The sequence below is a fragment of the Litoreibacter ascidiaceicola genome, assembly GCF_900129235.1.
GTDB classification, from domain to species: domain Bacteria; phylum Pseudomonadota; class Alphaproteobacteria; order Rhodobacterales; family Rhodobacteraceae; genus Litoreibacter; species Litoreibacter ascidiaceicola.
This window is the reverse complement of the sequence record NZ_FQUV01000001.1, coordinates 115,344-226,861: the sequence shown is the minus strand read 5'-3', so window position 1 is coordinate 226,861 and position 111,518 is coordinate 115,344. Positions and strand designations below refer to the sequence as shown.

Below are 111,518 nucleotides of genomic sequence, written 5' to 3'. Positions count from 1 at the left end.
CGGGCGGTGGCCCATGTTGCCCATTTCGTATTCTGTGTCGGAGTTCCAGGACGCGTCTTGTGCGTCGACTTCGAAGGACACTTTGTTCATTTCGACCGAGAAACGGACGTCGTCGAACAGGAAGAACTCAGCTTCGGGACCCCAGAAGGACTGGTCACCGATGCCGGTGGTTTTCAGGTAGGCTTCGGCCTTTTCGGCGGTGCCGCGCGGGTCGCGGTCGTAAGGCTCCATCGTGTCGGGCTCGACCACGGTGCAGTGCACGCAGATGGTTTTTTCAGCGTAGAACGGGTCCATATAGGCGGATTTGGCATCCGGCATCAGCTTCATGTCGGACTGGTCGATGGATTTCCAACCGGCGATGGAGGAGCCGTCAAACATGAAGCCCTCTTCCAGAAAGTCCTCGTCGACCAGATCGGCGACGATGGTCACGTGCTGCAGCTTGCCGCGTGGGTCGGTGAAACGGATGTCGACGTATTCGACGTCCTCGTCCTTGATGGTTTTCAGCAGATCTTTGTTACTCATCTGGCCGTTCCTCTTTTATCAGTTAGCTAAGTGTTGGTTAAAGTGCGTCGTCACCGGCTTCACCGGTTCTGATGCGAATGGCTTGCTCCACGGTGGAGACGAAGATTTTGCCGTCGCCGATCTTGTCGGTCTTGGCGGCCTCGATGATCGCCTCGATGGCGCCATCCAACTGGTCGTCGGCCAGCACGACCTCGATTTTGACTTTCGGCAGGAAGTCCACGACATATTCGGCGCCGCGATACAGTTCGGTGTGCCCCTTCTGGCGACCGAAGCCTTTGACTTCGGTGACGGAGAGACCCTGAATGCCCAGCTCCTGCAGCGCTTCTTTCACTTCGTCCAATTTGAACGGCTTGATAATCGCTTCAATCTTCTTCATCTCGGTCCGACTCCCTTTGCTCGTCTTGAATGGGTCAGACCACTTTCAATTGAGAGGCACAATTGGCAGACTGTTGATGGGGCGGGTTACAGCCGACGCGAGACGAGAGATGCTTAAATTTTGTGCATAACGCTGAGAAAGTGGGCGGAATGAAAACTTCAGACCAAACGGGGTCATCCGAGACAATCACCAGCGACGAAATGCGTGCGTTGGAGCAGGCCGCGATCGCATCGGGGCGTGTCACCGGACTGGAATTGATGGAGCGTGCGGGCAAGGGGGTGGTGGAGGCCATTTTTGAGGAGTGGCCGGAGTTGGTTAAGGACAAGCGCCGCGCGGTGGTTTTATGCGGGCCGGGCAACAATGGCGGCGACGGGTTTGTCGTCGCGCGTTTGCTGGAAAAGGCGGGGTGGGGTGTCGAGACTTTTCTCTATGGCGACGCCAAGAAATTGCCTCCGGATGCGCGTGTGAACTATGAATTATGGCTTGGACGTGGTGGCGTCTCCAAAATTGAGGTTTGCTATAGTTATCGTTGGGCTTCACATCCTGTAGTAGTGGACGCGTTGTTCGGGATTGGGATGAATCGACCGCTGCCTGATGAACTGCGCAACATATTGATGGCAACGCTCAATTGCCGCCGCGTTGCAGTGGATATCCCCAGTTATGTTTCCAGCGATACCGGCGACTTGATGTGTCCTTGGCCGCACTATACAGGGCAGAACCAGCTTACGGTGACTTTCCATCGCCCTAAAGCTGGCCACGTGATGGCTGATGGTGCGCAGGTGTGCGGAAAAGTCGTCGTGAAGGACATCGGCCTATGAGTTTAACGATCACGCCAGAGCAGATTGATCTGCTCCGCAAGAGCTCTGACCAGCATAAGTATAGCCACGGCTCGGCCTTGGCCCTGTCCGGCCCGGAAAATCGCACTGGCGCTGCCCGACTTGCTGCCATGGCGGCGTTGCGTGTGGGGGCAGGGGTGGTGACCGTTGGCGCACCGCACGACGCCTTGCCGGAATGTGCCGCGCATCTGACGGGGATCATGCTGCGCGAGGTGTCCGAGGCGTTGGACCTGTCCCTGATCCTCGCTGAAGATACGCGCATCAACGCGCTGTGCATCGGGCCGGGGTTCGGGTTGGAGGCTGAGAACGGTGCCACCCTACGCGCTGCACTCGCCACGCAGCGTGCGCTGGTGCTGGATGCGGATGCCTTGACGCTGATGGCGCAAGACCGCGATTTGTTCACCCAACTGCACGAGACCTGCGTGCTGACACCCCATGCGGGCGAGTTTCGCAGGCTGTTTCCGGGCTTGGGCGAAGACGGCCAGCCTTTTAACTTGGATGAAAAGAAAGACGCCACCCAAAGGGCGGCGGATTTGTCGGGGGCTGTGGTGCTGTATAAAGGCGCGCAGACCACCATCGCGGCCCCCGGATGTCCTGTAGCTGTTATGGACACCACGTCCGAGCCAGCAGCAGCTTGGCTGGCAACGGCGGGGGCGGGCGATGTGTTGGCAGGGCTGATCACGGGCCTGCTGGCCAAGGGGTGCACGCCAGTGGAGGCGGCCGAGATCGGAGCGCTGCTGCATGCCATGGCCGCGGCTCACGCGGGGCCCGGGCTCATCGCCGAGGATTTGCCGCAGCAAATCCCGGGTCTCTATCGCGAATTGGGTGTGTAGTCTTTTGGCGGGGTGGGGCCTCCGGAAGAGAGGCCCCGCTGCCAGATGCGGTGTAGCGAGGTCGTTGTCGTAGCCTTAGGCGGCGACGAAGACTTTCTCTGGATCGGCTGCTATTTCTGCGGCGAAGTTGGAAATCACTTCAACGCCGTCAGCGTAGAAGATTTCCTCTTCCTCAAAGCCCAATTGATAGACCTCGTGGATGTCCAGCTCGGCCTCTTCGGCGATGTATTTGCCGTCGACCATTGTGCTGATGTTGACGATGACCATGTCGCGGCCAAACAGCATCTCGGCGCGCCAGTCGCGGACCATGACCTCTTGGTCAGGGGCCATCAGCATGTCGGCGTTTGGACGGGAGAAACCAAGTGTCCCCTGACCCACGCGGATCGGGCGCATCATGTGGCGTTCCACGCGCAGCTCTTGCAAGGTGCGCATTCCGTTCCGTGTGACGATGCGGTCGCCAGCTTCAAGGCTGGAGATTGGCATATAGCCGCGCATTGTCAGAACCTGAGAGCCGCCCAGAAGGCCGCTGAGTTTGGTGATGGTGTCGTTTCCCCCACCGAAAGTCTTGTGCATGTTGGCAGACATGTGTTCGCTCCGAATAATTGGTTGCGTCTTTCGATGGTTAATTAATGAAATCTAAATGAGGCAGAAAATGGACACGACCCTGACCAGACCAAGGCCATGTCGCGATGAATCCGAGGCGAACGGCCCACGAGGTACGGGTTGCCTTACCTTTTGGTGACCGATTGCGTGATTTTCGTCTCGCATCCCTTGGCGGGCTTTGCTACATGGGCGCGAAGCGGGCTTCGGAGGCGACTCCTTAGTCAATAAAGTTATGCGGGTGTGGCGGAATGGTAGACGCACCAGATTTAGGTTCTGGCGCCGCAAGGCGTGGAGGTTCGAGTCCTCTCACCCGCACCATTATATATAAGGACGACTAATATGAAGGTCACCGAGACCCTGAACGAAGGCCTCAAGCGCGGCTACAACATCGTAGTCACTGCCGCTGAGATGGACGAGAAAGTAAACGAAAAGCTTCTCGAGGCTCAGCCCGAAGTCGAGATGAAGGGTTTCCGCAAGGGCAAAGTGCCTATGGCGCTGCTGAAAAAGCAGTTCGGTGACAAGGTCATGGGCGAAGCGATGCAGGAAAGCATTGATGGTGCGATGTCCAAGCATTTCGAAGAGTCCGGCGACCGTCCTGCGATGCAGCCTGAAATCAAAATGATCAATGACGACTGGAAACCGGGCGACGATGTCGACGTGTCCGTCTCCTATGAAAAACTGCCGGAAATTCCTGATGTTGATCTGAAAAAGATCAAACTGGAAAAGATGGTTGTAAAGGCTGAAGACAAGGACATCGACGAAGCTCTGTCGAACCTGGCTGAAAACGCTCAAAACTTTGACGATCGCAAAAAAGGCTCCAAGTCGAAAGATGGCGACCAAGTGACGATCGACTTCCTTGGCAAGGTCGATGGCGAGCCTTTCGAGGGCGGTGCCGCAGAAGACTATCCGCTGGTTCTGGGCTCCAATTCGTTCATTCCGGGTTTTGAAGCGCAACTGGTTGGCGTCAAAGTTGGCGACGACGTTGAAGTGAAGGTGGATTTCCCGGCCGAATACCAAGCCGAGCATCTGGCTGGCAAAGCCGCTGTGTTCGAGTGCAAGATCAAAGCCGTCAAAGAACCGAAAGCCGCAGAGATCAACGACGAGCTGGCCAAGCAGTTCGGTGCCGAAGATCTGGCCGCGCTGAAAGCCCAAGTGGCCGAGCGTCTTGAAGCCGAGTTCGGTGGCGCATCCCGCGCAGTCCTGAAGCGCAAGCTGCTGGACGAGCTGGACAAGCTGGTTAAGTTCGAGCTGCCTCCGACACTGGTCGAAGCCGAAGCAGGTCAAATCGCGCACCAGTTGTGGCACGAGGAAAACCCTGACGTTCAAGGCCACGATCACCCAGAGATCGAAACCACCGACGAGCACAAAGGCCTTGCAGAGCGCCGCGTGCGCCTTGGCCTGCTGCTTGCCGAGATGGGCCGCAAGAACGAGATCGAGGTCACCGACGCCGAAATGACCCAAGCGATCATGAACCAAGCGCGCCAGTATCCGGGGCAGGAACGCCAGTTCTTCGAGTTCATCCAGCAGAACCAGCAGATGCAGCAGCAAATGCGCGCGCCGATCTTTGAAGACAAAGTCGTCGACTATGTGTTCGAGCTGGCAGACGTGAAAGAGAAAGAGGTCAAGAAAGCCGACCTTGAAAAAGCTGTCGAAGCTTTGGAAGACGACGCCTCTTAAGTCTCTGACAGAGCAACGTTATTTAAGGCCGTCCTTCGTGACGGCCTTTTTTGTTGCCCTGAAAGCGTACGGCCAATGTCCCAGCTTTTGCGCAGGATTGCTGAAATTTGGTCTTATTTGGGCGTCAGGGTACAGGCAGGGAAAAGACAATTTAGGGAAATTTGCAATGAGCCTGATGGACTTCACGCTGGACGCACCGGACCAACAACAATCTGTTGATGTGAAACGCACATCTGCGGGATACCGCGTTTGCGAGACCAAGCTTGAAGGCTGGCAGGTGCAAGTTGTTCGCGTGTTCATGGCGGCGATTTGCTTTGGCATGATGGCTGCAGGCGGCATGGTCTGGACGCTGACTGACACAAGCTTCCCCGGTGATCCTGCGATCACCAAGGCAATTCTGTCGACTGCAATCTACATCGTGGCGGCGGCTTTGGTTGTGAACGGTGCCTTCGCCCAATCGCGCGACGAGGTCGAAATCGACCTGAAGGGCCGCGTGCTGCACATTATTTCACGGGCCCCGTATGGCATTATGAACTCCCGCAAAACGCTTCGCTTCGAGGAAATCACCCGCATTGATCTGGCTGAAACCAGCCTGATGACCGAATTACGCAGCGCCATCACCCGCCTTGACTACGGCACCATCAAGCTGAGCGCCCATGGTGGCCGCGCCTTCAAAATCGTCGGCGGCGACATGATGGATCTGGAGCCACTGTTGTCGCGCCTGCGTGGGGACACCGGCGTCGCGTAATTTCAAAAGATATTTTTAGCAGCTATCAGGCCGCTCCTTTTTGGGGCGGTCTTATTCGTTTGCTGGAGTGATATTTTCACAGCGGTCATCCGGATGCAGGATCAAGGTTTCCTCGACCGTATCCAGCTCGACCACGAACGGATCGGGGCTGCTTTCGGTCCGGTTGCTCATGATGGAGAGCAGCATGAAGGGGTTCAACGTGTTCTTGGAGCGCGAGACATGGATGGTGATCGGCGTGCGCCGTGCCAGCAGGCCCATCATCAGCGCAAATCGGGAGTAGGGCGCGGCGCTTATCGCGGGGTGTTCGCGTGTGAGCACTTGGTTGCAGATGTCTTGATGAAGGCTTCGCTTTGAAAACAGGATCTTCCGCCGATCCCGTAGTGTCGCGCGATAGGTCGGGCTTGGCACGGCGGTGAGCGTGAATGTCATCTCGTCATAATCGAGCGCACCGAAGGCGCGGCGGTCCAGCACCTGTTTCGCATCGGGACGCCAAGCGGCGACACGCCATCCGGCTTGATGCGCAAGAATTGCGGGTGGGGCGATGACCAAGACCGCGAACAGGCAAATCAGAAGAGTTTTCATCGGCCCAGTGTGCGGCGCGTGCGCCGGCAGGTGCAACGAAAAAGGCCGCCCCGAAGGACGGCCTTAAATCTGTGAGAATGTGGAAGAGGAGGCTTACGCCTCGTCTTCACCTTCCTCAGCGGCAGGGGCTTCAATCGCCTCGGCCAGATCGTCGTCCTCAGAGGCGGCAGCACCGATATCGTCGAACAGTTCGGCGATTTCGAATTCTGCTTCGGCCTCGGCCTCAGCAGCCAGTTCCTGAATGGATTTGCCGGAGGCTTGCAGTTCTGCTTCCTCGACCGAGCGGGCCACGTTCAACGAGAATGTGGCTTCGACTTCGGGGTGCAAACGTACAGACACGTCGTGAACGCCGAGATACTTGATCGGGCGTTCCAGCACGACTTGACCGCGGTCAATTGTGAAGCCTTCAGCCGTTGCGCTGTCGGACGCGTCACGTGTGGTGACGGAGCCGTACAGAGCGCCGGCGTCAGATGCCTGACGAATCACGATGAACTGTTGGCCACCAAGTTTGTCAGCCATTGCTTCGGCTTCTTTCTTGGTCTCCAGGTTGTTGGCTTCGAGCTGCGCTTTTTGCGCGTCGAAGACAGCCTGGTTGGCTTTGGTGGAGTTCAACGCCTTGCCTTGCGGCAGGAGGAAGTTGCGGGCGTAACCCGCTTTTACGTCTACGATATCGCCCATTTGGCCGAGTTTCGCGACGCGTTCCAGAAGGATAACTTGCATGTGCTTTGCTCCTTACTTCACTGCGTAGGGCAGCAGGGCCAAGAAACGTGCGCGTTTGATGGCACGGGCCAGCGCACGCTGGTTCTTGGCACCAACAGCGGTGATACGCGAAGGGACGATTTTGCCACGCTCGGAAACATAGCGTTGCAGAGTGCGGGTGTCTTTATAGTCGATTTTCGGGGCGTTATCACCCTCGAATGGATCGGACTTGCGACGGCGGAAAAATGGTTTAGCAGCCATGGTTTAGCTCCTTAAGTTCAGGTCAACAATATCAGTTGCGAGGGCGGCGTTCACGCTCGTCGCGCTTCTGCATCTGGACGGATGGGCCTTCTTCGTGCGCATCGACCTTGATGGTCAGAACACGCATGACATCGTCATGCAGGCGCATCAGGCGTTCCATCTCCTGAACGGCTGCGGCTGGCGCATCCGAACGGACGAAGGCGTAGTGGCCCTTGCGGTTTTTGTTGATCTTGTAGGCCATGGTTTTCAGGCCCCAATACTCGTGCTCGACAACCTTGCCGCCATTGTCCGACAGGACTGCGGAGAAGTGCTCGATAAGACCTTCAGCTTGTGTGTTGCTCAGGTCTTGGCGCGAGATAAACACGTGCTCATACATTGGCATGTGTAATTCCTCTTACTTTTCAGGCGTGCTTCATAGGACGGGCATTCAAGACCTTCGCACCCATCCACGAGTGGCATCGCGGTTCAAATAGTTTCACGAAGGTCCGCGCGGTATAGCAGGGATCGGGCAGGGCGCAAGGGAATTGGGGGCCTCAACAGCCGTTAATCCGACCTGCGATCGCAAGGAATAACAGCATGTCCACCACAAGCAGCACATGCCAGAACGCCAGCGCCAACACAAAGGCCAACGCCCCGCGCCAAACGCCCATCGGGAACAGCCGGAAATACAGCCGGACAGAGGCGACCCAATAGACCAAAAGGGCGATGGTGATAACGGTGGTCTGAACCCCGTTGAGCATGTCGATCAACGGGTCTTGGGCGATCAGGTCGTTCAGGTGCTGGATTTTAGCGCCGATCCCGTCTTCGCAGGTGGTCAGGCCCTTGTGATACATGGCATAAAGCTGCGGCGAGAGCACCTTGAACGCCCCGTAAAACAGCAAGGCGGCAAAGGTCGTGATGGTGACGTAAATCCCGTTGAAGTAGAAGCCCAGCCGCATCAGGCGTTTGAGATCGCCCTCGTAGCGGCAAATTCTCCATGCAAGCGCAAAGCTGACAAAGCCCATCAGCGACAGGAACGCCGCGTGGATGCACAAGATCACCACGCGGCTCAGATCGGTCAGGCTGTCCCCGAGCACCAGCGTGATCAGCACCGCATTGGTCAGTAGCGCAGAGCCTAGAAACAGAACGGAGCTGCGAAACCCGCTGTCGTGGCGCACGCGGTAAGATATCTCAACGATGGGCCGTAGCAACGCCGCGCCCAGCAATTGCCAGAAGCGCAAGTAGTCGTCCAAATACTCTTTGATGAGGCCAATCATCTGCCCATCCCGCGTGCTGAATGCCCGACTGTACCATTTTGACGGCCAAAATGGTGGATAATTGCACCCGTACACAGGTCTACCCCGTATTTACGCACACAAACTGTTGATTGCCGCCGGATTGCTTTTCGCCACCGATCCACGATTTTAGGCGACGACGATTTTATTTCCTTGAAAGGATAAACAGACATGAAGACTCTTGCTCTCGCTACAGCCTTCGCGCTGGCCTCGACTGCCTCATTTGCTGCCGACAGCTACACGCTCGACGCCAGCCACAGCCAGGTTGTGTTCAACTACAACCACCTCGGCTTCTCCACGACCTACGGCATGTTCTCGGGGTTCGAGGGCGAGATTTCCTTTGACGACGCCGATCCGGCAGCGTCTTCGGTGAGCGTTTCCATGCCAGTGAAAAGCATGCTGACCGGCTGGGAAAAGCGCACAGGGCACTTCATGTCACCCGACTTCTTTGGTGCCGAGGACGGCGACATGGTCACATTCACCTCGACCGGCATCGAAGTGACCGGCGATGCGACGGCCAAAATCACCGGTGATTTGTCGATGAACGATGTCACCAAATCGGTGGTTTTGGACGCCAAGCTGAACAAGTCGGACACGCATCCGATGGCGGGCAAGCCGTGGTTGGGCTTTGACGCGACCACAACGCTGCTGCGCTCTGACTTCGGTCTGGGTGCGTTCGCACCAGCGATCAGCGATGAGGTTCAGGTTATGATCTCCATCGAGGCGCAAAAAGCCGAATAATACGGTTAATTAAACGCTAAAGCCCCGTCCGGCGTGATGTGCCGGGCGGGGCTTTTTTCGTTTTGGGCTCATCGCAGACCGAACGGCGATTGACAGTATTCTCGGAAAACGGCACAAATTTTGAAATTATAATAAAATCTTGAAATTTGTGCTTGGGAGGGCCTGATGACAGATCACATGACTGCTGCGGTCATTGGGCTTGGCTCGATGGGGTGGGGTGCGGCGGTATCGCTGCTGCGCGCTGGCATTGAAACACGAGGCGTAGATATCCGCGGCGACGTGTTGGAGAGATTCACCGCCGAGGGCGGCACGAGCTTTACCTCGGTGAGCGAAGCCTGTGCAGGAGTTGACGTTGTGTTCGTCTTCGTCGTGAACGGCGCACAGGCCGAAGATGTTCTGTTCGGGGCAGGCGGCGCGGTTGCGGCGGCGCAGGACGGCACTGTTTTCGTGACCTGCGTGACCATGGAGCCGACGCGGGCCATTGATCTGGCAGAGCGGCTGGAAGCGGCAGGCATGATGGCGCTGGATGCGCCAGTGTCGGGCGGGTCGGCCAAAGCGTTGACGGGCGAGATGACGATCATGGCCTCGGGCCGTGCGGAAGCGTTCGACAAGGCAGGGCCGTGTCTGGATGCGATTGCCAGCAAGGTCTACCGCTTGGGCGATGCGGCGGGCAAAGGCTCTCAGGTCAAGATGATCAACCAGCTTTTGGCCGGCGTCCACATCGCCGCCGCCGCCGAGGCGCTGACTTTGGGGGCGAAGATCGGTCTTGATCTGGGGATGCTGCACGAGGTCATTCAGGAATGCGCGGGCAATTCGTGGATGTTCGGCAATCGCGGCGCGCATATCGTTGAAGGGGACTACACCCCCCATTCTGCGGTGGATATTTTCGTGAAGGATCTGGGCATTGTGACCGGCGAGGCGGCGGATCATCCGGTGCCGCTGTCGCAAACTGCGCTGGCCTTGTTCAAGGAGGCCTCCGCCGCTGGCATGGGCCGCGAGGATGACGCGGCGGTGGCGAAACTGCTGGCGACCAAAGGCGGCATCAAACTGCCGGGCATGGTATGACCGTCCTCGGCTGCATCGCCGACGATTTCACAGGTGCGACCGATCTGGCGGGGTTGCTGGCGCGGTCCGGGGTGAAGGTGAACCTGCATATGGGGGTGCCGGACGCGCCGCCGTCCGACACTGCCGCGTTCGAAGTGATCGCCCTCAAGTGCCGTACGGAGCCTGCGTCCGTTGCCGTGGCCGAATGCCTGCGCGCGCTGGACTGGCTCAGGGCTGCGGGCGCAGCGCGGTTCTTCTGGAAGTATTGCTCAACCTTTGACAGCACAGCGGACGGCAATATCGGCCCCGTGGCGGAGGCGTTGATGGACAGGCTCGGCACGGAGCAGACGATCTATTGCCCCGCATTCCCCGAAAACGGCCGCGCGATCTTCATGGGCAACCTGTTCGTGGGGGAGCAGCCCTTGGCGGAAAGCCCGATGAAGGACCACCCGCTGACACCCATGCGCGACAGCAACCTGATGCGTCTGCTGGAGCCGCAGGTGACGCGCCTCGTGGGGCTGGCGAACCGCTTGGTCGTCGAGAAGGGGGCCGACGCCCTGCGCGACCGTTTGGCGGAGTTGCGAGCCGACGGCGTGATGCATGTGGTGGTCGATGCGGTGTCGAATGACGATCTGTATGTGATCTCGGAGGCTTGCCGCGACATGGTTTTGCTCACTGGCGGTAGCGCCGTGGCGATGGCCTTGCCGGAGTTGTATCTTGAGGACGGAACGCTCAAAACCGACTCCCCGAAGATGGAAACACCATCACTGGCCGAAGGGGCAATCGTGCTGTCCGGCAGTTGCTCCGCCATGACCCGCGCGCAGGTTGCGGCGTATCTGGAGCAGGCCGACGGTCTCCGTCTGGACCCGCTGGATCTGGCCCGGAACGGTGCGGACGCAGCAACAGCGTGGCTGGAAAAGCAGCCCGTGGACAGCGCCAAGATCATCTACGCCACGGCGGAGCCATCCTCGGTGAAAGCCGCACAAGAAAAGCTGGGCGTCGCCAAAGCGGGCCAACTGGTTGAGGACGCCTTGGCCGCCCTTGCGGTGAAAGCCCGCGAGTTGGGCGTGCGGCGTTTTGTGGTGGCGGGGGGCGAGACCTCCGGCGCCGTGACCAAGGCGCTTGGCGTGACGCAACTGACCATCGGCGCGGAGATCGCGCCCGGCGTGCCGTGGTGCTTTGCCACAAGCGCGGGGCAGGACATCGCCCTGACCCTCAAATCGGGCAATTTCGGCGCGGAGAGCTTCTTTGCCGACGCGCTGGCAAAACTCTAGTTGCGTGTGGCGGTCAGGTTGACCGTCACGGCCACATCAAAGCCCACCGAACTTTCGTCGGGATAAGTTTCGCCAATGTTGAAGCTGGTCCGGTTCAGCCGCGTCTGACCCTGCATCACGGCGGTATCCCCGTCGATTTGCAGCGAGAAGGGCAGGTTCACCGGCGCCTCCATGCCTTTCAGGGTCAATGTGCCGTTTGCCGTGTAGGTTGGGCCATCTTCCAGAATATCGGCCTTGAAGGTGGCAGTGTCATGGGTTGCCGCGTCGAAGAAGTCGGGGCCAAGGGCCTGCGCGGTAACGGAGCCGAGGCTGAGCGAGCCGATTGCGACCTGCACCTCCACATCGCCATGGACACCGTTCGCATCGGGTGTTTCGGAAAAGTTAATGGCGGCGGTCCAATCGGCAAAGCTGCCCTCCACGTCGCTGCCCAGCTGGCGCACGGTGATCGCCAATGTGCCGCTTTGGACCGTCCAGCCGCTTTCGACCGCCGCGAGCCTTGGCACGCTGTCCTGCTCGGTAGCGGCGAACAATCCAAGGTTGGCACCCACAACCAGCGCCAGCAGATACGCCCCAACCGCGCCGATGATCGGCAGGGCGGAGCGGTGTTGTTCCGGCACACTGTCAGGCTCGGTGATGCCGGGGGTCATACGTTTCAGGGTTATGTCTTTGTCGATGAAGTGGTGCTTCAACGCGCCTGCCACGTGCAGGAAGATAGATATGGCCAAGACCCGCTCGAACACGATGTGCAGCGAGGCGAAGATATGCGCGAAACTGTCGTCCTTCGGCACGAAAGGCAGGCCTTGCCCGAACGGCCACCAGATCGGCGCAAAGCCTGTGGTCGCCGCGTGGTGAATCCAGCCGGTCAGCGGGACCAGCACTAGGGCGGCATAAAGCGTCCAGTGGACGAGTTCGGCCAGCATGGTCTCCAACCGCTTGTCTGCGTTCAGCAACGCGGGCTTGGGCTGCGAGATGGCCCATGCGATGCGGGCCAGCGCGGTGAAGAAGATGAACACGCCAAGAGTTTTGTGGATCGAGAACATCTGCGCCTTGAACGCCAGTGCCTCGCCGGTGTCATAGGGAAGCCCGTTGGCATAGATGCCGAGCGGGATCATGGTGATGATCAGCAGGGCGATCAGCCAGTGGAAACTTTTGGTGACAGACCCGTAGGTCGTCGTGCTGTTGCCGCGCATCGGGCTGCTCCTGTGTATGTCCGGTGTCAGACTAAACGCGATCGGGTGGAAGCTGAAAGCACGAAACCGTGCATGCCACTGCCGTTATTTCAGGTGCTGCGCGACTTTGGGCTTTCTGATGTCCCGAAGTCCGTTCTGCTAGATAATGCGGAGCACCAGCCATGCAACACACCCATAGGGGATCAGCCCCAGCACCAGATACAACCCGTCGCGCGCCAGCATCGCGAGGGCCAGCAACGCCACAGCGCAGCCGATCGGGGAGGATGAAAACGGCACCAGTTCCAGCATCGGCAAGATGAGACCGGACAGCACGCACAGCAATTGCGGAATGAAGATCAGCGGCCGGTGGAAAAAGGCCGCCAGCCGCTCATCCGTATGTGCGTCGAGCCATGCCATTGCCGGACGTATCCGCTTGAACGCACCCTTGACGCGTGAACTATCGGCTTTGCGGCGGAGCAGCCATTGTGGAAGCCAAAGGTGGTCGCGTCTGAGCAGCATCTGCACCGAAACAAGGAAGATCAGGACGCCCATGAAGGACGAAAACAATGGTATCCCGCTAAGCGGTGTTGCCAAGGCAATAGCAGGGACCAGCAGCATCGGGGTAAAACTTGCATGCCCGACGGCTTGCACCAGCTCTTCCAGCTTGATCTGATCCGGTCCCGCCACGTCGACGATCCTGTCGACCAAGGCGACCAGACTTTCGTTTTCGTCCAACATTTGCTCTCCCGGGACCGCGCGCGGCGAGTCGCCAGCTTAATCCAGCCCCGATCAAGTGACCATATTTCGCGTCGCCCAAACATACCGCAGACGGCTTGTCGTGCTTGTGAGGCGGCGGCGGGTCGGCTAGACCTTTAAAAAACACCACAAACGAACAGGGGAGCAGCCATATGCGCGCATTTGTATTTCCGGGCCAAGGGGCCCAGACCATCGGGATGGGACGCGATTTGGCGGAGACCTATCCCGAGGCCAAAGCCGTGTTCGACGAGGTGGACGAGGCCTTAGGCGAAAAGCTGTCCGCTCTGATTTGGGAAGGAGAGCAGGACACACTGACCCTGACGCAGAACGCCCAACCCGCGCTGATGGCGACGTCCTTGGCGGTAATGGCGGCGTTGAAATCCGAAGGGGTTGGCGTTGACGCGGCGTCTTTCGTGGCGGGCCATTCGCTTGGGGAATACTCGGCCCTTGCAGCGGCGGGGTCCATTTCCGTGGCAAATACCGCGCGCTTGTTGCGCACACGCGGGTTGGCGATGCAGGAAGCCGTGCCGGTAGGCGTCGGTGCGATGGCGGCGCTACTGGGCTTGGACTTCGAGACGGTTCAGGCCGTGGCCGAGGAAGCTGCGGGCGATGAGGTGTGCCAAGCCGCCAATGACAATGATCCCAGCCAGGTTGTGGTGTCCGGCCACAAGGGCGCCGTGGAGCGCGCGGTGGAGCTTGCCAAAGCGCGCGGTGCCAAGCGCGCGGTGCTGTTGCCCGTCAGCGCGCCGTTTCACTGTGCCTTGATGGAACCCGCAGCGCGCGCCATGGCCGAAGCCTTGGACGATGTGGATATCGAGGACCCTTCCGTGCCGCTGGTGGCGAACGTATTGGCGTCCTCGGTTAGCAGTTCGTCAACTATCCGCACGCTTCTGGTCGAGCAGATCACAGGCTCCGTGCGCTGGCGTGAAAGTGTTGAATATATGGGCACGCAGGGCGTGACCGAGATCTGGGAGATTGGCGCGGGCAAGGCCCTGTCTGGCATGATCCGTCGCATCAACCGCGATATTGGCACACGGGCGATCGGCTCGGCGGATGACGTCAAGGCCGCGGTGGAAGCGTTGAATGCTTAAAGCCCGACTGCTCTCGCTCGCCCTCGTGGCGGGCTGCGGGACGGTGGAGAACATGTCCCAGACCCTGAATATGCAGGTCGAGGGGCAAAGCCTGCGCATGGATGGCGTCATCAACACGCGGGCCTTGCGGCAGTTTGTCGATGTTTTGGACAGCAATCCGGCGTTGCGAGAAGTGGTGCTCGGCCAGATCGACGGCTCGCTGGATGCCGAAGTGGTGGCCGAGATGGGCTACACCCTTCGCGAACGGGGTCTGGCGACGCGGATGCTGCCAAGCTCGGAAGTGTTTTCCGGCGGGGTGGACCTGTTTCTGGCAGGGGTGCAACGCACGGTGCCTGCGGGCGCTGTCGTGGGTGTGCATGAGTGGGAGACCGGTTTCGGCTCCGCCCGCGACTACCCGCGGGGATCAAAGCAGCACGAACCGACGCGGGGTTATATCGAGGATATGCTGGGGTCTGACGCCTTCTACTGGTTCACGGTAGAGGCCGCATCGTTCAACGAGGTGCATGTCATGACGCGAGGCGAATTGATTAAATACGGCGTGGTGACACGCTGAGACACATTAAGAAAGGGCAGTAAGATGTTTAACCTAAAAGGAAAATCGGCGCTTGTAACGGGTGCGTCCGGCGGGATTGGCGGAGAGATTGCCAAAATCTTGCACGCGCAAGGGGCAACGGTCGCCCTGTCCGGCACGCGAGTGGAGCCGTTGGAGGCCTTGGCGTCAGAGCTGGGCGAGCGCGCGCATGTGCTGCCCTGCAACCTGAGTGATTTCGAGGCCGTAGACGCGCTGCCCAAGCAGGCCGTCGAGGCGATGGGTGCGGTGGACATTCTGGTCAACAACGCCGGTATCACCCGCGACAACCTGTTCATGCGCATGTCGGATGACGAATGGCAGTCGGTGATCGACGTGAACCTGACCTCGACCTTCAAGCTGTGCAAAGGCGTTTTGCGTGGCATGATGAAGGCGCGGTGGGGGCGGATCGTCAATATCTCGTCGGTCGTGGGGGCCACGGGAAATCCGGGACAGGGCAACTATGCGGCATCCAAGGCGGGCATGGTGGGTATGTCCAAGTCGCTGGCCTACGAGGTCGCGTCGCGGGGGATCACCGTCAACTGCATCGCGCCGGGGTTCATCACCACGCCGATGACCGAGAAGCTGACGGATGACCAGAAATCCGGCATCCTTGGGCAAATTCCTGCGGGCCGGATGGGCGATGCGGGTGAAATTGCGGCAGCTGCCCTCTATCTTGCCAGCGCTGAAGCGGGTTATACTACGGGCACTACGCTGCATGTGAATGGCGGAATGGCGATGATCTAAGCGCTGCGATGCAGCGATTTCGCTTTGGCTGAATGAGGGTTGTATAAGCGTTTGCGTTCCCCATTTGGTATGCTATAGGCGGCGCAGATCAGCTGGGGGGAAACCTTTGGCAGCCGCATTTGCGGCGAGATAACAGGCCAAATGGCCAATACCAACTGGGTAGGGTAACTTGCCCGCCACCAATCGGGCAAACCCCGAGCAAATACGAGGAATACAACATGAGCGATATCGCAGACCGCGTTAAAAAGATCGTTGTCGAGCACCTTGGTGTAGAAGAAGACAAAGTTGTTGAAAACGCATCGTTCATCGACGATCTGGGCGCAGACAGCCTCGACACCGTTGAGCTGGTTATGGCGTTCGAAGAAGAGTTCGGGATCGAAATCCCAGACGACGCTGCAGAAACCATCCAGACTTTCGGCGACGCAACGAAATTCATCAAAGAAGCTTCTTAAGTCTTTTAGAGCTTTGACGAGATTGAAGATGGCGCCCTTCGGGGCGCCATTTTTTTGTTTTCGTGGGATGGTGCTTCACACTTCCGCTATGCGGACTTTGCTGGCCTTAGCAGCATCAAGGCGACGGTCCGCTTTGGCAATGACAACCAATAGACATCGGCCTAACGTCAGCGCATGAAACCCAAAATTCTCACAACCCTACCTGGCTACACGCGGGAGCTTTTAGTTAAAGACGCAATAGCGGGCGTGACGGTCGCTATGGTGGCCTTGCCACTTAGTCTCGCGATTGCCATTGCGTCCGGAGCCGACCCGTCAAAAGGCCTCATAACGGCAATTGTTGCAGGCTTCCTGGTCTCGCTATTGGGTGGCAGCCGTGTGCAGATCGGCGGCCCAACGGGTGCCTTCATTGTCGTCGTCTTTGGGGTGGTCGTTGCACACGGATATGATGGCTTGGTCCTGGCCACGTTCATGGCAGGTCTTATTCTGCTTGTTGCTGGCTACTTCCGGGCGGGAAACCTTATTCGACTGATACCCGAACCCGTCATAAACGGATTTACAATCGGGATCGCTGTCATCATCGCGACAAGTCAGCTCAATGATCTTTTTGGGCTCACGGTTGATGCGGTACCAGCAGAGTTTCTCGCAAAGATCGAAGTTCTTTGGCATGCGCGTCCGACCCTATCGGTAGCGTCAGCTTTGATTGGTCTGGCGACAATGGTCCTGATCGTGCTGTTCCGCCAAGCCGCGCCAAAACTGCCAGGGCTGATCGTGGCAGTCGCCTGCACGTCGGCCATTGTCGCATTAGCCGATCTCCCAGTCGATACGATCCAGTCTCGGTTCGGAGATCTTCCCAACTCCCTGCCATGGCCCCAGATGCCCGAACTCAGTTTCGACAGGGTCGTCGTTTTGCTGCCATCTGCGTTGATCATCGCGTTTCTTGCAGGTGTCGAATCCTTGCTGTCTGCCATGGTGGCCGACCGCATGATTGAAGGAAAACATCGCCCAAATGCCGAACTGCTGGCGCAAGGGGCCGCCAATATCGGATCTTCCCTTTTCGGTGGAATGCCAGCAACGGGGGCGATTGCGCGCACTGCGACCAATATCCGCGCCGGTGGCAAAACACCGGTGGCCGGATTGATCCACGCGCTGACAATTCTGATCATCATGCTGTTGGCATCAAGACTTGTGGGATACATGGCTATGCCCGCCTTGGCCGGCTTGCTGATCCTGACTGCCTGGAACATGAGCGAGCCGCAAAAGTGGAAGAGTTATGCGGTGGAGCGCAAATCCGATGTGTTCCTCCTGATGTTAACACTAATTCTGACGGTCTTGGCCGACCTGACCGTCGCAATCGGCGTCGGTGTGGCATTGGGTCTGGCCCTACGGATGCTGCGCCGCGATGTCCCACCGTCCGAGTGGTCCGACCCGGAACGATAGGTCGCGAGACATTTAGAATATTTTAGGGAAGCCGCCGTTGGTGCGCGCCGCGACATTGGACAGAATGGGCTCAGACCGGACATTCACCAATTATTGTGGTGTCGGTTAACTCACCCCAACTTCCCCGCCATCCATTCCCGCATATGCGGGCGGTAGAACGCCAGTTCCTGCGCGACTTGGGGGAGAGTTTCCATTTGCGCGCGGTAGGTGCGGACGGTGGCGGACCAGTGCAACGGAGGCAGGACGGTGTGGGTCTCCATCAGGTCCAGCCATTCCAACGTGACGATCAGGCCGCAATCGCTTAGCCACAGGCGGTCGCGGGGGAGCGGGCTTTGGTCCAGCAGCGTACTCAGCGCGGTGAGGCGTTTGATGATTTCTGCGTGCGCTGCCTCTATTTCGGATGCAACGCGCGTTGCCGGTGTGACGTTGGAGAACAGCAGGCGCAGGGCCGGCTCCAGCCTTGTGTCATGGAAGCGGGACAGCTCGCGCGATTTGGCACGCGGGATCAGGCCCTCGGGCAGCATGGCGGGGTCAGGGTGCTTTTCTTCGAGGTATTCGGCGATCGCCTCGCTGTCGGTGAGGGTGAGGTCTCCGTCCACAAGGGCGGGAAGGTTCCCCGTGGGGACCCGCGACAGGTAGTCGGCGGGCGGGGTTAGATCGACCCATTCCAGCCCCTTGGTGCGCAAGGTGAGGCGCAGCTTGGCGCAATAAAGAGAGTGGTCGACCGCGTAGACCTTGAGCATATTAGCGCACGCCTGCGTTCAGGCGCTCCAGCACGTCGAGGCCCTGCATCTTCAAGAAGTGCAGCATGTCGATGATCACCCAGTTTTCGGCCAGCTTGTCCCCGTCGCGGCGGTAGATATCGACCACCCGCATATCGGCAGGTTTACCCGTGGCGGGGAGACCGAGATAACCGCCAATCGGGGTGACGGTCAGGTTGGGCCAGCCGAAGAAGCCGCAATATTTGCCTTCGGCAAAGCGGGCGACGTGGCCGTTGAAGATGCGATCGGCCAGCTGGGTTCTGAACGGGGCCTGATGCTGGGTGATGTAGCGGTCGATGGTGTAGGTGGCACCGATGCCGTGGGGACCGTACCAGATCATATCGTCGTGCCAATTCTCCGACATCTCTTGCTGCGGGGTCAGGTAGGTTTTGGACTTACCTTGCAAGACCTCGTTGGCCTTGGAAATGCTGTTGGCCATTTTGTTGACGATGGCAAGGGTGGCCTTGCCCTCGTCGGGATCGCTGGAGGACAGCAACAGCCCGTCATTGGTCATCGGGCCGGGGACGATGAAGGCCGCGCCTGTTTGGGGCGGCAAGGGATCGACACCGGCTTGTGCCATCACCGACAGGACATCGCAAAACAGCGCGGTCTCGGCGATTTTGCCGTTCTCGATCCGGTGAAACTCGGCGTAGCGCAGGAAGGCCATCTTGCCTGTGGGCGGGATGCCCAGCCATGGCGCGTCGAACAGGCCCATGAAATGCCCCATCGAGCAAGTCCATGTGGCGGTGAAGCCGTCGATTTCATTGAGACCTGCGAAGAAGACGTCCTCGCGCCGTTGTAGGCTGGAGAAGGCGTTGAGGAGCGGTGTCCAGAACGCCTGCATCGCCGCCTTGGCGCTTGGTTGCCGGTTGAACGGGTGGACGCCGCGCCAGTGGAAGTCCGGCGATGTATGGGCCTTGAGCCGGTTGAGACGGTCGGACGGGGCGGCTCGGTCGAATTCGGCCATGTAGGCGCGGGAAATGGCTTTTTCGGCGGTGAAATCTGTCATGGCGACCTGCAAAGTTCGGATTCACGTTAGGAGTGCCGCTCATTTCACGCCCCCGCAAGGGAAATTGGCACGAAGTTGCGCGATCCGCCGCCTTTGGGCGGTGAATATCCAACGCGATACCTTGCCCCTTTGGGTCGTGGACGTGTAAGACCCGAAGGATAAACCTTGTGCTACAGGATAAAGGGGTGGGTATGCGTCGAGTTGTGATTACCGGTCTTGGAATGGTGACGCCTTTGGGCGACGGCGTGGAGACCACGTGGAAGAATGCGCTGGCGGGGAAATCCGGCGCGCGCACCATTGAGAAATTTGACGCCTCCCATCTGGGAACGGGCTATGCCTGCGAAGTGCCGCGTGGAGAGGGTGAAGGGGAGTTCAACCCTGACGCCTATATGGAGCCCAAAGAGCAGCGCAAGGTGGATGATTTCATCCTCTATGGCATGGCAGCGGCGCAGCAGGCGGTGGAAGACGCGGGCTGGACGCCGGATGACCAGCACGAGCTGGAGCGCACGGGCGTGATGATCGGGTCAGGCATCGGCGGGTTGTCGTCGATTGCGGAAACGGCTGTGCTGATCAAGGAACGTGGACCCCGTCGGGTGTCGCCGTTCTTTATTCCGGGGGCCTTGGTGAACCTGGTGTCGGGGCAAGTGTCCATCCGCTACGGCTTCAAAGGGCCGAACCATGCGGTTGTGACGGCGTGTTCCACCGGTGCGCATGCCATCGGCGACGCGGCGCGGCTGATTGCGCTGGACGACGCGGATGTGATGATTGCGGGCGGTGCGGAGAGCCCAATTTGCGAGATCGGCATAGCGGGCTTCAACGCCTGCAAGGCGCTGTCCACGGCGCATGCGGACGACCCCGAGAAGGCCTCGCGGCCTTGGGACGCGGACCGTGACGGGTTTGTCATGGGCGAGGGCGCGGGCGTTGTTGTGCTTGAGGAATATGAGCACGCCAAAGCGCGTGGCGCGAAGATTTACGGCGAAGTGCTGGGTTACGGGCTTTCAGGTGACGCCTACCACATCACTGCACCACCACCGGACCATGAGGGTGCAGAGCGCGCGATGCGGGCTGCGGTGAAGCGGGCTGGCATCGAGCCGAGCCAGATTGACTATATCAATGCGCATGGCACCTCGACCATGGCGGACACCATTGAGCTGGGCGCTGTTGAGCGGCTGCTGGGCGATGCCTGCAAAGGGGCCACCATGTCGTCGACCAAGTCGATGACGGGTCACCTGCTGGGGGCCGCTGGTGCGATTGAAGCGATCTTCTGCATTCTGGCGATGCGGGATAATATCTGCCCGCCGACGATCAATCTTGATAATCCCGCTGTGGATACCGACATTGATCTGTGTGCAAACAAGGCGGTAAAGCGCGACGTTAATGTGGTTTTGTCCAATAGCTTCGGCTTTGGCGGGACCAATGCCTGCCTGATTATGGGGAAAGTGTAATCCGCTCATGTGGAAATCCATCGCCTCGAATTTTCTGACGCTGTTCATCCTGCTGCTGGTCGCCGCTGGCGCCTTGGTGGGCTGGGGACAGTCGCAATATACCAAAGCGGGACCGCTGGAGGACGCGATTTGTGTGCGTGTGCCTTTGGGCGGCTCGATGGCTTTGGTCTCACGCGATCTTGAAGCCAAGGGGGCCGTTTCGAACGGGCGCATCTTCCGGATTGGTGCGGACTATGCAGACAAATCGCAACAGCTGAAAGCGGGCAGCTTTCTGGTGCCTGCGGGCGCGTCGATGCAAGAGATCGTGGATGTTGTGACCCGTGGCGGACAGAACACTTGCGGGACGGAAGTGGTGTACCGCGTTGGCGTGACCTCGCGCAGTGCTGTGGTGCGGGAGCTGGACCCTACAACGAACGAATATATCGAGACGGCGAAGTTTACGCCCGGCGTGGACGAGGTTCCCCAGGTCTATGTGGAAGCGCGGGACGACCGTGATGTGCGCTACCGTGTGGCGGTGGCCGAAGGGGTGACCAGCTGGCAAGTCGCCGACAGCCTGCGCGCGCTGGATGTGATGGAAGGCGAGATCGAGGCAACGCCCGCTGAGGGCAGCCTTGCACCGGACAGCTACGAGATCAAACCGGGCGCGGATCGTGCCGAGTTGATTGCGAAGATGCAGGCGGCGCAGGAGAAAATTCTGGCCGAGGCTTGGGAAGCGCGCGACCCGTCGGTGCCATTGGAGACGCCGGAGGAAGCGTTGATTCTGGCCTCTATCATCGAGAAAGAGACCGGCGTGGCCGAAGAACGGCGTCAGGTGGCCAGCGTGTTCACCAACCGTTTGCGCCAAGGCATGAAGCTGCAAACCGACCCTGCGGTGATCTATGGGATTACCCGTGGCGAGGGCGTGCTGGGGCGTGGTCTGCGCCGATCTGAACTGGACCGCGAGACGCCGTATAACACGTATGCCATTCCGGGCCTGACCCCGACGCCGATTGCCAACCCCGGCCGTCTGGCGATCGAGGCTGCGCTGAACCCTGACGACACGCCATATATTTTCTTTGTGGCGGACGGTACGGGGGGACATGCGTTCGCTGTGACCATTCAGGAGCACAACGAGAATGTTGCCAAATGGCGCAAGATCGAAGCGGAGCGGAACGCCAACAACTAGGGCGCTAACCCTTTGTTAATGAACAGCGTTCGCAGCTTTTGCGCGGGCGCAATTTCTTGACATTCGGGCTTTGATGAGGGATAAGACCTCTCAAGACGGAACAAGTGAGAAAGCGGCTCGGGTCACCATGACCCTTGGCCGCTTTTTTCGTTTTCCGACCCCAGACCAAGCCTTTCCGCCACCGGTGCGGAAGGTAGGAGGCCGCATGACAGAGACCCCCGATCAAACCGGTTTGCCGGACCTATCGGTGACGAAAATAGTAGACGAGATTTTGGAGGACCTGACGGCGATGGCGCATGACCTGACCACAGATGTCAGGCGGGAATGGCGACGTGCGCGCACCGACCGTTCGGTTCCTCCCGAGCTGAGAAACAAGCTGAAGCACGAACTTCAGACCCTGTTGAACATGAGTAGAGACGCGGAAGGGAAATTAGATGAACACCGCAGAAAGCGTGCCGGACGAGCGGGAGAGTTCGCCGTCGACCTTGGGGCAGCCCGGATTGAGATCAGGCGCCGCCTTGATCGCATCCAAGCCGGACGAGATCCGCGAGGCCTTTCTTGACGGGTTGAGCGACGAGGAGGCCTCGGCGCTGCCGTTCCTGTTCGACTTCTGGGCGCATCCGCATCAACTGCCGCCTGCGGGCGACTGGCGGTCCTGGGTGATCATGGGCGGGCGTGGCGCGGGCAAAACCCGTGCAGGGGCCGAATGGGTGCGCATGATGGTCGAGGGCGACATGCCCGGCGATCCGGGCCGTGCGCGACGTGTGGCGCTGGTGGGTGAGACCTTTGACCAAGTGCGCGACGTGATGATTTTTGGCGATAGCGGGATACTGGCGTGCTCTCCGCCCGATCGTCGGCCTGAATGGCAGGCAACGCGGCGGCGGCTGGTCTGGCCCAATGGCGCGATTGCGGAGGCGCATAGCGCGTCGTCGCCGGAGCATATGCGCGGACCGCAGTTTGACGCGGCTTGGGTGGATGAATTGGCGAAATGGACCAAGGCGCGGGAGGCGTATGACCAGCTGCAATTCGCGCTGCGTCTGGGGGACCGTCCGCAGCAGGTGATTACGACCACGCCGCGCAATGTGACGGTGCTGAAACAGATACTGGATGCGGGGTCGACGGTGGTGACCCATGCGCCGACGGAGGCCAACAAGGATAACCTTGCGGCGTCGTTCCTTGAGGAAGTCCGCAGCCGCTATGGCAACACGCGGATGGGGCGTCAGGAGTTGGACGGCATTTTGTTGGACGATCTGGACGGTGCCTTGTGGAGCGCGTCGATGCTGGAGGATTTGCGGGTGCCGGAGTTACCGGCGTTCGAGCGGGTGGTGGTCGCGGTGGACCCTGCGGTGACGTCGAAGAAGGCGTCTGACGCGTGCGGGATCGTGGTGGCTGGCTTGGTGCGATCCGGCAAGGACTGGGAGGCCGTGGTGATCGAGGACGCGACCGTGGAGGGGGCGTCGCCGACCGGCTGGGCGCATGCTGTCTTGGCGGCTTACGAGCGGCACGGGGCGGAGCGTGTGGTGGCGGAAGTGAACCAAGGGGGCGATCTGGTGGAGACGTTGATCCATCAGCTGGACCCGTTGGTGCCGTACCGGTCGGTCCATGCGTCGCGGGGCAAGGCGGCGCGGGCGGAGCCTGTGGCGGCTTTGTATGAACAGGGTCGTGTGAAGCATTACGGCGCGTTGGGGCCTTTGGAGGACCAGATGTGCCAGATGACGGTAACGGGCTTTCAAGGCTCTGGCTCGCCGGACCGTGTGGACGCGTTGGTCTGGGCGTTGACGGAACTGATGGGGGCGGCGGCCCCGCAAGCGCGGATACGCACGCTTTAGAGCACCGTACGGTGGTGTAAGGTGATGTTAGGGGCAGTGCGCTAGATTGCCCTTAACGACGCGATGAAGGGGTTTCTACCCTGATGCGACAGACAATTGAGGCCCCCATGGATTGCACCACGGGGGCCTTTTCTTTTTGGGACGAACAGGAGCCGGATGATGGTGTTTGACTTTTTGCGGCGTAGCCAGACTGAAGTGGGGCGGGCGGAGGTGCCGGAGGTGAAAGCCTCGGCCACGGGCAAAGTGCTGGCTTATGGCGGGCGCGGCATTGCTTGGAGCCCACGAGACACGCCGTCGCTGACGCGGTCCGGCTTTGCGTCGAACCCTGTCGGGTTCCGGTCGGTGAAGATGATCGCGGAGGCGGCGGCGGCGTTGCCACTGGTGTTGCAGGACGGGGCGCAGCGCTATGACACGCACCCCGTTCTGGGTCTGATGTCGCGGCCCAATCAAGCGCAGGGCCGCGCGGAGATGCTGGAAGCGCTCTATGGCCAGCTGCTGCTGTCGGGGAACGGGTATCTGGAGGCCGTGGGTCTAGGCGACGGCGTTCCGGTGGAGCTGCATGTGCTGCGCTCGGACCGGATGAGCTTGGTTCCCGGCGCGGATGGCTGGCCTGCGGCGTATGAATACGCAGTGGGCGGGCGCAAGCATCGCTTTGACATGACGGGAGAGCTGGCCCCGATCTGCCATATCCGCAGCTTCCATCCGCAGGACGATCATTACGGGTTCTCGCCCTTGCAAGCGGCGGCGACGGCGATTGACGTGCATAACAGCGCCTCGCGGTGGTCCAAGGCTTTGTTGGACAACGCGGCGCGGCCTTCGGGGGCGATTGTCTACAAGGGCGGTGATGGCCAGCAAGCGATGACCAATGACCAGTTCGAGCGGTTGCAGGTCGAGATGGAAGCGCACCATCAGGGCGCGCGGAATGCGGGGCGGCCGATGTTGCTGGAGGGTGGTCTGGACTGGAAGCCGATGGGGTTCTCGCCCTCGGACATGGAGTTTCAGAAGACCAAGGAAGCCGCGGCGCGCGAGATTGCGCAGGCCTTCGGGGTGCCGCCGATGCTGCTGGGGATTCCCGGCGATGCGACCTATGCGAATTACGCGGAAGCGAACCGTGCCTTCTATCGCCTGACGGTGTTGCCGATGGCGGGCAAGGTGCTGGGGGCGGTATCGCACTGGCTGGGGGAGTTGTCCGGCGAGGCGGTGACGCTGTCGGCTGATCTGGACCAGATCCCCGCTTTGGGCGTGGAGCGCGAAGCGCAGTGGAAGCGGGTGGCGAACGCGGACTTCCTGAGTGCGGCTGAGAAGCGCGTGCTGCTGGGGCTGCCTGCGGAGGCAAGCTGATGGAGGACAAGGACCGCCCGCATAAGGGCGGCGGATCGCGCTATCTCTACGAGCCGTTTCAAAGCGGCGTCGAGGTGGCCCCATTGCTGAAGCTGGAAGCGCTGGAGCGGGTGCAGGCGGAACGCTGGACCGCGCTGGACTACCGGCTGGGGCAGATCGAGACGCGATTGGAACGTCTGGACAGGCGGGTCTGGCTGACGATTTTCGGGGTGGCTGCGGCTGTTCTCAAGGAAACTGTGACCGGTGTTTTTCTGCCGTGACTGAACAAGGAAATACTATGATGTCAGACTATTACGGGCCGGAGCTGGAGCACAAGTTTTGCCAGATCGGGGATCAGGTGGAGCTTGGCGCTGATGCCACGATCTCGGGCTATGCCTCGCTGTTTGGCGAAGTGGATCAGGGCGGCGATGTGGTGACCAAGGGGGCCTATGGCGGCTCGCTAGAGCGGCTGAAAGTTAGTGGCACCAAGGTCAAGCTGCTGTGGCAGCATGACCCCGCCCAGCCGATTGGCGTCTGGGACGAAGTGCGCGAGGACGCGCGGGGCTTGTACGTCAAGGGGCGGCTGCTGACCGAGACGCGGCAGGGCTTCGAGGCCGCCGCGCTGATCGAGGCCGGCGCGATTGACGGGCTGTCCATCGGATACCGGACGGTGAAGGCCGAACGGGATGCCAAAGGCCGGAGGCACTTGGCAGAGCTGGAGTTGTGGGAGGTGTCCTTGGTGACCTTCCCGATGCTTCAAAAGGCGCGGGTGGGGGCGAAGGCCCGCGACCTCGCGTTGAATACTTCGGCGCAGGATCTGGCGGGCGTCTTCCGCACCTTGCGCCACACGCTCAGCGAAGGCTGAGCACCAAACGTAGCAACATGCAGGACATGACATGACCAAACCCGAGACAAAGTCCCGGGCCGGAGGGCGTCTGCCCGATGGCAACGCTCCGGCTTTTGATCTGGCCGAGGAGATGGCCGGATTTATGAATGATTTCGGCCAGTTTCAGGCCGACGTTAAATCCCGACTTCAAACACAGGAAGACCGTATGACCCATCTGGATCGCAAGAATTTCGCCCGTGCGGCACGCCCCGCATTGTCCACCGCTGTCGAGGCAGAGGTGCCTCACCAGAAGGCCTTTCAAGCCTATCTACGAAGTGGCGATGACGATGGTCTGCGCGGCCTGCAAGTCGAGGTCAAAGGGCTGACCACCGCCGTGGCCGCCGATGGCGGCTATCTGGTGGACCCGCAGACATCGGACACGGTGGCGACGGTGCTGAAATCCTCGGCCTCGCTGCGTGCGATTGCCAATGTGGTGAATGTCGAGGCGACATCCTACGACGTGCTGGTGGACCACACCGAGCTGGGCTTTGGCTGGGCCACGGAAGCAGCGGCGACCGAGACGGAAACGCCACAGTTCGACCGCATCTCCATCCCGCTGCACGAGCTGTCGGCGCTGCCGAAAGCATCACAACGCTTGCTGGATGACGCGGCGTTTGACGTGGAAGGCTGGCTGGCTGGTCGCATTGCGGACAAGTTCGCGGCAGCAGAGGCGGAAGCGTTCATCAAGGGTGACGGGGTGGATAAGCCCAAAGGCTTCCTGACGCATACTTCCGTGGATGACGCCTTCTGGACTTGGGGCAACATTGGCTACATCGCGACGGGCGTGGATGGCGATTTTGCCTCCGGCACACCGGCGGAGAGCATTGTGGACTTGGTGTATTCGCTGGGGGCACGTTACCGTGCCAACGCGGCGTTCGTGATGAATTCCAAGACGGCGGGGGCCGTGCGCAAGATGAAGGACGCGGACGGGCGCTTCTTGTGGTCGGACGGTCTGGCGGCGGGCGAGCCTGCGCGACTGATGGGCTATCCGGTGCTGATCGGCGAGGACATGCCGGATATCGCATCGGGTGCCACGGCGATTGCGTTCGGTGACTTCACCAAGGGCTACACTGTCGCGGAGCGTCCGGACCTGCGCATCCTGCGTGACCCGTTCTCGGCCAAGCCGCATGTGCTGTTCTATGCGACCAAGCGCGTGGGCGGCGATGTGTCGGACTTTGCTGCGATCAAGCTGCTGAAGTTCGCAGTTTCTTGAGCGGGTGGGTCGGGCGTGGAGCATCCCGCCCGACCCCCATTCCCTGATTTTTGAAACAGACCCGTTTGGAGATGGATGATGGAGCTGGTTGATCTGACCACCACCCCCGCCGAGGCTTTGCCCTTGGACGCGTTCAAGGCGCATTTACGGCTAGGGTCGGGCTTTGCCGACGCGAGCCTGCAAGACGAGGTGCTGGGCGGGTATCTCCGTGCGGCGTTGGCTGCGATCGAAGCCCGCACCGGCAAGATATTGTTCGAGCGGGTTCTGCAATGGCGCCGGACACGGTGGGCAGCCTACGGGCATCAACCGCTGCCGGCGGCGCCTGTGACTGCGATTGCCAGCGTAGCCCTGCGCGGTGCGGATGGCGTGGTGAGTGAGGTGGCGGAAGAGCTGTATGGGTTGGAACGCGACACGCACCGCCCGCGCTTGTTCGCTTTGGGCCGCAGCCTGCCTGCGATTGCGGAAGGTGGCGAAGGTGTTGTGACGTTTACGGCGGGCTTTGGCCCGAGCTGGGACGACATTCCAGCCGACCTGCAACAGGCGGTGCAGCTACTGGGCGCGTATTATTACGAGCACCGTGACGATTTGAGCGGCCCCGATGGCGTGATGCCGTTCGGCGTTGTGTCGCTGTTGGAGCCGTACCGCAACATTCGTGTGTTGGGTGCCCGCGCATGAGCGTGGAGTTGAACAGACGCCTGACGCTGGAACATGCGGTCCGCGTCGCGGACGGGGCGGGCGGCTACACCGAAGCCTGGGTTGCTTTGGGCAATATGTGGGCGCGGGTAAAGGCGGGGTCCGGCCGCGAGCGGTTCGGGGCAGGGGTGACGGTGTCGACGGTGCCTTACCGGATCGTTGTACGCGGTGCGCCTGTTGGCTCGGAGGCGCGGCCCAAGCCGGAGCAGCGGTTTCGGGAAGGGGCGCGGGTCTTCCGGATTGTCGGCGTGGCGGAGTACGACACGGACGCCCGCTATCTGACTTGCTTTGCCACAGAGGAGGTCGCGGGATGACCTATGCAGTTTCAGCCTCCTTGCAGGCGGCAGTGTATGGCGCGTTGGCGGGCGATACGGAGTTGAGCGCGCTGGTCGGTGGCGCAGTGTTTGACGCGGAGCCTGCGGGCAGCTTGCCGGATTTATACGTGACCTTGGGGCCGGAGAATGTGCGGGCCGGATCTGACGGATCAGGTGGCGGTGCGGTCCATGAGTTCGTTATTTCCGTGGTGACGGATGCGGCGGGGTTTTCCACCGCCAAACAGGCCGGAGTTTCGGTGTGCGACGTGTTGATCGACGCGGAACTGGCGTTGGATCGCGGGCGGTTGGTGTCGTGCCGGTTTCTGAAGGCGAAGGCGGCGCGGGCGGAGCGCGGCAACGCGCGCAGGATTGATCTGACGTTTCGGGCGCGGGTGGATGACGGATGACGCCCTGTCTTTGGACTGCGCCCGAGGCGGGCGGCGGAGTTAGGTATTTTTGAAGCAATGATGGGGGCGGGTGCTCTTTGAGGCGCGCGTTAACCTTAATCAAATATGAATGGAGATGAGCCATGGGCGTGCAACGCGGCAAGGACTTATTGTTGAAAGTGGATCTGACCGGCGACGGGCAGTTCGAGACCATCGCAGGGCTTCGCGCCACGCGGATTTCGTTCAATGCGGAGCAGGTGGACGTGACCTCGATGGAGAGCGCGGGCGGCTGGCGCGAGTTGTTGGCGGGGGCTGGCGTGAAGAGTGCGGCGATCTCCGGCTCGGGTGTGTTCCGCGACGAAGGGACCGACGAACGGGCGCGGCAGATATTCTTTGACGGGGAAGTGCCACAGTTTCAGGTGATCATTCCTGATTTCGGGATCGTGGAGGGCGCGTTCCAGATCGGCTCGATCGACTATGCGGGCGCGCTGGAGGGGGAGGCGACGTATGAGATGTCGCTGGCCTCGGCGGGGGCGCTCACGTTCACGCCGATCCTTGACGCGCCGGTGGGGCCGTAATGGCAAACCCTTGGGCGGGCGAGGTCCGTTTGGTGCTGGACGGTCAGGCGCATGAGTTGCGCCTGACGCTCGGGGCGCTGGCTGAGTTGGAGGCTGATCTGGAGGGCGAAACGGTGTTGGACCTGATCGAGCGGTTCGAAGCGGGCAAGTTTTCAACGCGGGACGTACTGGCGCTGATCGTGGCAGGGCTGCGGGGTGGCGGCTGGCGTGGCGTGGCGGCGGATTTAGTGTCCTCGGAAATCGAAGGTGGCTTGCTGGAATGCACCAAACTGGCGGCGCAACTGCTGGCACGGGCCTTCACCACGCAAGGATCATGAGCGGCTTTGACTGGTCCGCCTTGCTGCGGGTTGGCGTTGCCGGCGGATTGAAACCTGCGGAGTTTTGGGCGCTGACCCCTGCGGAGCTGGTTTTGGTGCTGGGGCTGGAGGCGGTCGAGAAGCCATTGAACCGCGCCCGGCTGGCAGAGCTGGAGCGGATGTATAGCGACATGAAGGGAGCGCCGTGATGGGTGTTTTGGACGGGATTGACGGGCTGGAAGGCCGCATTGAAGGCTTGGAGTCGTCGCTGGGTGGCGCGGAAGTGGTCGTGAGCACCTTCGAGACGGAGTTGGCGGCGATGCGCTCGACCATGCTCTACACCTCTAAGGAGGTGGCGTCCTTGTCGCTGTCGATTGGTGGTGGCTTGCGTAAGGCCTTTGACGGGCTGGCGTTTGACGGGATGAAGCTGTCGGACGCTTTGAAGACCGTGGCGGAGAGCATGATCAACGCAGCGTATAACACCGCGATGCGGCCGATCCAGAACGGGTTGGGCGAGGTGATTGCCAACGGGATGAACGGGCTGGTTTCGGGGATATTGCCGTTTGAGAAGGGCGGCACGTTCAGCCAGGGCCGAGTGATGCCGTTTGCAAAGGGGGGGGTCGTCAGCTCGCCCACGAATTTTGCCATGCGTGGTGGCATGGGGCTGATGGGCGAGGCGGGGCCCGAGGCGATTATGCCATTAGCGCGCGGGCCGGATGGCAGCCTTGGCGTGCGCGCTGGCGGGGGCAGCCAGCCGGTGCAGGTGGTGATGAATATCTCCACGCCCGATGTGGCGGGGTTCCAGCGCTCGCAAAGCCAGATTGCAGCACAGATGGGCCGGGCCTTGAGCCGCGGCCAGCGCAACCGTTAATCCTAGAAAGGGCCAGTCGATGAATTTTCATGAAGTACGGTTTCCGGCGTCTTTGTCCTTTGGCTCGCTCGGGGGGCCTGAGCGGCGCACGGAAGTTGTGACCCTCGCCAACGGCTTCGAGGAGCGCAACACGCCTTGGGCGCATTCGCGCAGGCGGTATGACGCGGGCGTGGGCATGCGGTCGTTGGATGATGTGGAGGCCATGGTGGCGTTTTTCGAGGCGCGCCAAGGGCAGCTTTACGGGTTCCGGTGGAAGGACTGGTCAGACTTCCGCTCGTGCAAGGCATCTGGCGATGTGACCTTCGAGGATCAGGTGATCGGGCGTGGGAATGGCGTTCAAACGGAGTGGCCGTTGATCAAGACCTATGCGTCTGGCGGGTATGACTACGCGCGACCTGTGAAGAAGCCGGTTTCAGGGACCGTGTTGGTCGGGTTTGACGGCATCGTGCTGCAAGAGGGCGTGGATTGGGAGATTGATCTTAATACGGGTGTCGTGAGTTTTGGTGAGGCACCGGATGCAGGTGTTGAAATTACCGCCGGATACGAATTCGACGTGCCTGTGCGGTTTGCGGTGGACGCGATCCAGACGAGTGTAGCGAGCTTTCAGGCGGGTGACGTGCCGAGCGTCCCGGTCGTGGAGGTGCGCGTATGAGTTTGCAGGAGCATCTTGCGGGTGGGCTGACGACTGTATGCCGCTGCTGGGCGGTGATGCGGCGCGACGGGCGAGTGTTCGGCTTTACAGACCATGACGAAGGTCTGTCCTTTGAAGGGGTGGACTTCAAGGCTGATACAGGACTGACGGCAAGTGCGTTGCAGCAGGTCACTGGGCTCGCGGTCGACAACACTGAAGCCGTCGGAGCGCTCTCGGATGACGCGGTGACCGATGCTGATATCAACGCGGGGCGCTTTGACGGGTCGGAGGTGACGGCGTGGCTGGTGAACTGGCGCGACGTGGCGGCGCGGGAGGTGCAGTTCAAAGGCTCCATCGGGGAGTTGAAGCGGGCGGATGGCGCGTTTCATGCGGAGCTGCGCGGGCTGTCGGAGGTACTGAACACACCTGTGGGGCGGGTGTATCAGAAGCCGTGTCAGGCTGTTTTGGGGGACAAGCGCTGTTGCGTGAATTTGAGCGCCGCTGGCTACCGGACGGAAGTTGCGGTTGAGCAAGTTGAGGCGGGGCGGGTGTTCCGTTTTGCGTCCCTAGCTGGATTTGATGATCGCTGGTTCGAACGCGGACGTCTTGAAGTGCGGTCGGGGCAGGCTGACGGGCTGGTGGCGATGGTCAAAAATGACCGCATCGTGGATGGCGCGCGGGTGATCGAGCTTTGGGAAGAGTTGCGGATGCCTGTTGAGGTCGGTGATACCGTGCTGCTGGAAGCAGGGTGCGACAAGCGGATCGAGACCTGTCGTTTGAAGTTTCAGAACATCGAGAACTTTCAAGGGTTTCCGCATATTCCGGGGGAGGATTGGTTGATGACCTACCCACAGGACTCGGGCGCGAATGATGGTGGGAGCCGTTACAAATGAGTGGGGTGTCTGAACAGATCGTGCAGGAGGCGCGGGCATGGATCGGCACGCCCTATCGCCACCAAGCGAGTTGCAAGGGGGCGGGGGCGGATTGCCTTGGCCTTTTGCGCGGGGTGTGGCGGGCTGTTTATGGTGCAGAGCCTGAACACGTGCCTGCATATTCGGCAGACTGGTCAGAGCCTCAGGGCGAGGAGCGTTTGTGGGCAGCGGCGCGGCGGCGGCTGGTTGCCAAGGTGCGGGATGAGGCCGCGCTAGGCGACGTGGTGCTGTTTCGCATGCGAGAGCAGGGGGTGGCCAAGCATCTGGGGATTGCCTCGGTCTTGGGGGAAGCCCCGAAATTTATCCATGCCTATTCGGGGCATGGGGTAGTGGAGTCTCCGTTTTCGGAGCCTTGGGCACGGCGCGTCGTCGCGCGATTTGAATTTCCGAAAGCAGGTAGCTGATGGCAACGATACTTCTCTCCGCGGCAGGGGCCGCTGTTGGCGGCGTTTTGGGCAGTGGGGCGTTCGGGATTAGCTCGGTCGTGATCGGGCGGGCGATTGGCGCGACCATCGGACGTGCCATTGACCAGCGTTTGATGGGGAGTGGTTCCCAGACGGTCGAGACGGGTCGCTTGGACCGGATGCGGGTGATGGGGGCCAGCGAGGGCAGCGTCGTGCCGCGCGTTTTCGGACGGATGCGGGTGCCGGGCAACGTGATTTGGACCTCGCAGTTCAAAGAAAAAGTTACCGTTACCGAACAACGCGGTGGCAAGGGGGGCGGGCCGAAGGCGACCAGCCGGCAGTACAGCTACTGCATCTCTATTGCCGTTGCTTTGTGCGAAGGCGAAATCGCACGGGTCGGGCGGATATGGGCAGATGGGACGATTATTCGCAAATCCGACCTGAGCTTGCGGGTTTACACCGGAAGCAAGGAGCAGCAGCCCGACCCCGTGATGAGCGCCATTGAAGGGGAAGGCACCATCCCCGCTTATCGTGGTCTTGCTTATGTCGTGATTGAAGACATGGATCTGAGCGAATTTGGTAACCGAGTGCCGCAACTGACCTTCGAGGTGATCCGCCCGTCTCGTGCCGAAGGCGTGAGCGAGCCGCTGATGTCGGATATTGTCGAAGCCGTCGCATTAATGCCGGGTTCGGGAGAGTTTGCCTTGGCGACGACACCGATCTACCGCAAGGGCGCGTTGGGTGAAGAAACCGCCGCGAATGTGAACAGCGCGGAAGGCGTGCCGGATTTGGTGTCGTCGCTGGATGCTTTGACGGGGGAGCTGCCAAACTGCCGCTCTACTTCGCTGGTGGTGAGCTGGTTTGGTGATGATTTACGCGCTGGGCATTGCAAGATAACCCCGAAGGTGGAGGATAAAGCGGACGGCAACTTCTCAATCGGAAGCACGCCCGTCGGTGGGGCTGACCCATCGGTTTGGTCGGTCTCGGGCATAGCCCGTGAACAGGCCGAAGCGGTTGCACGTGTAGACGGCGCACCGATCTACGGGGGGACGCCGTCGGATGCCTCGGTCATTGAGGCGATTGCCGCGCTGAAAAATGCCGGCCAAGATGTGATGTTCTACCCGTTCATCCTGATGGACCAGGTCGAGGGAAATACGCTGCCTGATCCCTATAGCGGGGATACGGGGCAACCCGCGCTGCCGTGGCGGGGCAGGATCACGTCCGACCGAGCCGTGGGCGTTGGGGGCTCGACCGATGGCACGGCGGCGGCTTATGCCGAGGTTGCCGCGTTCATGGGGAGTGCGCAGGTTTCCGATTTCACGGTGGATGATGGCGCGGTGAGCTATAGCGGCCCCGCCGAGTATTCCTATCGCCGGTTCATCCTACACTATGCGCATCTTTGCGCGGCGTCTGGTGGTGTTGATGCGTTTTGCATCGGCTCTGAGATGCGCGGGCTTACGCAAATTCGCGATGATAGCGGGAGCTTTCCTGCGGTTGAGGCGCTGCGAGTTCTTGCAGGTGACGTGCGCGGCATTTTGGGACCGGACGTCAAGATCGGCTACGCTGCGGATTGGTCGGAATATGCCGGTTATCAACCGCAGGACGGGTCTGGTGATTTACTGTACCATCTGGACCCGCTTTGGGCAGATGACGAGATCGATTTCGTGGGCATCGACAATTACATGCCCATCGCGGACTGGCGGGACGGCGATGCGCATTTGGATGCGAAGGCCGGCTCGATTTATGATCTGGATTACCTGCGCGCCAATATTCGCGGGGGTGAGGGGTATGATTGGTACTACCGCGACGACGAGGAGCGGGCCCTACAGATACGAACACCAATTGAAGATGGCGCCCACGGGGAGCCATGGGTGTATCGCTACAAAGATCTATGGAACTGGTGGGGGCAAGCGCATCATGACCGCGTTGGCGGCATGCGCTCCTCGGTGTCGAGCGCTTGGGAACCGCAGTCCAAACCCATCTGGTTTACCGAAATGGGATGTGCTGCGATTGACAAGGGGCCGAACCAGCCCAACAAGTTCCTTGATCCGAAGTCGAGCGAGAGCGCTATCCCGTATTTTTCCAAGGGTAAGCGGGACGACTACGTCCAGATGCAGTACCTGCGCGCCTACTACGGGTTCTTCGGGTCCACAGACAATAACCCCATAAGCCCCATTTATGATGGGCCCATGGTCGACATGTCGCGGGCTTTCGTATGGGCGTGGGATGCAAGACCATGGCCGGACTTTCCAAGCAACCTGTCCGTTTGGAGCGACGGTCAAAACCACGTGACGGGACATTGGCTTACGGGCCGCACGTCGGTGATGCCACTCGCGCATGTGGTGGGAGAGCTTTGCGAGAGTGTCGGGCTGTCGGAATATAACGCGAGCGATTTGCACGGGGTAGTGCGCGGTTTCAGTGTTGCCGAGTTCGACACGCCGCGCTCGGCCTTGCAGCCCTTGATGATCGCGCTGGGGTTCGATGCAATCGAGCGCGGTGGCAAGGTGGTATTCCAAGCACGCAAAGAGGCCAACAAGCAGACGGTGGACGCGTCTGAGTTCGTTGTTGACGGACAAGAAGCGGTGCTTGAACAGGTGCGTGCGCCTGAGGCCGAAACCGTAGGCGAGGTGCGCCTTGGATATGTCGAGGCCGAGGGGGAGTTTGTGGCGCGTGTTTCGGATGCGAGGTTCCCCCATGATGGCAATGCGGACGTGACGCAAAACGAGTTGCCGCTGGCCTTGACCGACGCCGAGGCAACCACGATTGCAGAGCGGTGGTTGTCGGAGGCGCGTGTTGCGCGCGACGGGGTGAGCTTTTCTTTACCACCGTCACGCAGTGACCTGCGCGCTGGCGATTTGGCTGAGCTGACTGATGCCCGTGGAGACCAGACGCTGTACCGCGTCGACCGCGTGGAGGATCGGGGCGCTCGTCGGATTGAAGCCGTGCGGGTAGAGCGGCAGATATACACGCCCAGCGAAGCGGTCGAAAGCGTCGGAGAGGTGCGCCCGTTCTCGGTGCCGGTGCCAGTATCGGCCCAGTTTATGGACCTTCCACTGCTTAAAGGGGACGAGGTTGCCCACGCGCCTTATGTTGCCGCATCTGCACGACCTTGGCCAGGCGGGGTTGCTGTTTACAGTTCGTCTGAGGATAGCGGTTACGCGTTGAATACAGTGATAGAGACCCCTGCGCGCATGGGCGTATTGGCCACTTCGCTCGGGCGTGCGGAGGGTGGCTTGTGGCAACGAGGAGAGCCGTTGCGGGTCACCATGTCCGGAGCTTCGCTCAACTCCGTGTCGCGGGACGCAGTGTTGAACGGGGCGAATGTCGCTGCCATCGGCGATGGGTCGTCGGAGCGCTGGGAAATCATCCAGTTCGCGTCAGCAAATCTTGTGGCAGCAAATACATATGACCTTTCCGACCTGTTGCGCGGACAAGCAGGCAGCGACGGGCTGACGCCTGATAGCTGGCCAGTGGGGAGCCGCTTTGTGATGCTTGACGGTGGTCCGGCACAGATCGGCATGGAACTATCATCACGCGAATTGGCGCGGCATTACCGGATCGGGCCGTCTCTGCGGCCCTATGACGATCCGTCATTTCGATATTATGTCGAAGCATTTCAGGGTGTTGGACTTCGACCCTATGCGCCGGCGCATCTCAAATCCCGCAGGTTTGGCGCTGATCTAGAGGTGAGTTGGATACGCAGAACGCGGGTCGATGGCGACAGCTGGGCCTCTGTCGAGGTTCCGCTCGGCGAAGAGGCGGAAAGATACGTGGTGCGTGTGTCTCAAGGTGGCAGCGTTGTGCGGGAGACAGAAGTCGGAACGCCGATTTGGACCTATGCCAGCGCTGCACAAACAGCAGACGGCCTGACCGGCCCTTACAACATCGAAGTGGCGCAGGTGTCCTTGCGCTTCGGACCGGGACTTTATTCAAGGATCGAAATCAATGGCTGATACAGCAACCCTAAAACTTCCCTTGCTTGCGGCATCGCAGGCCCAGAAACATGTCACGGTGAACGAGGCGCTCGCCCGCATTGATGCGGCGTTGCAATTGAGCGTGGTCAGCCGATCCTTGGCGACGCCACCGGCAATCGTGGAGGAGGGCACGTGTTATCTTGTGCCCCTTGGGGGTGTGAATGCCTGGGATGGTGAGGATGGAAAACTGGCGTTCTATCTGAATGGTGGCTGGGATTTCCTGACACCCTTGTCCGGTTGGCGGCTATATGTCAGCGATGAAGCCGTGAGCGTTAGTTTTGACGGCACAGAATGGCTCGACAATGTATTGTCGTCATCGCCCTTTGGTGCGGCCATGCGGGCGGAGACAGTGGAGTTCGATTTCGACCTGAGCGCGGGGACGACTGCATTGACCGGCTTTGTTATTCCTCAAGGATCGGTGGTTCTGGCGGTTACAGGATTGGTTGTTACAGCAATCACGGGAACGTTGAGCGATTGGTCGTTAGGGGTTGATGTCTCGGACACACGATACGGGTCGGGCTACGGGATCGGTACAGGGTCGTGGGTGCGCGGACTGACGAGCCAACCGCAAGCCTACTATAGCAACACCCAGTTGAAGTTAACGGCGAATGGTGGGGATTTTGCGGCAGGTACGATACGGCTGTCAGTGCACCTGCTGCGGTTCGATGTTCCGCGAGCATAACTGACGGTGATTGGAGTTATCACGCTTTTGCGCGTGACAGGGGTTTGGAATTGCCAGATTTTACCTATGTGGTGTAAGTATACGGGAACACCCGAAAGGAAAAGTGATGGCACATTCCAACCCCAAACTGGCGGAGATCGATCCGGTCTGGGCTCAGATCACAGAAGAAGCGCGTGCGGCCATTGCTGCTGAGCCACTTCTGGGCGGTTTGATCCACGGCTCATTGCTACATCATGAGAAGCTTGAATCGGCCTTAGCCTACCGCTTTTCACAAAAGCTGGCTTCACCGGAAATGTCCGAGCAAATCTTGCGCGAGATTACGGATGAGGCCTATGCTGCGGACCCATGGCTGGGCGAGGCTGCGCGGGCGGATATTGTCGCGGTGTTCGACCGTGATCCGGCCTGTGATCGCTTCTTGCAGCCAGTGCTGTTCTTCAAAGGATTTCAGGCGATCCAAGCGTATCGCATTGGTCACTGGCTTTGGAACCAGGGCCGCAAGGACATGTCCTATTTCGTGCAAATGCGGACGTCTGAAGCATTTGGGGTGGATATCCATCCTGCAGCGCGGATCGGCAAAGGCATCATGATTGACCACGCCCACTCGATCGTCATTGGCGAGACGGCGGTTGTGGGCGACAACGTCTCGATGCTGCACTCGGTCACGCTGGGCGGGACGGGTAAAGAGCATGATGATCGTCATCCGAAAATTGAAAACGGTGTGCTGATAGGTGCCGGTGCGAAGGTGTTGGGTAACATCACCGTGGGCTACTGCTCTCGCGTGGCGGCAGGGTCTGTTGTGCTGGAAGCGGTGCCTCCGATGAAGACTGTGGCGGGGGTTCCTGCCAAGATCGTCGGCGAAGCCGGTTGCACTCATCCTTCAATCTCTATGGATCAAATGATTGGCACAAAGGGCTGATACAAAAGATTAAATCTTAAAAGGCCGGATCAAACGATCCGGCCTTTTTTTGTTATGCAAGCATGCCCATCGGGTTTTCAAGATTGTCCTTGATCGCATTGAGCAGGTTGGCCCCGAGCGCCCCGTCGATCACACGATGATCGACGCTGAGCGTCGTGGACATCACTGTCGCGACCTTCAACTCACCGTCTTCACCAACAACGGGTTTCTTGGCTCCGGCACCAACTGCCAGAATTGCGGCGTGAGGCGGGTTGATGATGGCGTCGAAATTGTCGATGCCGAACATGCCTAGGTTCGAGATCGCGAAGCTGCCGCCCATATATTCATGCGGGGCCAGTTTGCGGTCACGGGAACGCGCAGCAAGGTCTTTCATCTCGGTCGATAGCGCTGACAGCGACTTCATCTCGGCGTCTTTCAACACCGGTGTGAACAGCCCGCCCTCAATGGCTACGGCGACTGCAACGTCCGATGGTTTCAGGCTTAGCGTACGGTCACCCGCCCAAACAGCGTTCGCATCCGGTACTTGCTGCAACGCCAGCGCGCAGGCTTTGATGATGAAGTCGTTAACGGACAGTTTGATGCCCCGTGGCTCCAGCGTTTTGTTCAAAGTGGAGCGGAATTTGAGCAGCGCATCCAGTTGGATGTCGCGGCGCAGGTAGAAATGCGGCACCGATTGCTTGGCCTCTGTCAGACGTGCGGCAATGGTTTTGCGCATGCCGTCCAGCGGCTGTTCTTCGTATTCGCGGCCTTCGTACATCTTGCGCACTTGGTCGGTTGTCGGTCCTGCGGCCATTGCGGCACCCGCGGGCGCTGCCGAAGACGCAGCGGGCGCTGCTGTATCGGCTTTCTTGGGGGCAGCGGTCGCACCTTCCACGTCGGCTTTGACGATGCGGCCCTTGGGGCCGGAGCCTTTGACATCTGCAAGATCAATGCCCTTATCCGCCGCGATGCGACGCGCCAGAGGTGATGCGAAAACGCGATCACCATCTGCGCGAGCAGGGGCCGCGGGGGAAGATTTTTCGACAGGAGCATCCTGCTTTGCATCTTCTGGTGCAGCTTTGGGCTCTTCTTTCGGGGTGGACGAGGACGCTTTGCCGATGTCATCGGCGCTTTCGCCATCTTCCAGCAGCACAGCGATGGGCGTGTTCACCTTCACGCCGTCAGTGCCTTCCGCGATGAGGATCTTGCCGACTACGCCCTCATCCACGGCTTCGAACTCCATGGTCGCCTTGTCGGTTTCGATTTCGGCCATGATGTCGCCGGAGTTGACGGTGTCGCCTTCCTTCACCAGCCATTTGGCCAATGTGCCCTCTTCCATCGTGGGCGAGAGCGCGGGCATGAGAATTTCGATTGGCATGATCTACGCTCCTTAACGGTAGGTGACAGCTTTGACGGCGTCGATGACCTCTTTGGTCGTCGTCAGCGCCAGCTTTTCGAGGTTCGCGGCATACGGCATAGGCACGTCCTTGCCGGTACAATTGATAACGGGGGCGTCGAGGTAGTCGAACGCTTCCTGCATCAGGACCGAGCTGATGTAACTGCCGATAGAACAGACGGGGAAGCCTTCCTCCACGGTCACGCAACGGTTGGTCTTCTTGACGCTTTCAATGATCGCACCAGTGTCCATCGGGCGCAGCGTGCGCAGATCCAGAACTTCGGCGTTGATCCCGTCTTCTGCCAACTTATCAGCGGCTTCCAAGGCGTACTTCATGCCAATTCCGAAACTGACGATGGTGACATCCGTTCCCTCGCGCCAAATTTTGGCTTTGCCCAACGGCACGGTGTAATCGTCCATCACAGGCACATCGAAGGACTGGCCGTAGAGGATTTCGTTTTCGAGGAAGACGACAGGATTCGGGTCGCGAATGGCGGATTTCAACAACCCTTTCGCGTCGGCTGCCGAGTAGGGCATGACCACTTTCAAACCTGGGATTTGGGAATACCAGGCGGCGTAATCGTGGGAGTGTTGTGCACCAACGCGCGCAGCAGCCCCGTTCGGGCCACGGAACACAATCGGGCACCCCATCTGGCCACCGGACATGTAGAGCGTCTTGGCCGCCGAGTTGATGATATGGTCAATCGCCTGCATGGCGAAGTTGAAGGTCATAAACTCCACGATCGGGTTTAGACCACCGAACGCAGCGCCGACACCGATACCGGCAAAGCCGTGCTCGGTGATGGGGGTGTCGATAACCCGCTTGGCGCCGAACTCGTCCAGCAACCCTTGGGAGATTTTGTAAGCGCCTTGGTACTCGGCCACTTCTTCGCCCATCAGGAACACGTCTTCGCTGCGGCGCATTTCCTCGGCCATGGCGTCGCGCAAGGCTTCGCGGACCGTGGTGGGTTTCATTTCGGTGCCTTCGGGGATGTCCATTTCGGCGGGAACAACCACCGTAACAGGCGCACCGGGGTTGGCGGACATTGGCTCGTCGATCGGGGCTTTGTCCTCGTCATCGTCAGACCCACCACCAGAAGACGCCTCAACGTCGTCGGCGCTTTCGCCTTCCTCGACCAGAATGGCGATGGCGGTGTTCACTTTGACGCCTTCGGTGCCTTCCGCGATCAGAATTTTGCCGATGATGCCTTCGTCGACGGCTTCAAATTCCATCGTGGCTTTGTCGGTTTCTATTTCAGCCATAATGTCGCCGGAGGAGACAGTGTCGCCTTCCTTCACGAGCCATTTGGCAAGGGTGCCTTCTTCCATGGTGGGCGAGAGGGCGGGCATTAGAATTTCGGTCGCCATGTCTTAAGCCTCCGCTTCCATATAGATGTCTGTGTAAAGCTCGTCCAAGCTGGGCTCCGGGCTTTCTTTGGAGAATTCGGCGGCCTCGTTCACGATGCCTTTGATTTCCTTGTCGATGGCCTTCAGGTCCTCGTCAGTCGCGTGCTTGCCCGTCAGCAAAATGTCGCGGACTTGTTCGATGCAATCCCGCTCGTCGCGCATTTTCTGCACTTCTTCGCGGGTCCGGTATTTCGCAGGGTCGGACATGGAGTGGCCGCGATACCGGTATGTTTTCACTTCCAGAATATACGGGCCCTTGCCTGCGCGGCAGTGCGCCACGGCCTTCTCGGAGGCTTCCTTGACCGCCAACACGTCCATGCCGTCGACCGCTTCGCCCTTGACGCCGAAGGCAGCACCACGGGTGTAGATGTCGGGGGAGGAAGTGGAGCGGGCCATCGCGGTGCCCATGGCATATTGGTTGTTTTCGATCACGAAGATCACCGGCAGGTCCCACAGGGCCGCCATGTTGAACGTCTCGTAAACCTGACCTTGGTTCGCGGCGCCGTCGCCGAAATAGGTAAACGTCACATTGTCGTTGCCACGATACTTGTCGGAGAAGGCGAGGCCCGCACCCAGCGGTACTTGCGCTGCCACGATGCCGTGGCCGCCGTAGAAATGCTTCTCCTTGGAGAACATGTGCATGGATCCGCCCTTGCCCTTGGAATAGCCGCCTTCACGGCCGGTCAGTTCGGCCATGACGCCTTTGGGGTCCATGCCGCAGGCCAGCATGTGGCCGTGGTCACGATAGGATGTGATGCGCTTGTCGCCGTCCTTGGTGGCCGCTTCCAAGCCCACAACCACGGCCTCTTGGCCAATGTAGAGGTGGCAGAAACCGCCGATCAGGCCCATGCCATAGAGCTGGCCCGCTTTTTCTTCAAAACGACGGATCAAAAGCATGTCGCGGTAGTAGCTGAGAAGCTCTTCCTTCGAGACATTCGCTTTCTTGGTGGTTTTCTTGGCGGCCATGCTGGCAATCCTCCCAAAAATCTTAGCGCAAAAGGGTATAGTTTAACGTTAAACTATCTTTTACCAGAGCTTTTCAGAAAGATCACCCCCGTTTAGGTGCCGCATGGTAACTTTTACCATGGACGCGCAGGGGAACCATAAAAATGAGGAATTATATCGGGTTAGCGCAACAGGATTTCGTCGGACCGCATCAGGCCAAGCGTTGCGCGGGCCTGCATGTCGAGCAGATCGAGGTCGAGGTAATTGTCGGAGAGTCGCCGCGTCTTGTTGCGCATGTCGGCCACTTGGGCTTCCAATGCGTCCAACTCGCTGCGTAGGGTTTCAATCTCGGACTCGACTTGCACACGCCGGAAAATCCCGTAGTCGCCTTGCACCGCTGCAAATACGAAATACGCCCCCATGAGGAAGAAGGCCGAAAAGATCAGCAGGGGCGTGATGCCAAAGGTGGTGCGCGAATTGGTCAATGTAAACCTCGGGATGCGCCTCTTTGCGGACGCTGCCCGATATGAATCGCACATGTGATTCGGTTTGTGAATCCCCTAAATTGCTAAATCAGCATTTTTATTAGGGTTTTTGCCGATTATCCCGCCACAGACGCCTGATAAATGCTGTCGATGGTTGCTGCGATCAGCTCGTTGAACTCGGCGTCGGTTTGCTGCGCCGATAACCCTTCGGTCAACGCGCGAGAGAAGCTGGCAATCACACCCGTGTTTTTGGACAGGCGGGCGTTGGCCTCGGCGCGGGAATAGCCGCCCGAAAGCGCGACAACGCGCATCACGCGGGGATGGTTGACCAGCGGATGATACAGGTTCGCGACCTCTGGAAGGGTCAGTTTCAGCATCACGTTTTTGCCCTCGGGCAGGGCATCCAATTGCTTTGTCAGTTCCACCAGCAGGATCGCCTCGGCGTCGGCCTTGTCAGCGATGGTGATGTTTATTTCCGGCTCGATAATCGGCACCAGACCGTGGCCCATGATCTGGCGACCCAGATCGAACTGCTGCGCCACGTTGGCCGCGATGCCGGAGGCCGACGCTGCGTTGATGACCGAGCGCATTTTCGTCCCGAACATGCCCTTTTCCACCCCGCGTTTCAGCAACGCATCCAGACCGTCGATATGTTTCATCAACTGGACGCCATCGGCTTCGGCTTCCAGACCTTTGTCGATTTTCAGGAACGGGACGACGCCACTGTCTTCCCAGATGAACTTGCCGGAGGGGACACCGTCCATCTCGCGGTCCATTGTCTTCTCAAACAGGATCGCGCCGATGACCTTGTCGCCGTTAAAGGCCGGAGCCTTCACGATGCGGGTGCGCATCTGATGGATCTGGTCGAACATTTCGTCGTCGTTGGCGTAGGCGTCTTCGGTGACGCCATATTGGCGCAATGCTTTCGGGGTCGAGCCGCCGCTCTGGTCCAGCGCGGCGATGAAGCCGTTGCCGTTGCGGATTTGTTCGAGTTGTTCGGAGTTCGACATGATGGGCCTCGCCTTGGATACGCTAAGTTGCGCAATCTCTAGGCGAGGGGCCGTGCGGTTGCAATCACGGTTGCGCTAACGGCGCTCAGGAGCGCACGTAAAACTGCGCGACAATCCATGTGAGAAGCCCGCGCGGGGTAAAGCGGGGCAGCACAGCGAAGACCTTGTTGATAAATCCCGGCACGATCACCCGCTTGCCGCGCATCATACCGGACCAACCCGCCTCGGCCACGTCTTCGGCGGTCATCATCAGGCCCAGTTTCAGTAACCTGACGTCTTTCATGTCGGCATCTTCGAAAAACTCGGTTTTGGTCGCACCGGGGCACAAGGCGGTGACGGTGATATCACTCCCTGCCAGTTCCTGCGCGACCGCCTCGGACAGCGACAGCACGTAAGATTTGCTGGCGTGATACACTGCCATCTGAGGGCCGGGCATAAACGCGCCTGTGGAGGACACGTTGAGGATTTTGCCGCCGCCGTGATGTCCCATGTGCTGCACGCCCGCCTTCATCAGCTGGGTCAGCGCGATCATGTTGACCTGTGCTGTGGCCTCTTCGCGGGCGGTGTCGGTTTCGGCGAAAGGCCCGTTGATGCCAAGCCCCGCATTGTTCACCAGCACGTCGATCTGGCCGATTTGCGTGGCCTTGGCCCAAAGCTTTTTCGCTCCGTCCGCCGCATTCAAATCTGCAATTACCACATGAACATCGCGTCCGATCTGGCGCAGCTCGCCTGCAAGCGCTTCCAATTTGTCTTCCGAACGCGCGCTCAGGATCAGGTCGCGCCCGTCTTGTGCGGCGCGATGGGCGATGGCTTTGCCAATCCCCTCGGAAGCTCCGGTGATCAGCACAAAGCCCATAGTTTATCCTTCCAACGCGGCGACACCGGGGAGGGTCTTGCCCTCCATCCACTCCAGAAACGCGCCGCCCGCGGTGGAGATATAGGTGAAATCACTCTCATGCCCGCTCGCATTCACGGCGGCCACGGTATCGCCACCGCCAGCGACGGAGACCAAATCACCCGCCTTCGTTTGGCGTGCAATTTCGTCGAGCACGTCGAAGGTCGCTTTGTGAAACGGCGCCAGTTCGAACACGCCAAGCGGGCCGTTCATGATGAGCGTCTTGGCGTCCTTTAGCACGCCTTTGATGTAGTCCACCGTCTCGGGACCGGCATCGAGGATCATCTGATCCTCGGGGCAGGCGCCAGCGGCAACAGTTCGATGTTGTGCGTTTTCCTTGAACTCCTTGGCGACAACGATGTCGCGCGGCAGGATGATTTCGCAGCCGGTTGTCTTGGCCTTGGCGATGATGTCGCGGGCGGTGTTGGCCATCTCATGCTCGGCCAGAGATTTGCCCACGTCGATCCCTTGCGCGGCAAGGAAGGTGTTGGCCATGCCGCCCCCGATCACCAGATGGTCGACCTTTTCCACGAGATTGCCCAGCAGGTCGAGCTTGGTCGACACTTTGGCGCCGCCAACAATCGCAACCACAGGGCGCTCTGGCGTACCAAGGGCGGCTTCCAGCGCGCTCAGCTCTTCTTGCATCAAACGGCCTGCGCAGGCTGGCAACAGCTTGGCGAGCGCTTCGGTCGAGGCGTGCGCACGGTGCGCAGCAGAGAACGCATCGTTGACATAGACATCGCCCAGCGAGGCGAGGCGTTGTGCGAAGTTGGCGTCATTGGCCTCTTCGCCCGGGTTGAAGCGCAGGTTTTCCAACAGAGCGATGTCTCCGGCCTGCAGTGCCGCGATACGATCGCCGTAATTGCCGTCGATGAAGGCGACAGGCTGGTCGAGAATGTCGGACAGGGTCGGGACCACATGGCTCAGCGACATCTCTGGCACCACCTTGCCCTTGGGGCGGCCGTAATGCGCCATCAGGATCGGTATGCCGCCCGCAGCCAGCACGTCACGCACGGTGGGCACAATCCGGTCGATGCGGGTGGTGTCGGTGACGTGGCCATCTTCCATGGGCACGTTGATGTCCACGCGAACCAAAACGCGTTTGCCGGTCAGGTCCATGTCGTCGAGTGTTTTCCAAGCCATCTGCGTGCCATCCCCGTTATATGCTTACGGCCCGCTTCTATAAGGAGCGGGCCGCGTGATCCAGTCGTGTGATTTGAATATTTATACCAAGATGAAGCTTAGAGGAGTTTGCCCATCGCAACGGCAGTGTCCGCCATGCGGTTGGAGAAGCCCCATTCATTGTCATACCAGGTCAGGATACGGACCATGCGGCCGTCCAGAACTTTGGTTTGGTCTGCTGCGAAGATTGACGAGCGCGGATCGTGGTTGAAATCGGAGCTGACCAGCTTTTTCTCGGTGTAGCCGAGGATGCCTTTCAATGGACCACTTTCGGCGGCGGCGGACATCAAGGCATTGACCTCTTCTACCGTTGTGTCGCGGCTGGCCTCGAATGTCAGATCGACGACCGAGACATTCGGGGTTGGCACGCGGATAGCCACACCGTCCAGCTTGCCGTCCAGTTCGGGCAGAACAAGGCCCACGGCTTTGGCGGCTCCGGTGGACGTCGGGATCATCGACAAAGCAGCGGCGCGGGCGCGGTAGAGGTCTTTGTGCATCGTGTCCAGCGTCGGCTGGTCGCCGGTGTAGCTGTGGATCGTGGTCATGAAGCCTTTGACGATGCCGATGTTGTCTTGCAGCACGTGGACGACGGGTGACAGGCAATTGGTGGTGCAAGACGCGTTGGAGACGACGATGTCGTCCTTCGTCAGGCTGTCATGGTTGACGCCGTAGACGATGGTTTTGTCTGCATCTTTGCCGGGGGCAGAAATCAGAACGCGCGACGAGCCGTTTTCCAGATGGGCCTGACAGGCCTCTTTCGAGGTGAATATGCCGGTGCATTCCATCACGATGTCCACGTCGCTCCATGGCAGGTCGGCAGGGTTGCGAATGGCGCTGACCTTGATCGGGCCGCGACCCACGTCGATGGTGTCCCCGTCGACCACAACCTCTTGCGGGAAACGGCCATGGACTGAATCGTATTGCAGCAGGTGGGCGTTGGTCTCGACTGGCCCAAGATCGTTGATTGCGACGACCTCGATATCGGTGCGACCGCTTTCGATAATGGCACGCAGTACATTGCGGCCGATGCGGCCAAATCCGTTGATGGCGACTTTAACTGACATGGGGGAGACCCTCCTGATGGGAGATTGGAAAAATTCTGTTACCGCTAACAATTACATTTTGGGGCAAAGGTCAAGCTTTGGGTCGATAACAGGACGCAGTAAGTGAGCAGGATTTTTGAAGTGGAATCGACGCTCGGGCCTTACTGGGCTTGCGCTTATTGTCATCAAATTGCCAACGTGCTTGTTTATCAGCAAGGCGGTCTTCGACATATCGCATCATACATCCGGGATCCCTCAGAATGTCCAAGAAGCCAAAAACGAGAGAATCTCTAGAGGACATGTTGGCCTCTTGCTCAGACACCCTTTTTCCAGAGGGAATGGGAGAAGCAGGCGTGACTTTGAATAGTCGCGATGTTGATGGCGATACGCCGCTACATGTGATGCTGTGGCGCAATAATACCTATGCAGTGCTGAAGTTCATTGAGGCTGGAGCAGATGTAAACGCGGTCGGTGATATGTCAGAGACACCGCTTCATATTGCCCTCAAGCAGCAGGATTTTGCGGCAGTAGAGGCACTCCTCAACGCTGGTGCGGATGTTTCTGGCGTTTCCGAGTTTGGACAGTCACCGCGTGACCTTGCGGATGAGCTTGGAGGAGAGGCGCGGCGGCTTTTCAAGGGAGCGAAGGGGGTTTAATCTCTCGATCACCAAAGCCGTCTCCGGCAGCCCGGCCACCACTTAACGCCAGAACGCCATATACTCGGTCAGGACCATTAGTTTCTTGCCCAAGAAGATGTGCAAATCCCAGCCGAACACAAAGAGGTCAGCGGCGAATATGCCGACGATTAGAAGCCCCAAAACGATAGCTATCTTGTTGGTCATGTAAGCCTAGGGCCCTCTGGGGTGTCAGAGGCGTCCCATTGCAGCGGCCACGTCGGCCATGCGGCAGGAAAAGCCCCATTCGTTGTCATACCACGCCAATACCCGAACCGTGCGCCCGCCGACAACCTTTGTCTGGTCGGGCGCGAAAATCGACGAGTAGTTTGTGTGGTTGAAGTCGATGGAGACTTTCTGCTCGGGGTCGTAGCTGAGCACCGCACCCATATGACCGGCGGCGGCTTCGCGGACAACCTCGTTCACATCCTCGACGGTGACGTCCTTGGAGGCCTCGAAGGTCAGGTCCACGGCGGAGACGTTCGGTGTCGGCACGCGCATCGCGGTGCCGTCCAGCTTGCCTGCCAGTTCCGGCAGAACTTCGCCCAAGGCTTTCGCAGCCCCGGTGGAGGTTGGGATCATTGCCATGGCGGCTGCGCGGGCGCGGTACAGGTCGTCGTGACGACGGTCCAATGTCGGCTGGTCGCCGGTGTAGCTGTGGATCGTGGTCATGATGCCGCGCTCGATGCCGATGGCGTCGTTCAGGACTTTTGCCAAGGGGGCGAGGCAGTTGGTGGTGCAGGAGCCGTTGGAAATCACGCGGTGCTCCGGCAGCAGGTCGCGGTGGTTCACGCCGTAGACGATGGTGCGGTCGACATTGCTTGCAGGGGCCGAGATCAACACGCGCTTGGCGCCGCGGGTCAGGTGGACTTCGGACTGTTCCTTGGAGTTGAACTTGCCGGTGCATTCCAACACGACGTCGACACCGTTCCAGTCCAGATCTTCCGGATTGTAGGTCGAGAACACCTTCATCGGGCCACGGCCAATGTCCATCGTGTCACCGTCCACGCGGACCTCTTGGCCAAAGCGGCCATGAACGCTGTCGTATTTCAGCAAATGCGCGTTGGTCTCGATCGGGCCGGTGGCGTTGATTGCGACGACCTGAATGTCGTTGCGCGCGCTTTCGGCGATATGGGCAAGTGTGCAACGGCCGATACGGCCAAACCCGTTAATGGCTACGGTTGTGGTCATGGTCACTGGTTCCTCTGCGCTCCGCTCAGTCTTGTTAGGGGTATAAGGGGCGGCACCACATATGGATAGCTTGATTTGGCTTAAAAATGAGGCTGTTAGCGTTAACACATCAACAATCCGCAGGCGCAGATTGCCGCAGTTTCCGTGTTAGCGTTAACGATTTGCGAGCGCGCAGATTGCCAACCCGTGGCGACTCACTTCGCCACGAACACCAGACTGGCGCCGTTCAGGCAGTGGCGTTTCCCCGCCGGTGCAGGACCGTCATCAAAAATGTGACCCAGATGGCTGCCGCAGCGGCGACAATGCACCTCAGTGCGGGTGGTGAACAAAGTGTTGTCCGGCTTGGTTCCCACTGCGTTTTTCAACGGAGCGGTGAAGCTCGGCCAGCCGGTGCCGGAGTCGTACTTTGTCCGCGACGCATAGAGCGGCAGGTCGCAGCCGCGGCAGATGTAAGTCCCCGCAGCTTTTTGGTCATTGAGCGGGCTGGAATAGGGGTTCTCCGTCTTCTCTTTGCGCATTACTAAATACTGTGTCTCCGTCAGCATCGCGCGCCATTGCGCATCGGTGCGGGTGATTTCGAAAGTTCCTGCGGCCTGTCCCGACGACGAGAAGCAAGCGACAGCGCTGGCGCTAAGCAGGAAAGTGCGGCGGTTGGGGCTATTCATGGCTGGGTGTCCTTATGACGGGGCAGGAGGGGAAGGGCGGCCAAGCGTGGCCACCCTGATTTTTGCGTGCAGTGAAACCGTGGGCTTATTTCGGGACAAGAACCGAGTTCACTACGTGGATGACGCCATTGGACTGGTTGACGTCCTGAATGGTCATGCCAGCTCCGTTGCCGCTTTCATCCACGATTTAGAGCTTGCCGTCCTTGATAGTGGCCGACAATGTGTCGCCCGATACGGTCAGGAACTGGTAAAAGCCGTTGTCGGAGGCGCGGACCTTGGCAGAGATATCCGCAGCCGACATCTTGCCAGCGACCACATGGGCGGTCAGCACTTTGGTCAGCAGGGCTTTGTTTTCCGGTTTCAACAATGTCTCGACGGTGCCGGCGGGCAGGGCGTCAAAGGCTGCATTTACGGGTGCGAAGACGGTGAACGGGCCCGCGCTCGCAAGTGTCTCGACCAGACCAGCTGCCTTTACGGCGGCAACCAATGTCGTGTGGTCGGCAGAATTTACGGCGTTTTCTACGATGTTTTTCGATTCAAACATCGGCGCACCACCCACATTCGGGTTAGCTGCGATTGCTGTTGCTGTGAGGGAAAGAGTTGCGGCGCTGGCGGCGAGGAAGTGTTTGATCATTGATGTGGTCCTTTACATGGAGCAGGGCGAACTGCCCGGCTATGCAAGAACCCACGAGAACGGGATCAGATAAGTTTCACGTTGATGCAAAAGAAAGCGATCACGTGTTCGTGACCGCTTTCCAGCATATCAGGCGCGCTTAGCCTCAAGCGCTTCTGCAAGCGCTTCGGACCGCGCAGCAATTTCTGCCAGCGTGTCAGTGACCGAGGCCGGTATGACGGGCACTTCAACTGTTTGCGGCGGGGAAGATTTCAAGCTCTCCAATTCGCGGCGCATCTTATCAAGCCGGTCTTCGGCCGCACGCAGGTCTTCTTCGACGCCTGCGGTTTTATCCGCCAGCATCAAGCCCGCCATCAGCAACATACGGGTTTCCGGCATGCGCCCGATCTGGTCGGCCAGCACGCTGGCTTCGTTGTCCAACAGCTTGGCGGCGGTTTGCAGGAAATGTTCTTCGCCGGTTTGGCACGCCACTTGGAAGGTACGGCCTCCGATGTCGATGTTGATCTCGGGCATGGCTTATCCCTCCTTAACCAGTGGTGCGATTTCGCTCAGAATGTCATCAAGTTCCGCCAGATCGGCAGTGCGGGCGGCGTGGAGCGCCTCGTTTTCGGTCTCAAGCGCTGTGTTGATGGCGGCATCCGCGCCTTGGTGTTCCGCATTTGCGCCACGCAGTTGCTTGTTGGTCTCACGCAAAGCCCCCATGACGGCTTGCAGGCGCTTGTTTTCGCCGTCCATGAATTCCAGCCTGTCGGTCAGGCGGGCCACACGGGTCTCCAGACGCTCGATGCGGGCAAGGTTCTGCTGGCCGGACTCGACCAGTCGCGCGTTCGTGTCCCGCTCGATTTCAAGCTCTTCCACCATATCGGCATCCGGGGCCGCTGGTGCGCTGGCAATCTGGTCGGCGCTGTACTCAATTCTGTCCAACGCAGTGATAATGCGCTGCTCCAGCTCGGTGACGTCAGTCATGTATATCCCTCGTCTCGTTGGAGGATCCAAAGACGGGGTTTCCCGTCACGAATCAACTCCGTGCCTCACAGGCTTGATTTTAACCATAGATTGCGCCGAATGCCTCCCCTTTAAGCTGTGATCGCGGTCACAGGGCGTCTGCCACGGCTTGAACTTCGCGCCAACGCTGGTATCACCGCGGTCGATACGCACCGCCTAATAAGGATCAGAGCCTTGGATATTGCAGCCCTGCGCAAAGCCCACCCCGAACATTGGATGCGCGCAGCCGCCATCCGCACGCTGACACTGGACGCCGTTGCGGCGGCAAATTCCGGCCACTCCGGCATGCCTATGGGCATGGCTGACGTGGCGACGGTCCTGTTCGAGAAGCATTTGAAGTTTGACGCCTCCGCGCCCGAATGGCCGGATCGCGACCGTTTCATCCTGTCTGCGGGCCACGGCTCCATGCTGATCTATTCGCTGCTGCACCTCACCGGATATTCCGACATGACGCTGGAGCAGATCAAGAACTTCCGCCAATTGGGCGCAATTACTGCGGGCCACCCCGAATACGGTCACGCCAAGGGCGTCGAGACAACAACCGGCCCGTTGGGGCAAGGCATCGCCAACTCTGTCGGCTTCGCACTGGCCGAGGAAAACCAGCGCGCACGGTTCGGCAAGAAGATCGTTGACCACTATACCTACTGCGTCGCCGGCGACGGCTGCCTGATGGAAGGCGTCAGCCAGGAGGCCATCAGCCTTGCAGGTCGCCACGAGTTGGGTCGCCTTGTTGTGTTCTGGGACAACAACAACATCACCATCGACGGCAAAGTCGATCTGTCAGACCGCACCGATCAGGTCATGCGCTTCAAGGCGTCCGGCTGGCATGTGCAGGAAATCGACGGCCACGACCCCGAGCAGATCGATGCGGCCATCGAGAAGGCCAAGAAGACCAAAAAGCCGTCGATGATCGCGTGCAAAACGCATATCGCGCTCGGCTCATCAGCGCAGGACACCTCCAAAGGTCACGGCGCGCTGACCTCGGAGGAGCTGATCCGCGACACCAAGGAGGCCTATGGCTGGAGCTACGGCCCGTTTGAAATTCCTGATGACGTTAAATCCCAGTGGGAAAAGATTGGCAAACGCGGGGCGGAAGACCGCAAGTCATGGGAAACCCGCCTTGGCGAGGTCTCCGGCTCCAAGCAGAAAGAGTTCGCCCGCTGCTATGCAGGGGAGGCTCCGAAAAAGCTGTCGGCCACCATAAAGGCGCTGAAAAAGCAGATCAGCGACACCCAGCCAAAAGTGGCCACCCGCAAAGCGTCTGAGATGGCGTTGGAAGTGATCAACCCGATCATGCAGGAAACCTTCGGCGGCTCTGCCGACCTGACAGGGTCCAACAACACGCTGACAACGGATATGGGCGTGTTCTCTCCGGAGAACCGCAAAGGCCGCTACATGTATTACGGCATCCGCGAACACGGTATGGCCGCTGCGATGAACGGCATGGCTTTGCATGGCGGAACAAAGCCTTACGGTGGGACATTCATGTGTTTCACCGACTATGCGCGTGGTGCAATGCGTCTGTCCGCTTTGATGGGAATTCCGGTCACCTATGTGATGACCCATGACAGCATCGGTCTTGGCGAAGATGGCCCGACCCACCAGCCAGTAGAGCACCTCGCCATGCTGCGCGCCACGCCAAACACCAATGTCTTCCGCCCTGCGGATGCGGTGGAAACGGCCGAGGCGTGGGAGCTGGCGCTAACATCCAAATCGACGCCATCGGTTCTGGCGCTGTCACGTCAAAACCTGCCCACCGTGCGGACTGATCACACGTTGAAAAACCAGACAGCGATGGGCGCCTATGTCTTGGCCGAGGCCGAGAGCAAACGTCAGGCGATCATCATGGCGACCGGCTCCGAGGTGGAAATCGCCTTGGCCGCGCGTGAGTTGCTGGAGGCTGAAGGTATTGGCACCCGCGTCGTGTCCATGCCCTGCTGGGAGCTGTTCGAGGCGCAGGACGAGAAGTACCGCCGCAAGGTGCTGCCCGCCGGTCCGGTGCGTGTCGCGGTCGAGGCCGCTATCGGCTTCGGCTGGGACAAATGGCTACTGGGCGAGCGCGGTAAAACCGGCAAAGCGGGCTTCGTCGGCATGGACAGCTTCGGGGCTTCTGCACCGGCTGACGAGCTTTACGCGCATTTCGGCATCACTGCACAAGGTGTCGTTGATAAGGTGAAGAGCTTGCTCTAAGTCACTCGGAAAGAATAACAAAGCCCGGCGAAGCGATGCTTCAGCCGGGCTTTTTTGTGGGCGTAGATCGATTTAGGAATTCATCTCTCGAAACTGATCGGCAGCGGCCTCGTCGAACGGGACCTTCTTGGATTTAAGGATTTTATCAAGATCCTTGGATTTCAGAAATGTCCCCATATTGAAGCTGTCGCAGATGAACTGCCCGTCGATGAACAGCTGCGCCAGTTGCTCCCATTCCGACCGCTTTTGCACGGCAGGCAACAGGCGTGGGTCGCGGCTGACGTCGACGGGATGGAACGCGATCTTAATCGACGAAAGCAGATTCCGAGCCGCCATCGATTCCGCGTCCGCCGGCGCTTCGACCGTGCCATTCATGAACAAGACCACGCGATGCTTGGAGAAGACATCATTCAGGTAGTCTTCAATTTCATCGCTCATGGCTCAGGCCCTTTCAGGTGTTGTGTTCGCGGATTTTGTTGGCCGCGTCTTTGTCGAAGCTTACACCGTTTTGCTCCAGCAGGGTATCCAGCTCGCCCGACAGGGTCATCTCGGTGATGATATCGCAGCCACCGACGAACTCGCCTTTGACGTAAAGCTGCGGGATCGTTGGCCAATCCGAGAATTCCTTAATGCCGTTCCGGATGGCGTCATCCGCCAGCACATTCACGTCTTTGTACTGGACGCCCATGTAGTTCAGTACACCCGCCACTTTGGACGAGAAGCCGCATTGCGGCATCTCTGAGGTGCCTTTCATGAACAGCACCACGTCGTTGCTGGTCACGGTGTCTTTGATTTGTGCGTTTGCGTCAGTCATGTCTTACTCCGGTGCTTTCGTTGTCAGGGCCAGCGCGTGCAATTCGCCGCTGTCCACTTTGTCTTTCACAGCTGCCATTACCGCACGTTGTTGCTGCACACGGTTTTGGCCTTTGAAACTTTCATCCACCACAAGCGCCGAGAAATGCGCGCCGTCGTCGCCTTGTACTTCAATATGCGCGTTGGGGAAGCTCACGCGGATCAAGTCCTCGATGTCATTGGGTTGCATGGGCTTAAGGCTCCTGTCAGGGGATCGTCGTTAATAGGAAAGTAGGCAGCCGAAGGTTGGGTGACAACCCACGTTCACGCGACGGCGGCCTCAAAGCTTGTGTGGTAGGTTTCGGACAGCTCGGCCAACGGGGCAGAGGACGCTCCGATTGTAACCGCATCGCCGCCGAACTTGCCGATGGTGGTGAGCGTGACGCCAGCCTGTCCGGCAGCGATCATCAAGGCCTCGGCCTTGTCGAAAGAGCACCCGATCAAATAGCGGGCCTGATCCTCGCCGAACGCCACCTGCGTGTTGTCATCGTCCAGCATCACGCCCACGCCAGCGGCGTCGGCCATTTCGAACGCAGCCAAGGCCACGCCGCCATCGGACACATCGGTACAGACGTCAATCCACTCGCGTTGCGCACGGATGAAGTCGCCATTGCGTTTTTCGGCGTCCAGATCGACATGCGGCGCGTCGCCGTCCTCGCGATTGAACACTTCGGCGAGCAGGGCGGATTGGCCCAAATGGCCTTCCGCGTCGCCAACCATCAACAAGACATGACCCTCGCGCACGGTGCCGGCGATGATGTCGTCCAGATGCTTGATAAGGCCCACCGCGCCGATGGTGGGCGTGGGCAGGATGCCGGTGCCGTCGGTCTCGTTATAGAGTGACACGTTGCCCGATACGATGGGCATATCCAGCGCTTTAACAGCAAGCCCTATGCCTTTGATAGAACCCACGAATTGCCCCATGATCTCGGGCTTTTCGGGGTTGCCGAAGTTCATGTTGTCGGTGGTCGCCAGTGGCACAGCCCCTACGGCGGTCAGGTTGCGGTAGGCTTCCGCCACCGCCTGCTTGCCGCCCTCGACAGGGTTCGCCTTGACGTAGCGCGGGGTCACGTCGGAGGTAAACGCAATCGCTTTGTCGGTGCCATGCACCCGCACGATGCCAGCGCCTGCACCCGGCGCGTTGATGGTGTCGGCCATGACCTGACTGTCATACTGCTCCCACACCCATTGCTTGCGGGCATAGTTCGGGCTGGACAGAAGTATGCGCAGCGCGTCGATGGCATCGACCTGTGGGATATCCTCCAGCGGGGCCGCGGCGGGGGTTTCCACCCAAGGGCGGTCATATTCGGGGGCAGAGCCGGACAGGGTCTTCAGCGGCAGATCGGCTTTGACCTCGTTGTTGTGCAGGATAAGGAAGCGATCCTCGTCGATGGTCTCGCCGACGATGGCGAAATCGAGGTCCCATTTCTCGAACACCGCGCGGGCCTCGGCCTCAAGTTCCGGCTTCAGCACCATCAACATACGTTCCTGAGACTCGGAGAGCATCATTTCATAGGCGCTCATGTTCTCTTCGCGCTGCGGAACTTTTTCGAGGAACAGTTTGACGCCCAAGCCACCTTTGTCGCCCATCTCCACGGCGGAGCAAGTGAGACCAGCGGCCCCCATATCCTGAATGGAAATAACGGCACCGGTCGCCATCAATTCCAGCGTCGCTTCCATCAGGCGTTTCTCGGTGAACGGGTCGCCAACCTGCACGGTGGGGCGTTTGTCTTCGATGGTGTCGTCGAACTCGGCGGAGGCCATGGTCGCGCCGCCGACTCCGTCACGGCCGGTTTTGGCACCCAGATAGACAACGGGCATGCCGACGCCGGACGCGGCGGAGTAGAAAATCTTGTCGGTATCCGCGATGCCAGCCGCAAAGGCATTCACAAGGCAGTTGCCGTTATAGGCGGGGTGGAAGCGAACTTCGCCGCCCACGGTCGGCACGCCAAAGCAGTTGCCATAGCCGCCGACGCCTGCAACCACGCCATTGACCAGTTGCTTGGTCTTGTGGTGGTCCGGCGCGCCAAAGGACAGCGAGTTCATCGCCGCAATCGGGCGCGCACCCATGGTGAACACATCCCTAAGAATGCCGCCGACGCCGGTCGCAGCCCCTTGGTATGGCTCGATATAGGAGGGGTGGTTGTGGCTCTCCATCTTGAAGACCACGCATTGACCGTCGCCGATATCGACGATGCCCGCGTTTTCGCCCGGACCGCAGATCACTTGCGGTCCTTCGGTGGGCAGCGTGCGCAGCCATTTCTTGGAGGATTTGTAGGAGCAATGCTCGTTCCACATGGCCGAGAAGATGCCGAGTTCCGTGAAGGTCGGCTCACGGTCGATGATCTCAAGGATCCGCTGGTATTCGTCAGGCGAAAGCCCGTGCGCCGCGATCAGATCATCAGTGATGTGTGGTTCCTGCATGCCGTGAATTCCCCAGATCATTTCTGCTTGCGGACCTCATATTGCACAGGGGCCGCAGGGGGAAGGGGGGATGGCGTTTTCTTGACTGCGCCGACGGACAGACTTTCAAGAAAACTCAATTTTCAGATACTCGTCGAGGATCTGCCAGGGGTCGTAGAGACATTTGGAACTTGTCTTCAGTTCTGGTGTTTTAGCTTTCCGCAGACTAGTTGAGCCAAAGCCAGTAGATCGCCAAAACAGTTAAAACCATGAAGAATATGGATAACGGCTCTCTTTTTCCTTGTTGAAACAGCGTCGACTTTTCTTCCAGCGACGTGAAGACATCCAAAATCAACAAATTCACACCAGCGCTGAACAGCGCGATCGGGGCAATTGACTCAAATCGAGTTAAATCGTCTTCAATCGCCTGACTGAGACTCTTCACGAGGGGAAAGCTGAATCCCACCAAGAGAGCGTCCAAAAACAAGCGAAAAATTATGTTTGCTTTTGTTGTCATCGTTTCTCGCCTGATTATCGAACCTGTTGTCAAAAAAAAGGCCGAGCATAAAGCTCGGCCGAAGTCCAACAGGGAGGTGGGAGACACTAGGTGTTTCCCATGACCAAGAACTAGGCATCCGAACTGTTCGGTTCAAGAAAAATAGGCAGTTTTTAAAGCATATCCGCTATGCGTCCAGCGCATATCAAGCTCTAAATCACTCGTTATCAACCATTTGCGCGCGTTTCTTTTGCTCGCCGATCTGCTCCAGAACAAAGTCACGGAAGGCCGATATCCGCTTGGACTGCCGCAACTCTTCGGGAAACGCCAGAAATACAGGAACAGCGTTCGATTCGACTTCCGGCAGCACACGCACCAGTTCCGCATCGTCGATTGCGACGTAATCGGGCAATACGCCAATGCCCAAGCCATTTCGCACAGCCTGCAAACATCCAAAATAGTTGTTCACTGTCAACACGTTCGGCAGGTCATAACTCATCAATTCTCGCACCAGTGTGGCACCCGCGGACACTTGCTCCGAATTGACGTTCTGACAAATCAGGCGATGTTCTTGCAAATCTTCCATGGTCTCAGGGATGTCTTGAGTGGTCAGGTATTCACGCGATGCGTAAAGCCGCATCCGCACCGACATCAGCCGTTTGCGGACAAGATCAGCCTGCGAGGGCTCTTTCATACGGATCGCCACATCGGCCTCGCGCATGGGCAGGTCAAGGACCCTCTCGTCCAGCATCAAATTGATATTGAGGTCGGGGTATTTGTCGTACAGCCGCGATAGGCGGGGCGCGAGCCAGAGAGATCCGAAACCGATTGTTGTGGTGATCCGCAACTCGCCGAATACCTCTTCCTCGCTGTCGCGAATACGGGCCGAGGCCGCGTCAAGACGCTTGGTCATGGCGCGGGTCGCGTCGAACAGCAGCTCGCCCTGTTCGGTCAGAATCAGGCCGCGGGCATGGCGGTGGAACAGGGTGGTGTTGAGGGATTCTTCAAGCGCGCGCACTTGCCGCGACACGGCGGATTGCGACAGATGCAGGGTATCACCGGCATGTGTTAAGCTGCCCGCATCGGCCACCGCATGAAAAATTCGCAACTTGTCCCAATCCATAAAGGACCCACTTTCTTACTAAAATACTTTAAGTTGCAGACATGTAACCTTTCGAAGGGGGACCCGAAAAGGCTTGATTTGTAAAAACCGCTTGGTAGGTCAGCTTTTGTGACCTATAATAGCGGTAACCTGAGCACTGGGAGGCGCGGCATGGGCGATCAATCAATTTCTCTGAACGACCGGTTCGATCTGAGCAAGTCACCAGTGCTTCTGAACGGCACACAGGCGCTGGTCCGCCTTGTTTTGATGCAAAAGGCCCGCGACAAGGCCGCAGGGCTGAACACCGCTGGATTGGTCACGGGCTATCGCGGCTCGCCTTTGGGCGCGGTCGATTTGCAGATGGCCAAGGCCGAGAAAGTGTTGGCGCCTGCCGATATCAAATTCCAGCTGGGCTTGAACGAAGACCTTGCGGCGACCGCGATCTGGGGCGCCCAACAGGCGGAGTTACGGGGCGAGGGGCGTTATGACGGCGTCTTCGGCCTGTGGTACGGCAAAGGCCCTGGTGTGGATCGCTCCGGCGACGTGATGCGGCACGCGAACATGGCAGGCACTTCGCCCCATGGTGGCGTGCTGATGGCAATGGGGGACGACCATACGGGCGAATCCTCGACGACATTGCACCAATCCGACTGGGCCATGGTAGACGCTTACATGCCGGTCCTGTCGCCCGCAGGCGTACAGGAAATTCTAGATTACGGCATGTATGGCTGGGCCTTGTCACGGTTCTCCGGCCTCTGGGTCGGCCTCAAGACGATGAAAGACACGATCGAGGTCACCTCGGTCGTTGATGGCAGCCCTGACCGGATGCAATTCGTCACGCCCGAGTTCGACATGCCCGAAGGCGGGTTGAACATCCGCCTTGTGGATACCCCTCAATTGCAAGAAGCGCGGGTGATTGATCACCGTAGGTTCGCCGCAGAAGCCTTTGCGAAGGCTAACAAAATTGACAAACGCGTATGGGGAAAGCCCGGCGCGAAGATCGGCTTCGTCGCCGCTGGCAAGAACTGGCTGGACTTGCAACATGCGCTGTCACTGCTGGGCATCGACGCCGCCGAGGCGGAGCGTTTGGGGCTGACCACCTACAAGGTCGGACAGGTCTGGCCGCTGGACATGGACAGCTTCCACGACTTCGCCAAGGACCTTGATCTGGTGATCGTCGTCGAGGAAAAGCGCAAGCTGATCGAGGTGCAGGTCAAAGAGGCGCTGTTCGACGACCACTACCACCAGCGCGTCTATGGTTGGCATAAGGGCGACACGTGGGAGCATGGCCGCAGGCTGGAGCTGTTCCCGACCCGCGCCGCACTCGACCCGATTGATATTGCAGAGAAACTTGGCGGCATCCTGATCGAGGAAGGCCGCCGCACCGACCGCATCGAAGCAGGGCTTGCCAAGCTGGCGGAGGCCAAACGCTCCGACAACGCGCAGGATATCGCGGCACGCTTGCCGTATTTCTGCTCCGGCTGCCCGCATAACTCCTCGACCAAGGTGCCGGAAGGCTCCCGCGCCTATGCGGGGATCGGTTGCCACTACATGGTGCAATGGATGGACCGCAGCACCGTCGGCTTCACCCAGATGGGCGGTGAGGGCGCGAACTGGATCGGTGAGGCGCCGTTCAGCACCCGCGACCACGTGTTCCAGAACCTTGGCGACGGGACCTATAACCACTCCGGCATTCAAGCGATCCGCGCCGCCGTCGCGGCAGAGACGAACATCACGTACAAAGTGCTGTTCAACGATGCCGTTGCGATGACTGGCGGTCAGGGCAACGAGGGCGGGCTGGACGCGCCGCGCATCGTCGCGGAACTGAAGGCAATGGGCATCAAGGACGTCGTTATGGTTTACGACGACAAGGAAGATGTCGACTTCTCGCAATTCCCGTCAGATCTGGAGCGCCACGAACGTGCGGAGCTTCCGTTGGTTCAGGAAAAACTGAGCAAGGTCAAAGGCGTGTCGGCCATTGTTTATATCCAAACCTGCGCCGCCGAGAAGCGCCGCCGCCGCAAGCGCGGCCTGTTTCCTGACCCCGACAAGCGCGTGTTCATCAACACCGATGTCTGCGAAGGTTGCGGCGATTGCGGGGTGCAATCCAACTGTGTCTCCATCGTTCCCGCCGAGACCGAATTGGGCCGCAAGCGCGCCATCGACCAGTCGTCGTGTAACAAGGATTTCTCCTGCGTCAACGGCTTCTGCCCGTCCTTCGTGACCATCGAAGGTGCACAGGTGAAAAAACAGGCGACTGCCAAAGTCGAAATCCCTGATTTGCCGAAGCCGAACCTCCCGCAGATCAACGGCACCCATAACGTCGTCATCACCGGCGTCGGCGGCACCGGCGTTGTCACCATTGGTGCTGTGCTGGCCATGGCCGCGCATATCGACGGCAAGGGCGCGGGCATGATGGAAATGGCGGGGCTGGCCCAGAAAGGCGGTGCTGTTCACATCCATTGCCGCCTTGCCAACAGCCCTGACGATATCAGCGCCATCCGCGTGGCGACAGGCGAAGCTGACGCCGTGATTGGCGGTGATCTGGTGGTCACTGCAGGGGCCAAAACGCTTGGCCTGATGACTACCAACCGCACCGGAGCCGTGGTGAATAACCACGAGATCGTCACCGGCGACTTCACCCGCGACACTGAGTTCAAAATCCCCTCCGATCGGCTTGAATTGTCGCTGGAGGCCCGCCTGCAAGACCGCGTTCAGTTCTTCGACGCGTCGGAACTTGCCCGCGTGTTGATGGGTGACAGCATCTATTCCAACATGATGATCTTCGGCGCTGCATGGCAAAAGGGTTTGCTGCCGATCAGCCATGATGCGTTGATGCAGGCGATTGATCTGAACGGCGCCGCGCCTGAGCGCAACAAGCGTGCCTTTGCCCTAGGCCGCTGGGCCGCAGAACACCCAGAACAAGCAGCGGGCTATATCACCGACAAGGTGGTCAACCTGCCCAAGTCGCTGGATGACAAAATCGCCTTCCGCAGTGACCATCTGAAGGCTTACCAATCCAACAGGCTTGCCAAACGCTACCAAAAGGCGCTGGCGCAGATCGACGATCCGGCGCTGAAAGAGGCCGTGGCCAAGGGCTACCATAAGCTGCTGGCCTATAAGGACGAATACGAAGTCGCGCGTCTGCATCTCGACACCGAAGCCAAGGCCCGCGACGCCTTCGATGGCGACTTGAAACTGACCTACCATCTGGCCCCGCCGATCTTCTCCAAGATGGGCCCAAATGGCCGTCCGCTGAAGAAGGAATACGGCGCATGGATGGCGCGTGGCTTCAAGCTGCTGGCCAAACTCAAATCCCTGCGCGGCACGCCGTTCGATCCCTTCGGCTACAGCGCGGAGCGCAAGATGGAGCGTGCCCTCATCGCCCAATACGAGGCTGATCTGCCCAAAATCCGTGCCGCGACAAACCGTGACGCCGCCATCGCTTTAGCGGAGCTTCCGCTGCAAATCCGCGGCTTCGGTCCGGTGAAAGAGGCCAATGAGGCAAAAGCCGCCAAGCGCCGCGAAGAACTGCGCGCCGTCCTCGACAAGGCGGAGCCGTCCATGGCCGCGCAATAGCGTTTCATCTTGGCAAAAATATTCTCCCCGAAGGGACGGCTAGCCTTTGCGCAAAAGGTAGATGTGATGCGCGCCGTCCTCGGTCATCGACACAAGCACATGCCCTGCTTCCGCGCAAAAATGCGGCATGTCGATCAGGGCCGCCGGATCGTCCGCCAGAACGCGCAAAACCTGCCCGGAAGACAAGGCCTGCAACCGCTTGCGGGCCTTTAAAACGGGCAGGGGGCAAAGCAGCCCCAAAGCATCGAGTTCGGCGTCATGTTCCATAACCGTGATCTAGGCGACACGCAGGCTCTTGTCCACGTAAGCTGTTCTTACTTTTGCCAGAAACGCGGGCTAACCTGCGGCCATGGACGAGGTGGCAGATCAAACAGGTGCGCAAAGCGTGCGCAAACGGCGGGTGTTCTACATCCCCGGTTATGATCCGATTCACCCCAGACGCTACCGCGAGTTGTTTCGCAAGGAAGGCGCGGAGCAGGCGAAGATCAGCGGCTATACCCTTGATTTAAAACCAAAGACGGGCGAGGGCGCTTACGGTTGGTACGCCTCCACCGAAATCGACGGGGCGCAAACCGACGCGCAGGTGGAGGTGCTGGTCTGGTCCGACATCGTGCGCAGTTCCATGTCGAATTCCATCCCCGCAACCTACCTGCAATTGCTGCGCACAGCCTTCACCTATATTTCCACCCGCGCACTGTTCCGGCTGATGCGCCTGCGCAAGGGTCCGATCATCGCCGCGCTCTACCCGATTGGCATGTTGCTGCTGCAATTGCTGCTGGCGGTTGTGGCCGGCTCTATTCTGTCAGGGCTGGCCCTGTGGGGGCTCTCGGCGGCGCTCGCCGCCGTGGTGTTCCCTCTGGCAGAGATGACGGGCCTCGACACATGGTTCAACAGTCTGTCGCGCGATTTTGTGGCAACCGCTGTGCTCGTCGTGGTGGGCATCGGGCTGGTTCTGCGTTGGATTTTGTGGGCCGCTGTCACGGTCTTCATTTTGCGCTGGTTCAAGGCCAAGGATGGCAAGTTCTTCGCCTATTACCTGATGCATGATTTCGCCTATTCGGCGCGCTGGATGGGGGCCAACCCGCCCGCCCTAGAGGAGCGTATGGCCGAGTTCCGCGTCGCCATTGCGATGGCCTTGCAAGATGACGTCGACGAGGTGCTGGTCGTCGGACATTCCTCCGGCGCGCATCTGGCGGTGTCGATCCTGGCCGATCTGATCCGCGCAGGCGGTGTTCCGGACAATGGCCCGAAGCTGGCTTTCCTGAGCCTCGGGCATGTGGTGCCGATGGTGTCTTTCCTGCCCAAAGCCGACAGGCTGCGGGGGGATTTGCATTTTCTGGCCGCAAGCGACGCGCTCACATGGGTGGATGTCTCGGCCCCCGGCGACGGCTGCGCGTTTGCGCTATGTGATCCGGTGTCGGTCTCCGGCGTGAAGCCTGAGGGCAAGAAATGGCCACTGGTTTTTTCCGCCGCCTTCACCCAAAGCCTGTCGCCAGAGCGGTGGACAGAATTGCGCTGGCGCTTCTTCCGGCTGCATTTCCAGTATCTCTGCGCGTTTGACCGACCCAAGGATTACGATTACTTCCAGATCACCGCAGGCCCTTTGACCTTGCATGATCGCTATCATGACCGTCCGCAATCGTGGACGCGCATAGATGTGGCCGCGTCCGGCTACACGTCCATGTCATGATCCCGCCAAAACCCCCTGCGCGGCCCGAAAAGGTTTCGTTGCTGAAATATGTGCGGCTGTTCCGGCAGGACATCCTGTCGGCGCAACCGGCCAAGCTTTACCGCGCGTGGATGGCCGAATTCAAAACGCCGTTCTTCCGCAGCTACCTGATCAACCAGCCATCACTGGTTAAGACGGTGTTAAACGAGCGCCCCCGTGCGTTCCCAAAGTCCGACCGCATCGGCGCGGGGCTGCGACCGCTGCTCGGTAACTCGGTCTTCCTGACGAACGGCGATACATGGGAACGGCAACGCCGCATCATCGACCCCGCTTTCGAAGGCGGGCGGCTGCGCGATACGTTTCCGGCCATGTGGGAGGCAGGGCAGGCGGCGGTCGCTCGGCTGGACGAGGGCGTGCACGAGGTCGAGGAAGCCACCAGCTTCGCGGCAGCGGATGTCATCTTCCGCACGCTGTTTTCCATCCCCATCGAAGACGAGATCGCGCAAGCAGTGTTTTCCGAGTTTCGCGACTACCAGCGCACGCAGCCCATCCTGAACCTCGCTGCCTTTATCAAAGGCCCCAAATGGATGCCGCGCCTGTTTCGCAAACGCACCAAGGAAACCGCGCAGTCGATCCGCGCGCTGATCACGCAGCTGACCAGCGCACGCATGGCGCAGATCGAGGCTGGCACAGCCCCCGATGATCTGGCGACCAAGATCATGACCACCGCCGACCCCGAAACCGGCGACACCTTCACCATCGAGGAAATGGTCGACCAAGTGGCGATCTTCTTTCTTGCGGGTCACGAGACCAGCGCCTCGGCCCTTGCGTGGACACTCTACCTTTTGGCGTTGTTCCCAGAGTGGCAGGACAAGCTGGCCGCGGAGGCAAAGGCTTTGGACGCGGGCTGCGACTTCAAGGTGATGTCCAAGCTGCGTGCCTCGCGCGATGTGTTCCGCGAGGCGTTGCGGCTTTATCCTCCGGTCCCGATGATGGTGCGTGAGACAACGTGCCCCGAAACCTTCCGCGACCGCGTTATCAAGACGGGCGCGCAGGTGGTGATTTCGCCATGGCACCTGCACCGGCACGAGCGACTTTGGGACAACCCCGACGGGTTCGACCCCGCACGCTGGGCCACCGAGAACGGCAAGCAATGTATGCGCGAGGCGTTCATCCCGTTCTCCAGCGGGCCACGGGTGTGTACGGGCGCAGGGTTCGCGATGGTCGAGGGGCCGTTGCTGTTGTCGATGCTGGTGCGCCACTTCCGGTTCGAGACCACCGAACGCAGCCCTGTTCCTGTGGCGCATTTGACCGTACGCTCCAAAGACGGGATTTGGTTGAAGATCAGCAAAAGGGCAGAGAATGAGTAAAAGCACCGGAAGCGGGCCTGCGCCTTGGAGCCTGATTGCAATCTTGTTCGGGATTGGCCTTGTCTTGCTGTTCTTGGGCAATATCGACCGCCTGATCTGGAGCATAACCCGCGACGGAGAGCAGGTGTCGGGCAGGGTCGTCGACATGCAGAGCCGCCGTGTGTCGCCGTCAGACACCTATCTGACATTCCTGCCGCGCGTTGAATTCACCGATCCCGGTGGCGTGCCGCGGGAGATGAGCGTCAAACGCGGCTCCACGCATTACAATTTCCGCCGAGGCGAGAAAGTCACTGTGTTGTGGCGGGCTGACAGCCAGTCCATCGCAATCGACCTGCCGTTCAAGCGGCATTTCGGCGTTTCGATCCTGATGTGGGTGATTACGTTGCTCGGGGCGGCGATGGTTTTGACATCGCTGTGGTTCACATTCGGGCGCTGGCGGGCACGCCCGCGCAAAGTCAAAACCTAGGTTTCACGGCTCGCAATCAACGCGCGCAGGATGAACAAGCGGATGGCAGAGGCCAGACCCAGATCCGTGCCACGCTCCGCGTCGATCTTGGCGGCCAGCGCGTTGATCGGTTGGCCTGTCTCCGCCGCGATGCGTCGGAATTCCGCCCAGAACTCGTCTTCGAGGGACACCGACGTGCGGTGCCCCTTCAAGGTCAAAGAGCGTTTCTTGGGTCTGCTCATTCGTCCAGCTTGTGTCCGTCGAGCTTGGTGCGCGCGGCAAGCTGCGCTTTCATGTCAGCCTGCTTTTGCACTTTGGTGCGCCCGAATTTGAGCGCATTGGCATCACCCTGTGCCCGCTTGTCGGCGCGGGTGCGTTCCTTGCGAGCCTTGCTCAGGTTTCCAGCTTTCATTTCGGTCCAATCATATCTTCAGGCCGCACGACGCGGTCGAAGGTTTCTTCGTCTACCAAGCCAAGGGCGATCGCCTCTTCCTTGAGGGTCGTGCCGTTCTTATGGGCGGTCTTGGCGACCTTGGTTGCGTTGTCATAGCCGATGGTCGGGGCCAGCGCTGTCACCAGCATCAGCGACTCTTTCATCAGCTTGTCAATGCGTTCCTTGTTGGCCAGCGTTCCGACGACCATGTTGTCGGTGAAGCTGCCCGCCGCGTCGCCCAGCAGTTGCATGGACTGGATGACGTTGTAGCTCATCATCGGATTGTAGACGTTGAGCTCGAAATGCCCTTGGCTGCCCGCCATGCCCACAGCGGCATCGTTGCCCATGACGTGGATACACACCATGGTCAGCGCCTCGGCCTGCGTCGGGTTCACCTTGCCCGGCATGATCGACGAGCCGGGCTCGTTTTCGGGCAAGATCAGCTCGCCCAGACCAGAGCGGGGGCCGGAGCCCAGAAGCCGCATGTCGTTGGCGATTTTGAACATGGACGCCGCGACTGTTTTCAGCGCGCCGGAGAACATCACCATGGCGTCATGGGCGGCGAGGGCTTCGAACTTGTTGGGTGCTGTGACGAAGGGCAGGCCAGTGATGGAGGCGATTTCCGCCGCGACCTTTTCTGCAAAGCCCTTGCGGGTGTTCAGGCCGGTGCCCACGGCGGTGCCGCCTTGCGCCAGCTCGTAGATGTCGGGCAGGCACATCTCGACCCGCTCGATGCCCTTTTTCATCTGGTGCGCGTAGCCGCCAAATTCCTGACCCAGTGTCAAAGGCGTCGCGTCCTGCGTATGCGTGCGGCCGATCTTGATGATGTCTTTGAATTCTTCGGACTTGGCTTCCAAAGCGGCGTGCAGCTTGCGCAGGCCCGGCAGCAATGTGTCGCGGGCGACCATGCCGATGGCGACATGCATCGCGGTCGGGAAGGTGTCGTTGGAGGACTGCCCCATGTTGCAATGGTCGTTGGGGTGAACGGGTTTTTTGGAGCCCATCTCGCCGCCCATGATCTCGATGGCGCGGTTGGAAATCACCTCGTTCGAGTTCATGTTGCTTTGCGTGCCGGAACCCGTCTGCCAAACCACCAGCGGGAAGTTGTCATCAAACTTGCCGTCGATCACCTCTTGCGCGGCCTGCTGGATGGCGGGGGCAAGTTCCGCGTCCAGATCACCGAATTCCAAGTTTACGGCGGCGGCGGCTTTCTTGATCACTCCAAGCGCGCGGACGATGGCGACAGGCTGCTTTTCCCAGCCAATCGGGAAGTTCATGATCGAGCGTTGCGTTTGCGCGCCCCAGTATTTGTCGGCTGGAACCTCCAAAGGGCCAAAGCTGTCGGTCTCGGTGCGGGTCGCGGTCATGAGGATCGTCCTTCAAAATGCAAGAATGGCCCCGATGTAGCGGGGTGCAGGCGGCTTGACAATTAGGGGAAGGCTTAAGGTTGCGCTAACACGCCCTCAAGTCTTGCGAAATGCGTCCAGCGAGACCACTTCGGCCTCTTTTGCGGGGACAGTTTCGCCCTTATCCGTTTTGGATTTTGGCTTGGGGTCGTCCGACTTGTCGAGTTCCAGCGCTTCTGCAAGGTCGACATCCGGCAGTTCCACCACCTCGTGCTCTTCTTCCTCGTCGTCCTGAGACTCGAACCGCAGACCGAATTCCACCGACGGGTCTACAAAAGTGCGGATCGCGTCGAACGGGATCGCCAGCGGTTCGGGGTTGTCACCGAAATTCAGAGTGATCTGGAAGCCGTCAGGGGCCACGATCAGATTGTCGAACCAGTGCTGCACCACAATCGTCATCTCGGACGGGTAGCGGTCAAACAACCAGTCGGCCATTTCGACGTCCGGATGGCGGGTGTCAAAGGTGATGAAAAAATGATGCTCGCCGGGCAGGCCGTTCGCGCCGACATCTTCCAACACTTCGGCAATCAGTCCACGCATCGCGCGGTGCATTTTGTTGCCATAGTCGATTGTGTCGGACATGTCGTCTCAGCCCCCCGGGTTGACCTTGGCGTATACAATGCGCGGATTCGTTGGTGAGGGAAAGGGGGGCTTATGCGCCCCCGACCAAAACCAGACCGAGTGCCGCGCAAATAGGCAAAACCACCAACATATCCCACTTGCGCCACAGCAGCAGCGCGGCGGCGATCACGGCGATGACCACGGGAACAGGTTGCACTGTACCTGCGTCGAAGAACACGGCACCGGCGAACCAAAGGCCCAGATTGGCGATGACACCGACCACGGCGGCAGTGATGGCACTCAGCGCACCAGACAAGCGCGGCATATGGGCGAGGCGATCGATATAGGGCGCGCCGGCGAAGATCCACAAAAAGCACGGCGCGAAGGTCACCCAGAGCGTGACCAGCCCCGCGACCAGTGCCAACCCGATGCCGCCCGCCTTGAAGCCCGCCACCATGGCGACGAATTGCGTCACAAGGATCAACGGGCCGGGGGTGGTCTCGGCCAGCCCCAAAGCGTCGACCATCTGCGCGGTGGTCAGCCAGCCGAAATCCCCGACGACGGCTTGCGTCATATAGGCCAGCACCGCGTAGGCCCCGCCGAATGTGACCACGGCAAGGGTGGAGAAGAACTTGGCCATATCGACCAAGATGCCCGGTGCGACCAGCGCCAGCACCAGCACGGGCGCGAACCAGATGACCAGCCACAGGGCGACGGTTTTCAAGGTCGCCATTGCGGATGTTTTCGGGGCAGGGGCACCGCCCTCGGCCTCGCCCCTCAAAGTGAGTGCGCCAACACAGGCGGCGGCGACGATCACCAAGGGGAACGGGGCATTCAGGGCGAACAGCGCCAGAAAACTGGCGACCGCAATGGCGATATGGACGGGGCCTTTCACGGCTTTCCGCGCCACTTTGATCAGGGCTTGAACCACAATCACCACCACACAGGCCTTCACCCCGATGAACAGCGACTGCACCAAGGGGAGTTGCCCGTAAAGGCCGTAGGCCAAGGCCAATACCATGATGACCAAGGCCCCCGGCACGACAAACAAAAGCCCCGCCAGCAGCCCGCCAGTGACCCCGCGCATCCGCCAGCCAGCATAGGTGGCAAGCTGCATCGCCTCCGGCCCGGGCAGTAGCATACAAAACGACAGCGCGCGCAGGAATTGCGCCTCGGTCAGCCACGGGCGGTCCTCGACCAGTTCCTTGTGCATCAACGCGATCTGCGCCGCGGGGCCGCCGAAGGACAACAGCCCGATGCGCCCGAAAACACGGGTCATTGCGGACAGTGGCGTCATTTGCCCACTCCGGGCCAGTCATGCCCTTCACCTTGCCCGTCGCGCGCCCAGCGGTAGAGCGCGTCATAGAGCGTCATGCCCGCCTCCAGCTGCGCGGTGTCGTCCTTAAATTGACGTGACAGCCCGACTGACAGGGCCAGCAGGCCCGCAGCCTCCGGTGCGAGGTCGTGGCGATTGGTATCCGCCGCACGGATGACGGTTGCCATGGTTTGAAGTGCTGGGGTGTCGAGTTTGAAGGTGGTGAGCATGGTGTCAAAGCTGCACCGCTCGCCCTCATGGGAAAACGCAACGCCCTCTATATCGAACGGCGTCGCGTCGAATTTCTCGGCCACCGCCAGCACCTCTGCTGGGGGGACAAAAAGGAACTGGGCTGACGGATCGACAAAGCGCCGGATCAGCCAAGGGCAGGCGATGCGGTCGATCTTGGGGCGGTGACGCGTGACCCATAGGGGCGCAGGGATCACGGCGGCGGGGATCAGAGGCAGGCCCGCGTCCCGCCACGCGTAATTCCCGCCTTCCAAAGACTCGGCCGCTATGCCCTTGGCACGCAACAAAGCGGCTGCCCCGTGACTGAGCTTGCGGCCCTTCTGGCAGACCACGACGACGGGGCCTTCGTCTTCGTAGTCACCGATGCGGCTATGCGGAAAACGCCGCGCGGTGGGGATCAGGCGCGGGTCCTCGGCAAAGTAGTCGTCGATGCAAACGTCCAGAATGGTTGGCGCATCAGGCGTGCCGATCAGGCGCATCAAGGCAGTGGGAGAGATTTCGGTAAAGCCGGTCATGGTAAAGCACCCCGTGGTTTTGTGTCTAAGGGTGCGAACTTTCGGCTGTCGCCTCACGGGGTGTCGCGGGGTCCCCATGGGGGTAACCTGCCTTGCGTGGCGCAAGGCGTCAAGACCGATAGGGGCAGCCATGGGCTGCGTTGCTGTCAGCAGGGGCCTGATCACGACGCTCGTCCAGTTCATAGTCGCGGATGACGGAACCGATGCGCAGGCGGTACCCTTTGAAGATACCGCTGCGACCTGCCTTTTGTGCCGCACGATGCTCCGCCAGCGCGCGCCAGTTTGCCAAGGCCTCTTCGTCGCGAAAGAAGCTGAGGGACAGCATTTTGCCGGGATCTGTGATCGACTGGAACCGCTCGACCGAGATGAAACCGTCGACCTTCTCGAGCAACGGGCGCAGGTCGGCGGCGATGTCCAGATAGGCGGTTTTCCGGCCCTCGGCGGGGATGACTTCAAAGATAACGGCAATCATGTGCGGCTCCCATGTGGTGCGCTTGCCAGCTTCAGGAAGGTGCGGTCCTCGCGCAAGATGAACTTCTCCTTCTGGGCGAACTCGTAGTTTTCGCGGCCCTGCGGGTCGGCGGACAGGCGGGCGCGGTAGGCCTCGTATTCGGCCAATGACGGGATGTTATAGACCCCGTAAGCCAGCGTCGAGGAGCCTTCATGCGGCGCGTAATAGCCGATCAAATCCGCCCCGTTGCGCGGAATGGCTTGGCCCCAGTTGCGGGCATATTGCTCGAACTGGGCGCGTTTGGTGGGGTCGATATGGTAACGGATGAAGCAGGTTAGCATGAAGTGTCTCCTTTGGTGCTGACCTGACTTACCGCGTCGGCGCAAGGGAATGGTTCGGTCTGGACCGAACTATTCTTGCATCCGCTTGTCGTACATGCTTCGGTGTGAGACGAACTATGGAGAGCATATCATGAAAGACGGCCCCGACATTGCCCGCATCGCGAGCCTCATCGGCGACCCAGGTCGCGCCAACATGCTGGCGGCTTTAATGAGCGGCAAAGCCCTCACCGCCGGAGAGCTGGCGCGTGAAGCCGGGGTGCGGGTGCAAACCGCATCGGGCCATTTGACACGGCTGGAGGAGGGCGGCCTTATCGCGCGGGAGCGTCAGGGACGGCATCATTATTTCCGGTTGGCGGACACCGATGTGGCGGGGGTGCTGGAAGCCTTGATGGGGTTAGCGGCGGCCAAGGGACAATTGCGCACCCGCACCGGCCCGCGCGATCCAGAGCTGCGCCGTGCGCGGGTGTGCTACAACCATCTGGCGGGCGAGGTTGGCGTGATGCTTTACGACGGACTGCGCGCGCGCGGTGTTTTGACGGGGGAGGGCGAGGGTATCGCGCTCACCGATGCAGGACGGGCCGAGATGGCCGCGCTTGGGATTGACCTGAGCGCTGCGTCGCGCAGCCCCGAATGCAAATCCTGTCTCGACTGGTCAGCACGGCGGTCGCATCTGGCGGGTCGGCTGGGGCGGGGTATTCTCGATTTCACTTTCGCCCAAGGCTGGGCGATGCGACCCGAAGGCACGCGGATCGTTCGCTTTTCCGGAATTGGTGAAGGTGCGTTCCGCAAGGCGTTTAATGTCTAAAAAGGAAATATGTCATGATTAAATACATCTACCCTGATGGAAGCCATTGCTATCGTGCCTTGCACAGCACCCATGCCGTTTTCCGCGATGAGGAAAACCGTCTCATCGCGCGAGCGCGCACAGCGGAGGGCAATTACTATGAATTCGAAATCGTCGGTTTCGAACTACTGGAAACGGGTGAGAGGTACCACTGAAGGGAATTAGCGCAGGTTTCTGTTGCCAGGTACCTGCAAACCCCGCCAAACGCTGCTAAGCGAGAGGACTTAAGTTTTCAATAGTTCCGACTGCTTACGCAGCCATCGCCATTGGAGCTTTGTTGTCATTTGCAACTAGCTTGTATGTACCGATAACGGTGGTAACTCACCGAGACAAAGCAAACCCCTTTAGACGTCCGTCGATCCTATTTCGACCCCATGGTCCCCAAATGAGGGGGTATTGGTGGAGTCGCCGGGTACCGCCCCCGGGTCCGATCCGCTTATTACGAGCGCGTTTATGTCCATAGTCCCCGAAGAGACAGATCATATATAGGGCGGGGCGTGGGGCAATACAATCGTTGTGATGATGATCAGTGTGTTTGGGAATGTCTGTTTTGAGCCCTTTTTACCGGATGCTGCGGTGGCAATGAATGACAGCTTTCAGAGAGAGCTCAAAACTCAGTCTTTGGTAATGCAGCCCCAAGGCGGAGAGTCCGAATTGCAAAGCTCTGGGTCTGTTTCATTCAAACCGCCGGGTCCACTAACGTAGATTAAGCTGCCTAATACGTCATACAGTAGGCTGGCACGTCCGCCTTGCCAAAGGTCGTTGGCGATTTGCCAAATAGCAAAACCTTCGCTTACTTCTTTTCCAGAAACCGGATCAAGAGCAGTCAACTGACAGAAGGTTGCTATGTCTGAAACTGGCTGAAGCGATATCAGGCCGTCTTTGCCTATGATGTGGTAGACAGGTATCTTCGACGCCCGGCTAGCTCCAAACCAAGTGTGCCTAAGCGTCAATCCGGGCGAAAAACGCCTCTCTATGTCGCTCACTCTTTCATCCTCCGGAGGCAAGAAAATAGCCTTGTTTTCGAGCCAGCTACCCTCCAAATCCTGAGGGATGGCAAAGGTCGCGACCTCATTTCCACCAAACTCTGCAACAGTTATTGGCCTGTCCGATTGACCTTCAACAGTTGCGAACCAAACTCGAAACGGCTCTTCATAGTCAATAATCTTTTCGTCAATTCTATTGGCCGCGACGCACTTCAATACTGGATCAATGATCAACCGTTGTTCGCCTAGGTTTGAAACATCGAAAGTTACGCTTCGTTCAGATACCGACCTAAGGTGCGCGCTAAATTTCGGAGGTGACGGAAACCAAGCCGACTTGATCTGCGGGGAAATTGAAAAAACAAAAGCCAGAAAAGCTAGGAGAAATCCGAGAAGGGGTGTCCATACTTTGACATGCCGACGCCAATCTTGATGGGACCCGCACTCGACGCAGAGTTTCGCGCCCATCTCAATTTCTTTTTGGCATTCGATGCACTTTTTCAATTCTGCCACACTTGAATTGCTTTAATGTGAAACTTGAGCTCTTGCCCTTGCCGAGAGTGCCACGTGTCGTCTCGAACAACAAGCAAAGCGGAAATTTGATGTTGGGGTTCAAACGGCAGCTTCGTCCGCACAGCGGACATCCAGCACAGATTGGGACTGAGGTGGCAGCCGTTAAATGTGACGGCTGCCACGGTCGTTTAGAAGCCCGCTTTGATGCGTTCGAATTCCTTGATCATCATCTCACGCAAGGAGATGTCCATCGGCAGCTGCTCCAACTGCGGCGCAGTGATCTGGTTCAGACCCACCTCGGTCAGGGTTTCCTCGTCGAAAGTGCCCATCGCGGTCGTGTTGGAGTGGCCGTAGCCCCATTCGTTGACGATGTAATCGGCGGTTTCCTGAGACAGGAAGCTTTCGATGAATTCATGCGCCTTCTCTTCGGAACCGGGGCCGTCTTTGAGGTTCACATAACCACAGAACCACGCGGAGGAGCCTTCTTTGGCCTCACGCTCGAACCCGATGTTGTAGCCGTCGCCGACCATTTGCACAGGGGTTTCGTTCCACGACCAAGCAATCAGAACTTCACCGGTGGCCATCAGTTGCGCCAACTCTGCGCCGTCAGCCCAATAGGCCCGCGCGTTGGCGTGGGCTTTGCGCAGCCAGTCGGAGGCTTTCTTGAAGTCCTCTTCGGTGGCTTTGGTCCAGTCTGAGGTGCCGGTAGCCAGATAGGCCAGCGCATAGGAATCCTCGACATTGTCGGGCAGGGAGGTGCGGCCTGACATTTCAGGATCGAGGAAGATTTCCAGCGAGGCGACCTGCTCGGGTTTGATCTCGTCGGCGTTGTAGGCGATGCCGGTCATGCCCAGATCGGTTGGGATGAAGTAAACCTCGCCGTCGCGCACGAAGGTCGGGTCGGTGCGGTAGGTTTCCGCTAAGGTTGCGTAGCTCGGGATTTTGGAGATGTCCCACGGCTCGATCAGCTCCGCCTGAGCCCATTTTTCGATGGATTGGGAGCAGGGATGCGCCACGTCGGCCTTGAAGCCGGAGCGCAGCTTCTGAAATGCTTCTTCTTCTTCACCGAAGAACGCATAGGTGGGGCCGGAGCCATGTTTTTCGGCGTATTTGACGAAGAACCCTTCTTCTTCGAAACCCGACCAGTCAAAGACCAGAAGATCAGGGTCAGCCGCGAAAGCGGAGGTGGTGGCCAGAGCAAGGGCAGCAGTGCCCAGCAGTTTGGTCATACGGTTCATTAGTGAAGTCTCCCAGATGGATAAAGGCGATACTGGGGGCGGAGCGTAGGGGAGCAACCCCGATGCGGCAAGCGATAAACTGCAACCGTCAGCGCCGCGCGTGGGCGTCGAGTACGTCACGGGCCAGCGAGATGGTATAAGCCTCCAGCTCGGTCAGGGCGGCGTCTGCGTCGGCGGCGTTCTGGGCCTCCAGCGCATCGGCGATCTGCCCGTGCAGGGCGACGATCTTTTCGCGGGACCGCGCGGTGAAGGTGATCATGTTCATCAACGGCTGCATCGCCTCGACAGCCCCCGCCAGCTGGTACGACATCACGGGGTTTTGCGCCCCGTCGACCAACGCGCGGTGGAAGGCCACGTCGGAGGCGCAGAACGCCTCGTCGCTGAGGCCGGGCTGGGATTGACGGAACATCTCGGCCCGCATGGTGGCCAAATGATCCGCGCTGCGCCGCTCTGCGGACAGGCGGGTGCAGGCGCGCTCTAGCGCGAAGCGGGCCTCGCAGGCGGTGGCGATGGACACCTCGTTCATCGACAACAGTAGCGTCGAGGTGGTGATCTGCTGGGCGTAAGCGTCCGGGTATTTCAGGTGGTTCACGAAAGCACCGCCCGTTGCCCCGCGCTGCGTGCGGATCAAGGCTTGGGCCGCCAGCCGTTTCAGCGCCTCGCGCACGGTGGGACGGGAGACCTTGAATTGCTCCGCCAGTTCCGCCTCTGACGGCAGGCGGGCGTCTACGATCAGGTCACCGGCGATGATGGCGTCGCGGATGGAGGCCGCGATCTGGGCGGACAGGTCGCCTTGTGGTGTCGAAGAATTTTTCATCGGTCTCGCATCAAAATCAATTGTCAGACATATAAAAGTCTGACAATTTAAACTAGCAGGTCATACGGGAGTCGCAACGCAGATGTGGTCGGATCGGATCAGAGCAATGTCTGGCGCTCATTGGCTTGCGCTGTTCGGGCTGATCGTGCTGTCCTGGACCGCGCTTTATGCCATGTCGATCCCGCCGGAGCTGCGCCTGCTTGAGCAAACCTATGGCCGCGATTTTTGGATCAGCCTGTGCACCATCACGCCCGACGCCGCCGGATATCTGCGCATGGTGTTGATGTGGTCGCTGATGTCGGCGGCGATGATGGCACCGACGGTATTGCCCGCTTTGGCCACCTATGACGACCTGACCCATGTCAGCGACCGCGCGAATTTCGGCGCGCTGGTGTCAGGCTATCTTGTTGTTTGGTTTGGCTTTTCCATCATCGCCGCTGGGTTGCAAATTGGCTTGTTCCAAGCGGGCCTGATCGGTGCGTTCGGTGGCAGCCTCTCGGCGGGCCTGTCGGGTGCGTTGCTGATTTTGGCGGGGCTCTACCAGTTCTCGAACCTGAAAGAGGCGTGCCTGAGCAAGTGCCGCCAACCGATGACCTTCTTCATGCAGCATTTCGACGAGGGGCCGTGGCGCAGCGGATTACGGCTGGGACTGGTCTGCCTCGGCTGCTGCTGGGCCTTGATGCTTTTGGCCTTTGTGGGCGGCGTGATGAGCGTGGCTTTCATGGGATTGGCGACCGTGATCATGGTGGTGGAAAAACTGCCTGATCTGGGTCGATACATAACGAAACCTCTGGGGGGGCTTCTGCTGATTGCAGGCGCATGGACCCTCGTGACCGCGATTTAAGAAAAGGAAAGAACCATGGCTTTAGACGCGCAAGAACTTGGAACTGTTCCGTGGAACATCAAGGGCGAGCTTATTCTCAACTGCAACTGCACCGTGTTTTGCCCTTGCGTGGTTTCGCTGGGTAAACACCCGCCGACAGAGGGCTACTGTCAGGCGTGGCTGGGTATCCGCATCGACGAGGGCCATTACGGCGACGAAGACCTGTCCGGCATGGCCGTGGGCATGTTGATGGACATTCCCGGCAATATGGGGCGCGGCAACTGGAAGGCGGCGGCTTATATTGACGACCAAGCCAGCGATGCGGCCTATGCGGGGCTGGAGGCGATCCTGTCAGGGGCCGCGAAAGGCACGACGGGCCTGTTCAGCATGTTGGTCGGGGAGTTTTTAGGGGCCGAGCGCGCGCCTGTGTCCTTCACCACCGAAGGCAATGTGCGCCGCCTGATGGTCGGCAAGAAAATCCAGGGCGAAGTTGTTCCGGTCGCGGGTAAGGACGGCGCGGATATGGTGATTACCAACACCGAGTACTGGATGGGCAAAGACATCACCGTGGCCACTGCCAAACGCGGCAAGGTCCGTGCTTATGGTCGGGTTTGGGACTTCGACGGGCGCTCCGCCGAGATTTGCCAGATTGACTGGGGAGGACCAGCGCCAAAATGATCACGATTGAGTATTGCCGTGAAATGGCCCGCTACAATGCGTGGCAAAACCGCGGGCAGATGGAGATTTTCAAATCCATGAAGCCCGCGGAGCTGCGCAAGGATCGCAAGGCCTTCTTCGGGTCGGTTTTTGCGACCGCCAACCATCTGTTGTGGGCCGACCAGCTATGGATGTCGCGCTTCGATGGCGGGCTGGGCCCAAAAAGTGGCGGCGCGGATAGCGTCAACCTGCATGAGGATTTGCAGCTGTTTCTGGATGACCGCCTGCGCACGGATGCGCGGATAGAGCGGTGGGCGAAGGGGCTGAACCAGATAGATTTGGTTGGGCCGCTGACCTATTATTCTGTCATGTCAGATCGTGAGTTCAGCAAGCCCATGGCCTTGTGCGCGGTGCATTTCTTCAACCACCAGACCCACCATCGCGGGCAAATTCACGCGATGCTGACGGCGGCGGGACAGCGGCCTGATGATACCGACCTTGTGCTCATGCCGGATGACGCCTGATGCCCGTGGTGCTGGCGATCCTGCTGGCCGTCGCGGGCTTTGTCTGGTGGAGCTGGGGACGCAGGCGGGCGGGCAACGAAGTTGCGTTCCGGCTCGACAAACTATTCCGGCGCAAACCGTGCAAGTGGCGGCCAACCGGCGACGGTAAGGGCGCGCCGCAAGAATTCCGTTGCGAGACCTGCGGCGTGTCGGCCTATAGCCGCACCAGCCGAGGACCGGTTGATTGCAAACGAAATATAAGGGGAGGGCTTTGAACATGGCCACAATCGCACCATCGCGCCGCGTGCGCCGGACGCCGTTCTCGGACGGGGTCGAGGCGGCGGGCGTCAAGGGATACACCGTCTACAACCACATGCTGCTGCCGACGGTGTTCCGCTCGGTCGAGGAGGATTACCACCACCTGAAATCCGCCGTGCAGGTTTGGGATGTCGCCTGCGAGCGGCAGGTGGAGTTGCGCGGCCCCGACGCGGGGCGTCTGATGCAGATGCTAACCCCGCGCGACCTGCGGGGGATGCTGCCGGGGATGTGCTACTACGTGCCGACGGTGGACGAAACGGGCGGCATGCTCAACGATCCGGTGGCGCTGAAGCTGGCCGATGACCGCTATTGGGTGTCCATCGCGGATAGCGATATGTTGTTGTGGGTCAAAGGGATAGCCTACGCTTTTCATCTTGATGTGATCGTGGACGAGCCGGACGTATCCCCCTTGGCCATTCAAGGACCGCAAGCGGATGCTTTGGCCGCACGGGTGTTCGGCGACGGAGTCAAAGATCTGCGCTTCTTCCGCTACGGCTATTTCGACTTTCAGGGCCACATGATGCTGGTCGCGCGGTCCGGCTATTCCAAGCAAGGCGGCTTCGAGATTTATGTCGAAGGCACCGAGAAAGGCATGCCGCTGTGGAATGCCTTGATGGAGGCGGGCCGTGATCTGGACGTTCACGCCGGATGCCCCAACCTGATCGAGCGGGTCGAGGGCGGGATGCTGTCCTATGGCAACGACATGACCCGCGACAACACCCCGCATGAATGTGGGCTGGGGCGGTTCTGCTCGACGCAGACCGCCATCGGCTGCGTTGGGCGCGATGCGTTGCTGCGGGTGGCCAAGGAAGGCCCGGTGAAACAAATCCGCGCCCTGAGCATTGAGGGAGACCTGCCGCCCTGTGACCGGCTGTGGAAAATCACCGCGAAGGACAAGGTGATCGGGCAGGTGACCTCGGCGGCGAAAAGCCCTGACTTTGGCACCAATGTCGCCATCGGCATGGTGCGGATGACCCATTGGGACGATGGCACGCAGGTGCATGTGGAAACGCAAGACGGGCCGCGCATGGCGACGGTCCACGAAGAATTCTGGATTTAAAGGAGAGAGCCTATGTTTAACGCACTGATCGTCGAGAAGGATGAAGAGGGCAAGACAAGTGCCTCTGTCCAAAGCATTTCCTTGGACCGCTTGCCGGAGGGTGAGGTGACGGTTGCGGTGGAATATTCCACTGTGAACTACAAGGACGGGCTGTGCATCGGGCCGGGTGGCGGATTGGTGCGGAACTACCCGCATATCCCGGGCATCGACTTCGCGGGCACGGTGGAAGCGTCGGACGACGATCGCTACAAACCCGGTGACAAGGTGGTGCTGACCGGCTGGCGCGTGGGCGAGGCGCATTGGGGTGGCTACTCCCAGAAGGCCCGCGTCAAGGCCGACTGGCTGGTGCCGCTGCCTGATGGCTTGGACACACGGCAGGCGATGGCGGTCGGCACGGCGGGCTTTACGGCGATGCTGGCGGTGATGGCGCTTGAGGACCATGGCATCAAGGACGGCCCCGTGCTGGTCACGGGGGCTGCGGGTGGCGTGGGCTCGGTCGCGACGGCGATCCTCGCCAATCTGGGCCATGAGGTCGCGGCGGTAACTGGGCGGCCCGAGACGGCCGACTACCTGAAAAGCCTTGGTGCAACGCAGATCGTGCCCCGCGAAGAGATCAACGAGACCACCAAGCGGCCTTTGGAGGCCGAGATGTGGGGCGGTTGCGTTGACGCGGTGGGCGGCGAAATGCTGGCCCGCCTGCTGGGGCAAATGAAATACGGCGCATCGGTCTCCGCCGTGGGGCTGGCAGGCGGCGCGGCCTTGCCTGCCACGGTGATCCCGTTCCTGTTGCGCGGCGTGAACCTGCTGGGCATCGACAGCGTGATGCAGCCCTATGACAACCGTCTGCGGGCGTGGCAGCGGATCGCGAAAGACCTGCCGATGGACAAGCTCGACGCCATGGTTCAGCCCGCGACGCTGGCGGATTTGCCAAAGCTTGGGAAGGACATCCTGAAAGGTCAGGTTAAGGGTCGCGTCGTCGTCGATGTGAACGCCTGACAAAATCCTGTCGGGCGATCAGGTTGCGTTGCAACCCGCCCTCCTGTTACGGTTTTGCGACGAGGCGGTCGGGCGCTCGGCCCACCGCCTTGCAAAGCGTATGGAAATTCAAAGGCTTGAGCGTTGCTCCGGCGGCAGTTTCCAAAATTGGAGGGACCGATGTTTCACAAAATTATGGTACCGATCGATCTGGCCCATAGCGGTAAGATGGGCAAATCCCTGCTTTGCGCAGCGGAACTTGCCAAGACTCACACGGCAGAGCTTTGCTTCGTCGGCGTAACGTCCAACACACCGGGCAAGGTGGCGCACAGTCCCAAGGAATACGCGCAGAAGCTGGAAACCTTCGCGCAAGAGCAGGGCAAATCGCACGGGGTCACCGCGTCGTCGCATGCGATGACCAGCCACGATCCGGCGGTTGATCTGGACAAGACGCTGCTGGCCGCAGTGGATGAAACGGGCTGTGATCTGGTCGTAATGGCCACGCACACACCGGGGTTTAGCGAGCATATTTGGGCATCGCACGGGGGGCATCTGGCCCAGCACGCGAAAGCGTCCGTCTTTTTGGTACGTTGATAATAATAAAATAATACAGGGGAGATCAGACAATGGTCGATGAAATTGAAAGTGAAGGGATCCGCCCGCCGGACGGTGAATCGGATTTGATCGATACGGATTACGAGATTGGTCAAGACAATGTGGAAGGCAGCGTCGGGCCGTTCGGGTTCGACATCCACAACCCGGTGTTTGGCATTTCGGGCGTCGCCATCGTGGCGTTCGTGTTTTACACGCTCGCCCTGCCAGAGCAGTCGGGGGCCTTGTTCGCATGGCTTTTCGGGGCGGTGACGAAGGGCTTTGACTGGTTCTTCATCGGGGCGGCCAACATCTTCGTTTTGTTCTGCTTTTTGCTGATCGTGCTGCCCATGGGCAAGGTGCGGTTGGGTGGCAAAGACGCGGTGCCGGACTATAGCTATGTCGGTTGGTTCGCGATGCTGTTCGCCGCTGGTATGGGCATCGGGCTGATGTTCTACGGCGTGTCGGAACCGATGAGCCACTTCTCCAGCTCCTTTGGAGGCACCGCGTCCGAGGGCGGCGTGCGCACCGACTGGGCACCGCTTGGTGCTGCAGCGGGCAATCAGGAAGAGGCCATCCGACTTGGCATGGCAGCGACGATTTTCCACTGGGGCCTACACCCATGGGCGATCTATGCGGTCGTGGCGCTTAGCCTTGCCTTGTTCACCTACAACAAGGGCTTGCCTCTGACGATCCGCTCCGCGTTTTACCCGATCTTCGGGGATCGCGTCTGGGGCTGGACCGGCCACATCATCGACACGCTGGCGGTGTTTGCCACGCTGTTCGGTCTGGCGACCTCGTTGGGCTTTGGCGCGACGCAGGCAAATGCGGGGCTGAACGAGCTGTTCGGCGTGCCGATCAGCGGCACCACGCAGGTGATCCTGATCTCCGTCATCACCGCGATCGCGCTGATCTCGGTTGTGCGTGGTCTGGACGGCGGGGTGAAGATCCTGTCCGAAATCAACATGGGGCTGGCCTTCCTGCTGCTCTTGTTCGTGCTGATCGTGGGGCCGACCGTCGCGATCCTGACCGGCTTTGCCGACAGCCTGCTGGCCTATGTCCAGTATCTGCCGGCGCTGTCCAATCCGCTTGGGCGTGAGGACGTGAACTTCAGCCAGGGCTGGACCGCGTTCTACTGGGCGTGGTGGATCAGTTGGTCACCTTTCGTCGGCATGTTCATCGCCCGCGTCAGCCGTGGCCGCACCGTGCGCGAGTTCATCATCTGCGTTCTGCTGATCCCGAGCCTTGTCTGCGTGTTGTGGATGAGCGTCTTCGGTGGCACCGCGATCCATCAGGTTGTGGCCGACGGCTACGTTGCCGCACAGGATGCGCCGCTTGAGTTGAAGCTGTTCAAGATGCTGGACGCCTTGCCGCTCACCCAGATTACCTCGCTGATCGGGATCATTCTGGTAATCGTGTTCTTCGTCACCTCGTCGGATTCCGGCAGCCTTGTGATCGACACGATTACTGCAGGCGGCAAGATCGACGCTCCGGTGCCACAGCGCGTGTTTTGGTGCATCTTCGAAGGCGCGGTGGCGATCGTGCTGTTGTTGTCAGTCGGGGGGCTGAAGTCGCTCCAATCCATGGTGATTTCGACGGGACTGCCGTTTACGGTGGTGCTGCTGATGATGTGCTGGGCGATCTTCAAAGGGCTTCAAACCGAAGAACGCTAAACTTCATCTCGACACAAACGAAAAACGGCGCCCCGATCGGGGCGCCGTTTCTTTTTGGAGTAGCGAAAGACGCCTATTCGGCGGGTTGTCCTTCCGCCGCGAACTTGTCGCGCTTGCCGTCACGATACAGCGCCTTGGTCAGGGCGATCATCATCAGCCCCATGACCATGGTGAACGGAAGCGCCCCGATAATCATCGCGTTGCGCAGCGCGTCCATCGGGTTATTGTCCCCCGCGGCAAGCAGCAGCGTGCCGATCACCAAGGTCAGGATAACACCCCAAACGATGCGGTGCTTGACGCCGGTTTCCTGCTCGCCACCGGACATGATGGTGTTCATCACCAGAATGCCCGAGTCTGCGGAGGTCACGAGGAAGGTCATGATCAGCACCACACACATGATGGTGATGGCCGACAGGAATCCGCCGGAGATCATCTCGCCCAGTGTCACGAACAGCTTGGCCGTGTTGGACGCCCCGATGATGGTGCCTTCTGCGCCGCCGGTCAGTTCCAGATCAATTGCGGTGCCACCAAGGATGGTCATCCATGCAAAGCACACCAGCGACGGCGCGATCACGCAACCGATGATGAATTCGCGCACGGAACGGCCTTTGGAGATACGTGCAAGGAACAGGCCCACGAACGGCGAGAACGCGATCCACCACGCCCAGTAGAAGGTGGACCAACCGGATTGCCAGCCAAACTGACGGCCTTGGTTGCCTGCTTCGTAGGCTGCGGCCAGAACGTCGTCTGGCAGCTCTGCTGCGGCGCCTTCAAGGCCGGATTTGAAACCGTCGAAGGAGCCCCAGGCATTTGTCGCACCTGCCATCAGATCACCCGCCAATGGTTTGGCGGCTTCCGGCAATGCGGCTGCAAAGGCGTCTGCGGATTGCGGACCATATGCCCCGAAGGACAGCTGCACGAAGTTCAGGATGTAGTCGATGAACGCCGAGCCATAGGTCGACAGGGCAAAGGTGAAAGACCCGAATATGATGAAGACCAGCAGCAGGACCAACGACAGAACCAGATTGAGGTTTGAGAGGTACTTAACCCCCCGGCCAACGCCTGACACAGCAGACAGGATCGACATTGCCATGATCACCACAAGACCAGCCACAAGGCCGACTTTGCCCGGTGCAGGGGCGTCGCCCTCCATGTTCATCATCCATTCCATGCCGGTGATCGCATAGACCCCGTCAATGAACTGGCTGACACCGAACCCGATGGTCACGGACACACCCAAGATGGTGGCCACAACCCCCAGCACGTCGACGACATGGCCCAAGAAGCCATTCATCGCGCTGCCAAACAAAGGCGTCAGCGCCGCGCGGATCGTCAGCGGCATGTCACGTGTGTAAGCGTAATAGGCCAAGCTGAGGCCGGTCACGACATAGATTGCCCATGCGTGGAAGCCGTAATGCAGGAAGGTGTAGCGATAGGCCGATTGCAGCGCTTCTTCCGAATTGGCGGGAACGTCACCGGCCAGCACAACAGGGTTAGAGCCCCAAAGGCCCAAAGGCTCGGCGGTCGCGAAGACCATCAGGCCCACGCCCAGACCGGCCCCGAACATCATGGAAAACCATGAGAAATTCGAGAACTCCGGCTTCTCGCCCGGCGTGCCCATGACGCGCCGGCCAGTGGATGGAATGATTGCGATGATCGCGAGGAAGAAGAAGAACAGCCCCGTGATGATGACATAAAACGAGTTGAAGCTGGCGAGGATCGCGCTGTTCCAGCTGCTTAGCGTGCTGTTGGCGTAGCCCGGAAAGACCAGCGCCCAAAGTACCAGCGCAACCATGATCCCCTTGGAGATCAAAGCGATTGGAACGCTGTTTCCGTGGTAAAACCCGCCATCTGCTGTTGAGATGTCGAGGTCGGTGAAGGGTGGTTTGATACTCATATTTCCCTGTCCATGTTGGGCGGGGCATGCTGTTCGTTATCGTTCGAAATTCTATAAGCCCCGTCTTCCCGTCCTCCTCGGACGGGTCATGGCGAAGCCTAAGCAGGTGACAGAATGTCGCAACGTCTGAAAGCGATGCGATTCTGTCTGTTGGCGACAGATTGGGTGCTTGCGTGGCGTAAACTGACGGGCCAAGATCGCCCAATGAAACTTGATATTGAATTCGTGCGGGCGCAATTCCCGGCTTTCGACGCGGCCCCTTTGAAGGGGCAGGCTTTCTTTGAAAATGCAGGCGGGTCCTATACCTGCCGCCCTGTGATCGACCGGCTTTTCCGGTTCTATACCGAACGCAAGGTACAGCCCTACGCGCCCTATGAGGCGTCGACCCTTGGCGGCGCAGAGATGGACGAGGCGCGGGCGCGGCTCTCGGCGATCCTTGGCGTCGAGACCGACGAGCTATCGTTTGGGCCGTCGACCACGCAAAACACCTACGTTCTTTCGCAAGCCTTCGCGCAATGGATGACGCCGGGTGACGCGATCATCGTGACCAATCAGGACCACGAGGCCAATTCCGGCCCGTGGCGGCGTCTGGCGGAGCGCGGGTTCGAGGTGCGCGAGTGGCAGATCAACCCCGAGACCGGCCATCTGGACCCCGCCGATCTGGCAAACCTGCTGGACGACAAGGTGCGGTTGGTGGCGTTCCCGCATTGCTCCAACGTGGTCGGCGAGATCAACGACGTCGCCGCCATCTGCGCCCAAGTGCATGAAGCGGGGGCTGTGGCCTGCGTCGACGGCGTGTCCTACGCGCCGCATGGCTTGCCGGATGTGGGCAAGCTGGGGGCGGATATCTACTTGTTCTCGGCCTACAAGACCTACGGGCCGCATCAGGGGATCATGGTGATCCGCCGCGATCTGGGGATGAAACTTCCGAACCAAGGCCACCACTTCAACGGCGACTCCCTCTACAAGCGGTTCACCCCTGCGGGGCCGGACCACGCACAGGTCGCGGCCAGCGCGGGCATTGCGGACTATGTCGACGCTTTGTATGACCACCACATAGGCGGCGACGCGGCCCCTGCGACCAAAGGGGCGGCGGTGCACGACCTGATGCAGGCGCATGAGCATGAGGTGTTGCAACCGTTGCTGGACTACGCGTCGGCCAAGAACTCGGTGAGGTTGATCGGGCCGGACAAGGCGGCCTCACGGGCACCGACCGTGGCACTTGCCCTGCAAGCGAACGCAGAGGAGACGGCAGCGCAACTGGCACCGCTCGGTATCATGGCGGGTGGCGGCGATTTCTACGCAGGCCGCGCGCTGGAGGCGATGGGCGTCGACATGGACCGCGGCGTGCTGCGGTTGTCGTTTGTGCATTATACTTCAAAGGCAGAGGTTGACCGGCTGATAGACGCACTAGATCAGGTTTTATGAGTGATACACCAATTCTGTTCTGGTTCCGCCGCGACCTGCGGTTGGGCGACCATGAAGGCCTGAGTGCGGCGGCCAAGACCGGCCGACCCGTGATCCCCGTTTTTATCCATGACGAAGTGGTCGAGACCCACGGCGCCGCGCCGAAATGGCGGTTGGGGCTGGGGGTGGACCATTTCGCGGGGACGCTGGAGGACATCGGCTCCAAACTGATCTTGCGGCGCGGCAAGGCGCTCGACGTGCTCCGCGATCTGATCGGCGAGACAGGGGCAGGGGCCGTGTGGTGGTCGCGGGCCTATGACCCCGACGCGATTGCGCGGGACAAAGGTGTGAAGGAAGCCCTGAAAGACGACGGCATCGACGCGCAAAGCTTCAAGGGGCATGTGCTGTTCGAGCCGTGGACCGTCGAGACCAAAACAGGCGGGTTTTACCGGGTCTTCAGCCCGATGTGGAAATCCGTGCGCGGATGGGACCTTGCGGCGGACATCTCGGCGGTGAGCGAACTATGCGCGCCCGACCAGTGGCCGTCTTCGGACAAAATCGACGACTGGCAGATGGGGGCTGCGATGCGCCGTGGCGCGGATATCGTGGCCAAGCATGTGGCTGTAGGTGAAGAGGCGGCATCGACCCGTCTGGCCACCTTCATCCGCGACCGCATCGACGGCTACAAAGATGCTCGCGACCAGATGGCAGCGCGCGGCACCTCGATGCTGTCGGAAAACCTGACCTATGGCGAAATCTCCCCGCGCCGTTGCTGGCATGCGGGCTGGCGAGCGGTGCATGAAGGCAAATCGGGCGCGGAGACCTTCCTGAAAGAGCTGGTCTGGCGGGAATTTGCCTACCATCTGGCCTACCACACACCACGCATAATGGACAAAAACTGGCGTGAGGAATGGGATGACTTCCCGTGGAAGGACGACGAACGCGCCGCCGAGATCAAGGCCTGGAAACAAGGGCGCACGGGTATCCAGTTGGTGGATGCGGCCATGCGCGAGATGTATGTCACCGGCTACATGCACAATCGCGGGCGGATGATCGTGGCCTCTTACCTGACCAAGCACCTGATGACCCATTGGAAGGTAGGGCAGGCGTGGTTTGACGATTGCCTGATCGACTGGGATCCGGCTTCAAATGCAATGGGATGGCAGTGGTCGGCGGGCTCTGGCCCCGATGCGACGCCCTATTTCCGCGTCTTCAATCCCGCGACGCAGGCCGAGAAGTTCGACAATGATCGCAGCTACCGCGCGCGCTATTTGGGGGAGCTGTTCAAGGATCACGGCGGGGAGGCGGAAGATTACTTCAAGGCCATTCCGAAGTCGTGGAGCATGGCGATCACTGACGACTATCCCAAGCCGGTTGTGGCGTTGGATGAAGGCCGGCAGCGTGCGTTGGACGCCTATCAGCAACGCAAGGGATAAGCACCGCTCGGCGATCACTGAAAAAACACGACCGCGTTGCTTTACTTGAGAAATTTCGCGCTATCTGTCAAAATTCATGAATATGCTAAGTTAGGGAGGCAGGGCATGAATGTTCTCACTGGCGATGTGCTGACACAGGATGTGTTAACGAGCACGCAAGGACAGCACGCGCTTCCGCGCTATTTTCCGCAGGCTTTTGCCACCGCTCAAAAGATGCGCGCGGGGCGGCTGGATATGAAGCTGCCAGATGGCCGCGTGTTTCGTGCCGAAGGGCGCGAGGCGGGGATTTGTGCCGAGATCGACATTCACAATGCCGACCTGTTTGCCCGTTTGATCCGCGAGGGTGATCTGGGTTTTTGTGACGCCTATCTGGACGGCTGGTGGACCACCCCCGATTTGCAGGCTTTCATGGACTTGATGCACGCTGACAACGAGGAGGTCTATGACGGCTTTCCCGGCCTCGGGCTGGTGCGGGCCTATGAGAAGATGCGGTTCTGGATGCAGCGCAATTCACGCGAACAGGCGCGCAAGAACATCAGCTATCACTACGATCTGGGGAACGAGTTTTACGCCTTGTGGCTTGATCCGTCGATGACCTATAGCTCGGCGTTGTTCAAAGGCGACGAGAGCCATGAGGAGGCGCAGCAGGCCAAATATGCCTCCATGCTGGAGCAGATGGGCGCGCAGACAGGCGATCATGTGCTTGAAATCGGCTGCGGCTGGGGCGGGTTTGCCGAACATGCCGCGCGCAAGGGGATCAGGGTTACCGGGCTGACGATCAGTCAGGAACAGCATGATTATGCGGTGGCGCGGATTGCGCAGGCTGGCCTCAGCGATCTGGTCGAGATCAAGATGCAGGATTACCGCGACGAGCGCGGGCAGTATGACGGGATTGCCAGCATCGAGATGTTCGAGGCGGTGGGCGAAAAATACTGGCCGGTTTATTTCGATGCAGTGCGCGACTGCCTGAAGCCCGGCAAAAGTGCGACCCTGCAGATAATCACCGTCGAGGATCGCCGCTGGGAGGTCTACAACCGTCAGGTGGATTTCATCCAGAAATACATCTTTCCGGGCGGCATGTTGCCGTGCCCGTCGGTGCTGCGAACGCAGATCAAGCGGGCAGGGCTGGAGACCGTGCGCTCCATCGAATTCGGGCAAAGCTATTCGAAAACCCTGCGCCTGTGGCATGAGACGTTCAACGCCCGATGGGGCGAGGTGGAAGAATTGGGGTTTGACCAACGCTTTAGAAACATGTGGAATTTCTATCTGACCTCTTGCGCCGCTACGTTTTGGAGTGGAAACTGCGATGTGACGCAGATCACCATGAAAAAAACCGAGTAGTTTCTACAATGACCACCACTGCCAAGATGCCCACAGCCGCCAAACTTGTTGCCGGAGTCATTTTTGCGATCACGGGTTACTTCGTGGCCGAACTGATCAGACCAACGCTTCCAGAGGGGCAACCGCTGAAATGGCTGTTGCCGATTTGCGTCGGGATTCCGCTGATTGTCGGCTGGCGTATCATGGGAAAACTGGTGGGCAAGAACTACGGCGCCAGTATGAACAATGGCCTCTATGTCGTTGTTGTATCTACGGTTTCTGTCACCTTCATCTTCGCGGTAGCTTTGATGATCAAGAAATCCCGCCGCTTGCAATATGACGGCCCGATGGAGGCCTTGGTCGATGTCTTCGCATTGATGCTTGAATACGGATTGCTGTTGCTGAACCCGTTTGTGTTGGCGGTGCTGGTTATCGGTGGGTTCTTCGGCGGGATTGCCTCCGAATGGGCGCATCGCAAGTTCGAGTGACGGCGTGAACATAATGGCAGCTGCGGACGACATCGTCCTGTTCGGCACCCTGACAGACCCTGAACTTCTGGAAATCGTGCTGGGCGCTGTGGCAGATGCGCAACCCGTCGCGCTGGCCGATCACCGCGTGTTTACGGCGGCAGGCGAGACCTTTCCGCTGCTGTTGCCCTGCGAAGGTGCGCAAGCGGAAGGGTTGCTTCTGCAGAATCTGACGGACGAGCAGGTTGCACGGCTGGACTATTACGAAGCCCCCTATGGATATGAGTTGGTGCCGGTTGTGCTGGCGGACGGGCAGCGCGCGCGGCTCTACACGCCAACCGACAACCAGTATGGCAAGGGCGCGCCATGGAGCCTTGCGCATTGGCAGCAGACCATGGGCGCTGTGACCCGCGAGGCGGCCCACGAGATTATGGACCTGTTCGGCAAAATAGCGATTGCTGATTTGGTGCGAAAGCTTGGACCGATCCGGGCGCGGGCGCAGGCGCGTGTGAACGCGCTGAATGATGCGCCTCCGGTCACCTTACGGCAAGGTGCGTCGCGTGACGCGGTCGAGGTGGTCGCGCAGAACCGACCCTATTCACGGTTCTTTGCGTTGGACGAGCTGACGCTGCGCCATACCCGATTTGATGGCGGGACAAACCTTGTGGAGCGCGAGGTGTTCGTCGCGGTCGATGCGGTTGTGGTGCTGCCCTATGATCCGGTGCGCGACACCGTTTTGCTGATCGAGCAGTTTCGCCCCGCGCCCTTCGCGCGTGGTGATTTGAACCCGTGGTGCCTTGAAGCGGTGGCCGGACGTATTGACGGGGGCGAAAGCCCAGAGACCGCGGCCCATCGCGAGGCGGAGGAAGAGACGGGACTGTCTCTGTCCGAATTGGTGCCAGCGGCAAATTACTACCCGTCACCGGGGGCGTTTACGGAGTATTTGTATTGCTTCCTTGGACTTGCAGACCTGCCTGACGCTGCGGCGGGGCTGGGCGGGTTGGACGCCGAGGCCGAGGACATCCGGTCGATGGTGATCCCGTTTGCAACATTGATGGACGCCGTGCGCAGCGGAGAGGTCCAGAACGGGCCGCTTTTGATTTGCGCCTTTTGTCTGGATCGTGAACGCACAAGGCTGCGCGCGGACGCAACACCTGCTTGAGTTCGCCCCGTGCGATGCCTATCAAAGGGCAAGCGCTGAACAGGAGTTTCGCAGATGGCTATCAAGAAAAACCTAGCCGAGTTGGTGGGCAACACGCCCCTTATCCGATTGAACGCCGCCAGCGAGGCGACGGGCTGCGAAATACTGGGCAAAGCCGAATTCATGAACCCCGGTCAGTCGGTCAAGGACCGGCCTGCGCTCTATATCATTCGGGATGCGATTGCCTCTGGTGCGTTGAAGCCCGGTGGCACGATTGTCGAAGGCACCGCGGGCAACACGGGCATCGGCCTTGCACTGGTCGGCGCGTCGATGGGCTTCAAGACCGTGATCGTCATCCCCGAGACGCAAAGTCAGGAAAAGAAAGACATGCTACGCCTTGCGGGGGCGGAGCTGGTCGAAGTGCCAGCCGCACCTTACCGCAAACCGAACAATTTCGTGCGCTATTCGGAGCGTTTGGCCAAGAAGCTGAACGAAACCGAGCCGAACGGCGCGATCTGGGCGAACCAATTTGACAACGTGGCCAACCGTCAGGCCCATATCGAGACCACAGGTCCGGAGATTTGGGAGCAAACCGGCGGCAAGGTCGACGGCTTTATCTGCGCAGTCGGCTCTGGTGGCACCTTGGCGGGGATCGCCATGGCGTTGCAGCCGAAGGGCGTGAAGATCGGCTTGGCGGACCCGATGGGGGCGGCACTGTATGACTGGTACACGAAGGGGGAGCTGACCATGGATGGCGGCTCCATCGCCGAAGGGATCGGTCAGGTGCGCATCACCAAGAACCTTGAAGGGCTGACGCCGGACTACAATTATCAGATCCCCGACGAAGAGGCGCTGCCGATTGTGTTCGACACGCTGCAACATGAAGGGCTGTGCCTCGGTGCCTCGTCCGGCATCAATATCGCCGGGGCGATCCGTCAGGCGAAAGATATGGGACCGGGCCATACCATCGTGACCATCCTGTGTGACTACGGCACTCGGTATCAGTCAAAACTGTGGAACCCGGAGTTCCTGAAAGAGAAGGGGCTGCCATACCCTGAATGGCTGGCGCGTGCGCCACAGCCCATGCCGAGCGTGTTCGAATAGATGGCCCGTTTGACGTTACTGCGCGCTTTCCTTGTCGCGCTTACCTTGTGTTTTGGCGTCGTCGCCGGACAGGGCCCTGTGTTGGCGCAGGCGGTTACGACCCAAAGTGGCGCGCCGGATTATGACGCATGGGAGCGTGATGCAACGCGTGCTGACGAGGTGCTGGTGCAAGACCGCGCCTCGGTCGAGGGGCTGCAATCCCTGCGTGAGCAGCTTGCCTCGTGGCGCGAGGTGTTTTTGCGCCGTCAAAGCGTAAACAAGGACCGCATATCCACACTCAAAAGCCAGATCAGCGCTTTGGGTCCTTTGCCCGCCGAAGGGGAAAGCGAGCCTGAAGAGATCGCCAGCCGACGTGCAGAACTGACAACGGAGCTTGATTCCGCGACCGCCCCGATCCGGCGCGCCGAGGAAGCCTATACGCGGGCCGACGGCCTTATTTCACGGCTCGATAGCAGCGTGAGGGACCGTCAGACAAACCAGTTTCTGGAACTGAATTCCACGCCCCTGAACCCTGCATTGTGGTCCGGTGCCATACTGTCGGTGGCAGAGGTCGGGGCTAAGGTTGTCACCGAGGTGAAGTCCAACCTGGCCTCGGCGAAACGCTATGAAACCTTGAAAGGCAGCTTGCCCCTGATCCTTGTTTTACTGGTGACGGGGCTGATTTTTGTCGTTCGAGGCGGCGCGTGGGTCGAACGCGGTCTGGCCAAGCTGCGCGACAGTCGCCACGCCAGTCGCGCCCGTGTTCGGGTCGGCGTGTTCCTGATTTCGCTGGCCTCGCTCATCTTGCCGATTGTCGGGTTGACGCTGATCCTTGAAGCAGCTGATCAAAGCGAGTTGACCGGTGTCGCTGGCGACGCGGTTCTGGAAATTCTGTCAGCCGTGGTCATCATCATCTATGTAGCACGCTGGCTTGCCCGTCAGATTGCACCACCTGCCTATCCACCGCATCCGTTGCTGACTTTGGCTGAAGGGCAAGGGCTGCAAATTCGCGTGTTGATCAACTTCGCAGGGCTATTCATCGCGGCCAATGCGGCGATCGGCGGGCTGTTGTTAACCGATCTGCTGACCGATGCTGCCGCATCCGTTCTTGGCCTGCCGGTGATCATACTGGCGGGGCTGTTCTTGTTCCGCATTGCAACATTGATGGTGGTTTCGGCGAAGGCGGCACAGGTCCAGTCGGCTGAAGCCAGCGACGCCGAAGAGCAAAGCATAGGTCCGGACGGCCCCAACGGGCTGGTTCTTCGGTATCTTGGCCGCGCGGCGCGCATCGTGGCCATCGTCGGGCCGCTGCTGGCGATAATTGGCTACACTTACGCGGGCAACGTGCTGGTGTATTCCACCTATCTGACCCTTGCGGTGATGGCGGGTGTCGCGATCCTGCAAAGACTTGTGCGTGACATCTACTCGATGATCCGCGGAGAAGAAGCAGGCAGCAACGGGCTTATTCCGGTGCTGATCGGCTTCGCCCTAACCCTATGCTCCCTGCCGCTTCTGGCGTTGATCTGGGGCGCGCGTGTCACCGATCTGAGCGAAGCGTGGACGATGGTGGCGTCGGGCGTGCAATTGGGCGACAGCCGCATCTCGCCCGTCGATTTCCTGAAATTCGCGGTGATCTTCGCGGCAGGCTACGGCCTGACCCGCCTGATGCAAGGCACACTGCGCACGCAGATCCTTCCGCGCACCGATCTCGACACGGGCGGGCGCAACGCCATGGTGGCCGGAACGGGCTATATCGGTATTTTCCTTGCCGCCCTGATTGCCATCACCAGCGCAGGGATTGACTTGTCCTCTCTGGCGATTGTCGCAGGTGCGCTGTCTGTTGGTATCGGCTTCGGGCTGCAAACCATCGTGTCAAACTTCGTGTCCGGCATTATCTTGTTGATCGAGCGCCCGATTTCCGAGGGCGACTGGATCGAGGTCGGGGGCACCATGGGCGTGGTGCGCGACATCTCGGTGCGTGCGACGCGGGTCGAGACCTTTGATCGCCGCGACGTGATCGTGCCCAACGCGGACCTGATTTCGACCTCGGTGACGAACTGGACCAAGGGCAATCTGACGGGACGGATCATCGTCTCGGTCGGGGTGGCTTATGGGACGGACACCAAACGGGTCGAGCGGATTTTGCGCGAGATTGCGGAAGCCGAACCGCTGGTGATCCTGAACCCGCCGCCCAGCGTGCTGTTCCGTGGCTTTGGTGCGGATTCGCTGGATTTCGAGATCCGCGCGATTATCCGCGACGTGAACTATGTGACCCATGTGCCATCCGAGATGAACCACGAGATTGCACGCCGCTTCGCCGAAGAGGGGATCGAAATACCCTTCGCACAGCGCGACGTCTGGCTGCGCAACCCCGAGGCGCTGCAAGCGTCAGCGGAGAAGAAACCTGCGGAGAAGAAGCCAGAGGCGAAGAAGTCAGCAGCCAAGAAGCCTGCGACCGAAAAACCGGCGCCAAAGCAGGGACCAAAGTTATGAGCCTGTTGTTTCGCGACGATGCCTATCTGAAAGAAGCCAAAGCAATGGTTGCCGCCGTCACCGAGCAGGGCGTGATCTTGGATCGCGCGTTGTTCTACCCCACGGGTGGCGGACAGCCGGGTGACATGGGGCGACTGGACTGGGCGGGTGCAAGTTGCGCCATTGTGGACGCACGGAAAGGCACAGGCGACGAGGTTGTGCTGATCGTGCAAGAGGGTGACCCGATGCCGGAGACCGGCATGCAGGTGACCCAAATCCTCGACTGGGATCGTCGTCATGCGCATATGCGGGTGCATACGGCGCTGCATCTGTTGTCGGTTGTGATCCCGCTAGGTGTGACAGGTGGCCAGATCGGCACCGAAAAAGGCCGGCTGGATTTTGACATGCCCGAGCCGCCCGAAGACAAGGCCGCGCTTGAACAGGCGCTGAACGCGCTGATTGAGCGCGATCTGCTGATCTCGGAACAATGGATCACGGATGCGGAACTTGAGGCCAATCCCGGCCTCGTCAAAACCATGTCCGTGCAGCCGCCCAAAGGGGCAGGGCGCGTGCGTCTGGTTCGTATCGGGGATGAAGCCGAGCAAATCGACCTGCAACCCTGTGGCGGCACCCATGTGGCGTGCAGCGCGGAAATTGGCCCTGTTCGGATCGGCAAAATCGAAAACAAGGGCCGCAACAACAGACGGGTGCACCTGCATCTTGAAAGCTAGTGTGATGCGGTTGCACTGCGGCGCTTAACTCTTCTTGAAAAGAGCGGAATTGCCCCTTGCGCTTCCCCTGTGCTTTTGGCTACACCCTGCGCCACGGACAGGTGGCCGAGTGGTCGAAGGCGCACGCCTGGAAAGTGTGTAGGCGGGAGACCGTCTCCAGGGTTCGAATCCCTGTCTGTCCGCCACCACCCCATTTTGTAGAGTTTCATCTGGTCGCCTTGGGCGAACTGCGATCTTTGGGCGTTACTCCCTGGAGGCGCGGTTAACCACCAGTGCGGACTTCGCGGACCCAGGCGATGATCGTCGCGCGGGCCTCCAGATCCATCTGGACTGCGTTGGGCGGCGGCATGGCGTGGCTGACACCTGCGTGAAGGTAAATCTCGCTGGCGTGCCGCGCAACGTCGCCTTTGGTTTCAAGGTAGACACCTTTGGGCGCCCACAGCATCCCATCCCAGACGGGCTCGCGTGCATGGCACATCGAGCAGTTTCCGACGACAGTGTCGTAAGCGTCCTCGAACGAGGCGGCGGAGGCGAATTTCTCCTCATAGGCGGTCAGGGGGCGAGCCTCGGCCTCTTCCCATGTCTCGCCGGTGCGCACGGTGGACAGCCACGCGATCACGATCATCAAAACCACGGTCACGCCCCAAGTCCAGTTCGGACCTTTGCCGGTGGAGTGCATGGTGTTGAAGTAGTGACGGATGGTGACACCGGTCAGGAAGATCAGGCTGGCAATGATCCACGCATATTGCGTCCCGAAAGCCAGCGGGTAGTGGTTGGACAGCATCAGGAACACGACTGGCAGGGTCAGGTAATTGTTATGGGTGGAGCGCACTTTGGCGATCTTGCCATACTTGGCGTCCGGTGTGCGGCCTGCCTTAAGGTCGGCCACGACGATCCGCTGGTTCGGCATGATCTGGAAGAACACATTCGCAGTCATGATCGTCGCGGTGAAGGCACCCAGATGCAGCAGGGCGGCGCGGCCTGTGAAAATCTGGTTGTAGCCCCATGACATGATCACAAGGATCACGAATAGCAGCAGCATCAGCAGGGTAGGTTGCTCGCTCAGCTTGGATTTGCACATGAAGTCGTAGGCCAGCCAGCCGATGGTCAGGGAGCCGCCGGAGATCGCGATGCCTTGCCACAAGCTCAATTCGGCTTTGGTCGGGTCAAGAAGATACAGCTCACCGCCGACCCAATAGACGATCATCAGCATGGCTGCACCGGACACCCAGGTGATGTAGCTTTGCCATTTGTGCCAGATCAGATGCTCCGGCATGTTCTCGGGGGCGACCAGATATTTCTGGATGTGGTAGAACCCGCCGCCATGCACCTGCCATTCTTCGCCATGCGCACCTACGGGCATGTTGGGGGCTTTGCGCAGGCCCAGATCAAGGGCGATGAAATAGAAGGATGCACCGATCCACGCCATCGCGGTGATTAGATGTAACCAGCGGACCGAGAAAGCGATCCAGTCCCACATGATAGCCAGGTCGTACATAGCATCCTCCCACGATTCGAGTTCATTCACACTCTAGGCGTGCCTGCGTTATTCTTGTATTGTTACAAAACACCAAGCAGCATCAAAAAAAACAAAACAATGTCTTATCTAGATAATATCCGCACATTTGTCCGAGTCTACGAGCTAGGCAGCATGTCTGCTGCCGGTCGGGATTTGCGCATTTCGCCTGCGGTGACGTCCTCGCGGATATCGCAACTAGAGCAGCATCTGGGGGTGCGATTGTTCCAGCGGACCACGCGAAATCTGGCCCCGACAGAGCAAGGCAAGGTGTTTTACGGCGGGGCGTGTACCGTACTGGAATCCGTAGAGGCCGCGGAGGCGCAAGTCGTCGACATCACCGACTACCCGCGCGGCTCGCTTTATGTGGCGGCCCCGTTGGGGGTTGGCCGACGGCTGATCGCGCCGCAAGTTCCTGCCTTTTTGGCTGAGTATCCCGAAGTGAGCGTTCGGCTAAGACTGACGGACAGAACGGTGGACCTGACCACGGAAGGCTTGGACCTTGCCTATTTCCTAGGCCAGCCCGAAGACAGCACCCTTCGCATCAAGAAAATCGCCGACGTCCAGCGTGTGTTGTGTGCCTCGCCACACTATATCGAGAAACACGGACATCCTCGGTCAGGCGACGAGATCGTCAAGGACAAGCATGAATGCCTGAACCTTCGCTTTCCCGGCGCGGCCGAGTTTCAATGGCCGTTGATGACCAAAGCGGGCCCGAAACGATATCGCGCGTCGGGGCATTACGAATGTGACGATGGTGACATTTTAGTGGATTGGGCATTGGCGGGGCAGGGCATCACGCTGAAACCTGTCTTCGAAGTGGCCGAGTATCTGAAGTCGGGCGAGTTGGTTGTGGTGGGCGAAGAGACACCGCCCGAGCCGATCCAGATGGCGTGCCTGTTTACCCATCGCCGCCACCAAGACCCAAAAACCCGCCTGTTCATGGAGTTTGTTTTCGACCGCATCAGTGGCGTGATCAAAAAAACAAGGTTACCGGAACAATTGCCGCGCTAGGCGCTTCCGGTCTGGCAAGGCTACGCCCTTCGCAAAGATACCTTCGCGTTTATTTTGACAAACAATTTAGTTGCTTCGAAATACAAACAACGAAACCTGACATGCCCTGAGGGCACATTTACTGCGTTCGTTAGGGCTCTGGTTGCCGGAGACATATCTCATCAGGGCAAAAGAATCCGGTTGGCGCGCCCTCAGTAATGGGTATCGTAGGAAAACCGGAGGAAAAATGATTTACCCATTCTCAAGCCCATCTGGTGGTATCGGCCCCAGTGCCGCAGGTTGCATTGCAGCAATCCGGAAAGCTGTCATCTCGTTGCCAGATTGTGTCATGGGGCAGCGCGACAACTCGATTTTCTACAGCAGGCCGGGGATGTGACCCGGCTTTTTTGACTCAAAACCAGACGCCAAGCGGTTCGCGTCTGAATACTGACACTGACCCAATTCCGCGCGTCTATCGGAGATACAGAATGACAATCCAGAACACCGACATTGATCCGATCGAGAGTCAGGAATGGCAGGAATCCATTCAGGATGTGATCGAAAAAGATGGCGCAAACCGTGCCCACTACCTGCTGGACAAAGCGGTTCAGCAAGCGCGCGCTGCAGGGGCCACGCTGCCGTTTTCCGCCACGACGCCGTATCAGAACACCATTCCTGCCGATGACGAGCTGGCCGTGCCGGGCGATCTGGACATGGAATGGCGTATCCGCACGATCAACCGCTGGAACGCGATGGCGACGGTTGTGCGCCGCAACAAGGAAAGCAGCGAATACGGCGGACATATCGCGTCCTTCGCATCGTCGGCAGTTATGTATGACATCGGGCTGAACCACTTCTGGCGCTCCAAATCCGCGATCCACGGCGGCGACCTGGTGTTCTTCCAAGGCCACGTGATCCCGGGCATCTATGCGCGGTCGTTCATGGAGGGCCGGATCAGCGAGGAGCAGCTGGAGAACTTCCGGTCCGAAGTGGATGGTGGCGGTTTGTCCTCCTATCCGCACCCGTGGCTGATGCCGGATTATTGGCAATTCCCGACCGTCTCGATGGGCCTTGGCCCGCTGATGGCGATCTATCAGGCGCGGTTCATGAAATACATGCACAACCGTGGCCATATCGACATGGCCGACCGCAAGGTCTGGGCATTCCTCGGCGATGGCGAGATGGACGAGCCGGAAAGCCGTGGCGCGATTGATCTGGCGGCGCGCGAAGGCTTGGACAACCTGATCTTCGTGGTGAACTGCAACCTGCAACGCCTTGACGGGCCGGTACGCGGCAACGGCAAGATTGTGCAGGAACTGGAAGGCGACTTCCGCGGGGCCGGTTGGAACGTGATCAAGCTGCTCTGGGGTAAGGGTTGGGATGATCTGCTGGAAAATGACAGCACCGGACGTCTCAAGCAGTTGATGGACGAGACCGTCGATGGCGATTACCAGACCTTCAAGTCGAAAGACGGCGCTTATATTCGCAAGCACTTCTTCGGCAAATATCCCGAAACGGCGGCCTTGGTGGCCGACTGGAGCGACGAGCAAATCTGGGCGTTGCGGCGTGGCGGACATGATCCGCAGAAGGTGTATACGGCGTTCAAGAAAGCCAGCGACACCAAGGGCCAGCCGACCTGTCTGTTGATCAAAACGGTCAAAGGCTATGGCATGGGGACGGCGGGCGAGGGGCAGAACACGACCCACTCAGCCAAAAAGTTCGCCGACAACCAGCTGCGTGACTTCCGTGACCGGTTCGACATTCCCGTCTCGGACGAAGACCTGCTGAAAGCGCCGTTTGTGGCGTTGAACAACTCACAGAAAGCGTATCTGGCGGACCGTCGCACGGCACTTGGCGGAGCGTTCCCGAAACGCGAATGGCGTGATGCGCCGAAGCTGGAAATACCACCTTTGACGAAGTTCGAGGCGCAATTGAAAGGCACGGGCGATCGGGAAATCTCGACGACGATGGCCTATGTGCGCATTCTGACGACGCTGCTGCGCGACAAGACCATCGGCAAGTTCGTGGTGCCGATTGTGCCCGACGAGTCCCGCACATTCGGGATGGAAGGGCTGTTCCGCTCGGCCGGGATTTATAACCCGCTGGGGCAAAACTACACGCCTGAAGATGCCGACCAGATGATGTTCTACAAGGAAACGACCGACGGTCAGGTCCTGCAGGAAGGCATCAACGAGGCCGGCGCCATGGCCGACTGGATCGCGGCGGCGACGTCGTATTCCAACCACGGCGTGCCTATGATCCCGTTCTACATCTACTACTCGATGTTCGGGCATCAGCGTGTTGGTGACTTGGCATGGGCCGCAGGCGACAGCCGCGCGCGGGGCTTCCTTTTGGGGGCAACGGCAGGCCGGACCACGCTGAACGGCGAGGGGCTCCAACACGAGGATGGCCACAGCCACATTCTGGCAGGCACCATTCCGAACTGCGTCACCTATGATCCGACCTTCAGCTACGAGGTTGCGGTGATTATCCATAACGGCCTGCAGCGCATGTTCGTCGATCAGGAAGATATCACCTTCTACATCACCCTGATGAACGAGAATTACAGCCATCCCGATATGCCAATGGGCGCGGAGGAGGGGATCCTGCGCGGACTCTACCGCATGTCCGAGACCAAGAAGCCGGGCAAGAAACACGTCAACCTGATGGGCTCCGGCACCATTCTGGTGCAGGCGATCGAGGCGGCGAAGATGCTGAAAGACGATTTTGGCGTTACTTCCGACATCTGGTCGGCCACCTCGTTCAACGAGTTGGCCCGCGACGGTCAGGACGCAGCACGCCACAACAGGCTGAATCCGCTGATGGACAGCCAAGTGCCATATGTGACCCAAGCCCTGAGCAAGGCCCAAGGCCCGATCATCGCGGCGACGGATTACATGAAGAACTACGCCGAACAAATCCGCGCCTTTGTGCCGGGGTCCTACACCGTGCTGGGCACGGACGGCTTTGGCCGCTCCGACAGCCGGGTCAATCTGCGCCGCTTCTTCGAGGTGGATGCAAATCACATTGCCGCGGCGGCGATGGTGGATCTCTACAAGGCGGGCAACGTGACCAAGAAAGACTTGGAAGCAGCCCTCAAGAAATACGACATCGACGGCGCCAAGCCGAACCCACGGCTCGCTTAATCAGCGCCTGAGAGAAGGAACAAACATATGACTATTGAAATTACAGTCCCTGACATCGGTGACTTCGACGAAGTGCCGGTGGTCTCGATTCTGGTCAGCGTTGGTGACACCGTTGCGGTGGAAGACCCGCTGGTAGAGCTGGAAAGCGACAAGGCCACCATGGAAGTGCCAAGCTCTGCCGCCGGTGTGGTCAAAGAGATCAAAGTGGCCGAAGGCGACAAGGTGTCTATGGGCTCGGTTCTGCTGGTGCTTGAAGGCGACGCGGCGGGTGCTGCGGCTCCTGCGGCCGAGGCAGCACCCGCACCTGCTGCTCCGGCAGCGGCACCTGCTCCTGCGGCAGCCCCCGTTTCGGCAGCTCCGGCAGCGGTGGTCGATAGCGGCTTCTCCAAATCCCACGCATCCCCGTCCGTGCGCGCCTTTGCGCGCCAGTTGGAAATCGACATCACCAAGGTGAACGGTACGGGCCGCAAGGGTCGTATCCTGCGCGAGGACGTGACCAAGTTCCTGAAATCCAACACGGCTTCTGCCCCTGCGGGCGCAAGCGGTGGCGGCATGGGCATCCCCCAAATGCCAGTCGTGGACTTCTCGAAATTCGGCCCCGTCGAAGACGTCGAGATGCCCCGCATCAAAAAGCTGTCCGGCCCCGCGCTGCACCGCGCTTGGCTCAACATTCCGCACGTTACTGTGGATGAAGAGGCGGATATCACCGAGCTGGACAAATACCGCAAGGAACTCGACACGGCGGCCAAAGAGCAGGGTTACCGCGTCACGTTGCTCAGCTTCGTGATCAAGGCCTGCGTCTCGGCCCTGAAAGAGCATTGGGAGGTCAATTCCTCGATCCACCCCGATGGCGACAAGCTGATAAAGAAGAACTTCTACAACATCGGGTTTGCGGCGGATACGCCACAAGGCCTGATGGTTCCGGTGATCAAGGATGCCGACCGCAAGGGGATCGTCGAGATTTCCAAGGAGCTTGGCTCGCTGTCATTGGCAGCCCGCGAGGGCAAGCTGAAAGGCCCCGACATGCAGGGGGCTACCTTCACGATCTCGTCTTTGGGTGGCATTGGCGGCACGGGCTTCACGCCCATCGTCAACGCGCCCGAGGTTGCGATCCTTGGCCTGACCCGCGCCAAGATGGCCCCTGTCTGGAATGGCGAGGAATTCGTGCCCCGCCTGATGCAGCCCTTGTCGCTGTCCTTCGATCACCGCGCCATAGACGGCGCATTGGGTGCACGCTTCAACGCGTCGCTGAAACACCTGCTCGGCGACGTCCGCCGGTTGATGTTGTAGGGGGGGGCGTTCAGATGGAAATCAAGGTTCCTGATATCGGTGATTTCACCGATGTGCCCGTGGTTAGCGTTCTGGTTTCGGTCGGCGACACTGTCGCTGCCGAAGACCCGCTGATCGAATTGGAAAGCGACAAGGCCACGCTGGAAGTGCCAAGCCCCGCCGCTGGCGTGGTAAAAGAGATTAAGGTTGCCGAAGGCGACAAGGTGTCTATGGGCGCTGTCATCATGGTGTTTGAAGGCGCTGGTGCGGCGGAAGCTCCGGCTGAGGCAACGCCCGCAGCCGAAGCACCCGCTGCTCCGGTCGCGACTGCGGCCACTGGCACGGCCACCGGACCGGGCGATATCCACGCCGAAGTCGTTGTTCTGGGTTCCGGCCCGGGGGGCTACACGGCTGCATTCCGCGCGGCGGATCTGGGCAAGAATGTCGTGCTGATCGAGAAGAATCCGACCCTTGGCGGTGTGTGCCTGAACGTGGGCTGTATCCCGTCCAAGGCGTTGCTGCACGTGGCCAAGGTCCTGACCGAGGCGGACGAGATGTCGGCCCATGGCATCACCTTCGCCAAGCCGAAGATTGATCTGGACGCCCTGCGTGGCTGGAAAGACTCGGTTGTTGGGCAGTTGACTGGCGGCCTTGACGGTCTGGCGAAAGCCCGCAAGGTAACCACCGTGCGCGGCTCCGGGCGCTTCACCGGTCCCAACATGATCGAGGTCACTGGCGACGACGGCACCAAGACGGTCAGCTTCGATCAGTGCATCATCGCGGCGGGCTCCGAGCCAGTCGAGTTGCCGTTCATCCCGCATGATGATCCTCGCGTGCTCGACAGCACGGGCGCGTTGGAATTGGCGGACATCCCCAAGCGCATGCTGATCCTTGGCGGCGGTATCATCGGCTTGGAAATGGCCTGCGTCTATGACGCGCTCGGGGCGAAGATCTCCGTCGTCGAGTTCATGGACCAGCTGATGCCCGGTGCCGACAAGGACATGGTCAAACCGCTGCAAACGCGGATCGCCAAGCGGTATGAGAAGATCATGCTAAAAACCAAGGTCACCGCGATGGAGGCCCAGAAGAAGGGCCTTAAAGTGACCTTCGAGGACGACAAGGGCGAGGTCACGACCGACACGTTCGACAAGGTCCTCGTCTCGGTCGGGCGGCGTCCGAACGGCAAGTTGATCAACGCCGAAGCCGCAGGTGTCGCCGTGGACGAGCGCGGCTTCATCGCCGTCGACAACCAGCAACGCACCGGCGTGCCGCATATCTTCGCCATCGGCGATGTGGTCGGCCAGCCGATGCTGGCGCATAAGGCCGTGCATGAAGGCAAGGTCGCAGCCGAAGTCTGCGCGGGACACAACCGCGCCTTCGATGCGCTGGTGATCCCGTCGGTGGCCTATACCGACCCCGAGGTCGCTTGGGTCGGGATCACCGAAACCGAAGCCAAGGCCAAAGGTCTGAAAGTCGGCAAGGGCGTGTTTCCATGGGCGGCGTCCGGTCGGGCGCTGTCCAACGCGCGCTCCGAAGGGATGACCAAGGTGCTGTTTGACCCGACCGACGACCGTGTCGTCGGCGCGGCTATCGTCGGCACCAACGCGGGCGATCTGATCGCCGAGGTGGCGCTGGCAATCGAGATGGGCTGCGACGCGACCGATCTGGGCCACACCATCCACCCGCACCCGACCTTGTCGGAAACGGTGAACTTCGCAGCAGAAATGTTTGAAGGGACGATCACCGACCTGATGCCGCCGAAAAAACGGCACTGATCTGTATCCAGCGGCCGAAAAACTGAAACGCGCGCCCAAGAGCGCGCGTTTCACATTTCAGACTTATGCAAATGGCCTACCCTTAGAAATCGACCTCGATTGCAACGCCTTTTGCGACGGCTAATTCGACAACGCTCGCGGCGACCGCCAAATCTTGCAAACCAACGCCCGTGCCATCGAACAACGTGATTTCATCGTCAGACGTGCGGCCTTTGTGGGTGCCGTTGATCACCGCACCAAGCTGGTGCACGTCGCTTTCCTTGATCAGACCTTGGGCGACGGCGTGCTGCGCCTCGCCGATGCTGACGGACTGCGCGACCTCGTCGGTGAAGACCGTGGCGCGGGCGAGCAGGGCGGCCTCAACCTCTTGCTTGCCTTTGGTGTCGGTGCCCATGCAGGCGATATGTGTGCCGGGTGCAATGTGGTCGGCCATGATGGTCGGCGCAAAAGTGGAGGTGATGGAAATCACCACGTCGGCTTCACGCATGCCGTCAAGCTCGACCGCTTCAAACGGCAGCCCCGCTTCAATGGCAATTTTCTCAATATTGGGCAGCATCTCGGGGTGGTAGTTCCAACCGATGACTTTCTCGAACTGACGCTGCTCAAGGGCGGCGCGCAGCTGGAATGTAGCCTGATGGCCGGCCCCCACCATGCCCATGACCTTCGCGTCCTTGCGGGCCAGATGCTTGATCGACACCGATGACGCGGCGGCGGTGCGCAGGGCGGTCAACAGGTTGCCGCCGACCATGGCGCTGACCATGCCAGTGTCTGGATTAAACAGGAAAATCGTGGACTGATGGTTGATATGGCCATGTTTTTCGAGATTGTTCGGCCAGTAGCCACCCGCCTTCAGGCCAAGCGTCATGCCTGCTTTGTCGAACCCGCCCTTGAAGCCATAGAGCGCGTCTTCGTGGCCGATCGCCTCGCGAATGACGGGGAAGTTATAGGCGTCTTTAGACGCCATTGCGGCAAACACACTTTCGACAGCGTCGAAAGCGGCGTCGCGGGTCATCAGGTCGGCAATTTCGCGTTCTGGGACGATAAACATGGGCTATTTCCTTTGGGATGCGCGCGCCCGCACGCGCCTTTGACGGCGCATACGGGGGTCTTGTTTTAGTAGGCTTTACCGCGGGCCGAGACGGGCCACAGGGTTTCGACCTTGCCGTTACGGACACCGACATACCAGTCATGCACGTTGCAGGTCGGGTCGCAGTGACCGGGAACAAGGCGCAGCTTGTCGTTGACCTTCAAGACGCCCTTCGGGTCGGAGACCACGCCATGCTCGTCAGAGCATTTGACGTATTCCACGTCGTCGCGGCCATAGATCGTGGGCAGGCCGCTGTCGACGGATTGTGCTTTCAGACCGGCGTCCACGATGGCTTTGTCAGCCTTGGCGTGGGACATAACGGAGGTCAGGATGAACAGCGCGTTTTCCCACTCGCCTTCGTCGATGCGCTTGCCGTCTTTATCAAGAATACGACCATAATCGGCGTCCATGAAAGCGTAAGAGCCGCATTGCAACTCGTTGAACACGTTCGACGCGCTCTCGAAATAGTAGCTGCCTGTGCCGCCGCCGCCGACTATGTCGCACTCCAACCCTTCGGCCTTCAATGCATCCACGGCGTCTTGGACCATATCGATGGCGATCTGGGTTTTGCCCTTGCGATCTTCGTAGCTGTCGAGATGCTGCATCGCGCCCTGATAGGCTTGGATGCCCGAGAACTTCAGCCCGTCGGCGGCGTCGATGGCTTTCGCCAATTCCACCACTTGCGGTGTGGTTGTCACGCCGCAACGGCCTGCGCCGCAGTCGATTTCAACCAGACATTCAATCTGGGTGCTAGCTTCAACCGCGCCCTTGGACAGGTCGGCTACGTTGTTGAGGTCGTCGACGCAGCAGATGGTGCGGGCACCCAGTTTGGGCAGGTTGGCAAGGCGTTTGATCTTGGCAGGCTGTGTCACTTGGTTAGAGACCAGCACGTCCTTGATGCCACCGCGTGCGAATACTTCTGCTTCGGAGACCTTCTGGCAGCACACTCCGCAGGCCCCGCCAAGGGACTCTTGCAGTTTTTGCACATCTACCGATTTGTGCATTTTGCCATGGCTACGGTGACGCATGCCAGCAGCCTTCGCAAAGTCGCCCATCTTTTTGACATTGCGCTCCAGCGCGTCCAGATCCAGCACAAGGCAGGGTGTCTGGATGTCGGCCTCGTCCATACCGGGCAGGGCGGGGACGTCGTAGCCGACTTCGAGGTCTTTAAAATCTACATGTGTGTTCATTGCTTGAACTCCCTTCACTTGAGCCATGGCAGAATGTCGAGATCGACATTCCCGCCCGTGATGATGATGCCGACGCGTTTACCCGCGAACCGGTCTTTGTTTTTCAGGATCGTCGCCAGCGGCACAGAGGAGCTAGCCTCCATGACGACCCGCAGATGCTTCCATGTCAGTTTCATCGCGTCGATGATTTCTTGGTCGGACGCGGTCAGAATATCGGTCACATGGTTCGATACGAAGTGCCATGTCAGGACTTTCAGCGGCACCAGCAGGCCGTCTGCGATAGTCTTGGGCGCGTCATCGGCGATGATATGGCCGGCCTTGAAGCTGCGATAGGCGTCATCCGCCTGCTCGGGCTCGGCTGCGATGATCTGCGTTTCCGGCGCTTGGTTTGACAGGGTCAGACAGGTGCCCGAGATCATGCCGCCGCCACCGATAGGGGCCATCACGATATCCAGACCGTCGGTCTGCTCCATGAACTCCCGCGCACAGGTGCCTTGGCCCGCAATCACGCGCGGGTCGTTATAGGGGTGGACGAAGTCGCCACCGGTTTCGGCTTGCACCTTGGCGAAGGTCTCTTCGCGCGACGACGTCGACGGCTCGCATTCAGTGATCACGCCGCCATAGCGCCGCACGGTGTCTTTTTTCGCCTGCGGGGCTGTGCGTGGCATGACCACGTTGCAAGGGATGCCACGACGGCTTGCCGCATAGCTGAGGCAGGACGCGTGGTTGCCCGACGAGTGTGTCGCCACACCCAGCTTGGCTTGTTCCGCGTCCAGCCCGAACACCGCGTTGCTGGCACCGCGTACCTTGAAGGCACCCGGTGTCTGAAAGTTCTCGCATTTGAAGAACAGCTGCGCGCCGGTCAGCTCGTTTAGGTAATCCGAAGTCATCACGGGCGTGCGGTGGATGTAGGGCTTGATCAGCTCGTGAGCATCCAGCATGTCTTGATAGGTTGGAATATACATCTGTTTCTCCTCCCGTCGGGCGTTATTTGCCTGCCACAGGGTTGGTGCGATAGTACTCTTGCGCTGCAGCGACGCCGGAGCCCAGTTTCACATCCAGACCCAGATCGACCATGCACATCTCGGCGGTGGCCAAGCCGCTCAGCGTCATCACGTCCGTCAGGCTGCCCAAATGGCCGATGCGGAAGACCTTCCCCGCAACTTCGCCAAGGCCCACACCGAAGGCCACGTCGTATTTGTCAGCCGCATGGGTCACGATATCGGTGGCGTTGAAGCCTTCCGGCGTGCGGATCGCGCTGACCGTGTCGGAGTACAGATCAGGCGAGGCCGCGCAAAGCTCCAGCCCCCAAGCCGAGACGGCCTTGCGGACACCTTCGGCGATGCGGTGGTGGCGGGCGAACACGTTCTCCAGACCCTCTTCCAACAGCATGTCGAGCGACAGTTTCAGGCCGTTCATCAGGCCAACCGGTGGGGTATATGGGAATGCGTTGGCGTCGTAGCCCTTTTGCATGTCTTTGATATCAAAAAAGGTTGTCGGCAGGTCGGATTTTTCCGCAGCCGCGATGGCCTTGCCGGAGAAGCCGATGATGGCCAGACCGGCTGGCAACATAAAGCCTTTCTGCGATCCGGTGATGGCGACGTCCACGCCCCACTCGTCAAAGCGGAAATCCATCGACGCGATGGAGCTAACCCCGTCTACGAACAGCATCGCAGGGTGGCCCGCAGCGTCGAGTGCTTTGCGCACGGCGGCGATGTCGGATTTCACGCCGGTTGCGGTCTCGTTATGCGTGGCCAGCACGACTTTGATCTCGTGCTTGGTGTCCGCTTTCAGGATTTCTTCGTATTTGTCGGCCGGAATGCCTTCGCCCCAAGGGGTCTCTACAACGTGCACGTCCAACCCATGGCGCTGGCACATGTCGATCCAGCGGTGCGAGAACATGCCATTGCGCGCAGCCAGAACTTTGTCACCCTTGCTCAAAGTGTTGGACAGGGCCGTTTCCCAGCCGCCGGTACCGGTCGACGGGAAGATGAAGATCTTCGCATCTTTCGACTTCAGAACCTTCCGCACACCCTCAAGGCACGGGTGCAGGATTTTCCCAAAGGTTGGCGAGCGGTGGTCGATCGTCGGCATATAGCAGGCTTGACGCACCGCTTCTGGCATGTTGGTCGGACCGGGAATGAATACGGGGTTCTGGAAGCTCATGATCGTCTCCTTGTAAACGTTGAGGCCAACTTAGGGCCGCATGCTCCAAAGAGATATTTTTTTGAAATTGTTTTTTATTTTTGCATTTTGGTAGAAAATTGAGCATTGTCAGAAGGTTATATTTTTCATGCAGTGAATACGCTTTTCACAAAATTTGGATGTATCTTATGGATTCGAAAAATAATGCCGGAATCAGTCATCGCAAAGCGCGCGGACGGCCACGGGACTGGGATGATAAAAGCGCGCAGAACACGATTAAATCCCTCGACCGCGCCATGGAGGTTTTTGAATTCCTGAGCGAGGCGCAGGGCAAAACCCTGACCATGCTGGCGACTGACCTGAGCCAGTCTCCGGCGACGGTGTACCGGATTTTGGTGACGCTGGAGGGCAGGGGCTTGGTCGAGTTCGACCAAGACGATCAGGTCTGGCATATCGGCCCGCGCGCCTTTGTGATCGGGGCGCGGTTTCTGCGGCGCACCAGCCTTGTGGAGCGCGCGCGTCCGGTCTTGAGGTCGTTGATGGAAGACACAGGCGAGACCGCCAATCTTGGCATCGAGCAGAACGGTCATGTGTTGTTTGTCAGTCAGGTCGAGACAACGGCCAGCATTCGCGCGTTCTTCCCGCCCGGAACCTTGTCACGCATGCACGCCTCCGGCATTGGCAAGGCGCTGCTGGCGGAAATGGAAGAACAGCGTATCAGAAAACTGCTCTCCAAGGCTCCGCTGGAAGGGTTTACCGAATTCACATTGACCGATCACACCGCGCTGCTGGAAGACTTGCACCTCTCCAAAGCGCGCGGATACGCCATTGACGGCGAGGAGCGGAACCTCGGCATGCGTTGCATTGCGGCTCCGGTTTTTGACATCCACGGCGAGGCGATTGCGGGAATTTCGGTGTCCGGCCCGACCACCCGCGTCGGGGCAGAGCAAGTCGCGGCTCTGAGCGAGGCTGTGGTTGCTGCCGCGTCCAGATTGACGGTGGCCATTGGTGGAGCACCGCCGCCTGCGCAGGGATGAACAGGCTGAGGTGGAACACGACGAAATCCGTCGCTTAATGACAGGCGAGGCAGATATGCGGGATTTAGAACGGGGGTAGGCTGACTTTTAAGGCAGATACCATGACCAAAATGGAAACGCTCGCTGGCCCAAAGCCGGTTTTCGACACGTCAAACGCGTGGCTGCGCGGGCTGGATGCCAAGACTATGCCGCCCGAGGTGATGACCACGGCCAAACTGCTGGTGCTTGACCTGATCGGGGTTCTTGCCGCCGCACATCGACTGGATGCCGGACGTATCGCCCGCGACCATGCGGTGCGGCACTGGGCGGCGGGTCCTGATGCGCCCGCAGCGCGAATTGCCTTTGACGGGCGCAAAGCGTCTTTGCCGGGGGCTGCGTTCGCCATGGCGACCCAGCTCGACAATCTCGACGCGCATGATGGCTGGCAGCCGTCCAAGGGGCACGCAGGGGCGGCTTTATTGCCCGCATTGCTGGCCTTGGCAGAAGACGCGCCGGAGCTGTCTGGCCGCGAGGCGTTGGTGCTGATGATCGCAGGCTACGAAATCGCCTACCGCGCGGCGGAAGCCTTGCACGCAACGGTGCCGGACTATCACACATCGGGGGCCTGGAATGCGCTTGGCTGTGTTGCAATGGCCGCCCGTTTGCGCGGGGTGAGCGATGATGTGTTCCGCCACGCGCTTGGCATTGCCGAATATCACGCCCCACGCAGCCAGATGATGCGTGAAATTGCCAACCCGACTATGCTGCATGACGGGACCGGTTTTGGCGCGCCTGTTGGCCTTTATGCGGTGCTAATTGCCGAAGACGGCTTCACCGGCGCCCCTGCTGCGACGGTCGAGTTCGATGATGCGGAGGGGTCTTGGGGGGATCTGGGGCAGGTTTGGCTGACCTGCCAGCAATATGTGAAACCCTATCCCATATGCCGTTGGGCGCACGCCCCGATTGATGCCGCCTTGGGGTTACGTGCCAAGTTTAACATTGATCCACAACTCATTGCATCAATTGATGTGTATACCTTCAAGTATAGCGCGGAATTGAGCGCCTCGGTGCCGGACACATCACCTAAAGCGCAATATTCTCTGGCGTGGCCCGTCGCCTGCGCCTTCGCGCGCGGCGTCGTGGGTGTGGACGAGGTGATGCCAAAGGCATTTGGCGACCCTGACCTGATCAAGCTGACTGGGCTCACCTCTGCGCATGTCGATACCGCGCTGGAGGCCGATTACCCTGCGCGGCGACAGGCACGGGTCAAGGTCACCTTGCATGACGGGCGCAGCTTCGACAGTGGCGTGGTTGAGGCGTCGGGCGGTCCTGACCCGCAGCCGACCGAGGCCGAAATTGTGCAGAAATTCCGCCGCTTCGCAGGAAGCGTTCTAAGTGTGGATCAGGTGGTTGAATTGGAGGGTATAGTGATGGGATTGGACGGCAAAGACGCTGATTTCAAAGCACTGACGCAGCTGGTCAACAAGATGAAGATCGACTTCTAACGGTAAGAATTCATCCACTTAAGGCCGCTTTCCATGGTGTCGCGTGGCTTGTACTCGGCCCCGAACGGGGCGTTCCAGCCCAGACGCTCCAATTCCGGTAGCAGCACCTTGTAATCCACCTCTCCGGTATCAGGCTCGCCACGGTCTGGCACGGCGGCGAACTGGACGTGGCCGATGTGCTTCTGACACCCCGTAAACAGCGTCACCAACTCCCCCTGCATGATCTGCAAGTGGTAGCAGTCGAACATGATTTTCAGGTTCGGCAGGTCGACCGCGGCAAGTGCTTCCTGCGCCTCGGGGATTGTCCCGATGTGATAGCCCTTGGCGTCGCGGCTGTTCAATGGCTCGATCAGGATCGTGCGTTGCGTCAGCGCCGCTTGTGCGCACGCATAGCGCAGGTTTTGCGCAAAAGTAGCTTTGGCCGCAGTACTGCGATCGGTGAAGCCCGCCATCACATGCACATTCGGCGCACCGATATCTCGGGCATAGGCGAGTGCCTCGTCGATATAGCCGCGCGCCTCCGCCTCTCGGCCCGGTATGGCGGCACAGCCGTTGTCACCGCCCGCAACATCACCGCGTTGGGTGTTCAAGCCAAGACAAGGCAGCCCTGTCTCGTCCAGCGCGGCTCTGACGTCTGCCGATGGCGTGGCGTAGGGCCAGTGCAGTTCGACTGCGACGAAGCCCGCGTCTTTGGCTTTAAGGATCGCGTCGGGCAGGGGGAGATCATTCCACAGGAACCCCAAATTGGCCGAGAATTGTACCATCAGTCCCACTCCACATCGAATTTTGCTACAAGATTTTGCACCTGCTCAGGGCTCAATGCCCGCGCATCATAGCCGCGCATCAACATGGCAAGGCGGGCAGTGTCCTCCAGCTCCTCGATGGCGTTGCAGGCGGCCTCCACGTCCTTACCTGCGACCACGGGGCCGTGATTGGCCAGCATCACCGCAGAGCGCTTGCCCGCAAGCCCGCGTACGGCCTCGCCCATGGCCGGATCGCCCGGCAGGAAGAACGGCAACAGCTTGACCTTGCCTAGTTTCATGATCGCATAGGGTGTGAGGGGCGGCAGGAAGTTGTCTTCGTCCGCATCCGGCATCATCGACCACGCGACGGAATGGCAGGCGTGCAAATGCACAACCGCACCCGCGCTGGAACGGGTGTCGTAGAAGGCCGAATGCAGCGGCATTTCCTTGGTCGGGGCGTCACCGTCGATCAACGCACCATCCGCATCAAAGCGCGACAAGCGGGCAGGATCCAAGCGCCCGAAGGACGTACCCGTGGGGGAAACCAACAAGCCGCCATCCTCGGTGCGCGCAGAGATGTTTCCGGTGGAGCCACCAGTCAAGCCGCGATCAAACATGGATTTGGCGAGCAGGCAAATCTGCTCGCGCAACTGGGTCTCGGTCATGGGAACCTCCGCAGGGTTGTAGCGTTCATCGCCGGAAAAGGCCGTTTGATCAAGCTTTTACCGAATCCAGTCGGGGGCAAACTCCATATCTGTGACCGCTGAAAGCCGCGCCGTGCGCTCGATCGCCGTGGTCAGCGCCTTGACCCGACCGGACCCCATGCGCAATCCTGCCTCCGGCCAGAACGCCCGCACCGCCATCACACCGCGCGCACGGTCCGCCTTCATGTCGATGCGCCCGATCAGGCGGTCGCCTTCGAGAACGGGGAAGACATAATAGCCATATTGCCGCTTCGCCTCTGGCACGAAAACCTCGATCCGGTAGTAGAACCCGAACAGCCGTTCGGTGCGTTTGCGGTCCCTTAACGCAGGATCGAACGGTGACAGGATGCGAATGCGCTTGGTCGGCTCCATTAACGGCACCTCCAGCACGCACGGTCGCGCGAAGGAGCGGCGCGGTTTGCCTTGGGCGGTTTCCAACTCAACCTCGATCAATTGCCCCGCTGCCAGTTCATCCGCGCACCACTGCTTGGCTTCAGCGGGGGTGATGATGTCCCAGAACGCCGCGATTTCTCCCGCGGTTGCGAAGCCCAAACAATCCAGCGCGGTGGTGCAGGTATGCGCGATTGTCTCTTCGGGCAGATACTGCGTGCTCAGGTGGGGCTGCGGGATCACGCGCTCGGTCAGGTCGTAGAACTTGCGAAATCCTTGACGATGCGAGACCGACAGCTTGCCGGACCGCCACAGATACTCCAGCGCGGTCTTCGACGGGTGCCAGTCCCACCAGCCGCCGGAGCCCTTCTTTTCATCCGCGCCCACATCCGACGAACAGCACGGCCCATGGTCCGCGATCCGCTTCAACACGGCGTTGAACTTCTCCTCGTAGCCGTCACGGCGCCAGTTTTTGTAGCGCGATTTCAGGGTAACGGCGTCGCGGGCGAATTTCAGCTTCCAATGGCCGAAATTGTCCATGTCGATGACCGAGGCATCATGGGTCCAATGCTCGAAGGCGAGACGGTCGGACATCAGTTTGTCCAGCGCCTTGGGGCGGTAATTGGTGCGTCTTGCGTGCAAAATCATGTGATGCGCCCGCGCGACGGTGCTGATGCTGTCGAGCTGCACGAATGTCAGGTCCTGCATCAACTGGTGCAGGTCTTGGCCCTTGCCAGCACCTGTCGGGGTCTCGCACAGACGGTGCCGCGCCAGATGGTGATGGCGCACGGTGGCAAGCGGGATCAGGGGAAGGGTCATCAGGGCGGCTCCAGCGGTGTTTTGCCACTATGTCCAGCTACGCCCTTTCGCGCCACCCGTATCCTGCGTATCTTCCGGCAAAACCATGCGGGGCAGCGGAATTCCATGACAAAAAGACGCGCAGTAATTGCCGGAGGCGGCATCGGGGGAATTGCCTGCGGCTTGGCCTTGGCGCGCAAGGGCTGGGAAGTCGAGGTGCTGGAACAAGCGCCAGAGCTGAAAGAAGTCGGCGCCGGAATTCAGGTCAGCCCGAACGGCATGGCGATGTTGGACCGTCTTGGGGTGACCCCCATGATCGAAGGCACATTGTTCGAGCCCGAGGCGATCGAGCTGCGCTTGGGCCGCTCAGGCCGACGGATATTCCGCCTGCCGATGAAAGGTTACGCGC

At 59.7% G+C, this 111,518-nt stretch carries 114 protein-coding genes, 2 tRNA genes, 1 other RNA gene and 1 pseudogene (2 of these 118 cut by a window edge); 64 read left to right on the top strand and 54 right to left on the bottom strand.

Going from position 1 to position 111,518, the window contains the following annotated elements:
- Positions 1–522, bottom strand: partial view of a type I glutamate--ammonia ligase gene (glnA, locus tag BUB72_RS01055; RefSeq protein ID WP_073139160.1) — the 5' portion only. The gene continues 885 nt to the left of window position 1, outside the view; the window shows 522 of its 1,407 coding nt (coding positions 1–522); it begins with the start codon at positions 520–522; its stop codon lies off the left edge, out of view.
- Between the two features lie 37 nt (positions 523–559).
- Positions 560–898: a P-II family nitrogen regulator gene (locus tag BUB72_RS01050; protein ID WP_073139156.1), complete on the bottom strand. Its 339-nt coding sequence runs from the start codon at positions 896–898 to the stop codon at positions 560–562.
- Between the two features lie 149 nt (positions 899–1,047).
- Here BUB72_RS01050 and BUB72_RS19235 point away from each other — a divergent pair, with 149 nt between their 5' ends.
- Positions 1,048–1,716, top strand: coding sequence for an NAD(P)H-hydrate epimerase (locus tag BUB72_RS19235; protein WP_342742136.1), 669 nt, complete (start codon positions 1,048–1,050; stop codon positions 1,714–1,716).
- The gene (locus BUB72_RS19230; RefSeq protein WP_342742135.1) at positions 1,713–2,567 is read left to right on the top strand and encodes an NAD(P)H-hydrate dehydratase; all 855 of its coding nucleotides are present in this window, start codon (positions 1,713–1,715) and stop codon (positions 2,565–2,567) included. Before BUB72_RS19235 ends, BUB72_RS19230 begins: the two co-directional genes overlap by 4 nt.
- 75 nt (positions 2,568–2,642) lie before the next feature.
- Here BUB72_RS19230 and BUB72_RS01040 read toward each other — a convergent pair whose 3' ends face one another.
- Positions 2,643–3,152, bottom strand: a complete 510-nt coding sequence (locus BUB72_RS01040) for a Hint domain-containing protein (RefSeq protein ID WP_073139150.1) — start codon at positions 3,150–3,152, stop codon at positions 2,643–2,645.
- Between the two features lie 252 nt (positions 3,153–3,404).
- On the opposite strand from BUB72_RS01040, the gene BUB72_RS01035 reads away from it, so the two are divergent.
- From BUB72_RS01035 to BUB72_RS01025, 3 genes are all read left to right on the top strand, one after another.
- Positions 3,405–3,488 (top strand) — tRNA-Leu (locus tag BUB72_RS01035).
- A gap of 21 nt (positions 3,489–3,509) precedes the next feature.
- Positions 3,510–4,847, top strand: coding sequence for a trigger factor (gene tig / locus BUB72_RS01030; protein WP_073139146.1), 1,338 nt, complete (start codon positions 3,510–3,512; stop codon positions 4,845–4,847).
- A gap of 166 nt (positions 4,848–5,013) precedes the next feature.
- The gene (locus BUB72_RS01025; protein WP_073139141.1) at positions 5,014–5,595 is read left to right on the top strand and encodes a hypothetical protein; all 582 of its coding nucleotides are present in this window, start codon (positions 5,014–5,016) and stop codon (positions 5,593–5,595) included.
- 51 nt (positions 5,596–5,646) lie between these two features.
- On the opposite strand, the gene BUB72_RS01020 is transcribed toward BUB72_RS01025, so the two are convergent.
- From BUB72_RS01020 to BUB72_RS01000, 5 genes are all read right to left on the bottom strand, one after another.
- Positions 5,647–6,177 (bottom strand): hypothetical protein, encoded by a 531-nt coding sequence (locus BUB72_RS01020; RefSeq protein WP_073139137.1) that lies wholly within the window; start codon positions 6,175–6,177, stop codon positions 5,647–5,649.
- 93 nt (positions 6,178–6,270) lie between these two features.
- Positions 6,271–6,897: a 50S ribosomal protein L9 gene (gene rplI / locus BUB72_RS01015; RefSeq protein WP_073139134.1), complete on the bottom strand. Its 627-nt coding sequence runs from the start codon at positions 6,895–6,897 to the stop codon at positions 6,271–6,273.
- Positions 6,898–6,909: 12 nt separating this feature from the next.
- Entirely contained in the window at positions 6,910–7,137 is a 228-nt protein-coding gene (rpsR, locus tag BUB72_RS01010; RefSeq protein WP_073139131.1) for a 30S ribosomal protein S18, read from the bottom strand.
- Positions 7,138–7,168: 31 nt separating this feature from the next.
- The gene (gene rpsF, locus BUB72_RS01005; protein WP_073139127.1) at positions 7,169–7,519 is read right to left on the bottom strand and encodes a 30S ribosomal protein S6; all 351 of its coding nucleotides are present in this window, start codon (positions 7,517–7,519) and stop codon (positions 7,169–7,171) included.
- A gap of 151 nt (positions 7,520–7,670) precedes the next feature.
- Positions 7,671–8,393: a hypothetical protein gene (locus BUB72_RS01000; protein WP_073139123.1), complete on the bottom strand. Its 723-nt coding sequence runs from the start codon at positions 8,391–8,393 to the stop codon at positions 7,671–7,673.
- Between the two features lie 189 nt (positions 8,394–8,582).
- Between BUB72_RS01000 and BUB72_RS00995 the strand changes: the two genes are divergently transcribed.
- From BUB72_RS00995 to otnK, 3 genes are all read left to right on the top strand, one after another.
- The gene (locus BUB72_RS00995) at positions 8,583–9,152 is read left to right on the top strand and encodes a YceI family protein (protein WP_073139120.1); all 570 of its coding nucleotides are present in this window, start codon (positions 8,583–8,585) and stop codon (positions 9,150–9,152) included.
- A 165-nt stretch (positions 9,153–9,317) separates the two neighbouring features.
- Complete coding sequence (gene ltnD / locus BUB72_RS00990) at positions 9,318–10,217, top strand: L-threonate dehydrogenase (protein ID WP_073139118.1); 900 nt, start codon at positions 9,318–9,320, stop codon at positions 10,215–10,217.
- Positions 10,214–11,470 carry a 3-oxo-tetronate kinase gene (gene otnK, locus BUB72_RS00985; protein WP_073139115.1) on the top strand — a complete coding sequence of 419 codons (1,257 nt, stop codon included), beginning with the start codon at positions 10,214–10,216 and terminating at the stop codon, positions 11,468–11,470. Before ltnD ends, otnK begins: the two co-directional genes overlap by 4 nt.
- On the opposite strand, the gene BUB72_RS00980 is transcribed toward otnK, so the two are convergent.
- Together BUB72_RS00980 and BUB72_RS00975 are read right to left on the bottom strand one after the other, a co-directional pair.
- Entirely contained in the window at positions 11,467–12,660 is a 1,194-nt protein-coding gene (locus tag BUB72_RS00980) for a cytochrome b/b6 domain-containing protein (protein WP_073139112.1), read from the bottom strand. The genes otnK and BUB72_RS00980 overlap by 4 nt on opposite strands.
- Positions 12,661–12,798: 138 nt before the next feature.
- Positions 12,799–13,377, bottom strand: coding sequence for an exopolysaccharide biosynthesis protein (locus BUB72_RS00975; RefSeq protein WP_073139108.1), 579 nt, complete (start codon positions 13,375–13,377; stop codon positions 12,799–12,801).
- Between the two features lie 170 nt (positions 13,378–13,547).
- Here BUB72_RS00975 and fabD point away from each other — a divergent pair, with 170 nt between their 5' ends.
- From fabD to BUB72_RS00950, 5 genes are all read left to right on the top strand, one after another.
- A complete protein-coding gene (gene fabD, locus BUB72_RS00970; protein WP_073139104.1) occupies positions 13,548–14,486 on the top strand; it encodes an ACP S-malonyltransferase in 939 nt (312 codons plus the stop codon).
- Complete coding sequence (locus BUB72_RS00965; protein WP_073139102.1) at positions 14,479–15,039, top strand: hypothetical protein; 561 nt, start codon at positions 14,479–14,481, stop codon at positions 15,037–15,039. Before fabD ends, BUB72_RS00965 begins: the two co-directional genes overlap by 8 nt.
- A gap of 24 nt (positions 15,040–15,063) precedes the next feature.
- Complete coding sequence (fabG, locus tag BUB72_RS00960) at positions 15,064–15,801, top strand: 3-oxoacyl-ACP reductase FabG (protein WP_073139100.1); 738 nt, start codon at positions 15,064–15,066, stop codon at positions 15,799–15,801.
- A gap of 218 nt (positions 15,802–16,019) precedes the next feature.
- A complete protein-coding gene (locus BUB72_RS00955; RefSeq protein ID WP_021100083.1) occupies positions 16,020–16,253 on the top strand; it encodes an acyl carrier protein in 234 nt (77 codons plus the stop codon).
- A 174-nt stretch (positions 16,254–16,427) separates the two neighbouring features.
- Positions 16,428–17,690 carry a SulP family inorganic anion transporter gene (locus BUB72_RS00950; RefSeq protein WP_073139098.1) on the top strand — a complete coding sequence of 421 codons (1,263 nt, stop codon included), beginning with the start codon at positions 16,428–16,430 and terminating at the stop codon, positions 17,688–17,690.
- Between the two features lie 110 nt (positions 17,691–17,800).
- Here BUB72_RS00950 and BUB72_RS00945 read toward each other — a convergent pair whose 3' ends face one another.
- Positions 17,801–18,433: a glutathione S-transferase family protein gene (locus BUB72_RS00945; protein WP_073139095.1), complete on the bottom strand. Its 633-nt coding sequence runs from the start codon at positions 18,431–18,433 to the stop codon at positions 17,801–17,803.
- 1 nt (position 18,434) lies between these two features.
- Positions 18,435–19,460 (bottom strand): nuclear transport factor 2 family protein, encoded by a 1,026-nt coding sequence (locus tag BUB72_RS00940; RefSeq protein WP_073139091.1) that lies wholly within the window; start codon positions 19,458–19,460, stop codon positions 18,435–18,437.
- A 191-nt stretch (positions 19,461–19,651) separates the two neighbouring features.
- Between BUB72_RS00940 and fabF the strand changes: the two genes are divergently transcribed.
- The 20 genes from fabF (at position 19,652) to cysE (ending at position 37,995) form a co-directional block, all read left to right on the top strand.
- Positions 19,652–20,905: a beta-ketoacyl-ACP synthase II gene (gene fabF, locus BUB72_RS00935; RefSeq protein WP_073139088.1), complete on the top strand. Its 1,254-nt coding sequence runs from the start codon at positions 19,652–19,654 to the stop codon at positions 20,903–20,905.
- Positions 20,906–20,912: 7 nt separating this feature from the next.
- Complete coding sequence (mltG, locus tag BUB72_RS00930; protein WP_073139085.1) at positions 20,913–22,070, top strand: endolytic transglycosylase MltG; 1,158 nt, start codon at positions 20,913–20,915, stop codon at positions 22,068–22,070.
- Between the two features lie 500 nt (positions 22,071–22,570).
- A complete protein-coding gene (locus BUB72_RS00925; RefSeq protein ID WP_073140424.1) occupies positions 22,571–23,899 on the top strand; it encodes a DNA-packaging protein in 1,329 nt (442 codons plus the stop codon).
- A gap of 159 nt (positions 23,900–24,058) precedes the next feature.
- Positions 24,059–25,240: a phage portal protein gene (locus BUB72_RS00920; protein ID WP_073139082.1), complete on the top strand. Its 1,182-nt coding sequence runs from the start codon at positions 24,059–24,061 to the stop codon at positions 25,238–25,240.
- Entirely contained in the window at positions 25,240–25,500 is a 261-nt protein-coding gene (locus BUB72_RS00915; protein ID WP_073139079.1) for a GTA head formation protein, RCAP_rcc01685 family, read from the top strand. The genes BUB72_RS00920 and BUB72_RS00915 overlap by 1 nt, the downstream gene beginning before the upstream one ends.
- A gap of 20 nt (positions 25,501–25,520) precedes the next feature.
- Positions 25,521–26,084: an HK97 family phage prohead protease gene (locus BUB72_RS00910; protein ID WP_083588541.1), complete on the top strand. Its 564-nt coding sequence runs from the start codon at positions 25,521–25,523 to the stop codon at positions 26,082–26,084.
- A 31-nt stretch (positions 26,085–26,115) separates the two neighbouring features.
- Positions 26,116–27,318 carry a phage major capsid protein gene (locus BUB72_RS00905; protein ID WP_073139071.1) on the top strand — a complete coding sequence of 401 codons (1,203 nt, stop codon included), beginning with the start codon at positions 26,116–26,118 and terminating at the stop codon, positions 27,316–27,318.
- Between the two features lie 75 nt (positions 27,319–27,393).
- Positions 27,394–27,993, top strand: a complete 600-nt coding sequence (locus BUB72_RS00900; protein WP_342742134.1) for a head-tail connector protein — start codon at positions 27,394–27,396, stop codon at positions 27,991–27,993.
- A complete protein-coding gene (locus tag BUB72_RS00895; RefSeq protein ID WP_073139063.1) occupies positions 27,990–28,325 on the top strand; it encodes a phage head closure protein in 336 nt (111 codons plus the stop codon). The genes BUB72_RS00900 and BUB72_RS00895 overlap by 4 nt, the downstream gene beginning before the upstream one ends.
- Positions 28,322–28,732, top strand: a complete 411-nt coding sequence (locus tag BUB72_RS00890) for a DUF3168 domain-containing protein (RefSeq protein ID WP_073139060.1) — start codon at positions 28,322–28,324, stop codon at positions 28,730–28,732. The genes BUB72_RS00895 and BUB72_RS00890 overlap by 4 nt, the downstream gene beginning before the upstream one ends.
- 122 nt (positions 28,733–28,854) lie before the next feature.
- Positions 28,855–29,289: a phage major tail protein, TP901-1 family gene (locus tag BUB72_RS00885; protein WP_073139056.1), complete on the top strand. Its 435-nt coding sequence runs from the start codon at positions 28,855–28,857 to the stop codon at positions 29,287–29,289.
- Positions 29,289–29,606, top strand: coding sequence for a gene transfer agent family protein (locus BUB72_RS00880; protein WP_073139052.1), 318 nt, complete (start codon positions 29,289–29,291; stop codon positions 29,604–29,606). The genes BUB72_RS00885 and BUB72_RS00880 overlap by 1 nt, the downstream gene beginning before the upstream one ends.
- Positions 29,603–29,794 (top strand): phage tail assembly chaperone, encoded by a 192-nt coding sequence (locus tag BUB72_RS00875; protein WP_073139049.1) that lies wholly within the window; start codon positions 29,603–29,605, stop codon positions 29,792–29,794. The genes BUB72_RS00880 and BUB72_RS00875 overlap by 4 nt, the downstream gene beginning before the upstream one ends.
- A complete protein-coding gene (locus tag BUB72_RS00870; RefSeq protein ID WP_073139046.1) occupies positions 29,794–30,456 on the top strand; it encodes a phage tail tape measure protein in 663 nt (220 codons plus the stop codon). Before BUB72_RS00875 ends, BUB72_RS00870 begins: the two co-directional genes overlap by 1 nt.
- A 19-nt stretch (positions 30,457–30,475) precedes the next feature.
- Positions 30,476–31,108: a DUF2460 domain-containing protein gene (locus tag BUB72_RS00865; RefSeq protein WP_073139043.1), complete on the top strand. Its 633-nt coding sequence runs from the start codon at positions 30,476–30,478 to the stop codon at positions 31,106–31,108.
- On the top strand, positions 31,105–31,980 hold the full coding sequence (locus BUB72_RS00860) for a DUF2163 domain-containing protein (protein ID WP_073139040.1): 876 nt from the start codon (positions 31,105–31,107) through the stop codon (positions 31,978–31,980). The genes BUB72_RS00865 and BUB72_RS00860 overlap by 4 nt, the downstream gene beginning before the upstream one ends.
- Positions 31,977–32,423, top strand: coding sequence for an NlpC/P60 family protein (locus BUB72_RS00855; RefSeq protein WP_073139037.1), 447 nt, complete (start codon positions 31,977–31,979; stop codon positions 32,421–32,423). The genes BUB72_RS00860 and BUB72_RS00855 overlap by 4 nt, the downstream gene beginning before the upstream one ends.
- Entirely contained in the window at positions 32,423–36,376 is a 3,954-nt protein-coding gene (locus BUB72_RS00850; protein WP_073139033.1) for a baseplate multidomain protein megatron, read from the top strand. The genes BUB72_RS00855 and BUB72_RS00850 overlap by 1 nt, the downstream gene beginning before the upstream one ends.
- Complete coding sequence (locus tag BUB72_RS00845) at positions 36,369–37,079, top strand: DUF2793 domain-containing protein (RefSeq protein WP_073139030.1); 711 nt, start codon at positions 36,369–36,371, stop codon at positions 37,077–37,079. Before BUB72_RS00850 ends, BUB72_RS00845 begins: the two co-directional genes overlap by 8 nt.
- Positions 37,080–37,185: 106 nt before the next feature.
- A complete protein-coding gene (gene cysE / locus BUB72_RS00840) occupies positions 37,186–37,995 on the top strand; it encodes a serine O-acetyltransferase (RefSeq protein ID WP_073139026.1) in 810 nt (269 codons plus the stop codon).
- 52 nt (positions 37,996–38,047) lie between these two features.
- Here the strand turns inward: cysE and BUB72_RS00835 are convergent, their stop codons facing one another.
- From BUB72_RS00835 to gap (BUB72_RS00800), 8 genes are all read right to left on the bottom strand, one after another.
- A complete protein-coding gene (locus BUB72_RS00835; protein WP_073139023.1) occupies positions 38,048–39,352 on the bottom strand; it encodes a pyruvate dehydrogenase complex dihydrolipoamide acetyltransferase in 1,305 nt (434 codons plus the stop codon).
- Between the two features lie 12 nt (positions 39,353–39,364).
- The gene (locus BUB72_RS00830) at positions 39,365–40,738 is read right to left on the bottom strand and encodes a pyruvate dehydrogenase complex E1 component subunit beta (protein ID WP_073139020.1); all 1,374 of its coding nucleotides are present in this window, start codon (positions 40,736–40,738) and stop codon (positions 39,365–39,367) included.
- Between the two features lie 3 nt (positions 40,739–40,741).
- Positions 40,742–41,743 carry a pyruvate dehydrogenase (acetyl-transferring) E1 component subunit alpha gene (gene pdhA, locus BUB72_RS00825; protein WP_073139016.1) on the bottom strand — a complete coding sequence of 334 codons (1,002 nt, stop codon included), beginning with the start codon at positions 41,741–41,743 and terminating at the stop codon, positions 40,742–40,744.
- Positions 41,744–41,904: 161 nt separating this feature from the next.
- Complete coding sequence (locus tag BUB72_RS00820; RefSeq protein ID WP_245814696.1) at positions 41,905–42,144, bottom strand: FtsB family cell division protein; 240 nt, start codon at positions 42,142–42,144, stop codon at positions 41,905–41,907.
- Positions 42,145–42,323: 179 nt separating this feature from the next.
- On the bottom strand, positions 42,324–43,217 hold the full coding sequence (locus BUB72_RS00815; RefSeq protein ID WP_073139010.1) for a fructose bisphosphate aldolase: 894 nt from the start codon (positions 43,215–43,217) through the stop codon (positions 42,324–42,326).
- Positions 43,218–43,302: 85 nt separating this feature from the next.
- Complete coding sequence (locus tag BUB72_RS00810; protein WP_073139006.1) at positions 43,303–44,073, bottom strand: SDR family NAD(P)-dependent oxidoreductase; 771 nt, start codon at positions 44,071–44,073, stop codon at positions 43,303–43,305.
- Between the two features lie 3 nt (positions 44,074–44,076).
- Positions 44,077–45,255: a phosphoglycerate kinase gene (locus BUB72_RS00805; protein ID WP_073139003.1), complete on the bottom strand. Its 1,179-nt coding sequence runs from the start codon at positions 45,253–45,255 to the stop codon at positions 44,077–44,079.
- A 98-nt stretch (positions 45,256–45,353) separates the two neighbouring features.
- On the bottom strand, positions 45,354–46,358 hold the full coding sequence (gene gap / locus BUB72_RS00800; protein ID WP_073139000.1) for a type I glyceraldehyde-3-phosphate dehydrogenase: 1,005 nt from the start codon (positions 46,356–46,358) through the stop codon (positions 45,354–45,356).
- 239 nt (positions 46,359–46,597) lie between these two features.
- Here gap (BUB72_RS00800) and BUB72_RS00795 point away from each other — a divergent pair, with 239 nt between their 5' ends.
- Positions 46,598–46,993, top strand: coding sequence for an ankyrin repeat domain-containing protein (locus BUB72_RS00795; protein WP_073138997.1), 396 nt, complete (start codon positions 46,598–46,600; stop codon positions 46,991–46,993).
- Between the two features lie 42 nt (positions 46,994–47,035).
- On the opposite strand, the gene BUB72_RS18730 is transcribed toward BUB72_RS00795, so the two are convergent.
- From BUB72_RS18730 to BUB72_RS00770, 6 genes and pseudogenes are all read right to left on the bottom strand, one after another.
- Positions 47,036–47,179 carry a hypothetical protein gene (locus BUB72_RS18730; protein ID WP_175549101.1) on the bottom strand — a complete coding sequence of 48 codons (144 nt, stop codon included), beginning with the start codon at positions 47,177–47,179 and terminating at the stop codon, positions 47,036–47,038.
- Positions 47,180–47,203: 24 nt separating this feature from the next.
- A complete protein-coding gene (gene gap / locus BUB72_RS00790; protein WP_073138995.1) occupies positions 47,204–48,202 on the bottom strand; it encodes a type I glyceraldehyde-3-phosphate dehydrogenase in 999 nt (332 codons plus the stop codon).
- Between the two features lie 194 nt (positions 48,203–48,396).
- Positions 48,397–48,867 (bottom strand): peptide-methionine (R)-S-oxide reductase MsrB, encoded by a 471-nt coding sequence (gene msrB / locus BUB72_RS00785; protein WP_073138992.1) that lies wholly within the window; start codon positions 48,865–48,867, stop codon positions 48,397–48,399.
- An 85-nt stretch (positions 48,868–48,952) separates the two neighbouring features.
- Positions 48,953–49,501, bottom strand: a pseudogene (locus BUB72_RS00780) (fasciclin domain-containing protein).
- Between the two features lie 129 nt (positions 49,502–49,630).
- Positions 49,631–50,014 (bottom strand): cell division protein ZapA, encoded by a 384-nt coding sequence (locus tag BUB72_RS00775; RefSeq protein WP_073138989.1) that lies wholly within the window; start codon positions 50,012–50,014, stop codon positions 49,631–49,633.
- Between the two features lie 3 nt (positions 50,015–50,017).
- Positions 50,018–50,467, bottom strand: a complete 450-nt coding sequence (locus tag BUB72_RS00770; RefSeq protein WP_073138985.1) for a hypothetical protein — start codon at positions 50,465–50,467, stop codon at positions 50,018–50,020.
- A gap of 213 nt (positions 50,468–50,680) precedes the next feature.
- Between BUB72_RS00770 and tkt the strand changes: the two genes are divergently transcribed.
- Positions 50,681–52,696: a transketolase gene (gene tkt / locus BUB72_RS00765; protein ID WP_073138982.1), complete on the top strand. Its 2,016-nt coding sequence runs from the start codon at positions 50,681–50,683 to the stop codon at positions 52,694–52,696.
- A gap of 72 nt (positions 52,697–52,768) precedes the next feature.
- On the opposite strand, the gene BUB72_RS00760 is transcribed toward tkt, so the two are convergent.
- The 6 genes from BUB72_RS00760 to BUB72_RS00735 all read right to left on the bottom strand — a co-directional run bounded on the left by BUB72_RS00760 (position 52,769) and on the right by BUB72_RS00735 (position 57,570).
- Positions 52,769–53,134, bottom strand: a complete 366-nt coding sequence (locus BUB72_RS00760; RefSeq protein ID WP_073138978.1) for a glutaredoxin domain-containing protein — start codon at positions 53,132–53,134, stop codon at positions 52,769–52,771.
- Between the two features lie 13 nt (positions 53,135–53,147).
- Positions 53,148–53,510, bottom strand: coding sequence for a Grx4 family monothiol glutaredoxin (gene grxD, locus BUB72_RS00755; RefSeq protein ID WP_073138975.1), 363 nt, complete (start codon positions 53,508–53,510; stop codon positions 53,148–53,150).
- 3 nt (positions 53,511–53,513) lie between these two features.
- Positions 53,514–53,738, bottom strand: coding sequence for a BolA family protein (locus BUB72_RS00750; protein WP_073138971.1), 225 nt, complete (start codon positions 53,736–53,738; stop codon positions 53,514–53,516).
- A 74-nt stretch (positions 53,739–53,812) separates the two neighbouring features.
- Complete coding sequence (purL, locus tag BUB72_RS00745; RefSeq protein ID WP_073140420.1) at positions 53,813–55,972, bottom strand: phosphoribosylformylglycinamidine synthase subunit PurL; 2,160 nt, start codon at positions 55,970–55,972, stop codon at positions 53,813–53,815.
- A 205-nt stretch (positions 55,973–56,177) separates the two neighbouring features.
- The gene (locus BUB72_RS00740) at positions 56,178–56,468 is read right to left on the bottom strand and encodes a hypothetical protein (RefSeq protein ID WP_073138967.1); all 291 of its coding nucleotides are present in this window, start codon (positions 56,466–56,468) and stop codon (positions 56,178–56,180) included.
- A gap of 196 nt (positions 56,469–56,664) precedes the next feature.
- The gene (locus BUB72_RS00735; RefSeq protein ID WP_073138964.1) at positions 56,665–57,570 is read right to left on the bottom strand and encodes a LysR family transcriptional regulator; all 906 of its coding nucleotides are present in this window, start codon (positions 57,568–57,570) and stop codon (positions 56,665–56,667) included.
- Between the two features lie 150 nt (positions 57,571–57,720).
- On the opposite strand from BUB72_RS00735, the gene BUB72_RS00730 reads away from it, so the two are divergent.
- Positions 57,721–61,128, top strand: coding sequence for an indolepyruvate ferredoxin oxidoreductase family protein (locus BUB72_RS00730; protein ID WP_073138960.1), 3,408 nt, complete (start codon positions 57,721–57,723; stop codon positions 61,126–61,128).
- Between the two features lie 39 nt (positions 61,129–61,167).
- Here the strand turns inward: BUB72_RS00730 and BUB72_RS00725 are convergent, their stop codons facing one another.
- Positions 61,168–61,395, bottom strand: coding sequence for a sulfurtransferase TusA family protein (locus BUB72_RS00725; protein ID WP_073138957.1), 228 nt, complete (start codon positions 61,393–61,395; stop codon positions 61,168–61,170).
- An 82-nt stretch (positions 61,396–61,477) separates the two neighbouring features.
- Between BUB72_RS00725 and BUB72_RS00720 the strand changes: the two genes are divergently transcribed.
- Genes BUB72_RS00720 through BUB72_RS00710 form a run of 3 tightly spaced genes read left to right on the top strand, consistent with a single transcriptional unit; the run spans position 61,478 to position 64,633 of the window.
- Positions 61,478–62,818, top strand: a complete 1,341-nt coding sequence (locus BUB72_RS00720) for a hypothetical protein (protein ID WP_073138954.1) — start codon at positions 61,478–61,480, stop codon at positions 62,816–62,818.
- Positions 62,815–64,167 (top strand): cytochrome P450, encoded by a 1,353-nt coding sequence (locus tag BUB72_RS00715; RefSeq protein ID WP_073138951.1) that lies wholly within the window; start codon positions 62,815–62,817, stop codon positions 64,165–64,167. Before BUB72_RS00720 ends, BUB72_RS00715 begins: the two co-directional genes overlap by 4 nt.
- A complete protein-coding gene (locus BUB72_RS00710; RefSeq protein WP_073138947.1) occupies positions 64,160–64,633 on the top strand; it encodes a DUF3592 domain-containing protein in 474 nt (157 codons plus the stop codon). The genes BUB72_RS00715 and BUB72_RS00710 overlap by 8 nt, the downstream gene beginning before the upstream one ends.
- On the opposite strand, the gene BUB72_RS00705 is transcribed toward BUB72_RS00710, so the two are convergent.
- The 8 genes from BUB72_RS00705 to BUB72_RS00670 all read right to left on the bottom strand — a co-directional run bounded on the left by BUB72_RS00705 (position 64,630) and on the right by BUB72_RS00670 (position 69,883).
- On the bottom strand, positions 64,630–64,854 hold the full coding sequence (locus BUB72_RS00705) for a ribbon-helix-helix domain-containing protein (RefSeq protein WP_073138943.1): 225 nt from the start codon (positions 64,852–64,854) through the stop codon (positions 64,630–64,632). The genes BUB72_RS00710 and BUB72_RS00705 overlap by 4 nt on opposite strands.
- Complete coding sequence (locus BUB72_RS00700; RefSeq protein ID WP_073138940.1) at positions 64,851–65,024, bottom strand: DUF4169 family protein; 174 nt, start codon at positions 65,022–65,024, stop codon at positions 64,851–64,853. Before BUB72_RS00700 ends, BUB72_RS00705 begins: the two co-directional genes overlap by 4 nt.
- The gene (gene fumC / locus BUB72_RS00695) at positions 65,021–66,412 is read right to left on the bottom strand and encodes a class II fumarate hydratase (protein WP_073138937.1); all 1,392 of its coding nucleotides are present in this window, start codon (positions 66,410–66,412) and stop codon (positions 65,021–65,023) included. Before fumC ends, BUB72_RS00700 begins: the two co-directional genes overlap by 4 nt.
- A gap of 96 nt (positions 66,413–66,508) precedes the next feature.
- A complete protein-coding gene (locus BUB72_RS00690) occupies positions 66,509–67,033 on the bottom strand; it encodes an SspB family protein (RefSeq protein ID WP_073138934.1) in 525 nt (174 codons plus the stop codon).
- Between the two features lie 70 nt (positions 67,034–67,103).
- Positions 67,104–68,291: a chromate efflux transporter gene (gene chrA / locus BUB72_RS00685; RefSeq protein ID WP_245814681.1), complete on the bottom strand. Its 1,188-nt coding sequence runs from the start codon at positions 68,289–68,291 to the stop codon at positions 67,104–67,106.
- Between the two features lie 14 nt (positions 68,292–68,305).
- On the bottom strand, positions 68,306–69,091 hold the full coding sequence (locus tag BUB72_RS00680; protein ID WP_073138927.1) for a chromate resistance protein ChrB domain-containing protein: 786 nt from the start codon (positions 69,089–69,091) through the stop codon (positions 68,306–68,308).
- Between the two features lie 109 nt (positions 69,092–69,200).
- Positions 69,201–69,563 (bottom strand): antibiotic biosynthesis monooxygenase family protein, encoded by a 363-nt coding sequence (locus BUB72_RS00675; RefSeq protein WP_073138923.1) that lies wholly within the window; start codon positions 69,561–69,563, stop codon positions 69,201–69,203.
- The gene (locus BUB72_RS00670) at positions 69,560–69,883 is read right to left on the bottom strand and encodes an NIPSNAP family protein (protein ID WP_073138920.1); all 324 of its coding nucleotides are present in this window, start codon (positions 69,881–69,883) and stop codon (positions 69,560–69,562) included. The genes BUB72_RS00675 and BUB72_RS00670 overlap by 4 nt, the downstream gene beginning before the upstream one ends.
- Before the next feature lie 130 nt (positions 69,884–70,013).
- Between BUB72_RS00670 and BUB72_RS00665 the strand changes: the two genes are divergently transcribed.
- Both BUB72_RS00665 and BUB72_RS00660 read left to right on the top strand, forming a co-directional pair.
- Positions 70,014–70,688 (top strand): ArsR/SmtB family transcription factor, encoded by a 675-nt coding sequence (locus BUB72_RS00665; protein ID WP_073138916.1) that lies wholly within the window; start codon positions 70,014–70,016, stop codon positions 70,686–70,688.
- A 14-nt stretch (positions 70,689–70,702) separates the two neighbouring features.
- A complete protein-coding gene (locus BUB72_RS00660; RefSeq protein ID WP_073138913.1) occupies positions 70,703–70,882 on the top strand; it encodes a hypothetical protein in 180 nt (59 codons plus the stop codon).
- An 8-nt stretch (positions 70,883–70,890) separates the two neighbouring features.
- Here the strand turns inward: BUB72_RS00660 and ssrA are convergent.
- The 4 genes from ssrA to BUB72_RS00640 form a co-directional block, all read right to left on the bottom strand.
- Positions 70,891–71,242, bottom strand: a transfer-messenger RNA (tmRNA) gene (ssrA, locus tag BUB72_RS00655).
- 99 nt (positions 71,243–71,341) lie between these two features.
- Positions 71,342–72,223 (bottom strand): hypothetical protein, encoded by an 882-nt coding sequence (locus BUB72_RS00650; protein WP_139250580.1) that lies wholly within the window; start codon positions 72,221–72,223, stop codon positions 71,342–71,344.
- Between the two features lie 188 nt (positions 72,224–72,411).
- The gene (locus BUB72_RS00645; RefSeq protein WP_073138906.1) at positions 72,412–73,461 is read right to left on the bottom strand and encodes an extracellular solute-binding protein; all 1,050 of its coding nucleotides are present in this window, start codon (positions 73,459–73,461) and stop codon (positions 72,412–72,414) included.
- 88 nt (positions 73,462–73,549) lie between these two features.
- Positions 73,550–74,278 (bottom strand): FadR/GntR family transcriptional regulator, encoded by a 729-nt coding sequence (locus BUB72_RS00640; protein WP_073138902.1) that lies wholly within the window; start codon positions 74,276–74,278, stop codon positions 73,550–73,552.
- A gap of 106 nt (positions 74,279–74,384) precedes the next feature.
- On the opposite strand from BUB72_RS00640, the gene BUB72_RS00635 reads away from it, so the two are divergent.
- From BUB72_RS00635 to BUB72_RS00600, 7 genes are all read left to right on the top strand, one after another.
- Positions 74,385–75,122: a DUF2182 domain-containing protein gene (locus BUB72_RS00635; protein WP_073138899.1), complete on the top strand. Its 738-nt coding sequence runs from the start codon at positions 74,385–74,387 to the stop codon at positions 75,120–75,122.
- Between the two features lie 15 nt (positions 75,123–75,137).
- On the top strand, positions 75,138–75,779 hold the full coding sequence (locus BUB72_RS00630; protein WP_073138896.1) for a DUF1326 domain-containing protein: 642 nt from the start codon (positions 75,138–75,140) through the stop codon (positions 75,777–75,779).
- Positions 75,776–76,282 carry a DinB family protein gene (locus tag BUB72_RS00625; protein WP_073138893.1) on the top strand — a complete coding sequence of 169 codons (507 nt, stop codon included), beginning with the start codon at positions 75,776–75,778 and terminating at the stop codon, positions 76,280–76,282. Before BUB72_RS00630 ends, BUB72_RS00625 begins: the two co-directional genes overlap by 4 nt.
- Positions 76,283–76,538: 256 nt before the next feature.
- On the top strand, positions 76,539–77,639 hold the full coding sequence (locus BUB72_RS00615) for a dimethylsulfoniopropionate demethylase (protein ID WP_073138886.1): 1,101 nt from the start codon (positions 76,539–76,541) through the stop codon (positions 77,637–77,639).
- A gap of 12 nt (positions 77,640–77,651) precedes the next feature.
- Positions 77,652–78,635, top strand: coding sequence for an acryloyl-CoA reductase (gene acuI, locus BUB72_RS00610; protein WP_073138883.1), 984 nt, complete (start codon positions 77,652–77,654; stop codon positions 78,633–78,635).
- Between the two features lie 159 nt (positions 78,636–78,794).
- A complete protein-coding gene (locus BUB72_RS00605) occupies positions 78,795–79,208 on the top strand; it encodes a universal stress protein (RefSeq protein ID WP_073138880.1) in 414 nt (137 codons plus the stop codon).
- 32 nt (positions 79,209–79,240) lie between these two features.
- Positions 79,241–80,878, top strand: coding sequence for a BCCT family transporter (locus tag BUB72_RS00600; protein WP_073138875.1), 1,638 nt, complete (start codon positions 79,241–79,243; stop codon positions 80,876–80,878).
- Between the two features lie 73 nt (positions 80,879–80,951).
- Here BUB72_RS00600 and BUB72_RS00595 read toward each other — a convergent pair whose 3' ends face one another.
- Positions 80,952–82,775 (bottom strand): BCCT family transporter, encoded by a 1,824-nt coding sequence (locus tag BUB72_RS00595; RefSeq protein ID WP_073138872.1) that lies wholly within the window; start codon positions 82,773–82,775, stop codon positions 80,952–80,954.
- A gap of 204 nt (positions 82,776–82,979) precedes the next feature.
- Here BUB72_RS00595 and BUB72_RS00590 point away from each other — a divergent pair, with 204 nt between their 5' ends.
- The 9 genes from BUB72_RS00590 to BUB72_RS00550 all read left to right on the top strand — a co-directional run bounded on the left by BUB72_RS00590 (position 82,980) and on the right by BUB72_RS00550 (position 93,017).
- Positions 82,980–84,203 carry an aminotransferase class V-fold PLP-dependent enzyme gene (locus BUB72_RS00590; RefSeq protein WP_073140417.1) on the top strand — a complete coding sequence of 408 codons (1,224 nt, stop codon included), beginning with the start codon at positions 82,980–82,982 and terminating at the stop codon, positions 84,201–84,203.
- Positions 84,200–85,618: a cryptochrome/photolyase family protein gene (locus BUB72_RS00585; protein ID WP_073138869.1), complete on the top strand. Its 1,419-nt coding sequence runs from the start codon at positions 84,200–84,202 to the stop codon at positions 85,616–85,618. Before BUB72_RS00590 ends, BUB72_RS00585 begins: the two co-directional genes overlap by 4 nt.
- Before the next feature lie 105 nt (positions 85,619–85,723).
- Entirely contained in the window at positions 85,724–86,959 is a 1,236-nt protein-coding gene (locus BUB72_RS00580; protein ID WP_073138865.1) for an SAM-dependent methyltransferase, read from the top strand.
- Positions 86,960–86,967: 8 nt separating this feature from the next.
- Positions 86,968–87,426: a TrgA family protein gene (locus BUB72_RS00575; protein ID WP_083588510.1), complete on the top strand. Its 459-nt coding sequence runs from the start codon at positions 86,968–86,970 to the stop codon at positions 87,424–87,426.
- A 13-nt stretch (positions 87,427–87,439) separates the two neighbouring features.
- Positions 87,440–88,567: an NUDIX domain-containing protein gene (locus BUB72_RS00570; protein WP_073138861.1), complete on the top strand. Its 1,128-nt coding sequence runs from the start codon at positions 87,440–87,442 to the stop codon at positions 88,565–88,567.
- Positions 88,568–88,621: 54 nt separating this feature from the next.
- Positions 88,622–89,650: a cysteine synthase A gene (locus BUB72_RS00565; protein ID WP_073138858.1), complete on the top strand. Its 1,029-nt coding sequence runs from the start codon at positions 88,622–88,624 to the stop codon at positions 89,648–89,650.
- The gene (locus BUB72_RS00560) at positions 89,651–92,122 is read left to right on the top strand and encodes a DUF3772 domain-containing protein (RefSeq protein ID WP_073138855.1); all 2,472 of its coding nucleotides are present in this window, start codon (positions 89,651–89,653) and stop codon (positions 92,120–92,122) included. It abuts the gene before it with no gap.
- A complete protein-coding gene (locus BUB72_RS00555) occupies positions 92,119–92,832 on the top strand; it encodes an alanyl-tRNA editing protein (RefSeq protein WP_073138851.1) in 714 nt (237 codons plus the stop codon). The genes BUB72_RS00560 and BUB72_RS00555 overlap by 4 nt, the downstream gene beginning before the upstream one ends.
- A 95-nt stretch (positions 92,833–92,927) precedes the next feature.
- Positions 92,928–93,017: transfer RNA gene (locus BUB72_RS00550), tRNA-Ser, on the top strand.
- Between the two features lie 77 nt (positions 93,018–93,094).
- On the opposite strand, the gene BUB72_RS00545 is transcribed toward BUB72_RS00550, so the two are convergent.
- Entirely contained in the window at positions 93,095–94,330 is a 1,236-nt protein-coding gene (locus tag BUB72_RS00545; protein WP_073138848.1) for a urate hydroxylase PuuD, read from the bottom strand.
- A gap of 99 nt (positions 94,331–94,429) precedes the next feature.
- Between BUB72_RS00545 and BUB72_RS00540 the strand changes: the two genes are divergently transcribed.
- From BUB72_RS00540 to lpdA, 4 genes are all read left to right on the top strand, one after another.
- Complete coding sequence (locus tag BUB72_RS00540) at positions 94,430–95,362, top strand: LysR family transcriptional regulator (protein ID WP_073140411.1); 933 nt, start codon at positions 94,430–94,432, stop codon at positions 95,360–95,362.
- 467 nt (positions 95,363–95,829) lie between these two features.
- Positions 95,830–98,487: a pyruvate dehydrogenase (acetyl-transferring), homodimeric type gene (aceE, locus tag BUB72_RS00535; RefSeq protein WP_073138845.1), complete on the top strand. Its 2,658-nt coding sequence runs from the start codon at positions 95,830–95,832 to the stop codon at positions 98,485–98,487.
- 27 nt (positions 98,488–98,514) lie between these two features.
- Positions 98,515–99,777: a 2-oxo acid dehydrogenase subunit E2 gene (locus BUB72_RS00530; RefSeq protein ID WP_073138842.1), complete on the top strand. Its 1,263-nt coding sequence runs from the start codon at positions 98,515–98,517 to the stop codon at positions 99,775–99,777.
- A gap of 14 nt (positions 99,778–99,791) precedes the next feature.
- On the top strand, positions 99,792–101,531 hold the full coding sequence (lpdA, locus tag BUB72_RS00525; RefSeq protein WP_073138839.1) for a dihydrolipoyl dehydrogenase: 1,740 nt from the start codon (positions 99,792–99,794) through the stop codon (positions 101,529–101,531).
- 82 nt (positions 101,532–101,613) lie between these two features.
- On the opposite strand, the gene bhcD is transcribed toward lpdA, so the two are convergent.
- From bhcD to bhcA, 4 genes are all read right to left on the bottom strand, one after another.
- Positions 101,614–102,579, bottom strand: a complete 966-nt coding sequence (gene bhcD / locus BUB72_RS00520) for an iminosuccinate reductase BhcD (RefSeq protein WP_073138836.1) — start codon at positions 102,577–102,579, stop codon at positions 101,614–101,616.
- A gap of 65 nt (positions 102,580–102,644) precedes the next feature.
- Entirely contained in the window at positions 102,645–103,808 is a 1,164-nt protein-coding gene (bhcC, locus tag BUB72_RS00515) for a 3-hydroxy-D-aspartate aldolase BhcC (RefSeq protein ID WP_073138833.1), read from the bottom strand.
- Positions 103,809–103,822: 14 nt separating this feature from the next.
- Entirely contained in the window at positions 103,823–104,773 is a 951-nt protein-coding gene (bhcB, locus tag BUB72_RS00510; RefSeq protein ID WP_073138830.1) for a beta-hydroxyaspartate dehydratase BhcB, read from the bottom strand.
- Positions 104,774–104,795: 22 nt separating this feature from the next.
- On the bottom strand, positions 104,796–105,974 hold the full coding sequence (gene bhcA / locus BUB72_RS00505) for an L-aspartate--glyoxylate aminotransferase BhcA (protein ID WP_073138827.1): 1,179 nt from the start codon (positions 105,972–105,974) through the stop codon (positions 104,796–104,798).
- 167 nt (positions 105,975–106,141) lie between these two features.
- Here bhcA and bhcR point away from each other — a divergent pair, with 167 nt between their 5' ends.
- Both bhcR and BUB72_RS00495 read left to right on the top strand, forming a co-directional pair.
- Positions 106,142–106,990: an HTH-type transcriptional regulator BhcR gene (gene bhcR, locus BUB72_RS00500; RefSeq protein WP_073138824.1), complete on the top strand. Its 849-nt coding sequence runs from the start codon at positions 106,142–106,144 to the stop codon at positions 106,988–106,990.
- A gap of 101 nt (positions 106,991–107,091) precedes the next feature.
- Entirely contained in the window at positions 107,092–108,474 is a 1,383-nt protein-coding gene (locus BUB72_RS00495) for an MmgE/PrpD family protein (protein ID WP_139250579.1), read from the top strand.
- Here the strand turns inward: BUB72_RS00495 and BUB72_RS00490 are convergent.
- Genes BUB72_RS00490 through BUB72_RS00480 form a run of 3 tightly spaced genes read right to left on the bottom strand, consistent with a single transcriptional unit; the run spans position 108,471 to position 111,130 of the window.
- Positions 108,471–109,238, bottom strand: a complete 768-nt coding sequence (locus tag BUB72_RS00490; RefSeq protein ID WP_073138821.1) for a hydroxypyruvate isomerase family protein — start codon at positions 109,236–109,238, stop codon at positions 108,471–108,473. The genes BUB72_RS00495 and BUB72_RS00490 overlap by 4 nt on opposite strands.
- A complete protein-coding gene (otnC, locus tag BUB72_RS00485) occupies positions 109,238–109,882 on the bottom strand; it encodes a 3-oxo-tetronate 4-phosphate decarboxylase (protein ID WP_073138818.1) in 645 nt (214 codons plus the stop codon). The genes BUB72_RS00490 and otnC overlap by 1 nt, the downstream gene beginning before the upstream one ends.
- A 57-nt stretch (positions 109,883–109,939) precedes the next feature.
- Positions 109,940–111,130 carry a winged helix-turn-helix domain-containing protein gene (locus BUB72_RS00480; protein ID WP_073138814.1) on the bottom strand — a complete coding sequence of 397 codons (1,191 nt, stop codon included), beginning with the start codon at positions 111,128–111,130 and terminating at the stop codon, positions 109,940–109,942.
- Positions 111,131–111,235: 105 nt separating this feature from the next.
- Between BUB72_RS00480 and BUB72_RS18570 the strand changes: the two genes are divergently transcribed.
- Positions 111,236–111,518: the 5' portion of an FAD-dependent monooxygenase gene (locus BUB72_RS18570; protein ID WP_073138811.1), read on the top strand. Its footprint extends 908 nt past the window's final position; 283 of the gene's 1,191 nt are visible here — the first part of the coding sequence; it begins with the start codon at positions 111,236–111,238; its stop codon lies beyond the right edge, outside the window.

Bases quoted from the DNA above. Each gene is read 5' to 3' on its own strand.
- BUB72_RS01050 (WP_073139156.1), bottom strand. From the start codon at position 898: ATGAAGAAGATTGAAGCGATTATCAAGCCGTTCAAATTGGACGAAGTG.
- BUB72_RS19235 (WP_342742136.1), top strand. From the start codon at position 1,048: ATGAAAACTTCAGACCAAACGGGGTCATCCGAGACAATCACCAGCGAC.
- BUB72_RS19230 (WP_342742135.1), top strand. From the start codon at position 1,713: ATGAGTTTAACGATCACGCCAGAGCAGATTGATCTGCTCCGCAAGAGC.
- BUB72_RS01040 (WP_073139150.1), bottom strand. From the start codon at position 3,152: ATGTCTGCCAACATGCACAAGACTTTCGGTGGGGGAAACGACACCATC.
- tig (WP_073139146.1), top strand. From the start codon at position 3,510: ATGAAGGTCACCGAGACCCTGAACGAAGGCCTCAAGCGCGGCTACAAC.
- BUB72_RS01025 (WP_073139141.1), top strand. From the start codon at position 5,014: ATGAGCCTGATGGACTTCACGCTGGACGCACCGGACCAACAACAATCT.
- BUB72_RS01020 (WP_073139137.1), bottom strand. From the start codon at position 6,177: ATGAAAACTCTTCTGATTTGCCTGTTCGCGGTCTTGGTCATCGCCCCA.
- rplI (WP_073139134.1), bottom strand. From the start codon at position 6,897: ATGCAAGTTATCCTTCTGGAACGCGTCGCGAAACTCGGCCAAATGGGC.
- rpsR (WP_073139131.1), bottom strand. From the start codon at position 7,137: ATGGCTGCTAAACCATTTTTCCGCCGTCGCAAGTCCGATCCATTCGAG.
- rpsF (WP_073139127.1), bottom strand. From the start codon at position 7,519: ATGCCAATGTATGAGCACGTGTTTATCTCGCGCCAAGACCTGAGCAAC.
- BUB72_RS01000 (WP_073139123.1), bottom strand. From the start codon at position 8,393: ATGATTGGCCTCATCAAAGAGTATTTGGACGACTACTTGCGCTTCTGG.
- BUB72_RS00995 (WP_073139120.1), top strand. From the start codon at position 8,583: ATGAAGACTCTTGCTCTCGCTACAGCCTTCGCGCTGGCCTCGACTGCC.
- ltnD (WP_073139118.1), top strand. From the start codon at position 9,318: ATGACAGATCACATGACTGCTGCGGTCATTGGGCTTGGCTCGATGGGG.
- otnK (WP_073139115.1), top strand. From the start codon at position 10,214: ATGACCGTCCTCGGCTGCATCGCCGACGATTTCACAGGTGCGACCGAT.
- BUB72_RS00980 (WP_073139112.1), bottom strand. From the start codon at position 12,660: ATGCGCGGCAACAGCACGACGACCTACGGGTCTGTCACCAAAAGTTTC.
- BUB72_RS00975 (WP_073139108.1), bottom strand. From the start codon at position 13,377: ATGTTGGACGAAAACGAAAGTCTGGTCGCCTTGGTCGACAGGATCGTC.
- fabD (WP_073139104.1), top strand. From the start codon at position 13,548: ATGCGCGCATTTGTATTTCCGGGCCAAGGGGCCCAGACCATCGGGATG.
- BUB72_RS00965 (WP_073139102.1), top strand. From the start codon at position 14,479: ATGCTTAAAGCCCGACTGCTCTCGCTCGCCCTCGTGGCGGGCTGCGGG.
- fabG (WP_073139100.1), top strand. From the start codon at position 15,064: ATGTTTAACCTAAAAGGAAAATCGGCGCTTGTAACGGGTGCGTCCGGC.
- BUB72_RS00955 (WP_021100083.1), top strand. From the start codon at position 16,020: ATGAGCGATATCGCAGACCGCGTTAAAAAGATCGTTGTCGAGCACCTT.
- BUB72_RS00950 (WP_073139098.1), top strand. From the start codon at position 16,428: ATGAAACCCAAAATTCTCACAACCCTACCTGGCTACACGCGGGAGCTT.
- BUB72_RS00945 (WP_073139095.1), bottom strand. From the start codon at position 18,433: ATGCTCAAGGTCTACGCGGTCGACCACTCTCTTTATTGCGCCAAGCTG.
- BUB72_RS00940 (WP_073139091.1), bottom strand. From the start codon at position 19,460: ATGACAGATTTCACCGCCGAAAAAGCCATTTCCCGCGCCTACATGGCC.
- fabF (WP_073139088.1), top strand. From the start codon at position 19,652: ATGCGTCGAGTTGTGATTACCGGTCTTGGAATGGTGACGCCTTTGGGC.
- mltG (WP_073139085.1), top strand. From the start codon at position 20,913: ATGTGGAAATCCATCGCCTCGAATTTTCTGACGCTGTTCATCCTGCTG.
- BUB72_RS00920 (WP_073139082.1), top strand. From the start codon at position 24,059: ATGGTGTTTGACTTTTTGCGGCGTAGCCAGACTGAAGTGGGGCGGGCG.
- BUB72_RS00915 (WP_073139079.1), top strand. From the start codon at position 25,240: ATGGAGGACAAGGACCGCCCGCATAAGGGCGGCGGATCGCGCTATCTC.
- BUB72_RS00910 (WP_083588541.1), top strand. From the start codon at position 25,521: ATGTCAGACTATTACGGGCCGGAGCTGGAGCACAAGTTTTGCCAGATC.
- BUB72_RS00905 (WP_073139071.1), top strand. From the start codon at position 26,116: ATGACCAAACCCGAGACAAAGTCCCGGGCCGGAGGGCGTCTGCCCGAT.
- BUB72_RS00900 (WP_342742134.1), top strand. From the start codon at position 27,394: ATGATGGAGCTGGTTGATCTGACCACCACCCCCGCCGAGGCTTTGCCC.
- BUB72_RS00895 (WP_073139063.1), top strand. From the start codon at position 27,990: ATGAGCGTGGAGTTGAACAGACGCCTGACGCTGGAACATGCGGTCCGC.
- BUB72_RS00890 (WP_073139060.1), top strand. From the start codon at position 28,322: ATGACCTATGCAGTTTCAGCCTCCTTGCAGGCGGCAGTGTATGGCGCG.
- BUB72_RS00885 (WP_073139056.1), top strand. From the start codon at position 28,855: ATGGGCGTGCAACGCGGCAAGGACTTATTGTTGAAAGTGGATCTGACC.
- BUB72_RS00880 (WP_073139052.1), top strand. From the start codon at position 29,289: ATGGCAAACCCTTGGGCGGGCGAGGTCCGTTTGGTGCTGGACGGTCAG.
- BUB72_RS00875 (WP_073139049.1), top strand. From the start codon at position 29,603: ATGAGCGGCTTTGACTGGTCCGCCTTGCTGCGGGTTGGCGTTGCCGGC.
- BUB72_RS00870 (WP_073139046.1), top strand. From the start codon at position 29,794: ATGGGTGTTTTGGACGGGATTGACGGGCTGGAAGGCCGCATTGAAGGC.
- BUB72_RS00865 (WP_073139043.1), top strand. From the start codon at position 30,476: ATGAATTTTCATGAAGTACGGTTTCCGGCGTCTTTGTCCTTTGGCTCG.
- BUB72_RS00860 (WP_073139040.1), top strand. From the start codon at position 31,105: ATGAGTTTGCAGGAGCATCTTGCGGGTGGGCTGACGACTGTATGCCGC.
- BUB72_RS00855 (WP_073139037.1), top strand. From the start codon at position 31,977: ATGAGTGGGGTGTCTGAACAGATCGTGCAGGAGGCGCGGGCATGGATC.
- BUB72_RS00850 (WP_073139033.1), top strand. From the start codon at position 32,423: ATGGCAACGATACTTCTCTCCGCGGCAGGGGCCGCTGTTGGCGGCGTT.
- BUB72_RS00845 (WP_073139030.1), top strand. From the start codon at position 36,369: ATGGCTGATACAGCAACCCTAAAACTTCCCTTGCTTGCGGCATCGCAG.
- cysE (WP_073139026.1), top strand. From the start codon at position 37,186: ATGGCACATTCCAACCCCAAACTGGCGGAGATCGATCCGGTCTGGGCT.
- BUB72_RS00835 (WP_073139023.1), bottom strand. From the start codon at position 39,352: ATGCCAATCGAAATTCTCATGCCCGCGCTCTCGCCCACGATGGAAGAG.
- BUB72_RS00830 (WP_073139020.1), bottom strand. From the start codon at position 40,738: ATGGCGACCGAAATTCTAATGCCCGCCCTCTCGCCCACCATGGAAGAA.
- pdhA (WP_073139016.1), bottom strand. From the start codon at position 41,743: ATGGCCGCCAAGAAAACCACCAAGAAAGCGAATGTCTCGAAGGAAGAG.
- BUB72_RS00820 (WP_245814696.1), bottom strand. From the start codon at position 42,144: ATGGGGGCGTATTTCGTATTTGCAGCGGTGCAAGGCGACTACGGGATT.
- BUB72_RS00815 (WP_073139010.1), bottom strand. From the start codon at position 43,217: ATGTCGAACTCCGAACAACTCGAACAAATCCGCAACGGCAACGGCTTC.
- BUB72_RS00810 (WP_073139006.1), bottom strand. From the start codon at position 44,073: ATGGGCTTTGTGCTGATCACCGGAGCTTCCGAGGGGATTGGCAAAGCC.
- BUB72_RS00805 (WP_073139003.1), bottom strand. From the start codon at position 45,255: ATGGCTTGGAAAACACTCGACGACATGGACCTGACCGGCAAACGCGTT.
- gap (WP_073139000.1), bottom strand. From the start codon at position 46,358: ATGTCAGTTAAAGTCGCCATCAACGGATTTGGCCGCATCGGCCGCAAT.
- BUB72_RS00795 (WP_073138997.1), top strand. From the start codon at position 46,598: ATGTCCAAGAAGCCAAAAACGAGAGAATCTCTAGAGGACATGTTGGCC.
- BUB72_RS18730 (WP_175549101.1), bottom strand. From the start codon at position 47,179: ATGACCAACAAGATAGCTATCGTTTTGGGGCTTCTAATCGTCGGCATA.
- gap (WP_073138995.1), bottom strand. From the start codon at position 48,202: ATGACCACAACCGTAGCCATTAACGGGTTTGGCCGTATCGGCCGTTGC.
- msrB (WP_073138992.1), bottom strand. From the start codon at position 48,867: ATGAATAGCCCCAACCGCCGCACTTTCCTGCTTAGCGCCAGCGCTGTC.
- BUB72_RS00775 (WP_073138989.1), bottom strand. From the start codon at position 50,014: ATGCCCGAGATCAACATCGACATCGGAGGCCGTACCTTCCAAGTGGCG.
- BUB72_RS00770 (WP_073138985.1), bottom strand. From the start codon at position 50,467: ATGACTGACGTCACCGAGCTGGAGCAGCGCATTATCACTGCGTTGGAC.
- BUB72_RS00760 (WP_073138978.1), bottom strand. From the start codon at position 53,134: ATGAGCGATGAAATTGAAGACTACCTGAATGATGTCTTCTCCAAGCAT.
- grxD (WP_073138975.1), bottom strand. From the start codon at position 53,510: ATGACTGACGCAAACGCACAAATCAAAGACACCGTGACCAGCAACGAC.
- BUB72_RS00750 (WP_073138971.1), bottom strand. From the start codon at position 53,738: ATGCAACCCAATGACATCGAGGACTTGATCCGCGTGAGCTTCCCCAAC.
- purL (WP_073140420.1), bottom strand. From the start codon at position 55,972: ATGCAGGAACCACACATCACTGATGATCTGATCGCGGCGCACGGGCTT.
- BUB72_RS00740 (WP_073138967.1), bottom strand. From the start codon at position 56,468: ATGACAACAAAAGCAAACATAATTTTTCGCTTGTTTTTGGACGCTCTC.
- BUB72_RS00735 (WP_073138964.1), bottom strand. From the start codon at position 57,570: ATGGATTGGGACAAGTTGCGAATTTTTCATGCGGTGGCCGATGCGGGC.
- BUB72_RS00730 (WP_073138960.1), top strand. From the start codon at position 57,721: ATGGGCGATCAATCAATTTCTCTGAACGACCGGTTCGATCTGAGCAAG.
- BUB72_RS00725 (WP_073138957.1), bottom strand. From the start codon at position 61,395: ATGGAACATGACGCCGAACTCGATGCTTTGGGGCTGCTTTGCCCCCTG.
- BUB72_RS00720 (WP_073138954.1), top strand. From the start codon at position 61,478: ATGGACGAGGTGGCAGATCAAACAGGTGCGCAAAGCGTGCGCAAACGG.
- BUB72_RS00715 (WP_073138951.1), top strand. From the start codon at position 62,815: ATGATCCCGCCAAAACCCCCTGCGCGGCCCGAAAAGGTTTCGTTGCTG.
- BUB72_RS00710 (WP_073138947.1), top strand. From the start codon at position 64,160: ATGAGTAAAAGCACCGGAAGCGGGCCTGCGCCTTGGAGCCTGATTGCA.
- BUB72_RS00705 (WP_073138943.1), bottom strand. From the start codon at position 64,854: ATGAGCAGACCCAAGAAACGCTCTTTGACCTTGAAGGGGCACCGCACG.
- BUB72_RS00700 (WP_073138940.1), bottom strand. From the start codon at position 65,024: ATGAAAGCTGGAAACCTGAGCAAGGCTCGCAAGGAACGCACCCGCGCC.
- fumC (WP_073138937.1), bottom strand. From the start codon at position 66,412: ATGACCGCGACCCGCACCGAGACCGACAGCTTTGGCCCTTTGGAGGTT.
- BUB72_RS00690 (WP_073138934.1), bottom strand. From the start codon at position 67,033: ATGTCCGACACAATCGACTATGGCAACAAAATGCACCGCGCGATGCGT.
- chrA (WP_245814681.1), bottom strand. From the start codon at position 68,291: ATGACCCGTGTTTTCGGGCGCATCGGGCTGTTGTCCTTCGGCGGCCCC.
- BUB72_RS00680 (WP_073138927.1), bottom strand. From the start codon at position 69,091: ATGACCGGCTTTACCGAAATCTCTCCCACTGCCTTGATGCGCCTGATC.
- BUB72_RS00675 (WP_073138923.1), bottom strand. From the start codon at position 69,563: ATGATTGCCGTTATCTTTGAAGTCATCCCCGCCGAGGGCCGGAAAACC.
- BUB72_RS00670 (WP_073138920.1), bottom strand. From the start codon at position 69,883: ATGCTAACCTGCTTCATCCGTTACCATATCGACCCCACCAAACGCGCC.
- BUB72_RS00665 (WP_073138916.1), top strand. From the start codon at position 70,014: ATGAAAGACGGCCCCGACATTGCCCGCATCGCGAGCCTCATCGGCGAC.
- BUB72_RS00660 (WP_073138913.1), top strand. From the start codon at position 70,703: ATGATTAAATACATCTACCCTGATGGAAGCCATTGCTATCGTGCCTTG.
- BUB72_RS00645 (WP_073138906.1), bottom strand. From the start codon at position 73,461: ATGAACCGTATGACCAAACTGCTGGGCACTGCTGCCCTTGCTCTGGCC.
- BUB72_RS00640 (WP_073138902.1), bottom strand. From the start codon at position 74,278: ATGAAAAATTCTTCGACACCACAAGGCGACCTGTCCGCCCAGATCGCG.
- BUB72_RS00635 (WP_073138899.1), top strand. From the start codon at position 74,385: ATGTCTGGCGCTCATTGGCTTGCGCTGTTCGGGCTGATCGTGCTGTCC.
- BUB72_RS00630 (WP_073138896.1), top strand. From the start codon at position 75,138: ATGGCTTTAGACGCGCAAGAACTTGGAACTGTTCCGTGGAACATCAAG.
- BUB72_RS00625 (WP_073138893.1), top strand. From the start codon at position 75,776: ATGATCACGATTGAGTATTGCCGTGAAATGGCCCGCTACAATGCGTGG.
- BUB72_RS00615 (WP_073138886.1), top strand. From the start codon at position 76,539: ATGGCCACAATCGCACCATCGCGCCGCGTGCGCCGGACGCCGTTCTCG.
- acuI (WP_073138883.1), top strand. From the start codon at position 77,652: ATGTTTAACGCACTGATCGTCGAGAAGGATGAAGAGGGCAAGACAAGT.
- BUB72_RS00605 (WP_073138880.1), top strand. From the start codon at position 78,795: ATGTTTCACAAAATTATGGTACCGATCGATCTGGCCCATAGCGGTAAG.
- BUB72_RS00600 (WP_073138875.1), top strand. From the start codon at position 79,241: ATGGTCGATGAAATTGAAAGTGAAGGGATCCGCCCGCCGGACGGTGAA.
- BUB72_RS00595 (WP_073138872.1), bottom strand. From the start codon at position 82,775: ATGAGTATCAAACCACCCTTCACCGACCTCGACATCTCAACAGCAGAT.
- BUB72_RS00590 (WP_073140417.1), top strand. From the start codon at position 82,980: ATGAAACTTGATATTGAATTCGTGCGGGCGCAATTCCCGGCTTTCGAC.
- BUB72_RS00585 (WP_073138869.1), top strand. From the start codon at position 84,200: ATGAGTGATACACCAATTCTGTTCTGGTTCCGCCGCGACCTGCGGTTG.
- BUB72_RS00580 (WP_073138865.1), top strand. From the start codon at position 85,724: ATGAATGTTCTCACTGGCGATGTGCTGACACAGGATGTGTTAACGAGC.
- BUB72_RS00575 (WP_083588510.1), top strand. From the start codon at position 86,968: ATGACCACCACTGCCAAGATGCCCACAGCCGCCAAACTTGTTGCCGGA.
- BUB72_RS00570 (WP_073138861.1), top strand. From the start codon at position 87,440: ATGGCAGCTGCGGACGACATCGTCCTGTTCGGCACCCTGACAGACCCT.
- BUB72_RS00565 (WP_073138858.1), top strand. From the start codon at position 88,622: ATGGCTATCAAGAAAAACCTAGCCGAGTTGGTGGGCAACACGCCCCTT.
- BUB72_RS00560 (WP_073138855.1), top strand. From the start codon at position 89,651: ATGGCCCGTTTGACGTTACTGCGCGCTTTCCTTGTCGCGCTTACCTTG.
- BUB72_RS00555 (WP_073138851.1), top strand. From the start codon at position 92,119: ATGAGCCTGTTGTTTCGCGACGATGCCTATCTGAAAGAAGCCAAAGCA.
- BUB72_RS00545 (WP_073138848.1), bottom strand. From the start codon at position 94,330: ATGTACGACCTGGCTATCATGTGGGACTGGATCGCTTTCTCGGTCCGC.
- BUB72_RS00540 (WP_073140411.1), top strand. From the start codon at position 94,430: ATGTCTTATCTAGATAATATCCGCACATTTGTCCGAGTCTACGAGCTA.
- aceE (WP_073138845.1), top strand. From the start codon at position 95,830: ATGACAATCCAGAACACCGACATTGATCCGATCGAGAGTCAGGAATGG.
- BUB72_RS00530 (WP_073138842.1), top strand. From the start codon at position 98,515: ATGACTATTGAAATTACAGTCCCTGACATCGGTGACTTCGACGAAGTG.
- lpdA (WP_073138839.1), top strand. From the start codon at position 99,792: ATGGAAATCAAGGTTCCTGATATCGGTGATTTCACCGATGTGCCCGTG.
- bhcD (WP_073138836.1), bottom strand. From the start codon at position 102,579: ATGTTTATCGTCCCAGAACGCGAAATTGCCGACCTGATGACCCGCGAC.
- bhcC (WP_073138833.1), bottom strand. From the start codon at position 103,808: ATGAACACACATGTAGATTTTAAAGACCTCGAAGTCGGCTACGACGTC.
- bhcB (WP_073138830.1), bottom strand. From the start codon at position 104,773: ATGTATATTCCAACCTATCAAGACATGCTGGATGCTCACGAGCTGATC.
- bhcA (WP_073138827.1), bottom strand. From the start codon at position 105,974: ATGAGCTTCCAGAACCCCGTATTCATTCCCGGTCCGACCAACATGCCA.
- bhcR (WP_073138824.1), top strand. From the start codon at position 106,142: ATGGATTCGAAAAATAATGCCGGAATCAGTCATCGCAAAGCGCGCGGA.
- BUB72_RS00495 (WP_139250579.1), top strand. From the start codon at position 107,092: ATGACCAAAATGGAAACGCTCGCTGGCCCAAAGCCGGTTTTCGACACG.
- BUB72_RS00490 (WP_073138821.1), bottom strand. From the start codon at position 109,238: ATGGTACAATTCTCGGCCAATTTGGGGTTCCTGTGGAATGATCTCCCC.
- otnC (WP_073138818.1), bottom strand. From the start codon at position 109,882: ATGACCGAGACCCAGTTGCGCGAGCAGATTTGCCTGCTCGCCAAATCC.
- BUB72_RS00480 (WP_073138814.1), bottom strand. From the start codon at position 111,130: ATGACCCTTCCCCTGATCCCGCTTGCCACCGTGCGCCATCACCATCTG.